Raw genomic sequence first — 113,234 nt, 5'->3', positions numbered from 1 at the left:
GCTGTAGGTCGCCTTCGAAACGCCGATCTCTGCGGCCACGCTCTCCTGGGTCTTGCCCGTGCGCTTGCGCAGCCTTCGAAGCCTGGTCCCCTGCATGCCGTCCATCTTCTCGCCTCCCCTCTTGTGGAAATCGATTCTGGATAGGCGAGGACGCACGAGGTCTCTTTCACATAGACAGACCGCTCATCTGGAAAGTGAGTCTATTACCCGTATACTTTTTTTCAAAAGCTACGTCTGCGCGACCCCCGTCATTCACAGGCGATATGATATGGAGCGAAACAAGGTCACCCGACTCGGTTGGAGGAGAGCATGTCCGCAAGCCAGAGCAGCGCGCCCCAGTTCCGCGAGCCTTCAGACGACGCCCGCTACCTGATACAGGAGAGCGGCAGGGAGCTCAGCTACGCAGAGATGGTCGCGGGGGTGGAGGACGGGCTTCGCCCCAGGGACGAGGCTGAGTACCAGGCGCTCCTCGATACGATGGGTGCCATAGAGCTTGGTTAGCCCCACGCGGGCGCATGGGTGCCTCCTTGAGCTGGAGGCACCCCAAGGACAGATGGCGGCGTCCCTGCAGGACACGGGCGCCCTCCCTTGTGGGCTCGCCGTGCCCGAAGGCGGCCAGGCAGCGGGCCTTCCCCTCGACCTGCCTGTCATCACGGGCTTCGGGCTGGCGCGCCATGGCTTGGGTGCCGTCGAGCCCTGCGCCGTGGCTGCCCTGGGCGAGAGGGGTCTCTGATGGGAAGGCCGCGTCTTCATGCCGGCCGCGGCGTGGGACCAACGCCGCGCCTGCTCCAGGAGCTGGACGCAGGCAGGCTGCAGCTGGCCAACCGCATCGTGGTTGCGCCCATGGACCTCGCACGCTCCACGCCAGACGGCCTGGTGACGCAAGCGCTCTGCAAGAGACTCGCCCATCTCGCCCAGCAGGGCCGCGTGGGACTTGTGGAGTGCGGCCATCATTTCGTGGGCGATGAGGGCCGGGCGACTGCGCGTCAGCCGTCCATCGCCCATGACGGCTGCATGGAGGGACTCAGGCGCGAGGCGGACTGCCTGCACGAGGAGGGCGTCGCCGCCTTCGTGCAGGTCTCCCATGCGGGGTCTGCCGCTGACCCCCTCCTCACGGGCAGTCGGCCCCTGAGCGCGGGAGGTCTCCCCTGCCCCGGCGCCAAGCGCAACCACTGCCTGCCGCAGGCGGCCTCCCCGGAAGACCTTGCGCGCGTCACCGGTGACTTCGCAGCCGCCGCACGGCGGGCCCGCCAGGCGGGCTTTGACGGCGTCGAGATTCACGCGGCCCACGGATACCTGCTGAACCAGTTCCTCTCGCCCCTCACCAACCAGAGGCAAGACATCTATGGAGGAAGCCTGGAAAACCGGCTGAGGCTCACCCTCGAGGTGGTTGGGGCAGTGCGCTCGGAGCTGGGCGCGGACATGTCCCTCTCGCTCAGGCTGGGTGCCTGCGACTACCTGGACGGTGGCAACACCCTCGAGGACGTCTGCCGCATGGCTGACCTTCTGGTCCCCTGGGAGCCGGACATAGACCTGCTGAGCGTCTCGGGTGGCATGTGCTACTACAGCAGGCGGGACAGCGTGGAGCCGGGATGGTTTGCGGACAGCGCGACTCTAATCAGGTCCCGACTCCACGTTCCCGTGCTGCTCGCCGGGGGCGTCAGGAGGTCTTCGGAGGGCGAGGCGCTGCTCGGGTCAGGGGCCTGCGACCTCGTGGGCATAGGGCGCTCCATCGCCAACAACCCCCGTTGGGCCGAGCTGGAGCTGTCAGGCAACTAGGGGGCCGCGGGGCCGGAAGCGGCTATCCTAGTAGCATCCGCCCACGCAGACCCCTGGAGCCAGCCCTCATGCCAAGCATGCCCACGCGCGACAGCAACACCCCCGAAGAGACCGGCCTGGGGGCCCTCATACCCTGGCCGGACGAGGAGCATTTCCCCAACATCCCCGCCGATGACGCGCTTGAGCTCTTCCTGGGCTGGGTTGACTCTCGTGGGATCACGCTCTGGCCCCACCAGGAGGAGGCGCTTCTGGACCTTGCCGCCGGTGACCATCTCATCCTGGGCACCCCCACGGGGTCGGGCAAGAGCCTGGTTGCCCTGGGCCTGTGTTTCATGGCCTGCTGCACCGACCGCCGTAGCTACTACACCGCCCCCATCAAGGCGCTGGTGAGCGAGAAGTTCTTCGACATGGTCTCGGTGCTGGGGCGCGAGAACGTGGGCATGATCACCGGAGACGTGACCATCAACCCCCAGGCGCCCGTGGTCTGCTGCACGGCAGAGATCCTGGCGAACCTTGCCCTGGCAGACGGTGAGGGCGCAGACGTTGGCTGCGTTGCCATGGACGAGTTCCACTTCTTCGGGGACCGCGAGCGCGGCTGGGCGTGGCAGGTCCCCCTGCTCACCCTCCCCCGCGCGCAGTTCCTCCTCATGAGCGCAACCCTGGGGGACGTCTCCGCCATCGCGCGGACGCTAGAGAGCCACACGGAGCGCGGCTGCAGCCTGGTGACGGATGCGCCACGTCCGGTCCCCCTCTCCTATCGCTTCGTGGACACCGCCATCGAGGCCACGGTGAAGGTGGCCCTCGACGCCGGCGAGGCCCCTCTCTACCTGGTACACTTTTCCCAGGACAGCGCCCTCAGGTCCGCCCAGGGCCTCGCCAGCTTCGGCGTCTCCACGCGCGAGCAGCGAGACCAGGTCAAGGAGGCCATAGCCGGCACGCGCTTCACCACCAGCTTCGGCAAGACCCTGAGGAGGCTGCTGCTCACGGGCGTGGGCGTGCACCACGCAGGCATGCTGCCACGCTACAGGCTGCTGGTCGAGAAGCTGGCGCAGAGGGGCCTCTTGCCCGTCATCTGCGGCACGGACACCCTGGGCGTAGGCATCAACGTGCCCATCCACACCGTCGTGCTCACCCAGCTCACCAAGTTCGACGGCAGGCGCATGCGCAGGCTCAACGCACGAGAGTTCCACCAGATTGCCGGGCGTGCCGGGCGATCTGGGTTCGACACCGAGGGCGTGGTCATCTCGCAGGCAACCGAGTACGACATCGAGAACGCCCGTGCGCTCGCGAAGGCAGGCGGAGACCCCAAGAAGGCCCGCAAGATGAAGACCAAGAGGCCGCCCGAGGGCTTTGTGGGATGGAACTCCCAGACCTTCGACGCCCTCATCGCCTCCACGCCCGAGACTCTGCGCCCCCGCCTGCGCATCACCCACTCCATGGTGCTGTCGGAGGTAGAGCAGGGAGGGGATGCGCACGGGCGCGTCATGCAGCTCATAGGGGACTCCCTGCAACCTGACGAGGAGAAGCTCGCCCTGCGCCAGCGCGCGGAAGAGATATTTGCCACGCTCATGGACGCGGGCGTGGTGGAGCGGGGCGTTGACGAGGACGGCCGGGAGAGCTGGTCGCTCACCGTCGACCTCCCCGAGGACTTCGCACTGGACCAGCCGCTCTCGCCCTTCCTGCTGGCGGCGCTCGAGCTTCTGGACCCCGAGTCAGAGACCTATGCGCTTGACCTCATCAGCATGGCGGAGGCAACCCTGGAGGACCCTCCCCAGATCCTGCGCGCCCAGGAGCGCGAGGCGCGCGGCAGGGCCGTGGCAGAGATGAAGGCCGAGGGGATCGAGTACGAGGAGAGGCTCGAGCGCCTGGAGGACGTGAGCTATCCCAAGCCGCTCGAGGAGCTCCTGGGAGAGGCATTCTCGCGCTACGTCGCGGAGGTTCCCTGGGCGGCGGACTTTGCGCTGAGCCCCAAGTCGGTCCTGCGCGACATGGTGGAGACCGCCTCGGACTTCAAGGGCTACATCCAGCGCTACGGCATGGCCCGAAGCGAGGGGACCCTGCTGCGCTACCTCTCTGACGCCTGGCGCGTACTCTCGCGCACCGTTCCTTCGGAGAAGCTGGACGAGCGTCTCCAAGACGTTCTCGCCTGGCTGGGCCTGCTGGTGCGCACCGTTGACTCCAGCCTCTTGGACGAGTGGAGCGGGAGCCAGAGCGAGGAGCTGGACGCGGGCGCCGCACCGGAGGCGGCAGACGTGGTGGTGCGAGACCGCCACGGCCTCACCCTGCTGGTGCGCAACGCCCTCTTCGCACGCGTGCGTGCCATCGCCGTAGGCGACTTCGAGCTGCTGGGCGAGCTGGACGGCGAGTGGGGCTGGAGGGCGGCGCGGTGGAGGGCTGCCATAGACAGCTACTACGAGCAGCATGACGAGGTGCTGCTGGACGCAGACGCGCGCAGCTGGAACTTTCTCACGCTGGACGACTCCCGCGAGAAGGATGCGCACCTCTGGCATGTGCGCCAGATGCTCAAGGATGCGGACGGCGACCGCGACTTCGGCATAGACGCGGACGTGGACCTCGATGCCACCCAGGAGGAAGGCAGCGTAGTCCTTGCCAACATGCGCGTGGGCTTTGCGGAGGAGATCCTCTCGTAGCGCCATCCCGTTTCAGCACGATAGAATCTGGAAGACCGCCACAAACGAAGGAGCGACCTTGGCCATCAAATACGAGACCGCGCGTTACTCGGGTGCCTACGGCACCGTCGAGCAGCTGCCCGACCCCACCACACCCGAGGTCTCCTTCGTGGGACGCTCCAACGTTGGCAAGTCGTCCCTGCTGAACAAGCTGTTGGGCCGAAAGTCGCTTGCGCGCGTCTCCAGCCAGCCCGGCAAGACGGCCAACATCAACTTCTTCGACGTGGACGGCATCATGTTCGTCGATCTTCCGGGCTACGGCTTTGCCAGGGTGAGTCGCAGCGAGAAGCAGCGCTGGGCAGACCTCATTGGGGGCTACTTCCAGCAGGAGCGCAGCTTCAACCTGGTGGTGGCCCTGGTGGACATCCGTCACGACGTGCAGAGGTCAGATCGAGAGACCCTTGCCTTCCTGCAGGAGAACGGCTTCCCCTTCGTGGTCGCCCTCACCAAGGCGGACAAGGTCAGCCGCAGCAAGCAGGAGAGCCAGGCATCCGCCCTGGCAAAGCAGTTCGGAATCAGTCGCAGCCAGATGGTCGTCACCTCTTCGGAGGCAGGGACGGGCATCCAGGAGCTGAGGCGCCGTATCGAAGAGAGCTGCCTGTAGGCAAGGGTCTTTGGCTACTCGAAGCTGGCGAGCATCTTGTCAAGGAGCTCCTTGAGCTGGCGGACATCCCCTATGTCCATGTTGAGGTTCCCGAAGATGCATCTGGGCACCTCGACTGCCCTGTCGCGCAGGGAGCGGCCCTCCTCCGTCAGGCTCACGACCACGACGCGCTCGTCTCGCGCAGAGCGCGCGCGGCTGACGTAGCCACGGGCCTCAAGGCGCTTGAGCAGCGGCGTGAGGGTGGCGGAGTCAAGGTAGAGCCGCTTGCCCAGCTCGCTCACGGCCAGGCCGTCCTCCTCCCAGAGCGCCATCATGGTCACGTACTGGGTGTAGGTGAGGCCCAGGGGGTCAAGGTAGGGCTTGTACCTACGCGTGAGCTCCTTTGAGGCGGCGTACAGCGGAAAGCAAAGCTGGTTTCTGAGAGCCAGCGGGTTCATGGTCTTCTCGCTCATGATGCGGTTCCTTCTCTGCGAGCGACATGCTCAGGCGTGCCATGCCGCGTCATACGTTTGATGAGGGAATACTACACGATTTCATCGCGTACTACACATCAGGTGGCGCAAGGGCATCGATGCGGCAGAAAGGAAGGCAGGTGGCTGCGCAACCAAGCCACCTGCCCCAATGCGTCGTTCTATGCCTCCCGAGAGGCCATTATCTGTACTTTGGAACCAACTCCTCTGCTCCTTCGACAGCCATCGAAATCTGAGTCACTTGAGTGCGCAGCGCCTCATCGAGTGGCGCTCGGGCTTCCGACGGAGGCATCGGTCAAACCGTCTGTCCTCTTGGACTGATGCGGCGCCTGTGCCGCGAACGGGGTCTTGCTGCGGACCTAGACAGAAGAGACGGGGCCTGCAATGCCTGCCGCGGAAGCCAGAAAACTTGACTCTTCGCTGTTCATGGGCACCACCCCCTACGTCGGCCGCCATGCGTTGCGGCTGCCCTTGTTGTGTTGAATGTACCCCCAGCAAGGATTTGCTATTCGAATACGCCCTTTTATGGCAGCGAGCGGTTGATTTATGCGGTAAGTGGCATATTCTCTCCTCACTCCCTCTGACCCCCGCGCGATGAGCCGCATGGCACGGATGCGCGTGGGTACAATGTCTTGTTCTCATTCAGCGCAAGCGGTTTGGAGCAACGTCACATGGCAGCTGCCACCACAGGCGAGATAACGCCCGAGGACCCTGTCTTCCAGGAGGAGCAGGCGCACCTCAGTGAGGTGTACGCACAGCTCGTGGCCCTCAGGGACGAGCTTACGCACTCCATCGAGGTAAGCCACAAAGAGGCTGCAAAGGACCTCATCACCATGTCCGAGGAGGTCACGCGAGACTTTGGCGGCGCGGATGAGACCCTTGAGACCCTGGCGGCCATCGAGACGCTCAACTCCGTCATCGATGCCTACAACCAGTCGCACGACTTCGACGTGGAGCGTCTGGGCCGCGTGACGCTGCTCCTGCACCAGCCCTACTTCGCCAAGGTCCGGCTGCGCATGCGTCCCGGACGCCCACCGCGCGACGTCTACATCGGTGCCGTGGGCATCACCGACGAGCGGCAGAGCCCCCTGGTGGTGGACTGGCGCAACCCCGTTGCGGAGACCTACTACAACCAGCAGATGGGCCCCTGCTCCTACGAGGTGGACGGGCGCGTGCGCAAAGTCGAGATGCTGCTGCGACGCCAGTTCGACATCCGCGAGGACCGTCTCAACATGTACTTCGACACCAACGTGGCCATCGAGGATTCCCTGCTGCTCTCGGCGCTCAAGAGCCATCACAGCGAGAAGCTCCAGGCCATCACCGCCACCATCCAGCGGGAGCAGAACGCGGTGGTGCGCCACGAGGACGTGCCTGCGCTGCTCGTGAGCGGCATAGCCGGCTCGGGCAAGACCTCCGTGCTGCTGCAACGCATCGCCTTCCTGCTGTACCGCGAGCGCAGGACCCTGGACCCCAGCCAGGTCTACCTCTTTACCCCAAACTCAGTGTTCGAGCGCTACATTGACGCGGTCCTTCCCTCCCTGGGCGAGAAGAACCCCCAGACCTTCACCTGGCGCGAGTTCTTCGAGGGCATGGGGCAGGGCGCAAGGGCAATGGGAGAGGACAGCGATCCCGCCGTGCTGGACATGCTGGAGCAGGGCGTAGAGATGCTCACGCTTGGGGTCGATGACCTGCGCGACATACGCGTGGACGAACAGGTCCTCCTCAAGGCGTCGCAGGTAAAGAGCGCCCTGGACAAGTTCCCGCGCGTGAAGCCCGGCCCACGTCTCACCGCCCTGGTGAAAGAGGAGCTGCACGAGAGGCTTGATCGCAAGATCTCGCAGATGTCCAGGGACGAGGAGCTCCAGGATGAGGTCATGGGGCTGGATGTGGACGACCAGCTGCGCATCTTTGGTGAGTTGGTCGACTTGGACCCCGCCGATGGCGCAGCGGTTGCGGCTTGTGCCAAGCGCTACGTGCAGCACCGGTACGAGGGTGCCCACGAGATGATCGAGCGCGAGGAATGGCTGCGCATCGACCATGTTGGCTCTCGCATTCTGGGCAAGGCCAACCTCAATGCGGTTGAGTGGCTTTACCTGCAGCTCCTCCTCACGGGAGGGCACGCCCGCGACGCCCGCTACGTGATGGTCGACGAGGTGCAGGACTACGGCGCAGCCCAGCTCATGGTGCTTGCACGCTACTTCAGCGGCGCCCATTTCCTCCTGCTGGGAGACGAGCACCAGGCCATCCGTGCGGCCAGCGCGAGCTTCGACCAGATCAGGGAGATCTTTTCCCGCACGCACGGTTCGGTGGGCGAATGCCAGCTGCTCACGAGCTATCGCTCCAGTCCCGAGATCACCCAGCTCTTCTGCAGCCTCCTGGATGACAGGGAGCGCGCCACGCTCAGCTCGGTTCAGCGCGAGGGCACTGTGCCAGAGCTCGTCGAGGGGCCAGAAGATGCCGCAGCGTACCTCGACGAGCTGCGACGGCGCGTCGATTGCGCCCAAGAGACAGCCAGCGCGGCGGAAGCTGGTGGCGAGAACTACCTTGCAGCTGTGGTGGCAGCGGATAGGCCTCGCGCCAACTGGCTCTCCAAGCAGCTCGGCGATTCCGTTCTCACCATCAAGAAGGGCGAGGGCCTTCCTGCAAGCGGGGTGGTGCTCCTAGACCTCGCTCTCGCAAAGGGCCTCGAATTCGATGAGGTGATCATCCCGGACGCGCAGGAAAGCGCCTATCCCTCGGACGACCTCTCTCGCAGGAGACTCTATACGGCGATCAGCCGCGCCATGCACAAGGTGAGCGTCCTTTCCCAGGGCAGGCTCACTCCCCTTCTTCGGCAAGACGCATAAGCGTATTCTCTTCATGCATTTGGGGACCTCTGGGGGCACTGCCCCGGAGGTCCCCCTTGCCATACCGTAGCTTTGGTACCGCTTCCCGCGGGATGAAGGTACGAAAAGTGGTACCAAAGCTACGGTATGGCAGAAGAGCTGGTTTGGTCGATTCTGGATCATGCAAGATCCACATGGGAAAGGCCCGGACGAAGAGATTCGCCCGGGCCTTTCTGCTGGCTGCTCAGAGCTTGGCTCAGCCTACTCCTCGGAGTAGAGCGTCTTGAGCCTGAGAAGGTGCTGGTAGCGATCCATGGCAGCCTGCTCGTTGCGCTCGAAGAGCTCGGTCGCACGGTCGGGGAACTCGTTGACCAGACGCGCGTAGCGAGCCTCGTTCATCAGGAACTCCTGGTAGCCACCCTTGGGCTCCTTGGAATCCAGGACGAACTTCTTGCCTGCGGCGGCATTGGGGTTGAAGCGGAAGAGGTTCCAGTAGCCACACTCGACGGCCTTCTTCATCTCCTCCTGGGCGTGCTGCATGCCACCCTTCTTGATGGAGTGCATCTCGCAGGGGCTGTAGCCAATGATCAGAGAGGGTCCGGGGTAGGCCTCGGCCTCGGCAATCGCCTTGAGGGTCTGCATGGGGTTGGCGCCCATGGCAACCTGGGCCACGTAGACGTAACCGTAGGACATGGCAATCTCGGCGAGGGACTTCTTCTTCACGTCCTTGCCGGCAGCCGCGAACTGGGCAACCTGTCCGAGGTTGGAAGCCTTGGATGCCTGACCACCGGTGTTGGAGTAGACCTCGGTGTCAAAGACGAAGACGTTGACGTCGTTGCCGGAGGCAAGGACGTGGTCCAGGCCGCCAAAGCCTATGTCGTAGGCCCAGCCGTCGCCGCCGAAGATCCAGAAGGACTTCTTGGAGAGGTAGGACTTGTCGGCCAGGATGGACTTGGCGGCGTCGGAGCCGTCCTTCTCCAGCTCGGCCACGAGACGGTCTGCGCAGACCTTGCTGTCACCAGCCTTGTCCTTGTTCTCGAGCCAAGCCTCGGCGGCGGCCTTGAGCTCCTCACTCACGGGACCAGAGGCGATGAGGGCCTCGGTCTCGGCAGCAAGCTTCTCCTGAACCGCCTTGTAGCCCACGGACATGCCCAGGCCATGCTCGGCGTTGTCCTCGAAGAGCGAGTTGTTCCAGGCAGGGCCATGGCCCTCGCAGGTGGTGGTGTACGGAGAGGTTGCGGCGGGGTTGCCCCAGATGGAGGAGCAGCCGGTGGCATTGGAGATGAACATGCGGTCGCCGAAGAGCTGGGTGATGAGACGCGCATAGGAGGTCTCGGCGCAGCCGGCGCAGGAGCCGGAGAACTCGAGCAGGGGCTTGTGGAACTGGGACCCCTTGACATTGGCGTCGGACACCAGCTCGCTCTTCTCGGAGACGTGGTTGACGGCGTAGTCCCAGACCTCCTGCTCGGGGAGCTCCTGCTCCTGCGGGGTCATGGTCAGGGCGTCAACGGGGCAGATGTAGGCACAGTTGGTGCAGCCCATGCAGTCGAGCGGGCTGACGGTGATGCCGAACTTGTAGCCGGTGTTCTTGGGCATCTTGAGGTCAACCGTGCGCGTGTTCTCGGGTGCCGCGGCAGCCTCGGCCTCGTCCATGGCGAACGGGCGGATGGTGGCATGGGGGCACACGTAGGCGCACTGGTTGCACTGGATGCACTTGGACTCGTCCCAGTGGGGAACCATGACGGCGATGCCCCGCTTCTCGTAGGCAGAGGCGCCCAGCTCCCACTGGCCGTCTGCGTTGCCCTTGAAGGCAGAGACGGGCAGGGAGTCACCGTCCATCAGGTTGATGGGGCCGAGGAGCTCCTTGACCTGCCTGACGATGGCCTCGCGGCCCTCGAGGGTCAGCTCGACGTGCTCGTCGGTGGCAGTGGCCCAGTCGGCGGGGATCTCGAGCTTCTTGAAGGCGGTCGCGCCGGCGTCGATGGCCTTGTGGTTGGCGGCAACCACGGCCTCGCCCTTCTTGGAGTAGGACTTGGTGGCCGCGTCCTTCATGTACTGCAGGGCCTCCTCGGCGGGCAGGACCTTGGCCAGCGCGAAGAAGGCGGACTGCAGAATGGTGTTGGTGCGCTTGCCCATGCCGACCTCTATGGCGAGGTCGATGGCGTCGATCGCGTAGACCTGGATGTCGTTCTTCACGATGTAGCGCTTGGCCTCGGCGTTGAGGTGGTGGGAAAGCTCCTCAAGATCCCACTGGCAGTTGATCAGGAAGGTTCCGCCTGGCTTGACATCGCGGACCATCTTGAAGCCCTTGGTGATATAGGAGGGGTTGTGGCAGGCCACGAAGTCCGCCTTGGTCACGTAGTAGGGCGAGCGGATGGGAGAGTCGCCGAAACGCAGGTGGCTGACGGTCACGCCGCCGGTCTTCTTCGAGTCGTACTGGAAGTAGGCCTGGACGTACTTGTCGGTGTGGTCGCCGATGATCTTGATGGAGTTCTTGTTGGCGCCAACCGTGCCGTCGCCGCCCAGGCCCCAGAACTTGCACTCGATGGTGCCGGGTGCGGAGGTGCTGGGGACGTCCTCCTCGCGAGGGAGCGAGAGGTTGGTGAGGTCGTCCACGATGCCGATGGTGAACTCGCGCCTGGGCGCGTCCTTCTCGAGCTCGGCATAGACGGCGAAGGCGTCGGCAGGGGTGGTGTCCTTGGAGCCAAGGCCGTAGCGGCCGCCCACGACCGTGAGGTCGCTCATGCCGGCCTCATAGAGGGCGTTCACGACGTCCTGGTAGAGGGGCTCGCCAATGGAGCCGGGCTCCTTGGTGCGGTCCAGGACCGCGATCTTCTTGACGCTGGCAGGCAGCGCCTTGACGAAGTGCTCGATGGACCAGGGGCGGTACAGGCGGACCTTGACCAGGCCGACCTTCTCGCCGTGGGCGTTGAGGTAGTCGATGACCTCCTCGAGCGTGTCGCAGAAGGAGCCCATGCAGACCACCACGCGGTCCGCGTCGGCGGCACCGTAGTAGTCGAACAGGTGGTAGCTGGTGCCAAGCTTCTCGTTGATCTTGTCCATGTAGGACTCGACCACGGCAGGCAGCGCGTCGTAGGTGCCGTTGCAGGCCTCGCGGTGCTGGAAGAAGATGTCGCCGTTCTCGTGGGCACCACGGGAATGCGGGTGCTCGGGGTTCAGCGCATGATCGCGGAACTCCTGGACGGCGTCCATGTTAAGCATGTCCTTGAGGTCCTCGAAGTCCCAGGTGGCAACCTTCTGGATCTCGTGGGAGGTGCGGAAGCCGTCGAAGAAGTTGACGAAGGGCGTCTTGCCCTCGATGGCCGCGAGGTGTGCCACGGGGGCGAGGTCCATGACCTCCTGGACGTTGCCCTCGGCGAGCATGGCGAAGCCGGTCTGGCGACAGGCCATGACATCGGAGTGGTCGCCAAAGATGTTGAGGGCGTGGGTGGCGACGGTACGCGCGGAGACATGGAAGACGCCAGGCAGGCCCTCGCCGGCGATCTTGTACATGTTGGGGATCATGAGGAGCAGGCCCTGGGAAGCCGTGTAGGTGGTGGTGAGGGCACCAGCACCCAGGGAGCCGTGGACGGTGCCGGCGGCACCGGCCTCGGACTCCATCTCGACAACCTTCACAGGGGTTCCGAAGACGTTCTTCAGACCCTTCGCAGCCCACTGGTCAACATGGTCGGCCATGGGACTGGACGGCGTGATCGGGTAGATGCCCGCCACCTCGGTGAAGGCGTATGACACCCATGACGCCGCCTCGTTACCGTCCATTGACTTGAATTTTCTCGCCATATCCTCTCCTTCGAAGCGATACGGTCCGCCAGTTACCTGGCGGCTTATTGCAGCAAGATGCTGATTTGGCCCATGCCCATACATCCCCCCCGAGGCACAAACCAAAGCGTATTCATGATAGCGCAACCAACTACGGCAACCGCGGCCTTTTCACTTGTATTGACATCAGCAAGGCATCCGCCTGCGCCAGGCGGGCCGGTCCGCTGCGCACGGACGCGCGGCGGCGTTTTGCCCAAAGAGTTACGAGCGTGTAATAGCTCCCGCAATCGAGAGGACGCACGTCCGCAGACGGACGATGATTCCTTGGAGCCTCGCCCGAGGCCTGCAGGGCACCCTGGGTGCAAAGACCGACGTCCACATGAGGAGGCGTTCAGCATGAGCAGAAACATCACGCGTCGCGATGTCATCGCACTGATCGGAGGGCTGGCCGCCTTTGGCGTGGCGGGATGCTCGGCCAAGAGGTCTGACGGATACAGGATCGGCGTGCTGCAGCTCACGGAGCACAGCGCCCTCGACGCGGCAAACGCGGGCTTCATCCAGGCGCTGGACGACTCGAAGATCAGCTACACGGCAGACCAGCAGAACGCGCAGAACGACCAGTCTGCCTGCCAGACCATTGCCATGAAGTTCGTGAACGACCAGTGCGACCTCATCCTTGCCATAGCGACCCCCGCCGCTCAGGCGGTTGCCGGCGCGACGGGCGACATTCCCATCGTTGGCACCGCGATAACTGACTACGTCGCCTCGGGACTCGTCGCCTCAAACGAGGCGCCCGGCAAGAACGTAACCGGAACCTCCGACCTCACTCCCGTCAACGAGCAGTTCGACCTCCTGGCCAAGCTGGTTCCCGACGCAAGGAGGGTGGGACTGCTCTACTGCTCCGCCGAGTCGAACTCCGACGTTCAGGTCTCGCTGGCGGAGAAGGCCGCCGCCGCGCGTGGCATGCAGACACAGCGCTACTCCGTGTCCAGCTCCAACGAGATACAGCAGGTGGTGGAGTCCATGGTGGGCAACGTGGACGCCTGCTACGCCCCCACGGACAACACCATCGCCGCGGGCATGGCCACGGTTGGCATGGTGGCGAACGAGAACAAGATTCCCGTGATCTGTGGCGAGGGCGGCATGGTCATGAAGGGCGGCCTTGCCACCTATGGCATCGACTACCACCGGCTGGGATACAAGACGGGCGAGATGGCCGTGCGCATCCTTCGCGGGGAGGCCAGGCCTGCCGAGATGGCCATCGAGTACCTCAAGGCCGAGGACTGCGAGCTCACCATCAACGAGCAGACGGCGTCCGCGCTGGGCATTGACGTCACCAGGGCCAACGCCTAGCGGCGAGGGAGCTCGCGGCAAGGCGGTTTGGGATACGGGAATGTGCCCCTGCGGTCGCTGCGGGGCACATCATCAGGTTTGGGGGATTACATGTCACTTGCTCTGTTAGGAGCCGTCTCTCAGGGAATTCTCTGGGGCATCATGGTGCTGGGGGTCTTCATCACCTACAAGATGCTGGACATCGCCGACCTCACGGTGGACGGCAGCTTTGCCCTGGGCGGCTGCGTGGCCGCCGTGGCCTCGGTCTCCCTTGGGCTCGACCCCGTGGCATCCGTGCTCCTGGGAACCATGGCGGGCATCGTTGCGGGGCTCGTGACGGGCTGCCTGCACACCCTCTTCGACATCCCGGCGATCCTCGCGGGAATCCTGACCCAGATCGCGCTCTGGTCCATCAACCTGCGCGTCATGGGCAAGTCCAACACCCCCCTGCTCAACGTGGACACCGTCTTCACGCGCGTGGCGGGGATCCTCGGCGTGAGCCAGCCCGTTGCCACCATGCTGGTGGGCCTGGCGATAGCTGCCGTGGTCATCGCCCTCATGTACTGGTTCTTTGGCACCGAGATAGGCTCGGCCATGCGAGCCACCGGCAACAACGAGGACATGTGCCGAGCCCTGGGCATCGACGTGCGCGTGACCAAGCTCATCGCCCTGGCCATCTCCAACGGCCTGGTGGGCCTCTCGGGAGCCCTGATCTGCCAGAGCCAGAAGTACGCGGACATCGGCATGGGCACCGGCGCCATCGTCATAGGCCTCGCCGCCATCGTCATCGGAGAGGTGCTGGGCCGCTTGGTGCCAGGCGGGATTCACGCCTTTGGCAGCCGCCTGACCTCTGCGGTGGTGGGCTCTGTGGTCTACTTCCTCATTCGTGCCATCGTCCTGCAGCTGGGGCTCGACCCCAACGACATGAAGCTGCTCTCGGCAGCGATCGTTGCCATTGCGCTGGTGGTGCCCGTCATGGTCGAGCGCGGCCAGCTGAGGCGCTCGTACTCGAAGGGAGGGGAGCTGTAAGATGCTGACCCTCAGGAACGTCACCAAGACCTTCAACCGCGGGACGGTAAACGAGAAGCCCGCGCTCACCGGAGTGAACCTCCACCTCGCCGCCGGGGACTTCGTCACCGTGATCGGCGGAAACGGTGCGGGCAAGTCCACCCTGCTCAACATGATTGCCGGCGTCTTTCCCCTGGACCTTGGGACCATCGAGCTGGATGGCGAGGACGTAAGCAGGCTGTCCGAGCACCAGCGGGCCAAGAACCTGGGGCGCGTGTTCCAAGACCCCATGCGCGGGACTGCGGCGGACATGCAGATCGTGGAGAACCTGGCGCTTGCCCGCAGGCGCGGCGAGGGCAGGGGGCTCTCGTGGGGGACCTCACGAGAGGAGCGCGAGGAGTACGCACGCCAGCTTGCCACGCTTGACCTAGGGCTGGAGAGCCGCCTGAGCTCGAAGGTGGGTCTGCTCTCCGGCGGCCAGCGGCAGGCGCTCACCCTGCTCATGGCTACGCTCAAGAAGCCCAAGCTGCTGCTCCTTGACGAGCACACGGCGGCTCTGGACCCCAAGACCGCGGCAAAGGTGCTGGAACTGACCGGGCGCGTGGTGGAGGAGCACCGGCTCACCACCCTCATGGTGACCCACAACATGAACGACGCCATCCGCCTGGGCAACCGCCTTATCATGATGCATGAGGGCAACGTGATCTTCGACGTCTCCGGTGACAAGAAGTCCCAGCTGCGCGTAGGTGACCTGCTGCAGAAGTTCGAGGAGGTCTCAGGCGGCGAGCTGGCAAACGACAGGATGCTGCTCTCGTAGCGAGGGCCCACAGGCTTCAAGCAACGCATTGGCCCACCGGGGCAGGCGCCTCCGGTGGGCCAATGCGTTGCTTGAAGCCCATCTCAAACGAAAAGTGCGTGTTGGCCCACCCGCAGTTGGGCGGCTAGGCGAGAAGGTCGTTGTTCTCGGGGTGCCGGGCGAACCAATCCTGAGCGTAGCCGCAGCTCAGACGAACCTTCTTGCCCTCCGAGCGGATGTGCGCCACAGCCCTGCCCATGAGGCGCCCGGCAAGCCCCATGCCACGCTCGCTGGGCGCGACGAAGGTCCTGCTGATGTCCACGACGCCCTCCTCCACCTCGGGAAACTCGACGCATCCCTTGATGTCGCCATCGTCGCCCAGGAAGACGACCTCGTCGTCGTTAGTCTGAAACACCATTCGACCGCTTCCTCCCTATACGAGATGGCCCACCACCCCGGATGGGATGACGGGCCGCATGGTCCCTGGGATAGGTTCTACCCAAGAAGGTCTATCAGGTCCTCCTTGCGCAGGCTTGCGAGGCTCAAGCAGCCGTCCGCCTCCACAACCTGGCTCGCCAGGCTGCTCTTGATCTCTTGCAGAGCAAGGATGCGGTCCTCGATGCTGTCCTTCGCGATCACCTTGTACACCGTGACGTCGCGCGTCTGGCCTATGCGATGGGCGCGGTCGGTGGCCTGGTTCTGGGCCGCGGCATTCCACCAGGGGTCGGCGTGGATGACCACCTGGGCGCCAACCAGGTTGAGGCCCGTCCCGCCGGCCTTGAGCGAGATGAGGAACACCGGGGTCTCATCCGAGTTGAAGGCGTTCACCAGGTCCACGCGCTGGCGCTTGGGCGTTGCGCCCGTGATGGTGTAATGGGCGACGCCCTGCTCGTCCAGGCGCTTCCGGATGAGCGAGAGATAGCTTGTGAACTGGGAGAACACGAGCATCTTCTTCTGAGAGTCCACCACGGACGCTATGAGTTCCATGATGGTCTCCAGCTTGCAGGACTCGCCGTCGTAGTCCGCATAGAGCAGGCGCGGGTCGCAGCAGATCTGCCTCAGCTTGGTGAGCTCTGCCAGCACCTGCAGCTTGCCCTGGTCGAACGCGCTTTCGGTCTGGCTTGTCAGCGAGAGGCGCAGCGCCTGCTCGTGCGCGGCGTACAGCGTCCGCTGCTCCCCGTCCATGCGGGCGTAGACCACCTGCTCCATCTTCTCGGGCAGGTCCTTCAGCACCTGGGACTTGAGCCTCCGCAGGATGAAGGGGCCCGCCGCCGAGGCCAGGGACGTGACCGCCTCATCGTCCCCCTCGAGCGCCGGCTGCTCGTAGCGCTCGCGGAAGCGCTCGTGCGTGCCGAGGAGCCCGGGCATCAGGAAGTCGAAGATGCTCCAGAGCTCCGAGAGGCGATTCTCGATGGGCGTGCCCGTGAGGGCCAGGCGATGGCGCGCGTCAAGCGCCTTCACCGCACGCGCGGAGAGCGTCTCGTGGTTCTTTATGTACTGGGCCTCGTCGAGCACCTCGCACCAGAGCGGCTTCCGCGCCCACTCGCGCACGTCTCGCCTGACCAGGTCGTAGGAGCTGATGTAGACCTCGTGCGCCTCGGCCCTCAGCCGCTCGCGCTCAGGGGCGCTGCCCGCCACCGCAACCACGTCAATCTGCGGGGCGAACTTGCCAAACTCCTCAAGCCAGTTGTAGACCAGGGAAGCGGGGCACACCACCAGGGTGGAGCCCCTCCCCCGCTGGGAGAGAAGCAGGGAGATGAGCTGTATGGACTTGCCCAGGCCCATCTCGTCCGCGAGGATGCCGCCCAGGTCCATCTCCACGAGGGCGCGCAGCCATTGGTAGCCAGCCAGCTGGTAGGGTCGCAACCTGTCCGAAATGGACGCGGGCGCCTCGAAGCTCGCCGGGTCAATGCTGCGGAAGTCATCCAGGTACTTCTCGAAGGATGCGTCTCGGTCGGCCTGCTGGGCCAGAGAGTCCAAGAGGAAGGCCTTGTAGGCGGGTATCTCGGCGTGCCCCGCAGAGAGCTGGCGCGCGCTCAGGCCCAGCTCCTCGGCAAGGGAGGCGGCCTCCCTGAGGTCAAGCTGCGAAAGGTCCACGAACGACCCGTCCCTCAGGCGGTGGAAGCGCTTCTGCTCGCGGTAGCTCGACAGCAGCGCATAGAGCTCGTCCAGGGGCAGGTCCTCGGCAGACACCTCCAGGTCAATGAGGTTGGCGTGCAGCGAGAGGCCCATGTGCAGACGCGGCCGCGCAGGGCTTGCCAGCTTCAGGAAGGAGTCCGACGCAAGCACCTTGCCCATGCGGGCAAGCTCGGACACGCCACCAAAAACCAGTTGAGCTGTTGCGTCATCGTCCCCGCGCGGAATGAGCGCAACCCCAGCGGGCTCGGCGCCAACGCGGGGCAGCGGGAAATAGCGGGCAACAAGCCGGCGCGCCTCCGCCTCCTCCTCCAGCTTACGACCGGGGCCGGCACCGAGCTGCTCACCGCGGTCCAGAAGATGGTGGACCTCCTCCCCGTAGAGCGCCAGCAGATCGCAGCTGACGCCTTGGGACGTGCTGTCCAGCACGAACTCGAGCCTGAGGGGCTCGGGACGCAAGGCCTCCAGCTCCCTTGGGACCTCCACCTCCAGGGCGCGCTCCAGGCGCGGCAGCACGCTCGCGGCAAAGCGCGGCACGTCCTTCTCGGCAAGAAGGAGCTGCGAGCTGGGGCTGGCCCACACCCCCGTGAGGAAGCCCGAGACGGCCTCCAGCCGGGGGGTGCAGCGCCAGAGCGCTCGCCCGTCGAGGGCGTAGAGCCTCTCTCCCGTAGAGAAGAAGTCGAGGCCGGTCTCACGCCTGAGCTCGAAGGCCGAGTCGGGGGCGGCCTCGATCAAGAGGCGAGCCTCGGGGTCGCCGTCACGCACCACGAGGTGGCGCGCGCCCGCCTCCCTGTGCACGCGCCCCGCCTCCTCGAACTCCACGGTGCGGCCGAGGTAGAGCCCCAGAAGCTCGTCCGCCTCCGGCCCCGAGAGGCGCAGCTCCCTGCCCAAGGTGGCCTGCGCGGACCCAGCGGACCCGTAGACGCGGCCATGCACCTTCTCGGCGGCGAACGCGCGGCGGTTCTGCACGCAGCGAACGAGAAAGCGCGCCACCTGCGCCGAGGCATCGTCGAAGGCCCCCATCTCGTGGGTGAAGGCCAGCTTCTTTCCGTACTCGAACCAGTCACCCGTCCCCAGGCGGCTCACGAAGTCTGAGATGCTGCGCATCGCGTATGCGCCATGCGCACCCGCCACGCTGAAGCGCGCAAAGAGGTCCCTCTCGTGCAGCAGGGAGAGGTCCAGGCGAACCGCACCCGCGGGCTCCTCGACATGCGCCATGGAGTGCGGGCGCGCAGGCGCGGCAAGCTTGTCCAGATACTCCCCCAAGACGGAGCTGGTGCTCACGTGCTGCAGCCTGTCAAAGCCCTCGTAGCGTGCGGGGTCGCGGTTGAAGTCCAGCGCGAGGGCCACGCTGTGCTTGCAGGGGCCGGGGTAGCGCGCGGCGGCGGGGCAGGTGCAGGAGTACGAGACGACCTTGTCCGCGGCCTCGTCAAAGCAGATGCGCGCATGGTAGTGATCCTCGTAGCCCGTTGCGGAGTCAACGTACGCCTCGAGCTTGGTAAGCGACCCCTCATAGCTCAGGCGCCTCTTCCAGAGCCGTCCCTCCCGCCGCGCGATGATCTGCGCACGGCCGAGGATGGCCGGCCGGCACAGCGCGTTGAGAGCGTCTTCCGAAATCATGCAGCGTGACCTCCCGGAGAGAAGCGCAAGAAACGAATCCCCTTACGTTAGCTCCAAGGGACATCCCCACGCAAGGGGAGCCGCCGTCTTGAGGGCGGCGGTGACGCGCGTCAGGAGACGGTGGCCTAGGCCGGAAGACCCTCCCCTTTGGAGCCAGCCACCAACAGCTCGCTCACCAGCACGGCACCAAAGATCAGCGCAAAGCCCGCAGCCAGGCGAAGAGTGACCTGCTCTCCGTAGAAGAGCAGGCTGAAGATCACGGCAAAGACGCTCTCCAGGGAGAGGATCAGCGCGGCCTTGGAGGGCTCCACGTGCCTCTGGGCCATGTTCTGGATGAGCAGTGCGGCGATGGTGGAAAGCAGCACCACGTAGGACATCTGCCACCAGAAGTCAGTGCCGAGCCCGCCCAACCGGGGAAGGGGCTCGGCGACCATGGCATATGCCAGGCAGACGAGGGCGCAGGTGCCGAACATGACCACCGTGGCAGTGATGCTGTCATGCGCGCTGCCAAAGCGCCCCACCGCGATGATGTTGAGGGCGAAGAAGAGGGCAGAGAGGAGCGTGAGCGCGTCTCCTTGGGAGAGCTCCAGGGAAAAGCCCTCTCCCAGAGAGATGAGGCCCACGCCCGCGAGCGCCATGATCGCGGCAAGGACGTTGTTAGCGCCAGGGCGGCGGCCCAGCAAGAGCCATCCCAGGAAGGGCACCATCACGCAGTAGGTGGTGGTGAGGAAGGCGTTCCTCCCAGGCGTGGTGCCTACGAGGCCCACGTTCTGCACCAGGAAGGCGAGGCCCTCGGGAAGGCCCATCACAAAGCCCGCCAGGAGGTGGCTGAGGTCGAGGTTGTCCCTGAGGCGGTGCCAGAACAGCGCCCCCAGGATGAGGGTCGCGGCCCCGAAGCGCAGCGTCAGCAGCCAGCCGGGGTCCATGGCGTCCAGGGCGCCCTTCAGCACGATGAAGGCACCTCCCCACACCACGGCAGAGAGGGCCAGCAGAAGCTCATGGGCCCAGACGGGCAGGTGTTCGCATTTTCTCATGGGGGGGGATTATACGTGGTCATGCCGGGGTAGGTGGCGCAGGTGGGCAGATGCGCCAATCTCGGCCGTCCCATGGCGAAAAGCGCGCATTGACCCACTCGCAGGGGCCGCAGCGGTAGGTCAATGCGGCATCTCTCGCCCACTGGAGGCCCAGGCGGCGCATCTGCCCATCTACGCGCGGAGAGGAGGCGCGCCGCCCCGCGCGCCGTTAAAGTTAGTATAGGTATACTTTATTGGACCACGATTTGGCATCGTTTAACCGATTGACCCCATTTTTTCACTTGACTTATTCATCGGCATTCATCTCTCCCGCGACGTGCCGTACACTGGATTCGTTGGCCTATGTCCAACGGCACCGGATAGATGCGCCACAGGAAAGGGCCTTGGCGCGCATGTGGTGGAGAGGAGAACCATGCAGTATTCCGCAGAAGTGGAACAGATGTGCCCCGTCGCCAAGGGCGCGTACCACGGCCCTGCGCCCATCCCCGAGGAGGGCAAGTGGGTCCAGGCCAAGGAGATCAGTGACATCTCCGGCTACACGCACGGCATTGGCTGGTGCGCTCCCCAGCAGGGCGCCTGCAAGCTCAGCCTCAACATCAAGGAGGGCGTGATCGAGGAGGCCCTCGTCGAGACCATCGGCTGCTCCGGCATGACGCACTCCGCCGCAATGGCCGCAGAGATCCTCCCTGGCAAGACCATCCTCGAAGCCCTCAACACCGACCTGGTCTGCGATGCCATCAACGTCGCCATGCGCGAGCTCTTCCTGCAGATCGTCTACGGTCGCAGCCAGACCGCCTTCTCCGAGGGCGGCCTGCCCGTGGGCGCCGGCCTCGACGACCTGGGCAAGGGCCTGCGCTCCATGGTGGGCACCACCTACGGCACCAAGGCCAAGGGCGCGCGCTACCTCGAGCTTGCTCAGGGCTACGTGACTCACCTCGCCCTCAACGAGCGCGACGAGATCATCGGCTTCGAGTACCTCAACCTCGGCAAGTTCACCGAGGCGATCAAGAAGGGCACCGACCCCAAGCAGGCGGTCGACGACGCGATGGGTCGCTATGGCCAGTGGGACAACCCCGCCAAGGTCATCGATCCCCGCGAACAGTAGAGAAGGGAGTGAGCATAGTGGCTGTTACGTTCGAAGGCTATGAGCGCCGCATCGACAAGATCAGCAAGACCTGCGAGCAGTACGGCATCTCCGACCTCGAGGATGCCCTCAGGATCTGCACCGACCTGGGCTTCAACCCATATGACATCACCACCGACATCCAGTCCATTGCGTTCGAGAACGCCAAGTGGGCCTACGTCCTGGGCTGCGCCATCGCGGTGAAGAAGGGCGCCAGGACCGCTTCCGAGGCCGCCTCGGCCATCGGCGAGGGCCTGCAGGCCTTCTGCGTCCCCGGATCCGTTGCCGAGGACCGCAAGGTTGGGCTGGGCCATGGCAACCTGGGCGCCATGCTCCTGGGCGAGGACACCGAGTGCTTCGCCTTCCTGGCCGGCCACGAGTCCTTCGCGGCCGCCGAGGGCGCCATCGGCATCGCCAACAACGCCAACAAGGCCCGCAAGAAGCCCCTGCGCGTCATCCTGAACGGCCTGGGCAAGGACGCGGCGCAGATCATCGCCCGCATCAACGGCTTCACCTACGTGCACACCAAGTTCGACTACTTCACCAGCGAGCTTGAGGTCGTGAAGACCGTCGCCTACTCCGACGGCCCCCGATCCATGGTCAACTGCTACGGTGCCGACGACGTCCGCGAGGGCGTTGCCATCATGTGGCACGAGAACGTCGACATCTCCATCACCGGCAACTCCACCAACCCCACGCGCTTCCAGCATCCCGTCGCGGGCACCTACTTCAAGGAGCGCACGCTGGCCGGCAAGAAGTACTTCTCCGTGGCCTCGGGTGGCGGCACCGGCCGTACCCTGCACCCGGACAACATGGGTGCCGGTCCCGCCTCCTATGGCATGACCGACACCATGGGGCGCATGCACTCCAGTGCCCAGTTTGCCGGCTCCTCCTCCGTCCCCGCGCACGTGGACATGATGGGCCTCATTGGCATGGGCAACAACCCCATGGTTGGCTGCACGGTTGCCTGCGCCGTTGCCGTCGAGGAGGCAATGTCCAAGTAGCCTGGCCTTCCGCCACACTCGCACGTCCCAGGGGTCGCCGCTCTTGCGGCGGCCCCTTTTCGTGCCGCATCGGCGGGGCAGGGTGATAAGCGGGCAGGCGCCGTTGCCCAAGGGCCCATCCGGTGCCTTCTGGGCTGAAAGCCGTGCCCGCAGACGTGAAAAAGCGCGTATCGTAAGATGGGAGCATCAAAGCGAGCGAAGAGGAGCTGCCATGGCCAGGCCAGTCCTGAGCTGCTGTTCGACTGCAGACGTAAGCGAGGCCTTCCTGCAGGAGCACGACATCCGCTACGTATGCTTCAACTATGAGCTGGATGGCGAGCCCTGCAAGGACGACTTCGGCAAAACCCACTCCCCCGCCGAGCTCTACAGCCTCATGCTTGACGGCAGCCAGGTCAAGACCTCTCAGGTGAGCATGGGCGAGTACGTGAGGCTCTGGAGGCCCCTTCTGGAGGAGGGGCGAGACATCCTGCACGTGACGCTCTCGTCCGGCATCTCCGGCACCTACAACTCCGCCTGCGGCGCCCGTGACGCCCTGGCGCAGGAATTCCCCGAGCGGAGGCTCTACGTGGTGGATTCCCTCTGCGCCTCCGCGGGCTACGGCCTGCTCATGGAGAGGCTCGCCAGCCTGCGAGACGAGGGCATGGACGCAGGGGAGCTCGCGGCCTGGGCCGAGGAGCACCGCCTGGAGCTGCAGCACTGGTTCTTCTCGTCGGACCTCAGCTTCTTCATCCGAGGGGGGCGCATATCCAAGGCCTCCGGCCTCATCGGCGGGCTCCTGAAGATCTGCCCCGTGATGGACGTGGCACCGGACGGCAGCCTGCGCGTGGTGGAGAAGATCCGCACCAAGCGCAGGGCGGAGAGGCGCGTGCTCGAGCTCATGGAGCAGCTTGCCCAGGACAGGGGAGCCTACTCTGGAAAGGTGTTCGCCAGCAACTCCGAGTGCCTTGGGGATGCGACCGAGCTCGCCTCGATGATAGAAGAGGCCTTCCCCCAGATGGACGGACGCGTGCGGCACTTTGACATTGGCGCCACGATCGGCTGCCACACGGGCCCCGGCACCGTCGCCCTCTTCTACTGGGGAAAGAGGCGAGCCTCCTAGAGCCTCATCTCGAAGAAGCGCCGGTAGCGCTCCAGCGTCCCTGCGTCCTGGGCGCTGGAGCGGAAGCTCACGCCGCCCTCTTGGCCCTCTGGTGCCAGGAGGGCCTCTCTCGCAAGCAGATCCCGCAGGCGATGCGAGGCGCCAGGCCCCCCGTCGAAGAAGGGGACCTCCCCCAGCACCTCCGCGATCTGGGCGCGCACGAAGGGATAGTGCGTGCAGCCCAGCACCACGGAGTCCACCTTGCCGCGATGCTCCCCCACCAGGCTTCGGATGAGCTCGAGCAGGTCCTCGTCCTCAAGCCGTCCCTGCTCGATGCGGTGTGCCAGGCCGGGGCAGGGAGCCTCGACGACCTCGGCCGAAGAGCCGCAGCTGCGAGCCAGCTGCTGGAACTTCTCCAGGCCGAGGGTCACGGGGGTGGCCATGACCAAAATGCGCCCGTGCGCCGTCGGGCCACCTTTCCCGCCCTGCTCCACGGCCAGCTTCAGCGCGGGCTCGATGCCCACGATGGGCAGCTCGGGATGCTCTGCGCGCAGGATGTCCGCGGCAACGCTGGTTGCGGTGTTACAGGCGATGACCAGGGCCTTTGCGCCCTCGTCAACGAAGTTGGCACAGATCTCTCGGGAATACCCCAGGATCTGCTGCGGGGTCTTCGCCCCGTAGGGGTTGTGGGCCGAGTCGCCGAAGTAGACGAAGCGCTCATGGGGCAGGAGGCCCACAAGGCGGTTGAGAACGCTGATGCCGCCCAGGCCAGAGTCAAACACGCCTATGAAGCCGTGGTCTGCCACAGCAGCCGCCCCCTCTCCACTCGCTGAAGACCAAGACAGTACGATACTCGCTTTTGCGCGGGCAGGGCTAGCTCATGCGTCCGCTGTCCATCGAGACGGCATGCTCGGCCACCGCCATCGTCGAGGCACGATGGCTGACGAGCAGCACCGTGCGCTTGGCACGCTGGGCGTCAAGGCTGCGCAGGATGATGCCCTCGTTGAGGGAGTCAAGGTTGCTGGTGGGCTCGTCCAGGATGAGCAGCGGGGCATCGTGCAGGAAGGCGCGGGCAAGCCCCAGGCGTTGGCGCTCCCCGCCGCTCAGCGTGTCTCCCAGCTCCCCCACCATGCTGTCGTAGCCCTCGGGCAGGCTCATGATGAAGTCGTGCACCGAGGCGGCGCGGCAGGCCCTCTCGAGCTCCTCCTGGGTGGCGTCGGGCTTCGCGATGAGAAGGTTGTCCCTGATGCTGTCATGGAAGAGGCAGCAGTCCTGCTCGACCAGCGCCTCAAGTCCGCGAAGGTGGCTGGTGGCGATGGCGTCCAGCCTGCTGTCAGAGACCGCTACCTGGCCGCGGTCGGGGTCCCAGAAGCGCATAAGCAGGCGGCAGAGCGTGGACTTGCCCGAGCCGCTCCTGCCCGTGACGCCCACGATGCCGCCGCGCGGGATGTCGAGGGAGACGTCGTCCAGGATGCGCTCCTCGTCGTAGGAGAAGCTCACGTGACGCAGGGTGGCGCCATCGAACTCCGGCTCCTCCCCCTCGAGCACGTCCTCCACCACAGGCTCCTCGTCCAGGATGTCCAGGACGCGGTTGGCCGAGGCAAGCGTGCCCTGCAGGGTGGAGCCCAGGTTCGCCAGGGCGACGACGGGGCCAAAGGAGCTGAAGAGGGCGATGGTGGAGACGAGCACGGCGTCCGCGCAGACCATGCCCGCCCTCATGAGCGAGATACCCACAAGAAGCTCTGCCAGGGAGAACAGGGTGATGGCGACCCCCGCCATGCCCTCCCCCATTGCCGCGACGCCCCTCAGCCTCCCCTGGCTCGCCACCAGCTCGCGGGAGAGGGCGTCCAGGCGCTCGAGGCGCGCCGGTCCCGCCCCGAACTGCAGAACCTCCTCCAGCCCGCGCAGCCCGTCAAGGACGAAGGTGGAAAGGCCCGCAGCCCGATCCCTGGACGCGCGGCCCTCCCCTCCCGAGAGGCGCGAGGCCACGAGCGGCACGCAGGCGCCCACGAAGAGGTACGCGAGCGCAGCGACCAGCCCCAGCTGCCAGGCGAAGCCCCCCACGAAGCAGACCATGAGGGCGGACGTCACGAGGGCAATCGCCACGGGAGAGATGGTGTGCGCGAAGAAGACCTCGAGGAGCTCCACGTCGGACGTGAGGATGGAGACCAGGCCGCCGCGGTCGGCTCCTGCAAGCTTTGCCGGGCTGAGCTCGCGCAGCCTGCCGAACACCAGGCTCCTGACGTGCGCCAGGAGCTTGAAGGCTATGTAGTGGTTGCAGCTCTGCTCCACGTAGTGCAGCACGCCGCGGGCGATGGCAAGGACCGCCAGCACCACGACGCAGCCTGCCATCGACAGGGGCAGTGCGGCGCCAGACGCAATGGCGAGTGCCTGCGCGCCTGCCAGAACCGGCAGGAAGATGGCGCAGCAGAAGCCTGCCACGCCACAGGCGACAGCGGCCGCCATCACAGCGGCCAGGGGCTTGACCAAGCCCAGCATGCGCCACATGACCTGCGCGTTAGTTCTTCTCTGCATCAAGCGCCTCCTCAGGGCCCGCCTCTTCCGCGGCCACGGGGACGAAGTGCTCAAGCGCCTGCTGGCTCTCCCATAGCCGTCGATAGCTCTCGCTGGACACCAATAGCTGCTCATGGTCGCCCACGCCTGCCACCTGCCCCTTGTCGATCACATAGATGCGACGGGCGGCGGTGACGTTGGCTAGGCGGTGGCTGATCACCACGACGGCCTTGTAGCGGGCGATGCCGCGCACGGCCGCCATGATGGCATCCTCGCTCTCGGCATCGATGTTGCTGGTGGCCTCGTCCAGAATGTAGACGGGCGAGTTGTGCAGAAGCGCCCGGGCGAGGGCAAGCCTCTGGCGCTGCCCGCCCGAGAGGTTCTCCCCCTGCTGCCCAAGACGGGTGTCCAGCCCCTCCTGCGCACGGAGGAAGTCGGCAAGCTCGACGCCCTCGAGCACCGACCACATGTCCTCGTCGCTGGCGCCGGGGTCTCCCATCCGCAGGTTCTCCCTGACGCTTCCCGCGAAGAGGTAGCTCGCGCTGGGAACGCACGTGACATAGCGCGCAAGCGCCTCCCTGCCGAAGCTCCCGAGGGGCTTGCCGCCAAGGAGCACCGCCCCCTCCTGGGGGACGGCCCTGCCGGAGAGCAGCGCGGCGGCCGTGGACTTGCCCGAGCCCGACTCGCCCACGATGGCGGTGAGGCCCACTGCGGGGACGTCGATGGAGACGTCGTGCAGCACCTCTCGCTGCCCGTCCCAGGAGAAGCCAACGTGGCTCATGAGCAGGTGATCGCCAGGCAGGGGCTCGTCGCTGCCCACGTGTGCGGGTTCCTCGAGGTCCAGCAGCCGGAAGATCTTGTCGGAGGCCGCCATGCCGTTCATGGCAATGTGGAAGTAGGAGCCCAGGCGGCGCATGGGAAGGAAGAAGTCGGCCGAGAGGAGCACCACGAGCAGCGCGCCCTTGAGGTCCATCGTGCCGGCAGAGAGCTGGAAGAGGGCGACGGCCATGCCCGCGGCAGCCCCTCCCAGGGCAACCACGTCCATAACGATGATGGAGTTGAGCTGCATGCGCAGCACCTGCATGGTCACCACGCGGAAGCGCTCCGCCTCCTGGTCCATCGCCTCATGGCGCGCGGCGTCCGCCTGGTAGATCTTGAGGGTGGTGAGCCCCTGGAGGTTCTCGAGGAAGGAGTCGCCCAAGCCGGTGTACTCGTCCCAGTAGCCAGACAGGATGCGCTTCGCGATCTTCTGCACCAGCACGATGGCCAGGGGAATGAGCGGGACGAAGGCCAGCAGCACCAGTGCGGACTGCCAGCTCAGGGGGAAAAGTGCCACAAAGAGGGTGACGGGTGCCAGGACCGAGAAGAAGAGCTGGGGCAGGTACTGGCCAAAGTAGGTCTCGAGCTGCTCGCAGCCCTCGACTGCCAGCTGTACCACCTCGGCCGTTGCCATGCTCTTGGTGTATCCGGGGCCCAGTCGCAGGAGTTTCTCGTACACCTCATGGCGCAGGATGCGCTTCACGTCGGCGGCCGCGGCAAAGCTCTCGCGACCGGCAGCCCTGACCGAGAGCAGCTTGGCCGCGCACGCGAGCAGGGCCACCGCCAGCGGCGTCGAAAGCGCGGGGAAGATCCCGGACGCCAGCGCAAAGAGCAGCTCGCACACGGACCAGATAAGGGCCATGTCGGCGAGGAGCCCACCCCACTGCGCCCCGACGGTTGCCAGAACGTGCCTCATGGCACCAGGCACAAGATCAAGGAGTCTCTTGTTGAGCATGTCAGCCTCGTGGTTTGACGCTTCGGTTGGTTGGACGAGTTTTACTCACCTAGGATAACAAAGCCGCAGCGTGCTACGCTATCCTGTTCCTACTGGGTATACATCATCTGTTGTCAACCGATTGTCCCCATCCGGGAAGCAGGACAAGCAATCATGGAGCGCTGCGGCAGGAAATCCGCAGAGAATGGAGCCAGCAATGGGCAACGAGGGCAAGAGGGTCAAGGTCCACTACACCGGCACCCTGGACGACGGCAGCAAGTTCGACTCCTCCCTGGACCGCGGTGAGCCCCTGGCCTTCACCTGCATGGCCGGCCAGATGATCCCTGGATTCGACAGGGCGGTGAGGGACATGTCCGTGGGGCAGAGGCAGACCATCCGCCTGGAGAGCGAGGAGGCCTATGGCCCCCGTCGCGAGGAGCTGGTGCAGGAGTTCCCCATGTCTCAGGTTCCCACCCAGATGAGGGGCATCAAGGTAGGCGAGAAGCTCATGCTGCAGTCCCCTGAGGGCCACCCCGTGCCCGCCACCGTCTTCAAGGTGACGCCCGAGATGCTCTACCTGGACCTCAACCACGAGATGGCAGGCAAGGCCCTCAACTTCGAGATTGAGCTCCTCGAGGTCGAGGAATAGCGAGATAGATTTTCTTCGCAGGCTTTCCTATTGATTGCTATATCGCTAATATTTCAGAAGGATGCACGATATATATCAGCTGATTACTTTCACCGAAAGAGATGAGCATGAAAAACGTAGACGAGTCTTTGCTTGACGCGTGGCTGAGCCTCTCGACGACCGCCGAGAACATCCGTGTTACCGCTGGACTGACCCACAACGAGATGCTTGTCTGCTACGTGCTGTTCAGGCAGATCGAGCGCGACCCGGAGAAGAAGCTCACGCCCACCGAGATCGCCGCGCGCACCAAGATCAGGAAGTCGCAGGTGAACCGCAACCTCAACAAGCTTGAGGACAAGGGCATCATCACCCGTGAGCACTCCAAGATAGACCGTCGCCGCGTCTTCGTCCGCATGAACCTTGACCAGGCTCAGATGTTCCACGACGAGTACAAGAACCTTCTCGAGCTGGTCAACCAGGTCATCGACCTTCTGGGCGCCGAGAGGTGCGAGCAGATCGTGGAGGACATCACGCGCGTTGTGGCCCTGGCCGAGTACTCCTTCCCCATGGACCCTGAATAGGACGTCGCCTCTTAGTGCGTCAAGCAGCTAAGATGAGTGGCCGGACCCGTTTGGGCCGGCCACTTTTTCAACACGAGCGCAAGCGGGCAGGAGATCCCCATGCCAGTGCATTCCTACAAGTCGAAGCAGATGATCGTCATGAGGCGCGACCTCAAGATGCGCAAGGGCAAGATCGCAGCCCAGTCAGGCCACGCCTGCGTGGAGGCCACGCTCATGGCGCTGGCGCGCGAGGGGAGACTCTCGCAAGTTCGCGTCACGGAGGACGAGGGCTGGGTGTATCTGGAAGACGGCGGCACGCCACGCACGCCCCTCTCGGACTGGTTTGACGCAGGCGTTGCCAAGGTCTGCGTGTACGTGGACTCCGAGGAGGCGCTGCTGGAGATTGCCGGGAGGGGCCGCGAGAAGGGCTTTGCCGTGGCATTGGTGCGCGACGCGGGGCTGACCGAGTTCCATGGGGAGCCCACCTTCACCTGCCTGGCGTTCGAGCCCCTCTACGCCGAGCAGATCGACCCGATCACAGGCGAGCTGCCCCTGTTCTAGCGGCCAGGGCCGCGTGGGCGAGCGCAAGTGGGCAGACGTGCCGTTCTGCCGCGCCGCGGGCCCTCTCGGGCGCATTGGCCCACCCCCGCGCTGCCCCCAAGTGGGCGAATGCGCAGCCCAGCGCCTCTCTCGACCGAAATGCGCACATTGGCCCACCTTCGGACACCGTTTTGGTGGGTGAACACGTCGTTTTGGCGGGTCACGGGCCGTATCCTGCGCGTTGGCCCACCTGACGGGGTCCCTACGGTGGGCCAACGCGCAGGAAACTCGCCCCACCGCACAAGAGGCGCGCATCTGCCCACCTCAGGCAGTGCTAGTGTGGGGCCAAGAACGCCGTCCACTCTCCCCCAACCGCACGCAAGCCACCTCGGAGGGCCACCCATGAGACCAAGCAACCAGAGGGCATCCAGGCGAAAGACCACCACGCTCGCGAGCGGCGCCGTCATGCTGGTGCTGGCGCTGGTTCTCTCGCTGGGAAGGGGGCTCGCGACAAAGGCCCCCTCGTCCATCACCAGCATCTCCGACAGCGCGACCACCCAGGTGGAGGTGGTCGAGGACGGCAGCTACACCGGCAAGGGCGAGGTCGCGACCTACATTCACCAGTTTGGGCACCTGCCCGCGAACTTCGTGAGCAAGACCAAGGCCAAGGAGGCGGGCTGGGAAGCCGAAAAGGGAAACCTGGACGACGTCCTGCCAGGAAAGTCCATCGGAGGCGGCCGCTTCTACAACGACGACGGCCTGCTGCCCGAGGCCAAGGGGCGCCGTTGGACGGAGTGCGACATCAACTACCAGGGCGGCTGCCGAGGCGCCGAGCGCATCGTGTTCTCCAACGACGGCCTTGTCTACTACACGCCAGATCACTACAAGAGCTTCGAGCGGCTCTACTAGGCCAGGAGGTACCCGCATGAAGGAGCTGCGCATTGCGGAGACGGACTTTGCGACGCCCGAGGAGCTGCACCACTTCCTGGCCCATGAGCTGGGGTTTCCAAGCTACTACGGCAACAACCTCGCGGCGCTGTCCGACTGCCTGGGCGAGGTGGGCGGGCTCGCGCGCATCGAGCTCTCCCGCTCTGGGAAGGGCCGGCGCAGGGAGTGGTTCGACGGCTTCTGCCGCGTGATCGAGCGCGCCGGCATGGAGTCCGACGCGCTCGAGGTGGTGCTGAGGCGCTAGCCCCCCGACGAAAGGTCCCTGCTACGAGAGCAGCTGCCCCGTCATGGTGCGCGGCACGCCAAGAGGCAGGCTCGCATCCGACGGCCACCAGCTGCGGTTGGGGTCGATGGACACCGTGACGCGCTGCCCGTCATGGGCCTGCCAGGAAGAGACGTCGCCGTTCTCGCCAAGCAGGCAGATCATCGTGGCGGTAGCCTCTCGCTGCCCCCTGCCGTCACCATTGCCCGCCAGCACGTCGGTTGGCCCGTCGAGCATAAGGATCGCGTAGTCCGACGAGAGAGCGCGGGAGCCAAACGCCTCCTCGGCATTGATTGATCCGAGGTCCATGCCCGCAGACTGGGACCTTTGGATCTCAAGCAGCTCGTACCCAGAGACGATGCGCAGCGTGCCCGTGTAGACCGAGAGCCCCTGGTCCCGGGCAGCGGCTATTGCCGCATCGAGGGAGGAGCCACCGGAGGGTGCGCTGCCCTGAGCCGTCTCTGGCGCCTCCATTCCCGCCCAGGCATAGAGCGGGGCCCGGTCGGCCGAGGCCGTGAACTCGAGAGGCTGGCTCTCGGCAGAGAAGCCGTCGTCACCCGAGGCAACGTTGAACTGGTACACAGGGTCACCCTGCACAAGCCTCTCGCCCTCGATGTGGGCCCTATACACGCTCACGCTTCCACTTCCGCTGGACAGGGTGCTGTAGAGGAGCCCATCCGCCTTGCTGGAGGCAAGCACCCCACCGCGGAAGCCGCCAGCGGACGCGGCACCCGTCATCAAGGAGCCGCTGGGCGCAAGGAGCTTGCTGCCATCGGCGTTGGACGAGAAGACGCGCACGGCGCTCATGCCGGCGCCGGCATCCGCCTCGACGACCAGCTCGGGGATGCCATCCTGGTTCATGTCCGCCAACGCGTAGCTGTAGGAGCCCGAGGGGGCCATGCCCTCGAGGCCCTCGAAGAAGTCGTAGCTCGATACCTGGTCAAGCGTGCTGGCGTAGAGCTCGGCCACCTTTTGCCTGTCCAGGGCGGGCTCCTTCTCGCCCTCTTGGGCGCCAACCTCCTCCTGGGCTTGTCCCTGGGGACGAGGCGCCTCGTTGGCACGCCACAGGCCGTAGCTGGCGCCACCTCCCAGAACCGTTGCCGCAACGACCATTCCCGCAAGCTTGACGGCAAAGGGAACGCCCGCCTTGGCTGCGGTCGTGACGGCCGTTGACGCCTGTCCGCCGGCAGGCGCAGGAACGGCCGCAGACGGCGCGCCGGGGGCCGGGGCCGGAGCGGACAGCCGCGAGATCACCTGGGCTGCGGTGCAGCCCACCTGCGTGGCATCCAGCTCCCCCTGGAAGAGCAGGAGCGCAAGCGCGACGCCGTCCATGGCGTAGAGCTTGTAGCCGCGCTCCTCGGAGTAGGAGTCGATCCGCTCCTGCAGGGTCTTGCGCGCGCGGGACAGCTGGCTGCGCACGGTGTTTGCGTTCAAGCCCCAGCTCTGGGCTATGTCGCTCGACGAGAGGCCGCCCATGTAGCGCGTCAGGAAGAGGCGTTGCTGGTCCTGCGGCAGTTCCTCGATGAAGGACCGTATGACCTGGCAGACCTCCTCGCGCTCGAGGGCCTCCCCCGGAAGGTCAAAGGAGCTGGCCAGCGATCCCTCGTCCGCCGCGGTGCCCTCCCCTCCCCCAGAAAGCCAGTCCTGGGTCTGCTCGTCCGCCAGCAGCGCGTCATGCCGGGAGCGCAGGAAGTCTGCCGCGCGATGGCAGGCGAGGCTCTTTATCCAGCCCAGCCCCGCGCGAGGGTCCCTCAGCGCGGGAAGGTCGCGATAGATGGACACGAACACGTTTTGGAGCACGTCATCCACGTCGCTCTCGGGCACGCCGCTCTTCCTGACCAGAAAGGCCACGTAGCGCTTCGTCTGCTCGAAGAGCTCCGAGAAGGCGCTGTCGTCCCTGCCGGACTGCATGCGCGTGATGAGCGCGGCGACCTTCTCGGCATCGCTTCGACGAGGGGTGCGCGCGGCCCTTGGCTCGGGGGGTGCGGACGAGGCGGGCGCGCCGCAGGTGCTGCAGAAGCGGTCGGCTTCGCCCAGGCGGGCGCCGCAGTTGGAACAGAACATGGCTTCTCCTAGGGGACGGGAAGTTGAGGATTTCCATAACTATTGTCGGCGATGGCGGTATGGTCCCAACCGCCGTTTCGGCCTGCGGGCGCTACGGTTGCCTCACGAACGCCTCGTCGTTCCAGCTGCTTGCGTCTGAGACCATGAGCAGCGTGTTGGTGAAGTTGCTGATGTCTGCGTGGATGGGATAGCCCAGGTTGCTTGCGTTCACGGTCAGGGTGTTGCCCTCCACGGCATAGGTACCGGTGCCGGTGCCCGTGGAGTCGCCCTCGGAGTAGACGCAGCTGCCGTCTGCGGCCAGGCTCAGGTAGGAGCCGGAGCTTCCCAGGTAGTTACCTGCGTAGGTGGATGGCTTGGGACGCGTCAGAGCGAAGGCCACGACGGCGATGACCAGCACGGCGGCAAGGATGGCGAGGAGGATCGTCCTCTTCTGGCGCTCGTGCCCAAAGGCGGCGGACGGAAACGCCTCGATGGGGTCCTCTGAGATGAGGTGGCACCCGGGCTCGAGGTCGCCGAGCGAAGGAGCGCCCTGCCCCACCTCCCGTCCACAGCTGGCACAGAACAGTACGCCGTCCCTGAGCTCGCTTCCGCAGTTCTTGCAAAACATGTCTCTCTCCTTTGGGCGTTTTCCCTCATGACACCCATAAGGCGCAACGACAGGCGCGTGTGTTGCAAGACTCGGCGTATTTTTTTGGATTGGCCCGCTCGTCCAGAGAGGCCGGGGGCTCCCACGCCATGCGGAAGCCCCGAGGCATCGGTGCCACCTCGCGCCTCGCGCGCCGGCACCGAAGATCCTGCTGAAACGGTGACTGGAGAGCGACCCCAGTCTCACGCCTGCCGGCTACGCCCCGCTGCCACCCTGTGACGACGAGCCGCTGGCATCCGCCTTCACGAAGCCCATCGACGTTCCGTCCTCCTTGTTCGTCAGGGTGACGGTAAGCCCCCACTTGGCAAGGTCGTCCCCCTTTATGGTCTCGCTGCCATCGACCATCTCCGAGAGCGTCCATTCGCCCACGAAGTTCGCCTTGTTGTCCTCCGTGTTGCCGCCGCACCCAACGAGCGTCACACCCAGCACGAACACCCACGCGATCGCCGCCACGAGGACGGCCCTTCTGGTCCTTTCCATGGCTTCCCCCTCCGGTTGTATCGAGCCCGGTCGTGTCGGACCCCATGGCCCGAATGTGCCTGGTCGCCACCAGAACGGATGGAGCAGAATTACTCGTCTCCCGTACATGGACCCAGGGAGAGGCGGGCGGGTGGGTAGGGCAACGGTGGCGTCCCAAAAAAGAAGTGCCACCCGCGAAGGTGGCACCTCGATGACCCGATGTGTAAAGACCGGAGACTAGCTCTGCCTGCGAAGCCTTGCGGCACCGACGAGCGCGGCGACGCCAGCGGAGACCATGGCGGCCAGGCCTGCCACGCCAGCACTGCTGTCGGAGGTCTGAGGAAGGGTCTTAGCGGGGGCCATGTGCTTGGGTGCGGCGGGCTTGGGATCCTGGGCCTCGGGGTCGGGGGTCTCCTCGGAGGCGGGGGCAGGCGTCACCTTGATGGTGGCGTTGATGCCGTACGGGGCGGTGGAGTCGGCGCCACCGTCAGACTGGACGCCCGACCAAGTCAGCTCAAAGGGAATCACATGTCCCAGATAGCTCGCCGTGCTCTCAAACGAGCCGTCGACATCTCCACTGATCGTCTGAAGCTCCGTCGTGCCCTTCTTGACGATGACGTTGAAGTCCATGGAGAGGGTCTTCACCTTGCTGACGGCATCGAACAGCTCCTTGTACGTGGCGTATCCGGGGTTCTTGAGGGTCATGGTGACCGTGCGCTCGAGACCGTCGGGCGAGATCACGTCGTTGGTGATCTCGAAGAGGTCGTTCTCCGAGAGCGTGGGCGCAGACTTGTCGAACTCGAGCCCGTCGGTAATCCTGTAGGTTGCGGTAAAGGTGCTGGTCACTCCCGGATCGCCCTCGTGGCTGAGCATAATGTTGGAGAGCTCTTCCGACGGGATGCCATAATCCTGCTCAAGTTTCTTCATCTGCTTGGTGACCTCTTCGACATCCAGATTGGCGGTCACCTTGGCGACGGTGTCCTTCCCCTCGGGAGCCTCCACAACCTCCGCGGGCGCGGTGCTGGTCGAGTCTCCGTTGACGAGGAGGTCACCCTTGAGCTCAACGTGGGCGCGGGCGTCAGGAGCGCCAGCGACAGGCACGGGGTTGGCGTCAGCCTCGACGGGAGTCGCATCGGCAGAGAGGGTGGTGGCAAGGTCCTCGGTGATCGTCGCCTCGGTGCTTGGGGCGGTGGGAACGGCCGGGGTGACGTCTGCAGCGAGGGCGGTCACGGGGCCGGAGACCGCCAGCGCGACCCCCGTGGCCGCAAGGGTGGTGATGAGCATCTGGGTCCTGTTCGAGAAACGTGACATGAGCTTGTTGTCTCCCTTCAATACGATTTATACATAATAGACAGCATAATACGAATTTGATTATATAGCATGCTACGAGACCGCACTAAACGAGCATTTTAATAGTAATACATTATAAAATACAAACTATGTATTATGAATAACCTATAGCATCATCCAATGCCTCAGGACCTCCTGACCGTCGGCCGGGTGGGCGGGCAAAGCCCTCCGCCCCTCCCCGCCAGTTCTATGCTAGAGTGCATCAAGTTAACTTAGGCTTACTATTGAAAGGTGCCCGTGCATGAAACGTACCGTTGGAATGATTGCGGCTGGCTCTCTCGCGGCTGGACTCACCCTTGGCCTCCTCCCCGGAATCCTACCGCAGGCGACGCCCGGCATTCAGCTGGCCCACGCGGCGGAATCCGAGGTGAGCTTCGACGAGGCCCGCGAGAAGGGCGCCCACACCACGATCTCTGACAAGGCCGACCTCTACGTCTTCGCCAGCAGCGAAACCGATCACACGGGCAAGCTTGAGCTCCAAGTGTGGGGCAAGCTCAAGATGCCCTACACCAGCCAGGATGTGGACGTCACCGATACCGACTCGACCTTCATGAGACCCAACCAGTACATGAAGACCGCCTTCGAGTGGGCGGGAGAGCCCGGGGTGGGGGCCTACGACAAGACGCTCTTCAAGTCATCCATGCCGGTCTACGTGGACAAGAACGCAAAGACGATCAAGTTGAGCTTCCAGGGCGAGGAGTTTGACCTCGCAGTTCCCAGCAGCCTGTCGAAGCTTGATGTGGCACCACTTGCCGGAGCCCTCGCCGAGCACCGCGCGGAATACGAGGCTGCCAAAAACGCCGGGATGCTCATCACCCCTGAGAGCTCGGCGGAGTTCGAGCTGCAGATGAGGGAGGCCGAAGACCTTCTCGCCAGGGCAGCCAAGCCGGACACGGACGTCACCCAGCAGCAGCTCTCGGACAAGCGCGAGAGCCTCAACCAGGCCTTCGCCAAGCTTGTCCCCCTGCCCTTCGACCGAGGGCCCCTGCAGGCGGCCATCGCCCGGGCAGACGAGGCCATCGGACGCATCCCGGAGCTCGCGGCCCAGGGCAAGGGCTGGGAGCTTGAGGGCTACAACCGCTTCTACAGCGAGTACCTGAGGGCAAAGAAGCTGGTGGACACCCCCGACCTCACGTTCATCGTGGGGCCCAGGCATGGCGGCGGCCTGCACACCCAGCGAGACTTCGACACCAGCGCCAAGAGGCTCGGCGAGCTGACCGACGCCCTCTCCATCGTTGACAGGAAGCCCACAGACACCAGCACCCTGCGCAAGGCATTCGACGAGGCGCTCAGCCTGTCTCCCGATGCGGGCAGGGGCTGGGAACCCAACAGCGGCAAGGCCTTCTACGACGCGCTTTCCCAGGTCCAGGACATTCTGAACAGCGCATATCCCAGCGAGCAGGACGTAGCGAGGGCGCAGGAGGCTTTGCGTACGGCGCGGCAGGGCCTCGTGCAGCGCGACCTTGACCCCGCCAGCGCCTACACCATGACCATCAGGTACCGGCACCATGCGGACAACGTCCCCTCCGAGCTGATAGACAGCTACTTCACGAAGGACGGCGACCAGGTAAAGAAGGTGATCGAGGGGGTGCTCCCAGGATCTGAGCAGAGGATCTACCTCGATGACCTCGAGACCATCAAGAAGTTCGATGGCTATGTCCCCACCACCTTCTTCTATGCCTCGGACGACGGGACGCTTGGCAAGGTGCGCGCGTTCACCGGATCCGACGGCAGGACGTTCATCCTCTTCACCGCCGAGAGGAACGGCGACCTTGACATCAAGTACGAGAGGGGCACCGACACGCGCGAGGCCTACGCGCCCGCGGGCGGCGAGGCACCCAAGCAGACCGTGACGTCGACCGAGACCAAGGTGCGACGGCAGGCCCTGCCCCAGACGGGCGAGGAGGCCCTGCCCATGGCGGCATCTGCGGCTCTCGGCCTCTTTGGGTTGGGAGGAGGTCTCGTCTCCCGGAGGATCCGCAGGGACTAGCCTCCTGAGGGATTCCACCACAAGCTCTTGACTTATGAGCCCCCGCGATACCGTCAATTGGTGGCGGCGTTGCGGGGCCTTTTTTGTGACTTGGGATGATTCGTGCCGTTAGGCCGTCTGCTGGTGACGGCCTAACGGCAGAAGAATCAGGAGTGGGTCGCCGCGGCCAGCGACCAGGTGGGCGCCACAGGGCTCATCAGCACCCTGCCCGTACCCCTGAAGACGTTGACCAGGCCCTCTCCCGTGACGGCGGAGCCCATGAGCGACTTGCTTGAGCGCTCGACGGTGAACTTCAGGCCCGCCGACCACATGACCGCCAGGGGGCCGTCCACCTTGAGGGTGTCATCGACCAGATTGACCTCGACCAGCTCGCCGAGAGGCACGTTGCTCTCCAGGGCGGCAACGCCGGTTCCACGCAGGGCAAGGTTGAAGAGGCCCTCTCCCCCGCCGAGGGCCGAGGAGACCGTAGAGCGAGAGACGAGGCGCTGCTCGACCGACCCGTCGCACGCGAGGAACATGCCGTCCTCCAGCGCAACGCCCTCGGGGCCCCAGTCGGCGACGTCAACGAGGATGACGTGCTTGTAGGTGGGCTCGAGAACAATGGTCCCCTGGCCGACGTACTCGGGCTTCACGGCAGATTCGCTGGTCACGGCCCCGCGGAGCGTCTTGCCGAGGAAGTCTCCCACGCCCTTGATGCCCGTGGTCGCCTCGATGGGGCCAACCATCCACTGCATGGCGCCGGCCTGAAGGACGACGGGAGCGCTTTGGTCGAGGTCGATGACCGTCTGGCGCCGGCGGACGCCCATCTTTGACATGAAGTACTCGGGGACGACGTTGTCGGGCGCAACCGAGAGGTCGCGCCTGTATTCGATGACGCTGAAGCGGCCGAGACGCTGGATGACGGGCCGGTCATCCGTCTCGAGGCCCCTGACCTCGAAGGAAGAGCCGCCCGAGGTGGTGGGGTGCGATGAGGTCATGTCGAACAGTGCCATGGGAGCTTCCCTTTCTGCCGGCGTGGCAAACATGCCTAGTGACAGCACCATTTTACTGTAGGGTCTTCGCTCTGGCTGACGGCCTGGAATGGGCCCCGTAATACCGCCACCAACTGACGGGCTTACGGGGCCTTTTCTCCAGAATCGGGCTTTTTGGGCCGTAGCGCCGTCGCTGGCTGACGGTATTACGGGAGCGGCATCCGCGAAGGGTAAGAAAAAGCCTCCCGAAGGAGGCTTTCACCGTCATGGTCACGGAGGCTTTTACGTGAAGGAGTAGAAGACCTCAAGCTCGCTGAGGACGATTCCCCTCACCCGGCGCACCTTCGACATGCTGCGCCTGGTGCGGGCAGACGCCGTGCGCGTCACCAACGAGTTCGCGCTTCCCTTCAGCAACCCCTACATACTGGGCACGCAGGAGGAGAAGAGCCGCCCATACAACCCCACGCAACTCGGCAAGGACTTCTCCGCCTTCTGCAAGATGAACGGCTTCGACTGCACCTTCCACGACCTTCGCCACACATTCGCGACCATGATGATCGGCAACGGCTGCGACGTGCGCACAGTGGCGAGCTATCTGGGGCACGCCAGCGTGTCGATGACACTCGACATCTACGCCGACGTTGACCCTGAGGCCAAGCGAGCCGCCGTCGGCAAGGTTGACGAGAGCTTCGACATAGACATGAGCGCCATGGGCTTTAACGAGCCTGAGACGCCTGTCGCGGCCAATGCAAGCGGGCTCACCTTCACCGTGGAGCAGCTGCGGGCCATGCTCGCGGAAGCCGAGAAGAGGGAGGCGGATCATGCGCGTGCTTAGGGCGATTTTCAAGGCAACCAGGCTCGTGGCGAAGGCCGCCTTCAAGTTCATGTAGCCAATCTGGTCTGGCCGGTAGTGGGAAACGCGCTCTCCACGCTTTCCACCGCGACGGACGGCGGAGGGCCCCTACATAGCCCGTAGCCGTCCGGCGCGGTGGGCAAGGGTGGTGAGCGTCACCTCCCCGGACGATATCGCTCGCGATGACAAGGCTCCAGTGTCTAATCGCATGGACCTCCTACGCAGCAAGAACATTGGGACTGCTCTCGTTCGCCATGCCCTGCATCCAAATGGCCTCCCTGCCACGTCCCACCCAGGGCTTTCCTTGGACTTTCGCAGACTCGCCGCGAACCCCTACGGGCGCAAGGGCCGCAAAAACTTTTCGCTGGCCGTTCCAACTCTATGACCGAAAACTCAAGCCCTCCGGCTTTTGCTTCCTCCCCTGCGCCCTCCGTAAACCGCGGCGGCTTGCGAGCCACAAGGTTCGCCACGGGGGCGGACCGAAACCAAAGGAGGCCAATCATGGAAGCACTCAGGGACAAGGCAATGAGGGCAACAGGCGCGTTCTTGACGCGAAGGGGGTTCGAGATCCTCGAAAAGAACTGGACCTACGGCGATGAGAGCGTCGACTTCGTCGCTAGAAACGACGACAACCTTGTCTTCGTCACCTGCCTGGCCCGCATGAACGACGGCGAGGGATTTCCCGACGAGGCCGTCGACCGCAAGGCGAACGAGCGGCTGGCGATAGCCTACCTGACCGACCATCCCGAGAGCGGCGAATGCACGATCCGGTTCGACGTCGTGAGCCTGATTGTGACCGGCGAAACCCGGGCGTCCCTCCGCCATCACCGTAACGCGCTCTGCGCCGTGGAGTGACCTCCCCACGACGCTTACGCGACCCCGGGCCCGCAAGGACTCGGGATTTGTTTTTGTTCGCATCGGCACATCGTGACGGTGACGCTATTAGCTCAACCATGCTCGACAAAGCCGCATAGGCTCATGCATGATTGAGCGAGATTTTGTAACTCCTGGGGATACAATTACCCCAAGGAGTTAGATGAGTGGCTCGACGGAGAGAGCTGATTCCATGCTGACATACAAGCTAAGAGGTCATGATAGCGGTTCGACCTCTTATGGCTACTACCCAGAGGACGGGCCTTATTTCGGGACAGTTGTCTCTGATGCAGCTACGGGGGACTTGATATCCAGAACGCTCGCGCCGAATGATCGTCATGGGGTTTATCTCGGCCATATGGTTGGGAAGATCGCCGACATGATTGTGAATGGAGAACTCTCCGACCACGGAATGATTGCATGGGGCTAAGCACTGTCACAGAAGCCCGTTCTCGCGTGAACGAAATCCTCGTAGACGGAATACCGGCATCCCTCGTGCGGTCTCACCTAGGCTGGTAGCCGCCTCCAAAACGACCCTTCGAGCGCGCAATCCGTGGTAGGACCATTTTCGGAGCTCCGGTTATCACTCTCAGGGATATCTGCGGTGCCTGTCCCATTTACAGCCCGAAGGGTCTACCGCTGAGCTGCATATGAGCCCCCTTGTTCACATTGTTTCGACTTCAATACCCGAACACAGGCCGACTTTCACGGATTACAGGCATTCCAGGAGCCTTTTGGCCCCATTCAGCACGGTCACGACGCCTGAAGTGCGACGCCTCTGAGCAAACGAAGGTCACTGGCCCATTGCCTACACCAGCAATGCCGACGCATAGGCTACACCCCTCTTATCGACGCAGCTGTTCCCAACAGGCCTCCACGCGCGAGACGCCCCAACGACGCTCCCCTCACCCTAGGCAGAATCGCCGGAAAGCCCGCACGGCAACAAGGGCCGCAAAAACTTTTCGCTTCACATAGCACGTCTACAAGCGAAAACTCATGCCCTTACAGATTTTGCTTCCTCCCTTGCAGCCGCGCTGGCCACCGGCACAGCCCGGCCCACGGGAAACGCCAAAGGGGCGTCCCACGAGCTTAAAAGGTCAATCATGGGAAACAGGGCAGTCATAACCACGAAGGAGCACGAAATCGGCGTCTACCTGCACTGGAACGGAGGCCGGGACACGGTCGCGCCACTGCTCAGGTACTGCGAACTGCAAGGCTACCGCCCACCGAGCGCAGACTGCTACGGATGGGCGCGAATCTGTCAGGTAATGGGCAACTTCTTCGGTGGCGGCCTGTCTCTGGGCATCGACCGGTTCGTGAGGTTAAGCGACCCAGGCGACAACGGCATTTATGTCATCGACGACTGGGGGATCGTCGGCCGTGAAGGACTCTACGACAGCTTCACCGAGCAAGACGAGTACGACTTCGACGAGATGCTCCGCGCTTTCGACGACGCGATGCCCGAGAACGAGCAGCTCGGCGAGTAACTGGACGCGGTCGATGTGCCCGTGGCTGATATCGAGCTCGGTGACGAGGTCTGGATGGAGACGGTGAACAGTCGCGGAGCAATCCCAGTAATCTGTTTCGAGTAAAGTGGCCCGCTTGTTTGGACACGAAATCTTGGGTCGAAAGTGAGCTCGCGTCCTACAATGCGGCCGTCTAGGCGGCCATCAGCCCCGCATAGTACCACTCGGACGGCGTGTCGTAGTCCAGCGACTGGTGCGGGCGGGCGCCGTTGTACTGCTCGACGTAGCCCGCGACGAGCCTGCGGAGCACGGCCGGCGTCTCGTACTCGCCGACCCTCACGCACTCGCTCTTGAGGCTGCGGAACCACCTCTCCACGATCACGTTGTCGACCCAGCGGGCCTTGCCGTCCATGCCCTGGAGCACGTGGTTGGACGCAAGCAGCCCCTCGTAGGCAGCGGAGTTGAGGATGGAGGGCGTCCCGTGCTCCGCGAAAGCTGCCTCCACGCAGGCGCACACGCCAGCGGCGCCCATGTCGTCAGCGAGCCGCCAGGCGACGACGAGGCGGGAGCACCAGTCGATCACGCAGGTCAGGTACATATGCGCCCTCCCGGTCGGGATGTAGGTGATGTCTATGCTCCGCACCTGGTTGGGGAAGCGCATGGGCTTGTTCTTCAGCAGATAGGGATGCTTGAGCGCCTTCTTGGCCGGCTTGGACAGGTTGGACTTCGGGTACACCGGCCGCACGTTCATCTCCTCCATCAGGCCCGCCGCGCAGCGGCGCGACACGTCAATCTCGCCGCCCGTGCGGCGGCGAGATTGACGCGGGTCTTGCGCGCGCCGGCATAGGGCATCTCGAGGTGCACCTCGTCGATAACGCGCATGGCGCGCTCGCGCTCGTCTCCCTCCAGGGAGCACCGGCGCCTCCTGGGCCTGTAGCAGTAGCTCGACCTGGGGATCCCCAGCAGCTGGCACTGCCTTGCGACCGGGACCTCAGCGTTTCCCGGGTCTACCAGGCACATTGTGCGGGTTCACTCCCGAATGTCAAAACCGTGTCCAGCTTAAGCGGGCCACATTACGCGCTTGCAGCCCGCACTGAACTCAACAGCTCACCTTGCGCAGGCCAATGCGGCTACGCTGATTTTGCTATAAAGAATGAAGCGACGGCAACCACGATGACCGCACCGAGAATGGACGGAATCAATGCCATACCGGCCATGGTCGGACCCCACGTGCCAAACAGAGCTTGACCGACCGCGGAACCAACAAGACCGGCAATGATATCGGCGATAATGCCCATCGACTTGCCTTTGCTTGTAATGGCACCGGCTATAACACCAATGATTGCACCTACGATAAGCGACCACAACATAACTTCCATCTCCTTTGCTACAACCGACAAATCGGTGTCACACACAATAACCCGTTGACTCCTGATATACTGTTTACAGGTTTAACCGACGAGAAAGAGGGTGCTGTATGTCCGAAGAGAAAATTGAAGGAACGGTTGAAAAGGTCAGTGGGTCGATCAAGGAGACCGCTGGTAAGGTTGTTGGAGACAAAAACCTTGAGGCCGAAGGCGTTGTCGAGAAGGTTGCTGGCGCCGTAAAGGAGGTTGCCGCCGATGTTGAAGACGGCATCAAGGGCGCAGTTGAGGGAATCAAGAAGAGCCTCGACAAGGACGAAGAAGAGCCCAAGGCTTAACATCCTTTCCAATCAGAACGCAGTGCTTCGCCTCACGGTCGAATCGTGCCGCCAAGTTCAACGGGAATCATCCGAAAGGATTGATTCCCGTTCTTGTTTTGCGCCAAGATTCGACCAGTTCCCGCTTGCTGAGAGGCTCCTCTTTTCAGCCGTAAAGAGGCGCGGCATCGCTTTTCAAGACAAAATGCTTCCCAACCGCTGGTGGGAAGACGGAGCCGAAGACCCAACAGCTATATTTATAGCCGTTATTGTCGAAAAGATGAGGGCATGGGATCAGGCTTGCCGCATCGAAAAGCGCTCCTCCTAGAATTCTCCTCAACGTTCTCGGTACGGGCGGCGGCTATAATGATTCGCCGCCCGTACCGGACTCGCCATCACCGAGAGCAGGGACTCCCAAGATGACATGCCCTCGCCCGATAGTTATCACCGGTGCAATCTCAGTGCTCCACAGAGACGCTTGCGCCCGCGAGTCTCCATTGCGGCATCAGACCGCAATCGCAAACCTTACGGCATGGGCGGGAACAGACTGCCGGGATAACGGTAGCACAGGTGGTGCAATTGCTCGGGTGTCAGCGGTTGCTTGCTTCAAGTGGCGCGACAAACAATGCCGTTGCGGCGACAGGCGACTGTCAGGCAGGTTGACTCAGAAAGAAAGAGGTGAGTCGGGGCACGTTCTCGGCGCTGGCAAGATAGCTCTCGGCGATTCGGCCGCCATCCAACCGCACGACGTTGTCGGCACACAGCGCTATGAGTTCTACATCATGGGTGATGACGAGAATCGTCTTGCCAAAGTCCCGGAGCGCCTGGAGCGCGTCGGCGGTTTGGCGCATGTGGATGTAGTCGAGGCCGCTGGTGGGCTCGTCGAAGATGAGAATCTCCTTGTCCGCTGCAATGGCGCTCGCGATGGCGATGCGCTGCTTCTGACCGCCGGAAAGCGCCATCGGATGATAATCGGAGAACTCTTCCATGTCCACGAGACGAAGCGCCTCACGAGCCCTTTTCTCCCGCAACTTCTCGGGAACTGATTCCGGCACGCTAATCCGCACTTCTTCCAGCGCGCTATCGGTGAACAGCTGATGGTTCACGTCCTGCATGACCATGTAACATCGTGAGAGCATCTTGGAGAGGGGGATCTCCTCGCCATCTATGACGACCGAGCCCTTTGCCCGCCTGTTCAGCCCACAGAGAGTACACGACAGCGTGCTCTTGCCAGCACCGTTCCTCCCGATTATGGCCGTGATGCGCCCCCGAGGCAGCGACAAGTTCGGAACGTCCACACCGCTTTCTTTCGTGTAGTGGAAATTCACGTCTTTAAGGGTTATTTCGGGATTCTCGCCGATGTTGCGAGCCGTGAAAACCACGGAGCCCAGATTCGTTGCCCGAAGGCCCATCTCCGCGCATTCCCCGGGAGCCAGCTTTGCGAATGCGTCCGCATCCAGCGAGCGAGAGACCTCCCCATCGCAAAAGACCAACACGCGGTCGGCCAATTCTCGAAGAAAATGGAGACGGTGCTCGGCGATGACGATCGTCTTGCCCTGCTGCTTCCAGAGAGTAAGCGTCTTGCGCAGTGCTTCTATGCCCTCCATGTCCAGGTTCGACAACGGCTCGTCCAGTACGACGATGCGGCTGTCCGCAACTGCCACGCTGCCGCAGGCAATCCTCTGCTTCTCTCCACCAGACAGGGCAAACATGCTTCGCCTCAGCAGCGGCTCCAGGTTGAGCCGTTCGGCTATATCGGCGATATCGTGCCTGATGAGCGCTGGGTCGCGCCCTTGGTTCTCCGCTGCGAAAGCGAGCTCGCTTGTAGTATCGACGTTGAAGAACTGGCTGCGGGGGTTCTGAAAGACGCTTCCCACGCGTTTTGCCGTCTCGTAGATGGGTTGTGCGGCAACGCTCGCGCCATCCAGCAAGACCTCGCCCTCCAGCTCTCCCTCGAAGTAATGGGGAATCAGCCCGTTAAGCAGACGGCAGACAGTCGTCTTCCCACAGCCCGATTTGCCGGTGAGGACGACGAAATCGCCAGCCCGAATGGACAGGCTCGTCTTTTTGAGCGCCGGGCGCATTTGGACGTTTCCGTCCTCATCTGTCACGCGATAGGCGTATGAGACGTCCTTGAGTTCTATCATGTCAGGTCACCATGAACAGGACGAGCACCGTCGCGAGCAGCACCAGCAGAATGTAGTCGCGAGCGCGGAAGCCGACCTCGCAGATGTGCGTGCGCCTCACGTCGCCACCAAGCCCCTTGGTAAGCGCCGCCTGCGAGAGCTCGTCGGCGATGCGGACGGTGCTCATCATTACCGGCACCAGCTCGTACTCCATACGCTTTACCAGCCCCGAGCGCATACCCGCGACCTGACGCATCCTCATGGCCTCGGTTATGGCGCCGTTCTCCTCGGCGATCGTCGGGAAGAAGCGGAACATGACCGACAAGGGAATCGTCACCGCAGAGGGGATGCGCATGCGCTCCATGGCGGCGATGAACTCCGCGACGGTAGTGCTCTGCATCACGCAGTACCCCATCACGATGGGCGCGAAGAACCGCGAGATGAGACCGCCCAGTATCATGACGACCATGTTGAGCAAGCCGCTTGTCAACTGGAATGCCGCGCCCTCCATGAGGAACGCGAATGAGTAAAGCACAACGTAGATTGCAGCAAAGCGCCACCGCTGAAGCGCTAGAAGCCCAAGCAGCGGCAGCACGCAGCAAACCAGGCGCAGCCAGAAGTCGATGCCCATGATACTGCCATCGATCATCACGGCGCTCACCGTCAGGATGGCGAGCAGCCCGACCCTGGGATCCAAAAACGGGCGCTCGCAGGCGATTCGGAATGTGCTTACCTCAGCCCGCATATCAGGCCATGCCCGCCCTCTTGAAATGCTTTTTCAGCACCGCAGAACCTAGGAAGCCGCCGATGAAGCCGCCGATGAAGCAGAGTGCGATCAAGGCGAAGAACGCCCAATCCGGCGTAAGGCTCGCCAAGGTATCCACATAGGCCTGACCGTACCCGCTGACGAGGCCTGCAAGGTAGTTATCGCGATAGCCGAAGAACAGAGGCAGCGCCATGCCGACCATCCACAGGCTGAAGACACCGGAAGACAGGACGCAGAACTTCACGCTCTTGTACTGGCCTGTCTTCAGAATCAGGTCAGCGCATAACCCGGCGGCGATTGCGATGAGCACCACTGGCCAGGGACGGCCCATCACCAGCTCCAATAGGCCCAGGATGAGCGCCATGATGGTCACCATGCCAAATTTCTTCACCCTTGTGAGGAAGAGCATGTACGGAATCCCTGCAACAATAGGGCAGATGGCGGGCAGGAGGATCAACAGGATTGGAACGTAGCCCACGAAGCTGACGACGAAGAACACCACGAAGTAGAGCGCGGTGAATACCCCGATATTTATCAGGTCCTTTACGGAGAGCTTCTTACTTTCTTCCATGGTTTTCCTTTCATTTACTTATCCATGAAGCTTCGCATGGAAGCTTTTTTCCTAACCATGTCCGCGTAGAGGCCGCCTTGTGCCATCAGCGATTCGTGGTTGCCTCGTTCGACGATTCGCCCGCCGTCTACCACGAGGATCTGGTCGGCTCCGGCAATCGTGTGCAGCCTATGAGCGATGACCAACACGGTCTTGTCCTTCACGAGTTCGGAGATTGCAGCTTGGATGTGGCTTTCGTTGTCCGCATCCACGCTGGCAGTAGCCTCGTCCAGGATGACGATCGGAGCGTCCTTGAGGATGCAGCGCGCGATGGAGATGCGTTGCTGTTCGCCGCCGGAAAGCGACGCGCCGCCTTCTCCGATCACCGTATCGAAGCCCTGCGGAAGCTCCATGATGAAGTCATAGCAGCGTGCCTTCCGCGCAGCTTCGTACACGTCTTCCACCGAAGCGTCCATGCGGCCCATGGCGATGTTGTTGTACACCGTATCCTGGAACAGGTAGACACGCTGGAATACCATGCTGATGTTCTCCATGACCTGGGCAAGCGGCACTTCGCGCACATCCTTGCCCCGCAATCGCACGCTGCCTTCCCGCACGTCCCAGAAACGTGCGAGAAGGCTCGCAATCGTGGATTTCCCTCCGCCCGAAGGGCCGACGAGCGCCGTCATGGTGTTCCGCCGCACCGCGAAGCTGACATCGTGCAGAACGTCTTCGGCGCCGTAGGCGAAGCTGACGCCATCGAGCTCGATCTCCGGTTCGCCATTCGAGGGAATCGCCTCGGCACCGTCGTCCGGAAGCTCAGGTTCGGCGAAGATTGCCTCAATACGATCAAGGCAGGCATCCATCACAGTGAGTCGAGCGACCTGCCCGTAGAACGCCTTGAGCGGACCGAACAGCTCGAACACGAACAACAGCATGCCGATGAAGAAAGCGAGCGACAACGACCCGCTTTGGTACAGCAGCCACATGGAGCCGAGCACCACAGCGCTGCCGAGCCCGCATGCAAGGTTGAGCGCCTTCGACCAGGGCGCGAAATCGAACTCGAAGCTGAGATTCTTATCGCAAGATACTTGAAATGCGCCCGTGAGCTCCTCGGACTTCTCTCCCAGCATGTTGTAGGTCTTGATGATGCCCATGCCCTCGGTGAAGTCGATGACAGCCTCGGTGAGCTGCTGGCTCGCCTCCTGGCGCTCGTTGGAATGCATGAGCGTGTTCTTCTTCATGGCCTCGCCAATGCCGAACACGATGCCGGTAACGAGCAGGCATAGAAGGCCCAGCCTCCAATCGAATGCCAGCATGAACAGGATGAACACCACGGCCGAGAACACGTAGCTCATCAAGTCGGCGAGAACCATCATGAGGTTCTCCTCGATGAAGTTCATATCCGTCGAGAGAACCGAGCTGATGCGGCCGATGTTGCCTTCCGTGAAGAAGCCCATCGGCATCTTGCGCAGCCGTTCACCCAGATCAAGACGCATGTCGGCGAAGATTTCGAAGCCAGCTGCAGACTGGAGCCGGTCAGCAATGTTCTGGAACACGCATTGCAGCGCTATGCAGAGCACAAGTGCCACCCCCGCCCAGAGGCAGCTTGTCTCCGTGACGGTGCCGTCAAGGAAGCCCACAGCTAAGAAAAACGTCACCACGATGGGCGCTTTGCTCAGGAACGTCTTCAGGAACGAGCACACCGCCGCAACGTAGATTCTCCCACGGTAGTTGTGCGCAACCCTCAGGATTCTGCCGATGAATGCAATCATGCCCTCACCTCCCAGGCAGCACTCTCCTGCGCCGCCGCCCACAGGCGCCGGTATTCATTGGAGTTTTCGAGCAGCTCCTCGTGAGTGCCTTGCGAGTCGACGACGCCGTCTTTCAGCACGACGATCTTGTCCGCCCCGACGACGGTATGCAGGCGGTGGGCGATAACCAGCACCGTCTTGCCCTCTATGACTTCTGAGATTGCGGCGTTCATCTTCTCCTCGTTCTCGGGGTCGATGAAAGCTGTCGCCTCGTCGAGCACGATGATCGAAGCATCCTTCAACAGGGCGCGCGCAAGGGATATGCGCTGTCGCTCGCCGCCGGATAGCATCTTGCCGCCATCGCCCGCAGACGTGTCGATTCCCTGCGGGAAACGGGCGAGGAACTCGTCGCACTGCGCGCGGCGGGCGGCTTCGATGGCCTCCTCGCGGCTAGCGTCGGGGCGCCCGATGAGGATGTTCTCGTACAAGCTGGTGTTGAATAGGAACTGTTCCTGCGATACGTATGAGATTTGATCGTTGAGCGCCTCTAACCGCATGTCGGTCAGGTCCTGCCCGCCCAGCGTGATGCGCCCGCTATCCAAGTCGTAGAAGTGCACCAGCAGCTTGGCCAGGGTGGACTTGCCGCTGCCGGATTCGCCGACGAGCGCGGTCATGGTGCCTTCCTCAAGCTCCAGGTCGATGCCGTGTATGACCTCGGCGTCCTTGTAGGTGAAGCGCACGTCCTCGAAGCGGATGTCGTGGCCGCTGCCCTCGAAATCGCGCTCCGATTGTTTTAACGCCGGGTGCTCGATGAGCCTCTCCAGCTCATCGATCTTATAATTGAGCTGTGGGAACTTGCCGCCAAAGCTCATGGCTTTCAGAAGAGGCTGGCCGACGGCAAGCGACATGCAGATGACCAGGATGAAATCGGCCAAGCTGCTCCAGCCCTGCAGAACGAACCAGGCGCCGAAAGGGATGGTGAACAGCGCCACGCAGGGCATGATGCTTGAATACAATGCCATCCACGGCCAGCAGACCTTATACCATGCCAGGGTGAAATCGCGGTAACTCGTGATGTCGTCTTCGAAGCGTCGGTAGCTTTCGCCATCGCGGTTAAACACCTTCACGACCTCCATGCCGTTGACGTACTCGATGACGGTATTGTTCATCTTGGCGGCGGCACCGTAGTAGGCCCCCATGCGGCTCGCGCCTGCCTTGTACATCACGCCCATGGCCAGCAAGCCCAACGGCAGGGAGGCGACGCACAAGAGGGCCAGCTTCCAGTCCACGAAGAACATGGCGATGACCACGACAATCGGGACCAACAGGTTTCCGATTCCTTCGGGGATGGCATGTGCGAGCAGTATCTCGATGGTCTCGATGTCGTCGGTGAACATTTTTTTGATGCGCCCGTTGCCCAGCTCGCGGATGGTGCCGAGTGGCTGCACTTCCAGCTTCCGCTGCAGGGCGGTGCGAATGTTCTTCAGCGTGTTATAGGCGCAAACATGGGAGTATTCGAGCCCCTTTACGTACAGCAGCGCATTGCCCGACAAGCACAGTGCCGTGCACGCCACCAACAGCAGTACATGGCCAGTCTCCAGCGTCTGGCCCTCAATCAGCGGCACCAGGATTTGGTACAGGAAGAAGTACGGGATGACGCTCAGGACGATGGCGATGCAGACGCACGCTACAGCCTTGTACGTATAGCCCATGTATCCTTCCATATACGGTCGGACCTTGTCGAACATTCAACCTCCTCTATAGTTAGCTTTCTCTAACTCGCTAGCAAAAAATAAAGGACTTGCCGTCAGGCATTTCGTTCCCGAAAGCCCAGTGCGCGGTGCCAGTCGATGAACTGTATGGTCAGCTGGCAATGCAGCCGTATCTCCTCGTCGGTAAAACCGTGGACGAAAGGCTCGAACATCGTGCTCCAGAACGCCGTCGTGAGCACGTGCAGCTCCCTCGGGGTGATGTCGCCCCTGGCCAGACCTCGATCGGCTGCGGCGCGGTAGCACTTGTAGGTTTCCTGGCAGACCTTCTCCACCAGCTCGTGCTGGAAGTCTTGATACCGCGATCCCCCCGAGCATTTGACGAGCAGCGTGAAGCCGCCCCTGTGGTCGATCATGAACCCGAACCACCAGTCCATGTATTTTTCGGTCAGCGTCCACATGTCGTAGAGCTGCCCATCGGTCATGAGGGAGTAGTCGACGCTCTTGGACGCGATGACCTCGTCGATATCGTCTATTGTGGCCTGCACCAAGGCCTGGAAGAGCTCTTCTTTGCTGCCGTAGCGATTGTACAGTGCCCCTGTGGTGACGCCGGCCTGTGCGCAAATGTTGCGCAGGGAGGCATTGGTGAATCCCTTTTCGAGGAATTCTTCCATCGCGCATTCCCGAATCATCGGGTCTATCGCCTCGTCGAAGGCCGCCATTTCGCTCCTATACGCTTGGTTCAAGGATAATAACAGCGTCATTACCATAAGTTAGCCATATTTGACTTACATGTCCACCAATTATTTGCACCTGGCTTTGAGACGGGTTGAGATGGGGACGTTTGGACGAGCCTTGATGTTGCTGCATTTCACCTTATTCACTTAGAGCTTGAGATGGACCATCTTCACCATGCCGAGCAGGTCGGATGCCGCCATACTCGCCTTCGTCGAAAACTGCAGGCCCGACTTGTCGATGTAGGTGTAGAACCTCTCCTCGGCAAGCACCTGCGCGTTTCCGCCTATCTTGGCTGCGAGCTCGCTGGCCGAATCCACGTAGAAGAACATCTGCGCGTCGGCCTGCCCCACGGTCCTCATGTGCTTCTTGCGCATCATCGCCATGCCGCTCTTGTTGACGGCATCGAAGATGAGCTCGACGTCGCCGAATCCCTGGGGCATGCGCATCAGACCAAGCACACTTTCCTCCTCGAAGTAGTAGAACAGGCCGCTTGCGGTCACCAGGATCGGGGCTTCCGGGCGCTCCTCACGGACGCGCTCGATCCATGCGGGCTCGAAGGCGTCTCCGGCGATACAGGTCTCGCGCTCCTGTTCGGGAAGCAGCGCGCACCGGTAGCCGATCACGTGCGGCAGGTCGACGCCGTACCACTGGGTGCGTCCGTCGTCGTTGCGGTGGAAGGTGGTCTCGAGCCCCACGCCGAGCTGCGCGATGACGCCGTCAGGCTTGCGGCCGAGAAAGTCCGCAATGTAGCGGTCCATGTTGGCGGACCGGGATGCGGAGGCCAGGTAGGTGTACTGCGTCTGCGTGCTGTTCTCGACAACGCCGGCCGGTAGCCGATCCTTCAGCTCCAGCGCCTTCTCGTCGAACAGGATGCTTCTGCAGTGCTCGCTGGCGTAGATCCTGCCCAGCATGGGGACGTACAGGGTGTCCTCCACCACGCCCAGCTCATGAGTGCCACCCGTCATGTCGTCATCTCCTAGATGCTCTCGGTCCGCTCCCAGCCCTCGCCTGCGTCGGTCGCGTGCCGCACGAAGCGGAAGTCGCACACCTCACCGCCCTGGCAGAGCGTCTGCGTGCGGATGAAGTCGGTGTAGGGTAGCTCGCCGTAGTTGATGACGTCGGCGTGGCAGCACATGGCCCCCCAGCTTGAGCAGGCCGCGCCGCCCGAGGATCTTGGCGTAGATGCACTCGTTGCACTCGAAGTGGAACTCGTCGGACGGGTCGAGGAAGGCCCACATGTTCTCGGAGACCGCTGCGAAGGCTTCCTCCTCGCTCGCGCCGTGCGCCTGCAGCACTTCGTAAACAGCGATTGACATGAGGATCTGCGCCATGTGGTCGTAGTTGCCCTTGTCGCAGTACTCCGCCTCCTCCTGCCGCAGCTCCTCCATGCGGGCGTAGACATCCGCCCGCACCTCTGCGGGAAGCGTCGGGAACCATCTCTGGTAGCGGCTTTTCGCCACCATTGTCCTGGGCTCGTACTTTCCCATGTCCACCCCCTACCAGCGGAACACCGCGATGCGGTTGTTGACATTCTTGCCGACGGTCGTGGCGAAGAGCCTGCCGCGAAGCGTGTGCTTGCGCATCTCCTCGTTGTAGCTGCGCTCGGAGAGCAGCTCCATGCGCGGCTCGAGCTCGACGAACTCTGCGCCGCTTTCCGTTCCCCACTTGAAGGTGGCGTTGGTGTTCTTGATGGCGTCGTGCTGCTTGGAGTGCTTGACTATGAACATGGAGTTCATCTCGGCCACAAGGTAGCCATGCTCGAAGCTGTCGCACAGCATGTGCAGGCAGGCGGCGGTCTGGTCCTTGGTGAAGTACTCGAGCACGCCCTCCATCACAACAATGCTGGCTGAACGGTCACGCAGAAGCGCTGCCGTCCACGCGCCGTCGAGCGCGTCGGCAAACATGATGGTCCGCGCCACCACGCCCTCTTGGGAGAGGAAGGGATCGTACTTGCTCACATCCACGCCGAGCGTGTCGATGATCTCCTTGACCTTCTCGTCACGGATGCGCGGGTTGGGCCGTGCGGTTTCGCTCGCGCGGATGGCGAGCGTCGTATGTCCATGGTTGCATTCCGTTCGCCTGCAATCGATAAAGTTAGCTAATTATAACTTTTTGAATAGCGAATGAATACCCGCATAAGCAAAAAGCGCGAGAGGGCCACTCGGAGGCAAAGCCTAGGTCGGGTCCGCAAAAATCGTTGCGAGCAGCAAGTGCCCCGAGAGGCAGCTGAACGGGTCCGCGAGCGTGAGAGGTTCGAAATCACGGAGGCCCAGGGTTGTCGCCGTGTAGGAGCTGAGCGAATAGCTCATCCTGATCGCGCCTTGGGATAGCCCTCTATCTTAAATCGCGGGGGGAATGGATTGGTTTTTCGGACGCGCAGCGCCCGGCTGCAGCGACGCGGGTTGGGTTTCCGGTTCCCCCCCGCTGGTGCCGCGAAAAACCGAAAATCGCGCATAATCCCGAGAAAATTCCCCCCGAATTCCCCCGCGATATTATCTCCTGAACAGATAAAAGGGACCTGAAAGCCATGATTTCAGCGACTCCCAGACCCCTTTGCAAGAGTCGAAAAACAGACCGCGGGGTAAACTTTTTCGGTCGAAAAATTCCCCCACAAAGAAAAACCCTGACCCGCTTTCACAGGCCAGGGCTGCAATTTTGGTCGCGGGGGCTGGATTTGAACCAACGACCTCCGGGTTATGAGCCCGTTGGAGGCTGGCGCTTATAATATACATGGGTGTTTACCTGCGGTTTTATTTGTAAATGTTTGGCGCCATTGCTCGTATTTTTCTACTCTATTTCTTCGTCAAACGCTTTTCTTCTTCGAATCTTCGCTCAATGCGCACAGCGGAAACGCAATGGAACGCCTCATAATCCAATCGAAATATCAACCCGGGCCTCCAGTAAGATTAGGCATTTTTGCAAATCACTCCCTCGGCATCCGCCGGGAAGCGGCCACGGCTCCGCGGCCGGGTTGCACCTCCGCTGCGCGGCCTCAAGGGGGCCCACGGAATCGCCCACAATTCTCCTCTTCGATACGAATGGCGGGGATTGCCGTGGACCTCCCTTGACCCCGCTCCGCTCCGGTGCGGCTTCTGCGCGCAGGGGCGAGAGTCTAGGGGCCACGCGCCCGGAACGGAGGAAGACATGCAGCAGCTGATGACCGAGGAAATCGCCAAGACGGCACCGGGGCTCTATGGGCAGGACGGGGCGAAGGACCCCACGGTCTACGCCCACTACTTCTCATGCGTGAACGGATGGGACTGGTGGCTGCTCGAGTTCGACGGCACGGACGAGGCATTCGGTCTCGTCGAGGGTTACGACGACGAGCTCGGCTACTTCAGCATCAAGGAGATGGAGGAGCTGAACCGCCAGATGGGGTTCGCCGCCGTCGAGCGCGACGAGCACTTCTCCCCGAAGCCGCTCAGCGCCATCAGGAGGAGGTAGGCGCATGGTCACGGTCGAGTTCGACTCCATGGGCGAGGCGGTCCGCCTCGCCCTCGTGGCCGGGGAGTACGCGGGCGGCGGCCTGGCCGTCCTGCTCCTCGACGCCACGGACCCGCGCTCCGACGGCTACATGGCCGAGTGGGGCGTGCTCACGGCGAACGCCTGCACCTCGGGGCGGCCGACCGTCCTAGAGGGATCCCAGCGCTTGGCCTGGTAGCAGATGGTGCCGAACCCGAGGCGGTCTTCGCGCACCACGCCGTCAATTCCCTCGTCGGCGCTCTTTTTGGTGACGTCCGCATGGGATTCCAGGCTCTCGCCGTATCCCATCGCCACCAGCAGCTTGCCCACCAGGTGCTCGAAGAAGTACGGGTCCTTAGCCATGATGGCGGAGATGAGGTCGTCGGCGAGCGCACTTCGAATCTCGCCGTAGGCGGACTCCATGATCTCTTGAGGCGACTCCTGGTCCTCCTCGGCGGGTGTCACGGGCGTCTCAGCCGATGCCTTGGCCTTGCTGGCGGCACGGTAGCCGTCCTTCCAGGCCTTGAAAGCTGGGCACCGGTCGTAGAGCGCCTTTGCCGTGATGGGGCCGGGGCAATCGGCGAGGTACGACCTGCCAGCGCCGGTGATTCGATAGGTCCCCTTCTTCTCCCCGTATTCGAGGAGTTTGGCCTTCTCCAGGTCGGTGATTCCCCAGTACACGCGGTTGTAGAACCTCAGCTGTCCGCTCTTGAGGCGCTCGGCACGCTCATCGCCTGTCATGTCGAATGTGGTCGCCACCGCTTCTTGAAGATCGGAGCCGGTCAGGCACCCATCGCTTTTCGCCAGCGCCTCAAGGACGGGCCGCATGGTCTCATGCCATTTGGGCATCGTCATCGCTCATCATCCCCTTCATTTCAGCAAAATCAGTAAAAGGCTCAACCGCCGCTGCGGTCAAGGGGCCTGTCGCCTGTGGCAACGACCTGAGTTCTCTTGCAAGCCTCCTCGATCCGCCCTTGAGGCTGACGAACGTGAGACCGCCCGAGACGAAACCGCCGACGACCGGAACGACCTTGCTCACCGCGTCGCCGAAACTGCTTTTGGTGATCTTGACGCCGATTCCGGCAAGAACCTTTTTGATGATTGGGTAGTAGCTCGTCTGCGTAAGCGCCTTGCTGGCGACCTTCTTGGCGATATTCGACTGAACCGTTTTGGAAAACGCCGTCAACGCGGAGTTGGCCCCGCTCACTCCAACCATCACAGCCAGGAGAAGGGCAAAAGCCGCCAAGGTCTCATCGTCCATCTCGTCGCAATCGTCGATGAAGGACTGCCAGCCGTAGAGATACGCCAGTTTCTGCATGATTCGAAAGGCGTGGACATAGTACTGCGTCACGTCCGCCGGGATCGTTCCGAGCATCGCGAGCCCTCCTGGCAATCCCGCGGCAAACGAAAGGACGGTCGATTTCTTCGTCTCGAAATCAATAACGTCCATGGCGATGGAGTCGACAAGACCGGAATCCACCCCGGCGGCAGCCGGGCTCGTTGAAATCGCGAGCTCTACCAGCTCGTCCGCAACGCCCCGCTTACGAAACTCTGAGCGGAGGAAATGGTCGCGCTCAATTGCCACGCCTTTCAGCCTCATAACCTTCTTGAGGAAGGCGATGGCATATCTTTGGGCTTCCTCCTCCTGTCGATCGGCCTCGGCCCTTAGATCTCCAATGCTCTCCTTCACGGAATCGGGTTCGGATGGTATCGTCTCCCCCTTCGGCTTTATGACGTTCCCTTTCACGCTACTCACCGACCTTCTCGGCATAAAGCTTGAATAGATGCGAAACAACCCTCTCTTCATCTCCGCCAAAATCAACGCCATAGGCAGATTCGACAGCAGCATCGAGCCGTGCATGAGCCTTCATGAGATCGGAGAAGAAGAGGGCTTTATCGGGGCTATACATGTCGGCAAGAGTTGCCCCGCGTTGAGCGTTTCTCGCCTCAAGCACATCCCTAGCACACTGGCGTATCTCATCCTTCTGACTCGCAGATGGAGAAGGCCAGACAAAATTGTTATAGACGATAGTGTTCGAGTATTGATAATCGCTCTTTAAGCGTCCAGCAACCTGCCTCATCCATGCGTTGTGAAACTGACTTGAGATGATTCCAAAATCATATAAATCCGCCTCTTCGACAAAAAAGAGCTTGTTTCCAGGAATAGTGCCGTTGGTTATGAATCCGACCGGAATGTATTTCCTTCGTCCGGAAGACACCTGTGGAACGGCCAGGAATGCGCCATCGGCAGGCGCTTTAACCTCATCAAACTCCCACGGGGCGCAGGCTCTCTTTTGCGTGCCAGAACGCGGAGAAGCTAACCTTAGCTTGCGGATTTCATCGAACCGATCCCTTATTTCTTTGGGAAGTTTGGATAGCTCGGCTCCCGATAGTCCAGCAAACCACAAGCAATACCTGTTAATGCCCTTGATAAACTCAGATCCCATTGAAAATGGCCTAATGTACTGTTCGAGAGCAGGATATGAAGTCAGTAAACGATGTGCCTCAGCCTCATCGAGGGTTAAAAATCCCCAATCACCAGCGCCGCCACCTCGCGACATCTTTGGAACAGAGCAGAGGGGCTGCCTTCGCTTTTCGACAAAGACGTCCGGAGCATTCGAGAGGTAGCCGTTGATGTTGTCCGCTTTTGTTGCACCCGTTGAGCTAAACAGTAGAGGTTGCATATCGGGACTTTTAGAAAAGCCGACAATGACAACATGGACATTCGCTTTATCAGATGCTTGGGAATCCCAAACGAACGTTTTATAGGCGAAATCGATATGAACGCCATTGTCGAACAGGGGCTTCCACAGGGGCTCAACCTGCTGTCCCTGACAGATAGAGTTAGTTGAAACGAATGCACATCGAACACGATGCCCATCCATATATTCAGCCGCTTTCTTATGCCAGCATGCAACATAGTCGAGCAAACCAGCAGATTTGCCAAAAATCGCCGTCCTATCTTCCTTTTGAGCATCTTCAAGGCGCGAACTGCCTATAAAAGGAGGATTTCCGAGCACATAATCAACCTCATCCGCTGATACGACGTCATTCCAGTCGATACGAAGGGCATTCGCGTTAACGATGCCCTCGTAGTCCGTGAGCGGAAGTTCCTGATAGACACGCTGCGTCACCTTTGCGGTGTCAGTGTCCGCTTGTTTCTCGGCGATCCAGAGCGCTGTTCGGGCGACACAGCAGGCGAAGTCCTCCAGCTCAATACCATGGAAGTTCTTCAGGCTTACCAGCACGTCGCGATCGCCGGAATCCTCAAAGCTGAACCACGCCTGCTCACCCTGGAGCTCGAAGAGGATGCGGTTTTCCAGCTGCCTCAGGCACAGATAGCTTTCCGTGAGGAAGTTGCCCGATCCGGCGGCGGGATCAAGGATGGAAATGCCGCCGATCTTCTCGTGCAATTCTTTGAGAGCACGGGTCCTCGCGCCACCCGCGACGGGCTTGGCGCAGGCCTCGTCGAACTCAGCCTTGAGGGCGTCGAGGAAGAGCGGGTCTATGACCTTGTGGATGTTCTCGGGGCTCGTAAAGTGCTGACCGTTTGCGCGGCGGTGATCGTGCGACAGTGCCCCCTCGAAAATCGAGCCGAAGACCGTGGGACTCACGCCCGACCAATCAAACTCCTGGCACCCCTCGACGATGAGCGTATGGCGGAAGTTCTCGGACAGGGGCGGAATCTCAGTCTTCTCGCGGAAGAGACCGCCGTTCATGTAGGGCAGCTTCTTCAGCCAGGGCTCGGCATACTTGTCGCGGTCCTCATCTTTGGTGTCGAGCCAGACGAACAGGTCCTTGAGGCCTCGCCTGAGATCACCCGCCTGGAAGTGCGAGACGTAGTCGCGGAAGGCGTTGGGGGCAACGAGTCCCGAGTCCTCGCAGAACATGAGGAACATGAGACGCGTCATGAGCGCGGAGAGCGCGTGGTGATTCTCGGGCGTGTCGGGGTCATCGAACGCCTCGGCGACCAGGTCATGCAGTTTCGACATGATCTTGCCGGCCTCTACGGAGACGGCACGGGAGATCGTGGCCGGGGCCTCGGCCCCGCCCTTGAGGAACTGAATGGCTGCGAGGTTCTTGGGGAGCTCCGCGAGCGGCAACTTGAAAAGCGGCTCACGACATAGCGAGTCCCGCTCGCGGTCGAAGACCCAAAACTCGGCAAAATTGCAAGCGATGATGTAGCGCGGCTGTTGGGAGAGGGGCATGCCCTGGGCGTAGGCGCTGCCCTGCTTCGCGGGCGTCACTTTACGGCCCTGGCGCGTCTCCTCCTTGGCGAGATCGATTCCAAGCGACTTCTGTTCGACAAGGGTTTTAGCCGACGGTATGAAGACATCAATGTAGCCCTCGTGCGCGCTCGCATCCGTCGAGACGGGTTTCTCAAACTCAAGCCGCGACACGGCATCCTCGACGCCGAGAACACTTTGGTAGAAATCGATCCAGAACCGCTGCGTGTCCTGGTTCTCATTTCCCTTGTTCGCCCACCTGCTTGCAAAAGCTTCTGCATCGGCTTTCTTTCCCGGCATACGGACCCTCACTTGATAGCCTTTTCCACTGAGAAAGATTCTACGTGCTAGTTCGGTCTTTTTAACCAGCGTTTGGCTTTATTGCACTCCAGTAGGCTTCTTTGTGCGTGATTCCGTCTTATTTTCTTCGCTATTTCTTCGCCGCACTATTTAGCCAAAAGAAAACAGCCCAGAGAAACAATGCCTCTGAGCTGCTAAAAGTCTTGGTCGCGGGGGCAGGATTTGAACCTACGACCTCCGGGTTATGAGCCCGGCGAGCTACCAGACTGCTCCACCCCGCAATGTCTGGGCGCATCCAATGCGCAATAAGGAACTATACGAACTTCTCCCCCACAAGTCAAATGCTGTGAACGCTTCTCCACATCTCGACCCAACGAGCCCCGACAGAACTATGCTGTCTATGCTGTCTATGCTGTAAGAGCAAGCCAGCAACCGGCAAGAGAGGAGCACCATGGCCCCGTTCCAGCCACCACAGCTTGACCCCAACTGGAGGGAGGACATGCCCTCTCTCCGCCACCCGCCGCAGTCCGTGGAGCCTCTTCGCCAGAAGGCGCTGCCTCTCCCCCTGAGCTCGTCCGTCCACGTAGACGGCCTTCTTGCCGAGATCGTCCTCGAGCGCATAGAGGACGTAGACGCTCACCTCTGGCTCAACAACGTGCTGGACGTTTTCGTTGACCATGGCCTTTTTGGGCTCCGCTTCGCCCAGACCAACCGCGGCAAGAACTGCGCCCAGGGCAGAACCAGCCGACACCTGCGCATAGCCCAGCTGCGCAACCTCCGCCTCATCGTGGACGGCTCCGCGGTGGAGCTCCACGCGAACGACGACGAGCTGGCCCTCTCCACGCTTTGGTTCCCTGCCGAGGACGAGCTGCTCATCCGCAACGAGATGCACGCGGCACACGCGGTGGTATATCCTCTTGGGACCTTGCGCCCACCCCATAACTAGGAGAAACGCATGCCCAACCAGCTCCTCGCCATGATCGTATCGCTGATGCTTGGCTATGCCTGCGGCAACTTCCTCACCGCAGACATTGTGTCCCGCGCCATCACGGGCAAGACCGTCTTCGATCTGGGCGTGGGCAATCCCGGCATGGCAAACGTAGGCCACGAGCTGGGACACAAGGCCGCGCTCGTCGTGCTTGCCGGCGACATCCTCAAGACCGTCCTGGCCTGGCTCCTCGCACGCATGCTCTTTCCTGGGCACGCCGAGCTGGTGGGACTTTGTGCCGGGCTGGGAGCGACTCTTGGCCACAACCATCCCTTCTGGCACCACTTCAAGGGTGGGAAGGGCGTGGCAACCAGTGCCGCCGCAGTGTCCCTGACAGCTCCTCTGGCAGCTGCGGCTGCCGCACTGGCGGGCATCGTGGGAACGGTTGCCACCAACTACCTCTGCTACGGTGCCGTGGTTGCCGCCTTCGCCTACTGGGCGCTCATCGCCTTTGCTCGCAGCGTCTTCTCGGCGGAGTCCCTGGTGGCTCTGGCGTTCGCCCTGCTCATGGTGCGCGCGCACTGGTCATCCATCCAGGCCGCACGGGCGGGAACGCAGCGATACGCCACGCTGGCGCTCAAGGTTCGCAAGCGCCTTGGCCTGCCGCTGCCCACGGACCGGAACCGCCACTAAGCAACCAGGCGCGCGCCTACCCCTGCAGGAACGCCGCCGTTCGGCCCTCGCGCGCGGCGGCCGCAAGCTCGTCCAGCGCATCTGCCACGCCGTCGGCCGTCACGGGACCAATGTGGAAGCGCGCGGCCTCGGCCGCGGCCGGCGTCGCGTTGGCCACCGCCACGGAGTTGGGCGTGCGCGCCATGATCTGCAGGTCATTCTCGGCGTCTCCGAAGAACACCGCCTCCTCGGGCGTCAGGCCCAGCTTCCCCAGGAGGATGTCGAAGGCGCTTGCCTTGCTCACGCCGGCAGGGATGACGTCGAACCAGTTGGGCACCGGCGAGACCACGTCAAACTCGGGAGACACGCTGCGAGAGATGCGACGCACGTCATCCAGGGTGAAGGCAGACTCGGTGCAGGCGATGGTCGCCGCGATCAGGTCCATGTCCGGGACCTCGTTCACGATGATGCCGTTGAACTTGAAGCGCTGCTCGAACACGGCCATCTCGTTGGTGTTGGCCCCGATGACGTACGCGGGGTTGTCCAGCGAGGTCTTTGCGGGATACGCAATCACGAAGCAGCCCGGCAGCGGGCGGAAGGCCTCGGCAAGGCGCTGCAGCGCGAGGTTCTCCACGTATCTGACCCACACCAGCTCGCCATCCACCAGCACCTTCTTGCCATTGGAGAGGATGCCCGTGGCAAAGCAGCTGCGGTCTCCCTTGAAGAAGCGCATGAGCTCCTGCTCGTCTCTGCCCGTGGCAGGCCCAAACTGCACCCCAGCGGCACGGGCGTTGCGCATGGCCTCGAAGACCCTGTCTGACGCATATGGCTGCCCGAAAGGCACCAGCGTGTTGTCAATGTCCGAAAGCGCAAGGCGAATCAAAGCGAACCTCCCATGAAGCGGGGCATGGAGCCACATCGTGCGGCCTGGGCGATGTCGAGGAGGGCGTCCGCCACGCTGTCCTCGCCGGAAGGGCCGATGTGCCAACGGGCGGCCTCGGCCAACGCAGGTATGGCGTTGGCAACGGCAACCGAGTTGGGGTAGGCACCCACCAGGCTGAGGTCGTTCTCGGAATCGCCGAAGACGGCGACCTCCTCCGGGGATACGCCCAGCTCCTGGCGAAGCACCTCGGCACCGCTCTGCTTGCCCCAGCCCAGGGGCAGCACGTCTATGAGGGGAACCCTCTGGCTGGGATAGACGAAGTCAAGCTCGGGGCAGGCCTCCTCGAGCGCCGCCTTGACCCTCTCGCAGAAGGCCCTGTCTCCCCCGCAGCGGACGTTTGCCTTGAGCAGTGGAACCTGGGGAAGCTCGGAGACGACCTCCGTGATGGACTGCAGGCGGCCCTCCCGCACGAACCCCTCGCCCACGCCAACGCCCCAGGAGGACCCCCCGTGGGTGACAATGACGCAGGTGCCCGGAAAGCTTGCCGCCACCCCCACCGCACGGGCCAGGCTCGCCCGGTCAAGCTCCACCGCGCGCACGCGCCTTCCGTCCAGGGTCACCACCTGACCGTTGTTGCAGACGCTCGTGGAGCAGGCCCACTCGGAACCTGGAAAGATCCAGGCCAGGTCCTCGGGCCTGCGCCCCGTTGCCGGGGCAAAGTGCACCCCCGCCTCCTGGCAGGAGCGTATCGCCCGAAGGGCGCGGTCGCTCACGTTGGGGCGGCCGTAGGCCATAAGCGTGTCATCGAGGTCAGAAAGGACGAGCTTGATCATGCGCCATCCCTTTGTGGTCGGCGGTTGACGGGCTCATTCAGTATAGGTCTGGGTTCTCCAGCACGTCGAAGCGATTGACGCGCATGAGGATCTGCTCCACGTCCAAGGTTCCCCAGAGGGTGATGGGCCTGTCGTCGCCATGGCGCCAGACGCGCACGCTCTGGTAGCCCACCAGCGAGTTGGGACGGCTCCACTCCATGCGCTCGATGTCCTTGTAGAGGACCTCGCGCCTCCTGCCCAGAAAGGGCGTCACATGCATGCGGTCGCCGAAGGTGACCACCTGGTAGTGGCGCAGGGCCAACAGTATGACAAGGCTCACGCCCAGGAATGCGGCAAAGAACGAGAGGAGCACCGGAGGGCTTGCCTCGAATACGCCCACGTCGCAGAGCCACGCCAGGACCAGGCCCAGGATGCCCATGAACGCCATCGTCATGACCAAGGTGCGCAGCAGGATGCCCGAGACCACGTAGGTGTCGTGGTTTCTATGATGACGCTCCGATAGATCGCTGTTGGCGATCCACTCGAGCACCACCGCAAGCAGGGGGACGCCAGCCGTAACGCATACGAGGATCTCAGTGCTCACAGGGCATCCGCCCCTTCGCACGTGGACGAGAGGACCGTTTCAACGCCACCCACGAACACCTTCCACAAAGCCCAGAATCTTTTACCTTGGATAACAGCTTATCAAGAGAGCCGGTCTCGCAAAGCCTGCCATGGGTGCGCGGGCGCAGTTCCCCCGCGCGCGGCAGAGCCTCCCCACGAGGGGCCCATTTTCAACCGCGAACGGCTGGAGCCCGCGGCGCGTGCGGGCTCCAGGGGCATGGCGTCAGGGTTGGCGACAGGCAGCTTGGACGCTAGGCATCCTGCCTTGCGGCAAACTTGGCAACAAGGCGCTCCAGCAGGTCAACGGTGATCTCCATGGAGGGGATGGGGATGAACTCGCGCACGGAGTGGGCATAGTAGCCACCCGTGGCGATGTTGGGGCAGGGCAGGCCGCGGAAGGTCAGCTGGCTGCCGTCGGTGCCGCCGCGCACGGCCACGCAGGAGGCGTCGATGCCCACCTCACGATTGGCCTCGAGGGCGTTGTCGATGAGGAAGTCCAGGCCCGCGAAGTGCTCGGCCATGTTGCGGTACTCGCTGTGGACGTCAACGGTCACGGTGCCCTCGCCGTAGCGCCCGTTGAGGTACGCGGCAGCCGCGCGCAGGGTCCTTTCTCGCCCGTCCAGGACCTGGGAGTCGAAGTCGCGCAGGATGTAGCTCATGCGCAGCTCGAGCGCCGTGCCCTCGATGCTGATGGGATGGTAGAAGCCCTCCCTCCCCTCGGTGTGCTCTGGCCTCTCGGCGGCAGGCAGCATCTGCTGGAGCTCGGAGGCAACCGTGATGGCGTTGACCATGACGTTCTTGGCGCTGCCGGGATGGACCATGACGCCACGCACCGTGACGTCTGCGTGGGAGGCCGAGAAGGTCTCGTAGTTGAACTCGCCGAGGGCCTCGCCGTCCACGGTGTAGCACCACGCCGCGCCGAACTCCTCGAGGTCCAGCAGCTCCGCCCCATGTCCGATCTCCTCGTCGGGCACGAAGGCGATCTTGAGGGTGGGGTGCGCGAGCAGGGGGTCTGCCTGAAGGCGCGCGAGCAGGGAGCAGATCTCTGCCACGCCGGCCTTGTCGTCCGCCGAGAGGAGCGTGCGGCCGTCACTGCAGATGATGTCCTGGCCCACGAACCTCTCGAGGTCCGGAACCTGCTCGGGCGAGGTGGAGACCAGCTGTCCGTCCACCTCGCCGGCAACGAGGTCGCCGCCCTCGTAGTGCACGACGTGCGGGCGGATGCCCGAGGCCGGGGAGTCCATGGCCGTGTCGATGTGGGCGCAGAGGCCCAGGGCGGGCAGGTCCTCGGCGCCTGCGGAGGCGGGCAGCGTGGCCGTGACGTAGGCGTGCTCGTCCACGCGGACGTCCTGGAGGCCCAGGGCGGTCAGCTCCTCTCCCAGGTAGCGCGCCATGACGTGCTGCCCGGGCGTGGAGGGCGTCTGCCCTTCGTTGGCGGCACACGACTGCGAGTCCACCTGCACGAAGCGGAAGAAGCGCTCCGCCACGTCGGGGAGGCCGGCAGGGGCGGTGATGGCGCTGGTGTCCTGGGGGATGTAGCTCTCGTCAGGCTGGGGCATAAGGTCTCCTGGTTTCTCTTGGGGGCTGGGGCGTGATGGAATATGTAGCCATTCTACTGGTGTCACCCCCGTCGCATGACGGTAAGACCGCCACCAGGTGACGGTCTTACAAGGGTTTTCCAACCAAGCGGGCAAATTTGGGACGTCCGGCCGCCACCAGGTGACGGTCTTGCGGCGGCCTAGGCCAGCAGCTCCGCCAGGTCTGCCTCCGGCGTGGTGATGGGCGCCAGGCCATAGTTGTCCACCAGGACCTTAAGGACGTTGGAGCTGATGAACGCAGGCAGCGTGGGGCCCAGCTTGATGTTCTTGATGCCCAGATGGAGCAGGGTGAGCAGAACGCAGACGGCCTTCTGCTCGTACCAGGAGAGAACAAAGGAGAGAGGAAGCTCGTTCACACCGCAGCCAAAGGCGTCCGCCAGGGCAAGGGCGATCTGGATGGCGCTGTAGGCGTCGTTGCACTGGCCCACGTCCATGATTCGAGGGAGCCCTGCCACAGTGCCCAGGTCAAGGTCGTTGAAGCGATACTTGCCGCAGGCCAGGGTGAGGACAACGGAGTCCGCGGGCGTCTGCCTCACGAAATCGGTGTAGTAGTTGCGACCAGGGCGTGCGCCGTCGCAGCCGCCCACCAGGAAGAAGTGGCTGATCTTGCCGGCCTTCACCGCGTCCACCACGGCCCCGGCGCGGGCGAGCACGCTCGCGCGGGCAAAGCCGCAGGTCACGCTGGTGCCACCGTTGATGCCGGTGAGGTGCTGGTCCTCATCGTAGCCTCCCAGCTCGAGGGCCTTTGCGATGACTGCCGAGAAGTCCTTCTCCCCCTGGGCGCCGGCGTCCACATGGATCATCTCGGGAAAGGAGACGAGCTCCGTGGTGAAGATTCGGTCGGCATAGCTGGGCTTGGGAGGCATCAGGCAGTTGGTGGTGAAGAGCACGGGGGCGGGCAGGCCGTCGAACTCCCTGCGCTGGTTCTGCCAGGCGGTGCCAAAGTTGCCCTTGAGCTGCGGGTACTTCTTGAGCTGAGGGTACGCGTGGGCGGGAAGCATCTCTCCGTGGGTGTAGACGCTCACGCCCGTGCCCTTGGTCTGCTCCAGGAGCTGCTCAAGATCGCGCAGGTCGTGGCCGGTGACCACGATGAAGGGGCCCTTCTCCACGGTAAGGCTCACCTCGGTGGGCTCGGGGTCTCCGTAGGCGGTGGTGTTCGCCTCGTCCAGCATGCCCATGACGGTGAGGTTGACCCCTCCGACCTTCAAGACCATGGGCCGGATTTGGCCACGGACCGTGTCAGCTGGTGACAGGGTCCGTGGCCCGAGGCGGGACGGGACTCTCGGCGTCTCGTTAGACCGCCACCGAGTGACGGAATCCGCGGGCTAAGAGGGACGCACAGCCCCAGCCTCCCGGAAATTCTCCTTGGCCACGGAGATCATGAGCTTGATGCGGTTGAGCTGGTTGACCTCGGAGGCGCCGGGGTCGTAGTCCACGGCCACGATGTTGCTCTGGGGATGCATCTGGCGCAGCCTCTTGATGACCGACTTGCCCACCACGTGGTTGGGAAGGCAGGCAAAGGGCGAGGCGCACACGATGTTGGGCGTGCCGTGCTCGATGAGGTCCACCATCTCTGCGGTGAGCAGCCAGCCCTCGCCCATGGTGTTGCAGAGCGAGAGGATCTGCTTGGCCTTGCCGGCGAGCTCGAAGATGTCCTCGTAGGGCTGGAAGCGCTCAGACCTGGCCAGCATCTTGTTGAGCGGCTTGCGGATGCCGTCCACCAGTTTGATGCCCGCGTTGTGCGTGAGGCGGCTGGTTGCCTTGGTGCCCAGCTCGTCGTGGGTGTTGATGGCGTTGGACATGCCAAAGAGGAAGAAGTCCACGAGCCCCGGGACGTCGGCCTCGCAGCCCTCGCCCTCGATCACGTCCACCACCTGGTTGTTGGCCGTGGGATGGAACTTGACCAGAATCTCTCCCACCACGCCCACGCGCGGCCTGGAGCGGTCGCCCACCAGGGGCAGGGCGTCAAAGCGGTCGATGGTGTCCTGGCAGAGGCGATAGAAGCTCCTGCGGTCCGTGCGCGGCAGCAGGGTCTTGGCGCGGCTCATAAAGGCGTCGAAGAGGCGGTTGGCCGAGCCCCTCTCGGCCTCGTAGGGGCGCACGCGGTAGAGCAGCTGCATAAGAAGGTCACCGTACACCAGCACGTAGACCGCGCGCACGAGGAGCGCGGGCCTGAAGATGTTGAAGCCGGGGGAGGACTCCCCCAGCCCGCTGGCGGCCGTGAGCGAGATGACGGGCACCTCCTCGTGACCGGAGTCCTTGAGAGCCTTGCGGATGAGGGCGATGTAGTTCGTGGCGCGGCAGCCCCCTCCCGTCTGCGTGATGAGCACGGCGGTGCGCGAGAGGTCGTACTTTCCGGAGAGGACCGCCTCCATGATCTGGCCCGTCACCAGGATGGAGGGATAGCAGATGTCGTTGTTAACGTACTTGAGGCCCATGTCCACGGCGCCGTGGTCCACGGAGGGCAGCAGCACCACGTTGTATCCGGCAGACTTGAGCAGCTCCTCCGCCAGCTCGAAGTGGATGGGGGCCATCTGCGGGATCAGGATGGTGTAACCCTCCTCCTGCATCTGCTTGCTGTAGTTGTGCTTCTCGAAGGCGGCACTCGCCGCCTCGCGCCAGACGGCGGGCCTCTCGCCTGGGGCGGTGCCTCGCTCCAGCTCCGCCCTCTGCTCCGCAAGGGCCGCCATGAGGGAGCGCACGCGGATGCGTGCGGCGCCCAGGTTGGAGACCTCGTCGATCTTGAGAACGGTGTAGATCTTTCCCGAGGCCTCCAGGATCTCCTGCACCTGGTCCGTGGTGAGCGCGTCGAGTCCGCAGCCGAAGCTGTTCAGCTGGATGAGGTCGAGGTCGTTTCGGCTGGCCACGAAGCGCGCGGCGCGGTAGAGGCGGCTGTGGTACATCCACTGGTCAACCACGCGGATGGGCCTCTCGGGCAGCATCTTGTGCGCGACGGAGTCCTCGGTGAGCACGGCAAGGCCAAAGGAGTGGAGAAGCTCGGGGATGGCGTGGTTTATCTCGGGGTCGTTGTGGTAGGGACGGCCGGCCAGCACGATACCGTGAGCATCGTGCTCCTCGATCCACCGGAGCGCCTCGTCCCCGGCTCGCTGCATCTCCCGCTTGAAGGCGAGGTCCTCCTCCCAGGCGGCGTTCACGGCCTCGTCGATCTCCTGGCGCGTGATGGCCTCACCCCTGACCCGGCCGTGCCCCTGCTCTGCGTCCTCTGCGCGCCGCACGGCCACAAGTTCGTACAGGCGCCGCTTGAGCTCCCTCTTGTTGTCGTACGGGATGAACGGAGCGAGGTACTCGACACGATCTGCCGCAAGCTCGTCCACGTTGAGCTCAAGGGCCTGCGGATAGCTCATCACAATGGGGCAGTTGTAGTGGTTGGTGGCCGAGCTGTCCTCCGCGCGCTCCCAGCGGATGCAGGGCATCCAGATGAAGTCGGGGTCCTTGGCCAGCAGGTTCATGACGTGGCCGTGACTGAGCTTGGCTGGATAGCACACGGACTCGGACGGCATGGACTCGATGCCCGCCTCGTAGGTCCTCTTGGTGGTCTGGTCGCTGAGGACGACCGAGAAGCCCAGCCTGGTGAAGAAGGCATGCCAGAAGGGGTAGTTCTCGTACATGTTGAGCGCGCGCGGGATGCCCACCGTGCCGCGGGGAGCCTCCTCGGGAGCAAGGCCCTCGCGCTCGAAGAGCAGGCGGTTCTTGAGCTCGAAGAGGTTGGGGGCCTGGCTGCGCTCCTTCTTGGACTTGCCCGCTCCCCTTTCGCAGCGGTTGCCCGTGACGAAGCGGCGGCCCTCGCCGAAGTCGTTGATGGTGAGCAGGCAGTTGTTGGAGCAGCGCCCGCAATGCGCGTTGGTGTGCCTCACCTGCAGGGTATCGATCGAGATGCGGTCCAGGACGCCGGAGACGCCCTCTGCGCCCGCACGGTCGCGCGCGAGAAGGGCCGCGCCATAGGCACCCATGACGCCAGCGATGTCAGGGCGAATCACCTGCCTTCCCGTGAGCAGCTCGAAGGCGCGCAGGGTGGCGTCGCTCATGAAGGTGCCGCCCTGCACCACCACGTACTCGCCTATCTCGTCGTAGTCACGCAGCTTGATGACCTTGAACAGAGCATTCTTGATCACGGAGTACGAGAGGCCCGCGGCGACGTCTCCTATGGTGGCACCCTCCTTCTGGGCCTGCTTGACGCGGGAGTTCATGAAGACGGTGCAGCGGCTGCCAAGGTCGATGGGAAGGCGGCCTCCCACCGCCGCGCGGGCGAACTCCTGCACGCTCATACCCATGGAGTCCGCGAAGTTGGCGACGAAGGAGCCACAGCCCGCAGAGCAGGCCTCGTTGAGCATGATGTGCTCGATGACACCATCCTTGACCTGGAGGCACTTCATGTCCTGGCCGCCTATGTCCAAGATGAACTCCACCTTGGGCACGAAGGCCTTGGCGCCACGCAGGTGCGCCACGGTCTCGATCTCGCCCGAGTCCGCACGCAGGGCCTGGATGAGGATCCCCTCCCCGTAGCCCGTGGTGGTCACATGCCCGATGGTGCAGCCGGCAGGCAGGTGGTCGTAGATGTCGTCCATGATCTTTCGGGCGCAGCCCAGCACGTCGCCGTCGTTGTTGTCATACCAGGTGTAGAGCAGCTGGCCGTCCTCGCCCACCACGGCCGCCTTCATGGTGGTGGAACCAGCGTCTATGCCGATGAACACACGACCCTGGTAGTCGGCGAGCTGGCCCTTGGGAACAACCTGCCTGTCATGGCGGGCCTTGAACTCCTCGTAGTCCTCCTGGGTGGCAAAGAGCGGGTCGAGACGGGCAACCTCGCTGCCCTGGACGTCCCTGAGGTTCTCCAGCGCCGAGACCACCTGCTGGAAGCTGACGAGCCTCTCGGACTCGCCGGCAAGCGCAGCTCCCGTCGCAACGAAGAGGTGGGCGTTCGGGGGGACCAGGCGGTGACCCTCGTCCAGCTTGAGGGCCTCGTAGAAGCGCTTGCGCAGCTCCGAGAGGTACTGCAGGGGACCTCCCAGGAAGGCCACGTAACCGCGGATGGGGTGGCCGCAGGCAAGGCCGCTGATGGTCTGGTTTGCCACGGCCTGGAAGATAGACGCGGCAACGTCCGCGGGGGCGGCGCCCTCATTGAGCAGCGGCTGGACATCCGACTTCGCGAAGACGCCGCAGCGGCTGGCGATGGGGTAGATGTGGGTCGCATCCTTGGCCATCTCGTTCAGGCCGCTGGCATCCGTCTTCATGAGAGAGGCCATCTGGTCTATGAAGGCTCCCGTTCCGCCGGCGCAGGTGCCGTTCATGCGCTGCTCGATGCCGTTGTCGAAGTAGATGATCTTGGCGTCCTCGCCGCCCAGCTCTATGGCGCAGTCGGTCTGGGGGATGAGGGTCTCTACCGCGCGCTTCGAGGCGATGACCTCCTGCACGAACTCGAGGTCGAGCCAGCGCGCCAGAAGCATGCCACCCGAGCCTGTGATGGACACGCGCATCTCAGGATTGCCGATGACCGCGGCCGCGCGGAGGAAGAGCGCCTTGGCGGTGGCGCGGACGTCGGTGTGGTGACGCTCGTAGTTGGCATAGACCAGCTGGCCGGACCCATCGATGACGGCAAGCTTCACGGTCGTGGACCCCACGTCTATGCCCAGGCGCAGCGTGGCGCCGTCAAGGCTCAGGGGCGTGATGGGGCTCAGCTCGGCCCCGCGCTGCACCAGCCTGACGCGCGGGGCGGGGGTCGTGGCGCCTGCGGCGCCCGAAACGCTCGGCTCGATTGGGTTAGTCATGCTTCTCTCCCTTGATGCGAATCAGCTCGAGCGCCGCGTCGGGGATCTTGAAGTCTATGGTCCGGCCATAGAGGTCTCCTGGGCGCACGAACATGAGGGCCGTCATGACGCGGGCCATCGTGCCCACGGGCTCCTTCATTCCGCCGGTCAGCCAGCGCACGAGGACTCCCGTCTCCGCGCTGATGGCGTAGGTCAGGTAGTAGTCGAAGATGGGGCCCAGCACCTCCAGGTCAAGGCCCTCGGCGGCACGGGGGGTGACAACGTCGCGCACCATGCGCATGATCTTCTCGGCGAAGGCAGGGTCTCCCCCCTCGCCCAGAAGCGCGCCCAGGTGGCTGCCCCGTGTCTTGAAGTAGTTCAGGAGCTCCTCCACGCCGGGGCAGGCGTCGAAGCGGCTGATCGCCGACTCGAGCTCCGTCAGGTGCACGGCCGAGATGGCGGCCACGTAGCCGCTCAGCTCCACGATGCAATCCCGCTCTATCCGATCGACCAGGTCAGGGATGTCCCTATAGTGCGAATAGAAGGTCCGGCGCGTCACGCCGGCACGGTCCGTGACGGCGGTCACGGTGACCTGCGAGAGGTCCCCGGCCGCGACGATCTCTGCGGCCAGGGCGCGCCTGAGGCTGGCCCGCGTGCGGACGCTGCGGCGGTCGAGGCTGCGCTGGGCGGGTTGGGGCGATTCCATCTGCAGCAATTCGCTCATAAAGCGAGACTCCCCCTCTTGGGACGGCGACACAAAGCCGGCTCCGAGTTGTATGCTCTAATTTATTACTCAGTATGTGCAGTATTACACAAGGCGAGTACGAACGTAAGCCCAACAGCAGTCGAGAGACCCTGGAAACAGGATTGCGCCACATCTCGCAGCCCCAAGGCGGCCCCCTCGCATGGCCCGCCGATGTAGACCAATGCGCGTCTTTCCCGCGCGACGCCACGCAAGCGACGCGTTGGCCCACCTGGACCACACACACTCGTAAGCGATTCGAATTTTTTTTCATCAATATCACTAAATTGTTACCAAAATAAGGTTTCATACCTATGGTGGTGAATATGATGGATACTGCCGCGAAAGCTCTGCAGATCGAGGCAGTCCAGCGCAACGCACAGCCAATTAGATGGAGGCAAGCATGAGCAGCTATCCCACACGTCGCAACTTCCTGGCGCTTTGCGGAGCGGGACTCGCTGGGGCCGCATTGGCGGGTTGTGGCAAGTCAGAGTCGCCGGGCACGTCCGCAACCACCACCGAGGCAGGCTATGCCTTGGTGGCCCCCGGCAAGCTCACGATGATCTCGAACTTCTACTTCCCGCCGTTCGTGTCCATGAACTCCACGACGGGGGACTTCGAGGGCTTTGACGTTGACCTCTACAAGGCGGTCTGCGAGAAGATCGGCCTTGAGCCCAACATCCTGCCAACTGTTCAGTTTGACACCATCGTCCCCACCATCAAGCAGGGCGGCAAGGCAGACGTGTCAATCGGCGCGGTCACCATCACGGACGAGCGCCTCAAGGAGATAGACTTCAGCGACCCCTACCTGGACTCCAACCAGGCAATCGTCGTTCGCACCGACAGCCAGTCCAGCACGGTTGAAGCCTTGAACGTTTCTGGCATGCAGATTGCCGTGCAGTCCGGGACCACGGGCGAGGCATGGACGCGCGAGAACCTGCCCAACGCGACCGCGGTGCCTCTCGACGACATCATACAGTGCCTGACCGGCGTGCAGACGGGCCTGTACGCCGCAAGCGTCTGCGACCTTCCCGTTGCAAGCTACGAGATCAGCATCGCCTACTCCGACCTCATGATTCCCGAGGGTGGCAAGATTCCCACAGGCGAGCAGTACGGCATTGTGGTCAGCAAGGGCAACCCCAAGCTGACGCAGGCGATCAATGAGGCCCTGGCCGAGATCGACTCCGATGGCACCAAGGACTCCCTCGAGAAGAAGTGGTTTGGCTCGGTCATCTAGGGCAAGGTCAGAGCAGGCCGAGAAGAGACAGCAGCGGCACCAGCGCGATGGGCATGAAGGCGGCGGGAAGCATGTTCGCCACCTTCATGTCCGTCAGCTTGAGGAGGTTCGTGCCGACCGCGAGCAGCAGCAGGGACCCCGTCACGGCAACCTCGCTGATGATCGCGCCCGTCAGCACGCTCCCCAGAACAGCGGAAAGGAGGGAGAGCGCGCCCTCGTAGACGATAAGGCTCAGGGCGCAGAAGGGAACGCCGACGCCCACGGTCGCCGCAAAGGGGACGCAGACCACGAGGTCAATGAGACCCTTTGCGATGAGCGTGGAGTGGTCCAACTGGATGCCGCTCGAGAGCGAGCCCACGATGGCCATGGCACCCGTGCAGGTGAAGAGCGTCGCGGTCACAAACCCCTCGGAAAAGCTTCCCAGGCGTCCGCTGCCCGAAAACGCCGCATCAATCCTGGCCTGGGCCCAGCTTCCCAGGTGACGGACCTTTTCGTCAAGATTCACGAGATAGCCCACCAGACAGCCCAGCGCCATGGACAGGGTGACCACGACCACGCTGCCCCCGGCGACCATCCCCTGGATGCCCACCAGCACCACGCAGAGGCCCTGCCCCTTGAGCAGGAAGTCTCCCAGGTCATCGGAGACCTTGCTCTTGAAGACCAGGCCAATGACCCCACCGACAAAGGCCTCGAGCCCGTTGATGAGCGCTCCCATCAGAACCACGTGCCACCACTTCCCCCTACCAGACCGGCTTGGCCTGGATTCATTGCGTTGTCCGTGCGAGACGAGTCACCCGCTAGACGAGAATAGCGCCTTGGGGGCATGAGGCGGGCATGAACGCGGTGGCGATGGCCAAAAGCGAGGGGCCAGGGGCCTCAGAGGCGAGAGGGCGGGAGACCGCCGAAGAGGCAGGGATCGAGCGAGTAGCGAGCGCCCCAGAGGTTGCCGAAAAAGGCTTCCGCTGGGGCGCTTTTTGTTGGCTGATTTAAAAACCACGAGAAAAAACTCTCGTGACTTTTTTCAAAAAGGGGGAACAAAAGGGGAACAAAAGGGGAACAAAACGAAAAAGGCCAGGGGACAAGCCCCTGACCTGCGTAAACATGGAGCCAGCTGTCGGACTCGAACCGATGACCCCCGCTTTACGAGAGCGGTGCTCTACCAACTGAGCTAAGCTGGCGCTCCAACGCCGCGCGAATGCGGCAGATAGATACTATACGGAATCCCCAGCCCTTTTCAAGCGACAATACCGGCTTTACGCAGCAGGGGCACAACGCCCGCCCAGCGCGGCTCCCCCCAACCTAGAACAGCCCCCAGAAGCTGGAATCCCTATGCGCCTCGGCCAGCTGGCCATCGGTCAGCGTGATGTCCCACCAGCCACGGGGGACGCCAACGCCCTCCTTGCCAAACCAGAACGTGACGCCCACGTTCACCCTGCCGTTGCCATCCACGAAGACGCTGGGCCTTACGCGCCAGGACTGCTCGTCCTCACCTCTCAGCATGGCAACGATCCTCTCTCGTCCGAAGATGGAGGGGGTGAAGTCGCCACTGCTGCGCGCCAGGGTGCTCACGAACTGGTTGGCAATACCGTCGGTCATGTGCAGCACGTCATCGAAGCTGTAGACCTCGCCCGTCCTCAGGTTGACGTTCACCGTGCGCACGTTCTCGAACTCGCCAAAGATCGAGCCATACATCTGGTGGTCATTGAAACAGACGCTCAGACGAAGCCCATGCCTACAGCAGGTGCAGGATCCCCCTGACCAGCTTCTCGAAGTCCTCCGCGTGCCTTTCGGCCTCGGCGAGAATCGACTCGTGCGAGGTCTGGGAGGCCCCCGCCTCGTTGGCGGCAAGGGTCAGTCCCAGCACGTTCATCTCAAGGGCGTGGGCCATGATGACCTCGAGCACCGTTGACATGCCCACATACGAGACGCCCAGGGAGCGCAGGGCACATACCTCTGCGGGGGTCTCGAAGCAGGGGCCCAGGGTTCCGGCATAGACGCCCTCCTCCACGCTGATGCCCAGGTCGTCCGCAACGCCTCGGGCAAGGGTGCGCAGGTAGGGCGTGTAGGCGTCGCGCATGCCCACGAAGGGGGTCTCCACATCGCGCCTTCCGTCCCACTCCGAGAGCGGATTGGTGCCCGTCAGGTTTATCTGGTCGGTCAGGATTCCCAGGCCCACGTGGGAGTTCCCGGGAATGGCGGCGGTGGCGCAGGCAAAGATGATGTCACGGCAGCCAAGGTGGTGGGCATGGCGCACCAAGGAGGTGACCTCGGCCGCACCGTATCCCTGATAGAGATGGATGCGCCCTGGGTAGACCACCACGGGCACCTCGTCTATGGTGCCGACGGTCGCCTCGAAGTCATGTCCCTTCACCGGCTGGGCCTCTGGGGGGAAGCCCTCGATGTCGTGGTAGTCAATGCGACGCACCGGCTTCACCAGGGAGCGGAGATGGCCCAGGCCAGACCCCAGCACGATGGCAACGGGATGCTCCACGGACGGCGTGCAGTCTTTCACCGTATCCTCGTTCACCACGCAGATCCCCTCCTCTTTGAGGAGACGGGCAAAGATGCCGTCCCCCTCCGTCAGCCTACCTGTGTGACTTCCATCGTAGATTACCCCCGCCCCGCAGGAGGGGCTCTTCGCCTTGAGGACCGCGAGCGGCGCCCCTGACGCGACGGCCAGCCCAAGCGAGCTCCTCGCGCCGCGCTCGAAGGCCTCGGTGACGTCCCTGCCGTCCGCCGTGAGCACTCGAGCGCCCAGGATCTCTGCGCAAGGACGAGGCGTCGGGAGGCCCGCCGCACGCTCTGGGCACACGCCCACGACATCAGCCTTCTCGCAGAGGCGCAGCAGCTCGGCATGGGGCTTGGAGCCACCGTCGTAACGGCAGCAAACACCCCTCAGGCACTCGCTCACGACGACGCGCATCTCTCCCCCTTACGAAAGGGCGGGCGAAACCGCAGGGGTTCCGCCCGCCGAAAACGCAGTCATTGACCAGAGGGGCCTACGCCATCAGGGTTGAGATGCTGACACTCGCGTTGCAGAGCAGGTCGTTCACGTAGTTGGACCACTGGGCGCTCAGCTCGCCCTTAGCCGTGGTGTACTTCTGGTACGCGACATAGTAGGCCGCCTTCGCGGCCTCGTAGGTTGCGGAGTCATTGGAGACGGTGTAGTTTGCCAGGGCCGTCGCGTAGGGGCTGTCGGCTGAGACCCAGCCGTTCTTGTCGCTGTCCCACTCGTCTCCGGCAAGGCCGATGACGTACTTGGCATACTCCGCGGTGGCCGTGGCCTCCTCACCCCCGGCAGGTGCCGTGGGGGCCGTCGGGGAGGCGGGCAGCTGGGCCGTGACGACCTGCTCGCGCAGCTTGCCCATGATGGCGGACTGCCTGAGGAGCTCCTTCACCGTGTCGGCGTCCATGCCGTGGCTCGAGGCGATCGTTGCGTAGTCGTCGGAGCCCAGCGTCTGCTTGGCGTACGCGGACACGTCGTCGTCGGTGACCTTGATGCCCTTGGCCTCTGCGTCCATGAGCAGGATCTTGGTGCGGGCGACGGCAAGCACGCCATCCGCCTTGGGCAGCTTGTAGCTGCCATCCTCCGCCTTGGCGGAATTAAGGGAGGAGGTGGCGGTGATGACGTCGCGGGCGCTGACGCTGGTGGTCTGGCCCTTGTAGGTGAAGCTGCCCACCGCATGGTCCAGCTCCCCCTCGGAGATCGTGGTTTTCCCTGCGATGCCGCCGACAACGCCCGAGGCGCCACCCAGAAGGAAGTGGCCGCAGAGCACGCCCACGACAAGGCAGGCAATCGCGATGCCCACCCAGATGGGAGTAGAGAGACCCTTCTTGTCGTCCAGATCCTGAGCAAGCTCAGACATGCCATACCTCCTCGGCGCCCCCAGGGCGCATTGCATTACAAGTCAACACATACTAAACCATGCCCCAAGGGGCATCAGGACGCAGGGCAAGCCCACGTGCCCGTACACAAGTCTGCCCACCTCCTGAAAGACGGTGTGGGGAGGGGGCGGCGGCTAGCGTTTCGCGGCGTCAGCGATCTCGGTCGAGAAGGCCTTGATGTAGCTGCGGCCGTTCTCGGCATCGAAGCTCACGCGCGCGGCCAAGGCCTCCGCGCTCGCCTCCGAGATGTTCCCCCTGGCAAAGTCGAGCAGGCAGACCAGCATGTCGTGATACTCGGGGTCCCCGTGGTAGCACTGGACCGCCTCGTCCAGCAGCGGCCAGACCTCGTCCGAGCGCTTGGGGTCGCCCATGCCGTAGCTGGTGAGGAACCTGAAGGCGGAGAGGCGCACCGTGGCGGAGCCCTCGTCGAAGAGGGACGACTCCGCCCCCTCGTATGCCTCGGCAAGCCTGCCCGCGTCCACCTTTGCCATCTCCGACAAGGCCGAGAGGACCTCCCAGCGCGTCTGCGCCTCGGGTCGGTCAAGGGCATCCATCAGGTCGTCCACATAGGCAAAGAGCTGCTTGGGGCTGGTCTTGGCAATGGACTCGATCATGTGGGAGGCATCTTGGCGCCCCCTGCGATTCCCGCCGCAGAGCTGCCCCATGATCTGGGCGAGAGCCACTTCCTCCCTGGGCCTGCTGAGTTCTTCCACGTTCGTTTCCTCCCTACTCGCAGAAGCCGTCCACCATGACGGTGCCGCTGCGCGTGTCCTGACTGATCTCAATGAACCCCAGCTTGGCAGCCTCGCGCAGGAGGTTGCTGAAGGAGCGGTAGCCATAGCTGCGCTCGGAGAACTGGGGACGCTTGCGCTTCATGGTGTCCTTGAGGCGAGAGGCTATCATGGCGCTGTCGTTCTCGCCCTGAAGGGCGTCGATGGTCTCGAAGAGCAGCTGGTAGCACTCGTGCTTCTCCTTGGGGACACGCGAGGTGAAGTCGGGCACGCGTCCGTTGCTCGCAAGGTCCTCGTAGAAGAGGAACTCGTCACAGACCTCGGCGAGCAGGGTGCTCGTGGACTCCTTCATTCCCACGCCGATGACCGTCTTGCCAAACTCCTTGAGCTTGGAGACGAGTGGCGAGAAGTCCGAGTCGCCGGAGAGGATGGCAAAGGTGTCGATGTGCTCCTTGGTGAGGCACATCTCCACGGCGTCCACCGCGAGGCGGATGTCCGCTGAGTTCTTGCCCGTGAAGGCGCGGTCGGGAATCTCGATGAGCTCTATGCCCAGCTCGTGCAGGGGCGTGATGGCGTCGTCGAAGCGCTGCCAGTCGCAGTAGGCACGCTTGGCGGCGATGCGTCCCTTGTCCACCAGGCGCTCGAGTATGCGCTTCACGTCGGGCCTGGGGCCTGCCTCCTGGTGGCCGTTGCGCTTGCGCTTGCCCGTGCCCAGGGCAAGGTTCTCGTAGTCAATGAGGACTGCCAGCGAGCTTTGGCTGGTTTCGTTCATGTTGCCTCTCGTTTCCTTCTTTGCAGAGGGCAGGCGCCCCCGCACGGAGGCGAGAGGGGCCCTCGTCCTAACGGTCTCTTCTAGTGGTCGTGATGGTGGTGGTGCTCGTGCTCGCCCTCGCCCGAGGCATCGAGCAGGGACCAGTCAAGGCCCGCGGCGCTGGCGGCCGCCTCGTCCGCGTAAAGCAGCGAGATGGCCTGGGTGCCAAGACGGGCGCCGCCGATCTGGCAGAGCACGTCGTAGAGGTTGAATGCCGTCTCTGCGCCAGGAAGCGCAAGGTCCATGTCCTCCGCCTGCGTCAGTGCAAGGGCAAGGTCCTTGCGCAGGTGCTCGGCCAGGAATCCGGGACGATAGTCTCCCGCTACGGACTTGGGGGCAAGCTGGGTGAGGGCGGCCGACGAGCCCATGCCCGACGAGATGATGTCCAGCAGCTGGGACTGGTCCAGGCCGGACTGCTCGCCCAGGGCCAGGGCGTCAGCGTACCCCAGCATGCAGGAGGCAAGCGAGAGCTGGTTGCAGAGCTTCGCCGTCTGCCCCAGGCCGGCAGCCCCCAGGCAGAAGATCTTGTCGGCAAAGCAGGAGATGAGCTCGCGCAGGCCACCCTCGAGGTCGGCCTCGCCGGCGCCGGCCATTGCCGTGAGCGTGCCCGCCCTGGCGCCGGGCTCGCCACCCGTGACGGGGCAGTCGAAGGCGTGCCTGCCCATGACCTCTGCGGCGCCGTGGATGTCACGGGCAAGCTGTGCGGAGCCCGTGCTGAGGTCGATCAGCCAGGCGCCCTTCCTGGAGCAGCTTATCAGCCCGCCGCCCGCAAGGTACAGCTCCTCGACCTCGGCGGGGAAGCCCGGCATGGTGAAGACCACGTCCGCCTCTGCCACGGCCTCGGCAGCGCTTTGCGCCCAGCGCGCACCCGCGTCCACGAGGGGCTGCGCCTTGCTGCGCGTGCGGTTGTGCACCGTCAGCTCATAGCCTGCGTCCAGGATGTGACGGGCGATGGGGGCGCCCATGATGCCCGTCCCGACAAAGGCGACCTTGCGAATCTTTGCGTGCGACATGTGCTTGAAGACCTTTCTAGGCGCTGGGCCCACGCAACCTGCGCGCTATCTTATCCGTGAGCGAGAGCCTCTCCCTGCGATCGGTGCCCCAGAATACCAGGGCAACCATTCCGGGGCCAACATGGCAGCCCAGGATCGGAGAGACCTGGCTGCGAATGATGGTCACGCCCGCGCAGCCCTTCTCGCGACGCAGCTCCTTCTCGAGCCAGTCCGCGTCCTTCTCGGCATCCGTGGAGACTATCGCCAGGGGCAGCGTGGTGTCGTGCGCGTAGTTCTCGCGGAAGTCCTGCAGCATGGCGCGCAGGGCCTTCTTGCGGCCCCGACACATGCCCCTCAGCGTGAGTGCGCCGTTGAGGTCGTAGGAGAGCTCTGGCTTGATGTCCAGCTTCCCACCAACGTTCGCCGCTGCCGGGGGGATGCGCCCACCAGCAGCCAGGGCGTCGAAGCTGTCCAGGGTGAAGTAGCCGTGCACGAAATAGCGGGCATCGCAGGCCCACTCGAAGAGCTCCTTTGCCGTGAAGCCGTTCTGGGACTGGCGCACCACCTCTATGGCAAGGAGCTCGCCGGCGGCGGAGTCGCAGCGGTTGTCCATGACGTAGAGCTCGAAGTCCGGGTACTTCTCTCGAACCATCTCCGCAGCCTGCTCCGCCGAGTAGATCGACGAGGAGAGGCCCGCGGTGAGGCCCATGTAGATGGTGGGCGTCCCCTCCCGGGCCGCGCGCTCGAAGACCTCGAAGTAGCGTCCGGGCGTGATGGCGCAGGTCGTGTAGTGGACTTCGGGATGCCTGCGCATGCCCTCGTAGAACTCGTGCGGGTCGCTCGTCTCCCAGAGGTCATCCACCTTCTCGCCCTCAGGGGTGATGTAGGTGAACGGGATGACCTCCACGCCGAGACGCCTCGCCACCTCGGGGGCATAGTCTGCCGTGGAGTCGACGATGATTCTCACGGGGCTCTTCTGGCGATAGCCCTCCCCCAGGCTTGGACTGGGGGAGGGCTGCTGGGCTGCAGTCTTTGGGGTGTCTCTGTCAGGCCTGGGCATTGGATCTCCTGCTACGCCTCATCGTCTTCGGTCTCGATCCTGGGTTTGATGATGCCGTAGCCACCGTTCTGGCGGTGGTAGATGACGTTCATGAGCCCCGTGGAGGAGTTCTCGAAGACGAAGAAGTCGTGGCCCAGGAGGTCCGTCTGGACCAGGGCCTCCTCCTCGCTCATGGGCCTGATGTCAATGACCTTCTCGCGCACCAGCTGGTCGTCTTCCTCGCTGGGCTCGATGAGGTCCGCAAGCTCGGCCGTGCTAACCTCCCCGCGGATGCTCTGGCCGGCGCGCTGCCTGCGGTCTATCACGCGCGTCTTGTACTTGCGCAGCTGGCGGGAGGCCTTCTCGGCAGCCTCGGCGATCACGGCGTACATGTCCTGGCCAGACGCCTCGACACGAACCACGCTGTCACGAACGAACACCGTGACCTCGCACATCTTGCGCTCGGGGTTGGAGTGGTTCTTGTCCACCCTGAGCACGACGTCGCAACTCATGGGCTGGATATCAAAGACCTTGAGAGCTTCCCCCACCTTGTCGATCACGTGGGCGCGCATGCCCTCGGTCACGGAGACCTTACGTCCCGAGATCTTGATGTCCACCATCGCTACCTCCTCCTGTCGAATGTGGGCCGGGGCCCGTGTCCCTTTCATACCCAAAAGCACGCCTCGGCTGCCCCCCCAATCGACAGAAGGGGCCTGAACGAGCCTGGGAACAGGACATTCGCTAGAAGTTCACTGCGTTTGAGCCTGCGGCGGGCGCCCCCTCCACGAAGGTACCCTGGGCTGACGCGGGATTCTCCTGGGCGGTGAAAGAGGGGGCGGGGATGTTCTTGATCTGGCTTGAGGGGCCAAGCTGGGGAAGGCCGCCCACCCAAGCGAGGCGGATGATGTCATAGACGCCGTTCGCCTGGATGGCGGCCAGGGCGTCGCTCACCGCGGACTGAAGGGTGGCGTTCGAGGCGGAGCAGGCAAAGCCCACCGTGACGGGGATGTCCAGCGTCCCCGCAAACGACACGCCCTTGTGGCTGCGCGAGAGGAAGGCACCGGAGTAGGCGTCGCAGAGGACATAGTCTACCTGGTCTGCCGCGAGGGCGTCGAAGGCCTCGTTGAGGTCGGGGTAGCCCCGCACCTCCATGGAGAGCCCGGTGTTGCGCAGGGTGGTCTCTGACATGGAGCCCGTCTGCAGCCCAACCCTCTTGCCCGAGAGGTCCGGCACCGTCGCCTGCGCGGCCTCGCCCTTTCGGAAGAACGCCGCCGCAGACTGCGCGTAGTCACCGCTCACGGCATAGGAGGACCCCCTTGCGGAGCTCCTCACCCCCAGGACGATGTCGCAGCTTGTGCCCAGGGAGGCCGACGGATCGCTCACGCCAACGTAGGAGACCTTGAGGCCCAGCTCCTGCGCGAGGGCCGCCGCGAGGTCGACGTCCACGCCGACGACCTCATCCGCCGCGTTGCCCATGACGAGGGGTGCCGTGCTCGTGGAGCTGCTGAGCCCCACGGTGAGGGTGCCGGGACTGACGAGAGAGCTGTCGTCCACACGAGGAGAGCGCTGGGTGGCAAGCTGGGCGCGGGCGTCTTGCACGGAGGTTGGCACCAGCTGGGCCTTCACCGACCCCAGGTCGCAGCCACTCAGCGTGGCGACCATGCCCGCTGCCAGCAGAACACCCCATACAGTCCTCTTCATCATCTTCTCCCGCTTCGAAGCCAACTCCTGTCCTGCCCAGCTGACCTGGTATTTGACCCCACACTCGCGTGCCGGGGCTCTCGCTTCGGGGCTACGGCCCCCCACGATAGGCCCTCTCGCCCGCGAGGCCCGATGCCTCTGCGTCAAACGGGCGGCACGACTTACTTCTAGGACGAGCCATGATCGCCGGCGCGCTCACGCCCGGCTTACGTGGATCCCTTTGACCTCGTCTGTCTTGGACTAGGGCTTGCGCCCGCAACCACAGACCTGGGCAAGACTCCCAGAGTATAGCAGCCGAAGGGTTCCACGGCCCGCCGAAGGGCTACCAGACTCGGGCAAAGGCGCAGGTATCGGGCGCGGGCGCTCCACCCTCGCAAAGGGCCCTGGCACAGGCGCCGAGACTTGCGCCCGTGGTGGCCACATCGTCTATGAGAAGCAGGCGCTTGCCCGCGACGTCCTGCGCAAGAGAGACGCGCCCCTCGAGGTTGCACGCACGTTCGTCCCTGCCCAGCGTGCGCTGGTCCGCCCCCTGCTCGCGCAGGAGGGCGTCACAGACGGGAAGGCCCGTGATCTGGGAGAGCTCGCGGGCGACCAGCTCCATGTGATCAAAGCCGCGACGGGCGAACGCCTTGGCCGTCGCGGGCACGAAGCAGATGCCGTCCAGGGACTTGAGGTCGTGACGGGGCAGGCCGTCCTCGGCAGGCCACCCGGCCGCCTCCTCGAGGGCGCAGGCGAGCGCGGCGGCGATGACGGGGGCGAGGCGCAGCTCGTGACCATCCTTGAAGATGGTCACGATCCGGGCGGCGGTGTCCCTGAAGCCCATCGCGCAGACGCAGGAGCGAGGCAGCCAGTCTCTCCTGCACTCCGTGCAGCAGAGCCAGCCATATGGGGCCCCACAGCTGGGGCAGGCCCAACGCTGGCAGATCCAGGGGAGGTCGAGGCGGCAGTCATCGCACAGGAGGGTCTCTCCCGCGCCACAGCCCACGCAGCGCGTGGGCCAGAGCAGCTCGGCTGCGTCCATTGCAAGATCGCGAAGGAGGCGGCGACAGTCAACACGCATGACAATTCCAACCGGCCGAGGTCGGTTGGGCAAGGTTGGCTTGTGGCGAGCATACCCTAGAGCGAGAAGAGCCTGCGGGCGTTCTCCCAGAAGGTGGCATAGCTGCGCTCGAGCGGGCGCTGCGTCTCTCGCCACAGATGATCCGCAAGAAGGGACGCCGTGTGGGAGACCATGGCGGGCTCGCATTGCCTTCCCCGCAGGGGAACCGGCGCCATGTAAGGGCAGTCCGTCTCCAGGAGCAGAAGGTCCTGCGGGCATTGCGCCAACGCCCCACGAATGTCGTCCGAGCGGCCGAAGGTGGCGGCGCCACCAAAGGCGATGTGGCAGCCCAGCTCCACGAAGGGCGCCATGACCTCGGGGCCCTGGGTGAAGCAGTGGAGGTCGCAGCCCCTCCCGGGCACGCCCTCCTCCTGCAGGACCCTCGCGGCGAGGTCATGGCCGGCCGTGTTGTCCTGGCCGTCTCGGATGTGCAGCTCGACGGGCAGCCCGTGTTCGTGGGCAATGCGCAGCTGCTGGCGGAAGGCCCTCTCCTGCACGTCCGAGGGAAGCTCGCTGTAGGGCCCGAAGTCCAGGCCGATCTCCCCCACGCCCACGCAGAGCGGATGGTCGAGGAGGCTGTCCAGGCACCCCATGACCTCAGGTGAGAGGAGATGGGCACCATAGGGGTGGACTCCCGCCACCAGACGCACGCCGTCGGGCAGCGAGGGTATGTCCTCTCCGAAGTCAGGGGGCACCAGCCCCTCCTCCGCGCAGGCGTCCAGCAGCTCGCGGGCCCTCTCTCGCTCCCGCTCGAGCCATGACATGAGCGCGGGCACGCTCTGCCAGCGATGGCTCAGGTCCTCCGTGGGGTCTATGGGCACCACCATCAGCCGCACGCCCGCGAGGGCCGCGCGGCACAGCGCCACGGAGGCGTCCAGGCCCTTGAAGCAGGTAAGGTGCCCATGGCTGTCGGCAAGCGGCGCAAGGGGGACGGGCGTGGCCACGGGCCTGCCCTTCTTGTCGTGGAAGAGGCTGCCATCCTCGCAGAGCCCGAGCGTCTGGAAGAGCTCTTCTCTCGTGATCCGTCGCATGAGGTCCCCCAATTCGCGTCTGCTCTACAGCAGGGGCCTCGATTGTAGAGCAAGACCCCTGCCAACTGGGCTTTTGCCAGACAGCTCTACAGCTCGTCCGTCTCCTGTAGAGTGCCGCGCTCCTCCGACAGGCGCTCGGCCAGGCGCACGAAGTCCTCGGGCGAGAGCGTCTCTGCCCGAGCCGCGGGCGATATGCCCAGCTCGGCGAAGGCAACGTCCAGGGTGTCCCTGTCGAAACCCTTGGCCGACATGGAGTTGCGGATGGTCTTGCGCCTCTGGGCGAAGGCCGCGTCTATCACCTGCATGGCCCAGACGCACTGCTCGTCCGTGAGGGGCTCCCCGCTGACGGGGCCCAGCGCACGGGAGCGGTCTATGCGCACCACGGCGGAGTCGACGTGCGGGGGCGGCATGAAGTTGCCCGGCCCCACCTCGAAGCGACCGGTCACCCTGCCAAAGAGGGCGAGCTTCGCGGTGTAGGCACCGTAGGCCTTGCTGCCAGGACGGGCAGCGATGCGATCTGCCACCTCGGCCTGGACCATGACCACGGCGCGGGCGAGGGAGGGCAGCTCCTGGAGGAACTTGAGGATGAGCGTGGCGGCCACCTGATAGGGCAGGTTTGCCACGAAGTGGCTGGGCAGCTCGGCCAGGCCCTCGACGTCCAGTGAGGCAAGGGCCTCTCTCAGCCTTCCCTCGTCCTGCCTGAGGGCGTCTCCCAGGACCAGCGCGAAGCGGTCGGAATCGCGCGCGCAGGTCTCGGCCAGCACTGGCTCCAGGCTGCGGTCTGCCTCGACGGAGACCACGGCCGCCGCCTGCCCGAGCAGGGCCACCGTCAAGGTGCCGATGCCCGGGCCCACCTCCAGCACCACGTCCTCGTCTCCCAGCTCCGCAAGGCTCAGGATCTTGCCGATGACCTCGTCGCTCACCAGGAAGTTCTGGCCCAGGCGGTGCTTCGTGCACAGGCCGAACTCCGAGAGGACCGCCTTGGTCTCCCGGACGCTCGCCAGCCAGGAGTGGGGAGCCTGGGAATCCACGGGAAGAGAGGCCATAACCTACTTGCCGCTTCCCAGGCGTGGGAAGAGGGCGTCTCCCTTGGTGACCTCCACGGCAGACCTGAGCTGGCCCCAGACGCAGGCGGCAGCGAGGTCCGTGGTGTCAGCCTCGTCGGCGTGGTTCATGCGGGAGAGGACCTTGGCGGAGGTGGTGGGCATGAACGGCGCGAGAAGGTGCGCGCAGATGCGGATGGCCTCGAGCAGGTTGGCGATGATGTCTGCCAGCTCCTGGGCACGGGCGGGGTCCTTCGCCACGGCCCAGGGCGCGGAGTCCTCCACGTAGTGATTGGCGGCGTGCACGAGCTCCATGACCACGTCCTTGGCGCCCACGTAGTCCAGGCGCTCCATGCGCGCGGCGTAACGCTCCTCGATGCCCGAGGCCACGGAGGACAGCGGGTTCTCTCGGCCCGCCCAGCCGTCGTCGAGCAGGGGCGTCTTGCCGTCGAAGTACTTGGCGCTCATGTTGAGGGCGCGGCTGACCAGGTTGCCCCAGCTGTTGGCGAGGTCCGCGTTGTAGACCTGCTCCATGCGGCTGAAGCTGATGGCGCCGTCCTCGCCGGGGTTGACGTCGCACATGAAGTAGTAGCGGTAGCCCTCGACGCCCAGCATGTCAATCACCTGCTGGGGGGCGATGGCGTTGCCACGGCTCTTGGACATCTTCTCGCCCTTGCCGGTCTCCTCGTTGCGCACCATGAGGAAGCCGTGGGCGAAGACGTGCTCGGGCAGGGCCTCACCGATGGCCATGAGCATGGCGGGCCAGATGACGCAGTGGAAGCGGATGATGTCCTTGCCCACCACGTGGTAGTTGGCGGGCCAGAAGCGGGCCAGCTCGGCGGCCGCGTCCTCGCCCTCCTGGCCGTACCCGACGGCAGTCATGTAGTTGAGCAGGGCGTCAAACCACACGTAGGTGACGTGCCTGTCGTCGAAGGGCAGGCGGATGCCCCAGTCGAAGCTGGTGCGGCTCACGGAGAGGTCCTGGAGGCCACCCTCGACGAAGCTGCGCACCTCTCGCATGCGGAAGTCGGGCTCAACGAAGTCGGGGTGCTCGTCGAAGAGCCTGAGCAGGCGGTCCTGGAAGGCGCTGAGCCTGAAGAACCAGGACTCCTCCTGGACGCGCTGCAGGGGACGGCCGCAGTCGGGGCAGAGGTGCTGGCCCTCCGTGTGGCGCTCCTCGTCTGCCTTGGTCACCTGGGTCTCGGTGAAGTAGGTCTCCTCGGGCACGCAGTACCAGCCGTCGTAGGAGCCCTTGTAGATGTGGCCACTCTCGCGCATGCGCTCCCAGAGGTACTGCACCGCTCGCTCCTGGCGCGGCTCGGTGGTGCGGATGAAGTCGTCGTTGGAGATCTCGAGCGTGTTCCAGAGCTCCTTGAAGAGGGGGGCCTGGGAGTCGCACCACTCCTGGGGGCTCATGCCGTGCTCCGCAGCCGCCAGCTCCACCTTCTCGCCGTGCTCGTCCATGCCGGTGAGGAACTTGACATCGTAGCCAGCCGCGCGACGGTAGCGCGCCTGCACGTCGCAGAGGACGGTGGTGTAGGCGGTGCCCAGGTGGGGCGCGGCGTTGACGTAGTAGATTGGAGTGGTGATGAAGAAGGGCTGCTTGGCCATGGTGGTCTCCTGATGACGGATGGTGCCGTACGAGCAGCTCTTGATTGTACAACAGCTGGTGGCGTGTGGCGCTAGAGAGGGGGGCGGCCCTAGCGCTTAAGGGCCCCGAAGAGGCCACGGGTGAGCTGGCGCGTGGCCTCTCGCCCGAAGGTGCCCAGGATGGACGTGGCGAACCTGCCCACGTTCTTCGCCATCTGCTCCTCGCGCTTCTGACGCTCGCGCTCCTCGCGCTCCGCCTGGCGCTCGGCGAGACGGGCCTGGCGCTCGGCCTCCTTCTCGGCCTGGCGCCGCGCACGCTCTGCGTCCCTCTCGGCCTGCTTCTGGGCCTTCTCGGCCTCCTTCTGGCGCTGGGCCTCGAACTCCGCCTTCTCTTTCTCGAAGGCGGCGCGCTCCGCGGCGAGGCGTGCGGCCTCTGCGGACTGGGCAGCCTGCTGGTTGAGGAGCTCGAAGGCGCTCTCGCGGTCCACGGCCAAGCCATAGCGGGCCATGAGCTCCGTCTGGGAGGAAAGGACGCCCTGGACGAGCTCGGGGTCCGCCGCCGCCATGCGGCACTGGGGGAAGAGGACCTTGGCGCGCTCCACCACGCTGGGGGTGCCACCCTCGTCCAGCATGGAGACCAGGGCCTCGCCCGTGCCCAGCTCCTGGAGGGCCTGGACGGAGTCAAAGGCGGGGTTGGACCTGAAGGAGGACGCCGCGGCCCTCACCACCTTCTGCTCGGCGGGGGTGTAGGCGCGCAGGCCATGCTGGACGCGGTTGGAGAGCTGCGCCAGAACGGCATCGGGAATGTCCGAGGGGGACTGGGTGATGAAGTAGATGCCCACGCCCTTGGAGCGAATCAGCTTGACCACCTGGACGATCTTGTCCTCGAGCTGCTTGGGCATGCCGCTGAAGAGCAGGTGGGCCTCATCGAAGAAGAACACCAGGCGAGGCTTCTCGGGGTCTCCCACCTCGGGCAGGACGTCGAAGAGGGACGAGAGCATCCAGAGCAGGAACATGGCATAGACCTGCGGGCTCTGGATCAGGCGGGCGGCGTTGAGGACGTTCACGTAGCCACGGCCGTCGGGGCCGCAGGCGATCAAGTCCTCGAGGCTGAGGGCGGGCTCGCCGAAGAAGACGTTGCCGCCCTGGTCCTCCACGGCAATCAGAGCGCGCTGAATGGCGCCCACGGACTGCGCGGAGACGTTGCCGTAGCTGGTCTGGTAGTCCTTTGCGTGCTCGGCTACGTAGGCCAGCATGCTGCGCAGATCCTTGAGGTCAATGAGCAGCAGCCCCTCGTCGTCCGCCACGCGAAAGACTATGTTGAGCACGCCCTCCTGCACGTCGGTCAGGCCGAGGAGGCGGCTGAGGAGGACGGGGCCCATGTCAGAGACGGTGATGCGCACGGGAATGCCGGGGTCACCGAGCATGTCCCAGATGCGCACCGGAGCGGCCTGGAAGATGAACTCGTCCTCCTTGATGCCGAAGAAGTCCATGCGCCTGCGCAGGCCGTCAGAGATCTCTCCCGCCTGGGCCATGCCCGTGACATCGCCCTTCACGTCTGCCATGAACACGGGGACGCCCGCGTTGGAGAAGCCCTCCGCCAGCAGCTTGAGCGTGACGGTCTTGCCCGTGCCGGAGGCGCCGGCGATGAGGCCGTGGCGGTTTGCCTGGTTGAGCAGAAGGTGGCAGGGCCTCTCCCCCTGGGCAACCCAGATCCTGTCGTTCACGAGCATGCGGACTCCTCTCTGCAGAAGCGCGTGGGCGCAACGGCATGAACCATGTGCTTCGACTAATGACCCTCGGTGTTCCCCGATTGCGCCAGCACGAGGTCGTAGACCTCGGAGCGGGGACGGCCGAACTGCTTTGCCAGGCGCTTCGCCAGGACGGACTTGGGCTCCCCGGCCGCGAGGGCCCTTCCCATCTCCTCCTCCAGGGAGGGGCCGGCGGCTGACGAGAGCTGCCTCAGCTCCTCCTCGCCGGGACCCTCTATGACGATGGCGCACTCCCCCTTGAGCTCTCCCCTCTCGGCCACCTGTGTGGCCAGATCGGACGAGAGCCCTCTCAGAACCTCCTCGTGCAGCTTGGTGAGCTCTCGCACCAGCGCCACCCTGCGTGCGGGAAACGCCTCCGCCACGCAGACAAGCGTCGCAGCCACGCGATGGGGTGACTCGTAGAGCACCAGGGCCCCTGGTATGGGGGCGAGGGCGCGAAGGCGCTCGAGCTGCTGGCCGTGCCTGCGCGGCAGGAAGCCCTCGAAGAAGAAGTGCTCCATGGGCAGGCCCGAGGCCACCAGCGCGCAGATGGCCGCAGAGGGCCCTGGAATGACCTCGACCCTGGCTCCCGCGTCGAGCGCGGCGTCCACCAGGACGCGCCCTGGGTCCGACACGCCCGGCATGCCGGCGTCCGAGACGAAAGAGACGTGCTGGCCCTCCCGCAGGCGCGCGAGCACCCCCTCTACACGCTGCGCGATGACGTTCTCGTCCGCGCGATGGAGCGTCACACGTATGCCGAAGTGCGCAAGCAGCTTGCTCGTGACGCGCGTGTCCTCGCAAAGCAAGAGGTCAGAGCCTCGTAGCGTGTCAAGCACGCGAGGCGAGGCATCAGAGAGGTTCCCTATGGGCGTTCCCACGACGGAGAGCAGGCCCTCTTCCAACTTTTTCTCCATCAGACAAGCATCCTTCGCTCGAAGGACGAGAGGGCAACTCTAGCGTCCCAGCTGCTCAGACGGGCGCTGGTCTTCCAGGTCTGGAAGAACCAGGCAGGACAGGACCTAAACGCGGCAATCTGCTCGGCGACAAACACGCGCTCCAGGGCGATTCTCCCCTCGGGCGTGGTGGACGAGTCCGAGAAGGGCAGCGATGCCGACCATTTGCCGACCATCACGGGCAGGCCGCCCTTCCCCACGAGCTCGAGGGACCTCCTCGACGCCTCCGCCAGGCTGCGGACGCCCGTGGGGCCGGGGCTGGAGGCCCTGTCCAGGTAGTGATACAGATGGCTGTCAAACCACACGTTGTGGTAGCGACGCGGGGCCATGAAGCGACCCCAGGCACCGCGCAGGCCCGCGTCCGGCAGGATGACCGTGACGTCTGGGGCGTTGCCGCGTATGGCATCGTAGGCGTCTCGATAGTAGTTGCGCAGCACGTGCAGGGGAACGCCGTCCGTGAGCGAGAGCCCGCGGCGCTCCTGGGGCATGACCTCGTCAGCCACCTCGATGCCCGCGAGCGACGCCCGCAGTCCGTAGCGCCTGGAAAGGGCGGCGAGCACCAGCAGCATGTCGTCCCGGTAGTGCCTGAAGTCGTCACGGTTGCGGACCAGCAGGGACTCACCCGTGCGCTCCCCAGGCGTGACGCCCAGCACCAGGACCATCTTGAGGTCTATCTCGTCCGCCCAGTCAAAGGCCGCATCTACCTGGCCTATGCAACCCAGGAAGGGGCCTGGCTCCGGCCCGGCCTCGCCGAAGGCGTACCAGGGAACGCAGAGGCGCACGGCATTGAAGCCACGGGCGGCTATGGCCATGAAGTCCGCCTGCGAGAGGAACTTCTCGCGATGCCGCTTGACCAGCTCCTGGTAGCGGTCCCTGCCCACGGAGGCCACGAGGGACTCCTCGTCCAGGGCACCCGTGTCCGCAAAGAGCTCCGGCGTGACCCACGGCTCGAGCGTCAGCCAACCGGCGAGGTTCACACCGTGCAGTGCGCGCGTGGCCATGCTGGGCTCCAATCTGGCGAGGGGACGACCGGTCCGCAAACCTGCGTTCTAGGCTGAGTATATCCTGCGCGCCGGACATTAATTCGCCCGAAAGGCTGGAGCGCGAGACCCTGGGGCGGTGGGCGGATGCGGCTGCTCTTGCGGAAAAGCGTCCTGGACACCACGTTCGCCCACTTGTGGGGTCGGCCACGGTGGGCGAACGTGCGGTTTTCTCGCCGAGAGGGACGCTAGGGCCACGTTGGCCCACCAAAACCGGGCTCCGAGGTGGGCGAACGAGCCATCCAAGGCGCCTCGCCGCCAAAAAGCGCGTGTTGGCCCACCTCAGCAGGCGCAGGCGGTGGGTAGATGCGCGGTTTTTTCGCCGAGAGTGGCCTTGCGACCGTGTTCGCCCACCCCGAGGCCCGCAGACATCACACGGCCAAAGCCGCCGCGCCCCTAGCGCTCCGGAATATAGCTCGCCCGGTTGTTGGGCGTCTCGTTGCAGTCCACGCGCGAGACGGGAAGCCCGCGCGCCTCAAGGCGCCCGGCCAGGTAGCGGGCGAGGTTCTCCGAGGTGGTCCGGAAGGGCAGGATGGTGAGCGTGAAGCCCTCGCCCTCGAGCGCGGCGATGGTGGCAGGGGCAAGCGAGCCCTCCTCCACCAGGAAGCTGTGGTCCAAGGCGTCGCACTCCTCGCGCACGATGCGCTTGAAGGCCACGAAGTCCCGCACCATGCCCTTGTCGGTCCCGCCCTCCTCCAGCTGGTCTGCGGCGATGTAGGCGGTGACGCGCCACTGGTGCCCGTGGAGGTTCTCGCACTTCCCGTGGTAGTCCGTGAGGAAGTGGGCGCTGTCAAACCAGTACTCGGTCGAGAGCTCGTACATGGGCGCTACTCTCCAGATCCCTGGGCGGGAGCCGCGGGGGAACCGGATCCGCCGCCACCGCGTCGGCGGCGCCTGCGCGAACGAGAGGAGCCCTCAGGGCGTCCTGCCGCCTCCGGCGAGCCCTCGGCCCTCGGCTGCTGCTGTGGCCCCGTCTGCTGGGAGCGCTGGCCCCCATGGTCGCCCGGGCGACGGCGGCGCCTCTTGGGCTTGTCCTCCGCCACCGCATCCGTCTGGGGCTTTGGATTGGGGCTGGGATTGGTCTGGGCGGCGGCGCCACCCTCCTGTCCCTTGCCGCGATGGTGGCGACGCTTGCGGCCGGTGGTCTGGGCGGGCATGTCCGCGGCGGTCTCCTGTGCCTCGGCGGGAGACTTCTTGCGCCTGCGCCTCGTGCGGCCGGAATCCTGCGCGGAAGAGCCACCGTCCGCGTCCTTGGGCTGCTGATGCGGACGACCGACCCTCACCAGGGGCTCCGCCGGCCCCTCGCCCTCGCGGTGCCCACGCCTGCGCCGGGGCTTCTGCTTCACGAAGATGTCCGAGGAGTCGAAGCCCTGCTCGTCGGCGGGGATGATGCCATGGGCGCGGTCCAGCTCGGCCAGCGCCATCTGGATGTCCGGCGACTCGAGCCTGTCCAGGGCCGCGCGGGTCACGGTGTCAGGGCGGCAGGGGCAGTGGAGCTCCTCGCTCTTCTTGCACGCCGCCTCGGAGGCAACCATGTCCGAAAGCGGGATGCGCACCTGCTTGCCGTTCTCGATGCGCAGGCAGATCTGCTCCTTGGGCGTGTCGTACTCCACGATCTTGGCCTTGCCCAGGGGCGTGTCTATGACGGCATTGCGCTTGGGGGCGCGCTGCTTGAAGTCTCGGTAGGCGTCGAACTCGTAGCGCAGGCAGCACATGAGGCGACCACAGGCGCCGGAGATCTTGGATGCGTTGAGCGGCAGGTCCTGCTCCTTGGCCATGCGGATGGAGACGGGCTCGAACTGCTTGCCGAAGCGCGCGCAGCAGAGCTCCTGGCCGCAGTGGGCGTAGCCGCCCACGATGGCGGCCTCCTCTCGCACGCCGATCTGGCGCATGTCTATGCGCTCGTGCAGCTCGCGAGAGAGGTCCTTGACCAGGTGGCGGAAGTCCACGCGCTCCTCGGAGGAGAAGTAGCACACCACCTTGCCGCCACCAAAGAGGTACTCCACTCCCACGGGCTTCATGTCCAGCCCGCTCTCCTGGACGAGGCGACGGAAGAGCGGGAGCGTGTCGTCTCCCTTGCGGGCCAGCATGTCCGCTCGGCCAAGGTCGGCGTCGTCTGCGACGCGCGACACCGGGCGCAGCTCCGCCTCCCCTATCACCTCTCGCAGGCGCTCCTCGCTGACCTCCATGCCGTCCATGGTGGCAAGGCCTATCTCCTGACTGCGCTCCGTGGTGCAGATGACGTGGTCGCCCTCCTGGGCACCCGTGTCGGCTGGGTCGAACCAGAGGTCGTGGGCTGCGTACTTGAACTTCACCGGAATGACGGCGGGCATGCGAGTGCCTCCTTGACAGAGAGAAGCATGGTCTCGATGACCAGCTGGGGATTTACGTTGCGAGCAAGGTCATCGGAGGCATCCGAGACGGCCGAGAGGGCCCTGACGGCGCCCTCGGTGCTCGCCTGCTGCGCGATGCGGTCTACCACGTCCGCGCTGTCCTCGTTGACGATGCGCTCGCCCACTCCCTCGCAGCGCATGAGCACGTCACGCAGGAGGGAGCTTGCCGCAGAGAGAGCCTCCATCATACCCGAACGCTCCCGTGCCGTTAGCTCGCGCTTGTTGGCGTCCTCCAGCTGCTTGAGGGCGGAGGCGGCGAGGTAGTCGGCGTTCTCGCCCAGGGCCGCCTCCTGCGCGCTCTTGAGATCTGCGAGAGGGGCGCGGACGGCCTCCAGGATCTCCTTGGCGGACACGAGCACGTCCCAGGAGTCGGCGCGGGCAAGACCCGCGAGCGAGCGGACCACCACGCGCCTCAGCTGGCGACGGTCAGACGAGGCGAGAAACTCTGCGGCCCGCTCGGGGGTCCCCGCGACGGAAAGCGCTATGCGCGCGTCTGCGCCGGAGATGCCCGAGGCAAGCTCCACGGCCTTCTCCGCGACGTCCGGGGAGACCACGCGGAAGGGAACCTGCTGGCAGCGCGAGACGATGGTGGGAAGCACCGAGGCCGCCGAGCGGGCAAGCAGGATGAAGTACACGCCCTCGGGAGGCTCCTCGATGGTCTTGAGCAGGGCGTTCGCAGAGCTTGCCCTGAGGAGGCCCGCGCCATCGATGACGTAGACCTTGCTTGTTGCGCGCACGGGGGCAAGAGCCACGTCAGAGACCAGCTCGCGAATCTGCGAGATGAGATAGCCACTGGCGCTGCCAGGCCTGAGGAAGCGGACGTCAGGGTGGGTGTGGTGGGCGACGCGGATGCACTCGTCGCAGCTGGCGTCTCCGCCGTTGGGACAGACGATGCACTGGGCCAGCGCGAGGGCGGCCGTCTCCATGCCAGATCCAGGGGCGCCTAGGAAGAGATAGGCGTGGCTCAGCCTGTGCGCGCTCACGGCAGTGGCGAAGAAGCGCTGGACGCGGGGCTGCTGGTCAAGGCGGGCCAGCGCCGCAGGCATGCTTTGATCTTGCGTCTTGGCCACCTGTCCCCTCTCGACATGGCACAACCGTTGGACGGATAGGACATTGTAGCAGCTTGATATGGTAGTTCCGTTGCCGGGGTCCGCTAGGCAAGCAGGGCCGTGCAGGCGTCTTGGACGCGGGCGGCAACCTCCTCTGGGGTGCCAGAGGCATCCACCACGACAAAGCGACCGGGCTCGAGCGCCGCCGCGCGCAGGAAGGCCTCGCGCACGCGCCTCTGGAAGTCAAGGCCCTCCGCCTCCATGCGGTCGGCGCAACCGCGCGTCGCGCGCTCGTGGGCAAACCGGGGGTCAAGGTCGAACAGGAGGGTCAGGTCAGGCATCAGGCCGCAGCTTCCCAGCACGTTGCAACGCCGCACGAGGGACTCATCCAGGCCACGGCCACCGTACTGGTAGGCGTAGGTGGAGTCAAAGAAGCGGTCGCAGAGGACCACGGCGCCGCGAGCGAGGGCGGGCTCCACGACCGTGCGCACGAGCTGGGCGCGGGATGCCTCGTAGAGCAGGACCTCGCACTCATCGGACATGTCGGTGTTCGCGAGGTCGAGCAGGAGACTGCGGATCTTCTCGCCCAGCGGTGTGCCGCCGGGCTCCCTGAGGCGCACGACCTCGCGACCCGCCCGCTCGAGCGAACGTGCGAGCAGCTCCGCCTGGGTTGACTTGCCGCAGCCGTCCACGCCCTCAAGGGTGACCAGCACGCCGCGGTCGACTTCCATGCCCATGCCTCTTCCCTCTCGCCGTCTGGTCCCACAGGGGCAGGCCATGCCCCGGCCCCAAAACGATAGCAGACCGCACCACACGGCAGGGACGGGGCACGGTGGGCGGATGCGAGGCGAGAGGGGCCCTCGGCGCGAAGTGCGCGCGTTCGCCCACCGCAGCAGCGCCCACAGGTGGGTCAATGCGCGGTTTCGCGCGTCTTTTAGCCGAGAAGTGCGCGTTCGCCCACCTGAAAGCGGACTCCGGGTGGGCGGATGCGTCGTTTGGGCGTGACCGGGCGGGAAAAGCGAGCTTTCACCCACCGCGCGGCAAGACGCTAGGACTTCTTGCCGCCCCTGCGACGACCAGCGGTCTTGCGGCCGCCGCGAGCGGGCCTCTTCTCCTTGCCAGGGCAGTCCATGTTCACGCAGATCCTCCAGGGCCCGCGCTGCGTCATCACCTCGACCATGGGAGCCCCGCAGTCCGGGCAGGTCTCGCCCGTGGCATGAAGCTCGCCGCGCTGGGGCAGCGGGTAGCTTGTGCCACAGACGTCGTAGTTGCTGCAGCGGATGAAGCGCTTGCCGGTGCGCTCGCTCTTGTGGGCGATCAGGTCGCCGTGAGCGCCAGCCGCCTTGCAGACGGCGCACTCCCCCACCACCCCGTCAGGCTCGCGGTTGGTCTCGCAGGCGGGGTTGACGCATATCTCGTATGCCTTCGAACGGAACGGCTTGCACTTGATGCGCGGGGCCCCGCACACGGGACACACGCCTGCCTCGCCCTCTATGGGCTCCACCTTCACGTTGGACGGCACGGGGTAGGTCACGTCGCAGTCTGGCCAGCCCATGCAACCGATGAAGTTGCCACGCGTCTTGGCCGAGCTCTTCATGACCAGGTCGCGCCCGCACTTGGGGCACACGCCCACCTTGGCGTCCGCCGTGACCGCATCCGCAATGGCCTCTCCCAGGTCCTCCTTGTGCTCTATGAGCTGGTCGATCATACCTGCCAGCAGCGCGCGAGAGTGCGTTACCACCTGGCCTTGCGTCTGGGCACCCTCGGATACGCTCGTCATGTCCGCCTCGAGCTCGGCCGTCATGTCCGGGCTGGTGACGTGGGGCGCGTACTGGGTGAGCGCCTCGATGACCGCCATGCCCAGCTGACTGGGCTCCACGGGGTCTCCCTTGAGGTACTTCACGTCGTACAGGCGCTGGATGATCGAGGCGCGCGTGGACTTTGTGCCCAGGCCGCGCCTCTCCATCTCCTGGATCAGGCGGCCCTGGCTGTAGCGCGCGGGGGGTTCCGTCTGCTTGGCGTCCAGGTCCATCGAAAGGACGTCGCAAAGATCGCCCTCGGCAAGCGCAGGGAGCTGGTCGTCTCGTCTCTGGCCATAGGGATAGATGGCCCTGAAGCCGGGCTTTACCAGCACGGTCCCAGACGCCGAGAAGGCCTCTCCGCTCACGTCCAGCGAGAGCTTGGTGGACTCGCTCACCGAGGCCACCGAGAGCGTTGCCAGGAAGCGCCGGGCGATGAGGTTGTAGAGCTTCCACGCGCCAGGGTCAAGCTTGTCCGGATCGGCCGCTCCCGTGGGGTAGATGGGAGGGTGGTCCGTGGTCTCCTGCTTGCCGCGGGTGGCATGGAGCCTCTCCTGCTTGAGGAGGTCCTGGCAGAAGGGCCGGTACTGCGGCACTGAGGAGATGGTGCGCACGCAGTCCCTGAGGTCGAGCGAGCTGGGGTATACCGTGTTGTCGACACGGGGATAGCTGATGAGGCCGTCCATGTAGAGGGACTCGGCCAGGCGCATGGTGCGCGCGGGAGAGATGCCCTCGGACGCGGCCGCCGCCTGCAGCGAGGTAGTGTTGAAGGGCGCGGGGGGCTGGGTGGTGCGGCTCTTGCGCTCGATGCTCACCACCTGGGCCGACCTCGCCTCGCGCACCGCCGCGAAGGCCCTCTCGGCGACCGCCTTGTCCTTGAAGCGGCCGGAGGCGTGGGTGATCTTGAAGCGGGCATCCTCGTCCCTGTTGCCCGCGGGCGCGGCCGTGCCCCAGAGCACCCAGTAGTCCTCGGGCACGAAGGCCTGGCGCTCGCGCTCCTTCTCGACCACGAGGGCCAGGGTGGGCGTCTGCACGCGACCTGCCGAGCGGACGTTGCCAAAGCCGCCGAAGCGGGCCATGGTGAGGTAGCGCGTGAGGGCGGCACCCCAGATGAGGTCTATGTACTGTCGACTCTCGCCGGCGTCCGCCAGGTTCTGGTCAAGGTCAACCAGGTTGGCAAAGGCATGGTCGATCTCCGCGCGGGTGAAGGCGGAGTAGCGCGCGCGGCTCACGGGGGTCCCGGGGGCAACCTCGCGCATCTGGCGCAGGGCATCAGAGCCGATGAGCTCCCCCTCGCGGTCGAAGTCCGTGCCAATGACGATGGAGTCCGCCTTCTTGGCGAGGTTCTTGAGCGCGCGGATGATGCCCTTCTCCGCGGGGAGCTTCTCCACCGGGGCCCACACCAGGTAGGGCAGGCTGGGTACCTTCCATCCCTTGATGTCGATGCCGTCCTTGAGGAAGGGCTTGCGCTTGGTCTCGAAGGGCGGGCGGGCGAGGCTGTCCGGAACCGCGGCCGGAAGGACCTCCCCCTCCTCGGTGACGGCAAACCAGCCCTCGTCCTCGCTGTACTTGAGCTCATGGGGGAAATCTGGCGCCATGATGTGGCCGCGCAGGCCTATGGTCACCCAATCCTCCCCATCGCGCGAGAAGCGGTATACGGGCGTGTCATAGACCTTGTCGGCCTTGGGCTTCCCAGAGGTGGACAGGAGCCTGGCAATCTGCTGGGCCGCGTCGTTCTTCTCCGTGACTACAAGCTTCAAAGTGGAAGGTCCTTTCAAAAAATAAGCTCCGGGCGGACGCAACTATACCCGTCCCGGAGCTCACGCAAGCTACCTCTGCTGCCAGCGGCCTGACTTTCCGGCCCCTAGTCCTGCTCCAGCTGGTGCTCCTCGTACTCCTCACGCGTCCACTTGAGCGAGGCCTTGCCATCGCGGGCGATGAGGACGTAGCGCGCCACCGCCAGGGCAACCTCGTACAGGGAGATGAGCGCCGCGAACATGAGGACCATGGTCACGGGAGAGGCGTCAGGGGTGACGACGCCCGAGAGGAGCATGAGGCCAACGTAGATGTAGCGCCACTGGGAGCGGAAGGTCCTGTAGGGCACCAGATGCAGGATGGAGAGGTAGAAGATCACCAGCGGGAGCTGGAAGGCGACACCGAAGCCTATCTCGAGCATCATCATGATGTTGAGGAAGTCCTCGGCCATGGGGTTGAGGTCCGCGAACTCGAGGGACTGGTCGACCATCCAGCCGATGGCGGGCTTCTGGATCACGAAGTAGCAGAAAAGCATGCCCAGGAAGAAGAGGGCCACCATGGCCCCCACCGTGGGAACCACCCACCTACGCTCCTTGGGCTTGAGGGCAGGCAGGAAGAAGCCCATGGTCTCCCAGATGATGACGGGCGTGCAGATGATCATGCCGAAGAAGAGGGCCACCTTGAAGCGGATGGTGAAGCCGCCCAGGACCGTGAGGACGCTGAGGCGCGTGCCATCGGGCAGGGCGTCCCTGATGGGGTCCATCAGGATCTCGATCAGGGTGGGCGTGGCAGCATAGACCACCACCGAGGTCAAAAGGACGGACACCACGACGATGGTGAGGCGGCGCCTCAGCTCGCCGAGGTGGTCCATCAGGGGCATGCGCGCTGGTCCGATGGGCATCTCTACTACTCCTCCTCGGCAGTCAGGTCAGCGCTGGCGTCAGCGCTGGCGTCAGCAACGGGCGGCTCTGCGGAGAGCTCGGCGGGCTCCGTCGCCTCTCGCTTGGGACGGCGGGCATAGAGGGCGGCGGCGCTGGTGTCAGGGGCCTTCTCCTCTTCCGGCTGTGCCACCTCTCCGCCAGGCTGCTCCTCGGCGGGCGCGTCTGTGCCCTCGTCGCCCGAGGGACCTGCGAGGGGGCCACCATCTGCTCCTTCGTCCGGCTGCCCCTGCGCATCGCGTGCCTTGCGTTCGGCCTCGAGGCGAGCCTTGCGCTCCGCAAAGGTCTCGTTGGCGCGCTTCTTGGGCACGTCGCCCTCCTCCGCGTCGGCATCCTCGTCAAGGGCGGCGGCGCGCTTGGAGGACTTGGGGTCCGTGTCGATCCCCTCGTTCATGACCTTGTTCAGGGGATCCATGACCTCGCTCTGGACGACCTCCGTGAAGCCCTCCTGCGCCACGCGGAACTGTCGCAGGGCACGACCTATGGTGCGGCCCATCCCAGGGAGCTTGTCCGGACCAAACAGCAGGAATCCGAAGACGACGATTATCAGGAGCTCAGACTCTCCGATGCCAAACACTCGGGAACACCTCCGACCTTGCGGCAGACGCCGCCTATTCCTGGACCCCAAGCTCGGCATCCACGCCCAAAAGGGAAAGGACGCGGGCGACGTTGCGCTGGGGATGAGAGAGCGAGAAGGGCACGGAGGCCTCCTGGGCGCGATGGGCCGCCCCCACCAGAACGCCGATGCCCGTAGAGTCGATGTATGGCAGCTGGGAGAGGTCGATCTCCAGGGCCGCGGGCCTCTCGGCCAGCGCGCCGTCCAGGGCCTCGCGGAGCTCGGACGCATTGGAGACGTCCACCTCACCGCTCACCAGAAGCTGATAGCCCGTCTCGGTCTTGATGGTCTCTATCGAAACGCCCATTGCCACTCCGTTCCTTGCTCTTGCCTACTGCTTCGCCGACGCTGCGTTCAGGGCCTCAAGGCGCTTGTCGGCAAAGCTCTTGGCGCCCTGCTCGTTGTTGGGGTCGGCCTGCTGGGCCCTCTCGTAGGCAGACCTGGCGTCATCGGGCCTACCAGAGGACTCCAAGATCATGCCGTAGTTGGCCCAGGCGGGCGCGAAGTCGGGGTGCGCCGCCGTCAGCTGCTCCAGGGAGCTCAGGGCCCCGGCCGTGTCCCCTGAGTAGTGCTGGCACAGGGACCTGTTCAACCGGGCCTTCTCGGAGTCGGCGAGGGCGAGGTAGCGGTCGTAGGACTCGATGGCCTTCTTCCAGAGCTCGCCCACGTGCTGCCTATCCGCGTCCGTCGAGGCAAGCTGCCTCGCGGCGTAGGCCCAGGACATGTAGTTGCCGCCCAGGGCGAGGAGGCTCTCCTGGTCCTGGGGGTCTGCGGCGAGCTTCTCCTCAAGAGAGGAGGTGGATGTGGAGTAGCTCTTGTCAATGCGGGCAAGGTCCAGGGGCGCCGCGCCGCCAGACTTATGGCGCGAGGGCGCGAAGATGGCCGAGAGGGACGGAAGCATCATGGACAGCGCCATGATGACCGCAAACACCATGATGGCGATGCTCGCCCCACGGCTCCTGCCGCCCACGCCAGACTTCTTGGCGCGCTTGGCGCGGGCGTCTGCCGCGGCGGCGGCAGTGACCTTCGCTGAGGCCAGACGACCAGCCCGCTTTGACGTCCCCGATTCCTTCTGTGCCATTGAAAACGACCCTTCCCAGACCACAGGCACGCCGCGACGGCAGCGCCAGAGAACTTGAGAGTAGGCGCGCGACGCCATGGCGGCACGCGTGCCTAAGCATTCTACAGAAAGTCTGCCCAGCGGCAGCCGCAGGCGTCTAGGCCTGCGCGCCCCTCCCCTCCAGGGCCATACGGGCAGAGACGAGCTTGACCGCGAGCACGAAGACGTCCAGAGCGCACGAGAGGTCCTCGAGAGACGGGTAGGTCGGGGCGATGCGGATGTTGCTGTCCCGCGGGTCCTTGCCATAGGGCCAGGTGGCGCCTGCCGGGGTCAGCTTGACGCCCAGCTCAGCCGCAAGGGAGACGATGCGCCTGGCGGAGCCTTCCGGACCGTCGAACGAGACGAAGTACCCGCCATGCGGGCGCGTCCAGCTGGCAATGCCCAGGCCGGCAAGGCCGCCCGCGAGCTTCTCCTCGACCAGGGCAAAGCGGGGGGCCACGATGGCCGCGTGCCTCTCCATGTGGGAACGCACGCCCGAGAGGTCCTTGAGGAAGCGGGCGTGGGCAAGCTGGGAGAGCTTCTCGGGGCTCACGCGCTCCACGGCGAAGGCCTCGCGGACCTCTGCGATGTCCTGTTCGTCGGCGGCAACGAATGCCATGCCCGAGCTGGGGAAGGTCACCTTCGCGGTGGACCCGAACTCATAGGCCAGGCGGCGTGCGCCGCTCTCCTCCAGGGCGTCGAAGATGTTGAGGAGCTCGTCATCGACCCCCGAAAAGCCGTGCACCACGTAGGCGTTGTCCCAGTAGATGCGGAAGTCGGGGGCAGCGGGCCTCAGGCTGGCAAAGCGGCGCACCACCTCGTCAGAGTAGGTGATGCCCGTGGGGTTGGAGTACTTCGGCACGCACCAGATGCCCTTGACGCTTGCGTCACCCTCGACCAGCTCCTGCACCAGGTCCATGTCGGGACCGTCGTCGCGCAGGGGAACGGCCACGTTCTCCATGCCCAGATGGGCCGTCACGGCAAAGTGGCGGTCGTAGCCGGGGGCGGGACAGAGCCACTTGACCCGCCCCTGTCTGCAGAGGGGCTCGCAGCCCCCCACGCCGTTGGTGAACGCGTGCGTCACCAGGTCATGCATGAGGTTGAGGCTCGAGGAGCCAGAGACGATGACGTTGTCCTCCGAGACGCCCAGGATCTCTGCGGCAAGCCTGCGCGCGGAGGGAAGGCCTTCGGGGGTGCCGTAGTTGTCAACTATGGCGGCGCCGTCCGTGAGGTCGGACTGCGAGGTCAGGACGTCCAGCATGGGGCGTGCGAGCGCGGTCTGCTCTGGGTTGGGCTTGCCGCGGGCCATGTCCAGCGAGAGACCCTGGGCGCGCAGCTCCCGGGCCTTGGCCTCCAGGCCAGCGACCGCTTCCTCCAGTTCGGGCGTGGACAGGGACTCGAACGCGTTGGGCATCTTCTTCTCCTCACGTCTGTGGCGCTGAAGGAAGTATACTTCCCAGAATGGATACCTACAGCGACAGCAACCACCACCAGCACGCGTCCGCCCCTGCGGGCAGCGTTCCCGCGGCCGAGTTCGGCGAGCTCCAGCAGCTGGTGGACGAGCTCTTCGCCGTAAACCCCTCGGGATACGTCAGCAAGATGGACGCCGTCATGCGCGCCGAGGTGGATGACCTCAGCGAGGACCTGCGCGAGGTCGTAGACCTTCTGCCGGGAGGTCGCTACAAGAGGTCCAGGCTCTGCGACCAGATCAATTCCATCGTCACCGCCCATGGCTGGGCCTACGTGTACGGGACCGTGGAGTAGGCCTTCCCCCCACCCAGCCGTCAGCCGGCCCCAGGCGGCGGGCCCTCCAGGACCGCAAGTGGAGCTGGTTGCCCAGAGGTCCCCACGCCTATCTTCGCAGGTGCCTGCGAAGGAAGGGAGCGATCAGGCTCACGTACGCCACGCCCAGGGAACCCGCCACGAAGGAGCCGGCAAGGATGGCGCACTTGGCCACGACGACCTCCGCTGGGTTGGGGAAGGCGAGCCCCGCGATCAGGATGGACATGGTGAAGCCCATGCCGCCCATGATTCCCACGGCCACGACCTGCCCCCAGCTCACGCGACGCGGCAGCCTGGAGAAGCCCAGCTTCACCAGCAGCCAGGTTACCAAGATGATGCCCAGCGGCTTTCCCACCACGGCGCCCAGGAACGCTCCCTGCGAGACGGGATCGAGAAGCACCCCCACCACGTCGACGCCCACAAGCCTCACCTGCGCGTTCACGAAGGCGAACAGCGGCAGGATCAGGAAGTTTACCGAGACGGCGAAATAGCCCTCCACGCGCTGCAGGGGCGGCGTCACATGGTGCATGACCCTCTCCACGTTGAGGGCGGAGGCCGTGAAGTCGTGCTGACCCAGGACATGGGACTCGTCGTCGTAGGTGTCCTCGAGCTCGATGGCCTGCTCGCCCAGCCACCTGCGCAGACTGCCCAGGCGGATGTCGGAGCGCGCCGGCAGGAAGAAGGCCAGGATGACACCGGCGAGCGTGGCGTGGATGCCGGAGTTGTACATGCAGAGCCACAGGATGAGCCCCACTATCAGGTAGGGCTTGGCTGAATACACCCTTGCGCGCGCAAGGCCTGCCAGGGCCAAGATCGCGATCAGAGAGAGCGCGCACCAGGCGATGCTGGGCGACTGCCCGTAGAAGACCGCCAGCACGACGATGGCGAGGATGTCATCCGCGATGGCGAGGGTCTGGAAGAAGACCTTGGTCTCGGGGGCTATACGGTTGCCCAGAAGTGACATGACGCCCAGGGCGAAGGCGATGTCCGTGGCGATGGGGATGGCCCAGCCATGCACCGCCCCGCCCCAGTTGGCCACCACGTAGATGAGGGCGGGCACCACGACGCCGCCCACGGCGGCGAGCATGGGGAGCACCGCCTGCCGCGGATGCCTCAGCTGGCCCACGGTCATCTCGTACTTGAGCTCGATGCCCACCAGCAGGAAGAATATGGCCATGAGGAAGTCGTTCACAAAGGCCTCAACGGAGATCGAGAGCCGCACGTGTCCAAAGCCAACGGACAGCGATGTCTCAAGGAACTCGTGAACCGGCTCGTAGATGGGAGAGTTTGCCACGACCACGGCAAGCAGGGTGGCCACCACCATGACGGCAGCAGAGATGGTGCCGTTTGACGTGATCTTGTCCCAGGAGGAGCGCTTGTCAAAGCGACGCGCCACGGCAGGCTCGTTAAAGATCGCGGAGTTGCGGTTGCGGGCCTTGGCGGCTGACTTCGCGCCTGGCTTTGCCTGAGACCTCTCGGGCATCTTGGCGGTCTCTTCCTTCGGTTCCCTCTCGGACATGTTCTCTCCTCTATGGACTCCTCTTTGAGACGGTCCGCTTCTATTGTGTCGATGGCACACAGAAAAGCATATGCGATGAAAATTGGGTGAGAATCATTCCCGCAAGCGAAAACAAGGCGAATTCACCAGCGACTCACGACCACCGCTTGGAACGGTCACGCCAACGTGAGCAAGCGCCCGGCAACGAGCCCATTGTGGGAACATATGCCAACAAAGCCATGCGGGCTTCGGGAAAGGGACTTCAGGGGGAGCCATGAACAGCCAGCGCATCGCCGTCATCACGGACTCTGGAACTGACACAAGCAGCGAGTTCTGCCTCGAGCATGACGTGCGCATCATGCCCCTGCGCATCATTTACTCCGACGGCTCCACCTTCGAGAGCGGGATCGACATCACCTCGGAGGAGGTGGTGCGTCGCTTCGAGCGGGAGATTCCCACCACCTCGCTGCCTTCCCCGCAGCAGATCCGGGCGATTCTCGAGGGCGCCAAGGAGGGCGGATACGAGAAAGCCGTGATCGTGACCATCTCGTCCGAGCTCTCTGCCACCAATCAGACCGTGCACATGGTTGCCGACGAGATGGGCGACTTCCCCTGCATCGTAATCGACACCAAGTCCATCGGCATGATGGCCGGCATGGTGGTCATGCGAGCCGTGGAGTACGTGGAGGCAGGCGTGCCCTTCGAGGAGCTCGAGGCCAGGCTGGTTCAGGACAGCCTGGACACAGAGATCTTCTTCGCGGTGAAGTCGCTTGACTTCCTGCACAAGGGCGGGCGCATCGGCGGCCACATCTACCGCATCGGCAGCGTGCTGAACATCAAGCCCGTGCTCACCTGCGACTCGGAGGGGCGCTACGTCATGGCGAAGAAGGCCCGCGGCTGGGACCGCGCGCTTGACACCATGGTCAAGCTCACGGTTGCCGCCGCCGCGCCCTTCTCGCGCGTAAGGCTATGCGTCTGCTGCTCCAAGGCAACCTCTGAGCTCTTCGGCATGCTGGAAGAGAGGCTCAAGGACGAGGTTCGGGCAGAGATCGTCGAGATCACGCGCCATGGCATCTCTCCGGACCTCATCGTTCACACCGGCCCCGACCTGGTGGGCATGGGGGTGCAGAGGGCGTAGCCCCGGTTCCTCATTCGCAGGCGAGTGCTGCCGCCATGCGCTCCACGATGCGGGCGCAATGCTCGGCGGCAGACCTCTCGAAGCTGGGATAGTCAACCGTGGACGAGCCGTCGGCCTTGTCCGAGATGGCACGCACCACCACAAAGGGCACGCCGTTCAACCAGCAGGCGTGTGCGATGGACGCACCTTCCATCTCGGCGCAGCGGGCATGGAGGCAGGCGGCGATCTCCTCCCTTCTCTTGGCAGACCCGATGAACTGGTCGCCCGAGGCAACGCGCCCCTCGAAGGCCCGTATGTCAGAGGCAACCTCAGCTGCCGCCGCAAGCGCCGTCTGACGCAGCAGCAGGTCTGCGGGAAAGGCCAGGACGGGAAGGCCGGGCACCTGTCCGGTAGCATATCCCAGCGCGCTTACGTCCATGTCGTGGTGGACGGCATCAACCGAGACCACCACGTCGCCGATGTCGATGGCATTGTCCAGGGAGCCGGCGACCCCCGTGTTCACCACGTGGGTCACCTCAAAGAGGTCCGCGAGCACCTGCGCGCAGAGGGCAGCGTTCACCTTCCCCACGCCACACCTCACCACCACGACGGGAAGTCCGGCCAGCGATCCCTCGCTGAACTCCATGCCCGCACGACGGACCTGGCGGGCATCCGCCAGATGCTCCTTGAGCAGTGCAACCTCCACATCCATGGCGCCTATGATGCCAAGCTTCATGATGGTTCCTTCCACCTTCGGACCTAGAATGCATGGGGGTAGCTGAGGTGCCTCTCGTCTATTCCACGCAAGGTGCCGGCAAGATAGCGGCGAGCCCACCACCGCGCCTGCATGAGGTCGCTGTCATGCCAGTTGCCACACTCCTCGGGGCGGGCACCGGGGATGTCCCCCTCGAAGGACTCTGCGAACTCGAAGAGCGAGGTGACGAGGCCGATTACGTCCTTTGACTCGAAGCTCCCAAAGAGCAGCAGGTAAAAGCCCGTGCGGCAGCCCATGGGGCCAAAGTAGACCACACGGTCCTTCCAGCTGGGATCGTTGCGCAGGAAGGTTGCGCCCAGGTGCTCCAGGGCGTGCATGGCAGCACTGTCCATGGGAGGCTCCTGGTTGGGGGCGGTAAGGCGTAGGTCAAAGGTGGTGACGTCCACCCCGTTCCATGAGTCCACCCTGCTCACGTAGACGCCGGGCTCCAGGTGCAGGTGGTCGATCTGGAAGCTTGCAATCTTCTCCATGGTTGAGCTCCTTCTTTGCGCCGGCGGCGTGCGGGACGACGGACCCTGCGCTCGGGGATGGTTTTCATGCAACAGCTTAGCGTCTTGAGAGGCGGCAAGGACGGCGCCCGGTGGGCAAACACGCAATTACAGCGCTCACCTGCCCGAGAGCCGTGCATTGGCCCACCTGTGAAGCGCCCCTGGGTGGGCGCACACGGCGTTTTCGGCCCGCTGGCGCTGGAAAGCGCGTGTCTGCCCACTCGTGGGAGCGTATCAGGTGGGCCAATGCGACGTCACGGACCCCTCTCGGCCGAAAAGTGCGTGTTGACCCACCCGCGGAGGCGCACCGCCTGAGGCAAGCAAAACCCTTGTCATGAGAAACTAAAGTGATATCATTCAGACATCAGCGAGGGCAGCGCCTTCACAGGGAAGAGCGGCCCCTCACTACTGAAGGAGAACGTGAGATGAGCACGGAGAAGAAGCTGGTCGCACCTTCGGGCTGGGTCATGCTGTTCGTCAACCTGGGCATGTATGCCGTATCCGTCTGGATGTTCGTCAGAAGCATCATAACCCTTGACACCTACGAGGAGCTGGGCTACTCAGCACCGGAGTTCACGGGGGCGAAGCTTGCCCTCAGCATCCTCCTTATGGTAGGAGCCATCATCGTGAGCTGCGGCTTCTTCTCTCTGCAGCCTGGCCAGGCGCGCGTCTGCGTGCTCTTCGGCAAGTACGTGGGCACCGTTCGAGACGAGGGCCTGAGGTGGGCCAACCCCTTCTACGCCAAGAGCCTGGGCAGGAGCTCTGGCGACACGGGCATCGAGGTCAGCGAGTCTGGCGTGAGCCTGGGCAAGTCCCACTCACACATCTCCAAGATCTCCACCCGCGCCCGCACCCTCAACGGCGAGCGACTCAAGGTGAATGACAAGATGGGCAACCCCATCGAGATCGCCACCGTGGTGGTTTGGCGCGTGGCCGACACCGCCAAGGCCGCCTTCGACGTGGACGATTACGAGAGCTTCGTCTCCATGCAGACCGAGACCGCCCTTCGCCACGTGGCCAGTATCTACGCCTACGATCACATGGAGGACGAGGACGAGAGCAACACCTCCATCACCCTTCGCTCCAACATCGAGGAGGTCTCCGAGGCGCTCAAGGCCGAGCTCGACCGCAAGCTGGCCGTGGCAGGCGTGTCCGTGGACGACGCACGCCTGACCCACCTCGCCTACGCGCCCGAGATCGCCCAGGCCATGCTGCGCCGCCAGCAGGCCGACGCCGTGATCGCCGCCCGCAAGAAGATAGTGGAGGGTGCCGTCAGCATGGTTGACATGGCCCTCTCGCAGCTTTCCGAGGGCGGGATAGTGGAGTTTGACGACGACCGCAAGGCGGTCATGGCCTCCAACCTGATGGTGGTGCTCTGTGGCGAGTCAGAGGCGCAACCCGTGCTGAACACCGGCTCCCTCTATCAGTAGGGTGGCGAGAGATGCCATGGCAGGGCGCAAGCAGTACCCTCTGCGCATAGACCCCGAGGTCTGGGAGGCCATAGAGCTCTGGGCAAAGGATGACATGCGCAGCGCGAACGCGCAGGTGGAGTTCATCCTGAAGGACGCGCTGAGAAGATCGGGCAGGATCCCCGAGCGGCGCAGGGCCGAGGGAAGACCCTAGTGGGGAGGCGGGCCGGCAACCAGATTGGTGCCGGCCCGCCTCCCCTGCGTCATGATGCAGTCGCGTCAGGCGAGAGAGTCGCCCTGCGTATAGGCCATCCAGGGGCAGTTCGCGATCGCTCGCGCCAGGCGGTCCACCGCGTGCGAGGGAACGACGTCATCCTTGACGTGAAGGTGCACGACCCCAAGCGCCGCGCGAGGCGTGAACTCAGTGAAGACGACCTCCACCTCAAAGACGGGCTCGAGCAAGCCCGCAAGCTCTCGTGCGGCAGCGTCGCGTATGTCCTGCGCGACCCGGTCAAGGTCATTGCCCGAAGCAACGGCGAAGGGGAGGTCCGCGCACGTCACCTGCCAGCGCGTTCGCCTGGTAAGCCCCGTCTTGTTGAGCACGGAGTTGGGAATGAGGTCCACGCTCCCGCCCCGCGAGCGCACCAGGGTGGACCTCCAGGTCACGTCCACCACCTCGCCCGTCACGCTGCCCACGCCAACCTGGTCCCCCGGCTTCACCACCCGGGCGGTCATCAGCCCCAGGCCCCCCACCAAGTTTGAGATGGTGTCCTGCAGGCCCAGGGAGACCACCAGGGAGGTGACGCCCAAGGCCGTGATGAAGGCCGTGGGCTCGACCCCAAATACTGGCTTGAGCACGGCAAGGAGCGCGAAAGCCCAGACCAGGGCCCTCAGAAGGTTGATGAAGATGGTGGCAGAGGGCAGGTTTGAGCCATCTATGGCCTTGCGGGCGGCGCCCACCACAAAGTGCTGCACCAGAATGGCGGCGCAGGCGGCAACGGCCAACGTCACCACGTGGGAGATAAGATCGCCCGCACCCAACGCGACTCCAGCCATGGCGCTACCCCTCGATCTTCACTATGGGCGCAAAGCCCTTCATCAGCTTCTTGGTCTTGCCGGTGCGCGTGAAGAAGACCTCTATGGTGTCGCCCGATGCGGCCTTCACCACGCCAGGCCCAAAGGTCTTGTGAGAGACCTTGTCCCCTGGAGAGAAGCCTTCGGCGGCCTTGCTGCCGTCTCTCTTGATGGGCGCGGGCGCCACGGGCCTCGTTGAGGGGCTTCCGCCCGTCGAGCGCGTGCGCGAGCCAAAGACGTTGCCCCCATAGACCTCCGAGCCCCTGCCCGACCCATAGGTGCCATGGCGGTCTCCCCGCTTCTCCCAGCCGACTCCCGAGAAGCCAGAGGAGCCAACGCCCGTGGCGTGCACGTCCTCAGGCGGAATCTCGTTGAGGAAGCGGCTCCTCGGATTGGTCTGCACGGAGCCAAACACGTGACGCGTGGCGGCATAGGTGAGGTAGAGCTTCCTCTCCGCACGTGTGATGGCAACGTAGGCCAGCCTCCTCTCCTCCTCGAGAGACGCGGGGTCCTCCTCGTGGGCCCTGTGCGGGAAGATCCCGTCTTCCATGCCCGCAACGAAGACCACGGGGAACTCAAGGCCCTTGGCGGAGTGCACCGTCATCATGGTGATGGCACTCGACTGCCCGGCAAGCGCGTCGAGGTCCGAGCGCAGGGCCAGCCACTCCATGAAGGCGGGAAGCTTCTCTGCGGCCGCGGGCGCCGTCACGCCATCGCCTGATGGCTCGGCGTTCGCTGCGCTCACTCGCTGTCGCGACTCGCCATCGTGCGATGGCGTGACGGCGGCGGCCGAGGGAGCTTGGCCCGCGGACGGGTTAAGGGCACCGGCTGCCCTGAGCTGCTGGAGGCTCTCCAGGGTCTCTGCCACGTCGTCGTGGGTCTCGTCGAACTCCTGGGCCACGCCAAGGAACTCACGGACGTTCTCTATGCGGCCGTCCGCCTCCATGCTCTGCTCGGCCTCGTAGGCCTTGATGATGCCGGCCTTCTCGATGATTGCCTCGACCACGCGGGCGAGCTCTCCTCTGAACTTCCGTCCCCCCTCGATGGCGCCCGTGAACTCCGCGAGGCCCCCTCTCGCCTTGGCACCCAGGAGCCCCGGCTCCCCCACGCAGGCCTGGGCGGCCGAGAAGAATGAGACGCCCCTCTCGGCGGCGTAGGACCTCACCTTGCTGATCGAGGTGGTTCCCACGCCACGCCGCGGCGTGTTGACCACACGCAGGGCGCTCACGTCGTCATCCGGGTTCACCACAAGCTTGAGATAGGCCATCACGTCGCGAATCTCCGCGCGATCGAAGAAGCGCGTGCCTCCCACGATCTTGTAGGGCACGCCCGCACGCAGGAACATGTCTTCCAGGATGCGCGACTGCGCATTAGTGCGATAGAAGACCGCAACGTCGTCGTAGCCGATGCCCCCATCATGAAGCTTCTCTATCTCCGACCCAATCCAGCGACCCTCGTCGCGCTCGTCTGCGGCCTGGAAGAGCTCGATCCTCTCGCCATCGCCGCGATCCGTGAACAGGCGCTTCTCCTCTCGGCGCGAGTTGTTGCGCACCACGGCGTTTGCCGCGTTGAGGATGTGGCCGAAGGAGCGGTAGTTCTGCTCCAGCTTGACAACCAGGGCGTTGGGGTAGTCATGGCGAAAGCTCAGGATGTTGGTGATGTCCGCACCGCGCCAGGAGTAGATCGACTGGTCGTCGTCGCCCACCACCATGAGGTTCTGGTACTTGCGGGCCAGGAGGTTGGTGATGGCGTACTGCACCGCGTTGGTGTCCTGATACTCGTCCACGCTGATCTGGCGGAAGCGCTCTTGGTAGCGGTCGAGCACCTCGGGATACTTGCTCAGCAGCTCGTAGGTCTTGACGAGCAGGTCATCGAAGTCCATGGCGTTGGCTCGCTCGAGCCTGCGCTGCAGGGCGCGGTAGACGCGAGCCGCCGCGCGCTGCTGGGGCGAGCTGGCCTGCCCCTCCATCTCGTCCGGCATCACCAGGGCGTTCTTTGCCTGGCTGATCATGGAGCGCACCGCCGGCAGGGGGAAGTGCTTCTGGTCTATGTCGAGGTCGCTCATGATGGCCTTGACCAGGCGCTTGGAGTCATCGTCGTCATAGATGGTGAAATTGGGCCCGAAGCCCAGGAGCTCGCCGTCCTCCCTCAGCATGCGCACGCACATGGCGTGGAAGGTGCAGACCCACATGCCGCGCGTGCCTCCGGGAAGCAGGGCGTCCAGGCGCTCGCGCATCTCTGCCGCCGCCTTGTTGGTGAAGGTGATGGCCAGCACCTGCCAGGGACGCACGCCCTCGTCGGCAATCATGTGGGCTATGCGGAAGGTGAGCACGCGCGTCTTGCCAGAGCCCGCGCCAGCCAGAACCAGCAGGGGCCCACGGGTGCACTCGGCGGCCTTGCGCTGGGCGGGGTTGAGGCCGCCGAGGTCTATGCTCGACCCAGACGCGCTCTGCGCAGGCAGGGCGGATGCCTGGTGGTCGGCTTGCGCCGGAGGCCTGTGGCCCGCCTCGGCAGGCACCGCCTTGGCACCATGTATCGGCAGGAGGGCGGATTCCCCCTGGCTGGCAAACAGGCTGGCTTGGAACTCGTTGAAGCTTGGCATGGCTCTCCTGCGCGTTGTGGGTGTACCCCAACGAGTGTAGCCCGCAGACCGGACGAGAACCCACTGCCTCGGGGCGAATCTCACAAGGAGCGGAAGTCCCCTCTCGCCGGCCGCCGCAGGTGGTGCGAAGGTCCGTCACCCATCGACGACCTGGTGAGGCCATTTTGGAGGGATGCTCCCTCTTTGCCCTCCCGGTCGGTCTGCCACTGACGGTTTTCGCAGGGACACGGCACGGGATGGCAAAAGGGAGGCCTCTGGTATAGGGTACAAGGACCCCATGCGCCACCAGGCGCTCGCAGGAATCGGGAGGAACCTTGGGCGATTGGCTAATCAGGACCTTCGTGAAGGACGAGGGGCGCCCCAGCTCCCCTGCCGCTCGCATGTCGGTGGGGAACCTCTCCAGCATCAGCTGCATCGTGCTCAACCTCCTGCTCAGTCTCACCAAGGGATTCGTGGGGATGACGCTGGGCTCGGTCTCCGTGGTTGCCGACGCCGTGAACAACCTGTCCGACGCCTCGAGCAACCTGGTCAGCCTCATCGGCTTCAGGCTGGCGGGCCGTCCGGCCGACGAGGAGCACCCCTATGGCCATGGCCGCATCGAGTACCTGGCGGGCATGGTGGTTTCGACGCTCATCGTTGCCGTGGGGCTGCAGCTGGGCCGCAGCTCCGTGGAGAGGATCGTCTCGCCAGAGGCTCCTGCGTTTGACCTTGCCGCCATCCTTGCGCTGCTGCTCTCCATTGCGGTCAAGCTCTGGATGTCCCGCTTCAACCTCAGGCTGTCGAAGCTCATAGGGTCGGTGGCGCTCGAGGCCACGGCGGCAGACTCCAGAAACGACGTCCTGACAAGCTCCGCCGTGCTGGCCGCAGGCCTCGTCTCTCGATACACGGGCCTCGACCTGGACGGTTGGGCGGGCCTTGCCGTTGCCGCCTTCATCATCGTCAGCGGCATCGGGCTCATACATGACACGATTGACCCGCTGCTGGGCCGCACGCCCTCGCCCGAGCTGGTATGCCGCGTGCACGAGCGCATTCTCTCGTACCCCGGCGTACTTGGAACCCATGACCTGCTCATACACGACTACGGGCCGGGTCGTCAGTTTGCCAGCGCCCACGTGGAGATGGCAGCGGACGCCACCGTGCGTGAGACCCACAAGGTGCTTGACGCCATCGAGCGAGACCTGCTCACCGACGAGCACCTGCGCACCATCCTTCACTGCGACCCCATCGAGACCCATCGCGGCGACGAGGACCTGCGCAACTGGCTTGCCGAGAGGCTCGCGGAGCTCGATCGAGAGCTGGAGATACACGACGTGAGCGTGACGCGCGACCGCGGCCTCATACGCGTCTCCCTGGATTGCGCCAAGCCACCCCAGCTTGAGGTCAGCGACGACGACCTCAGGGAGCTGGTTGAGTCCCTGGTGCGTCTGCGCGTCCCTGGGGCGGAGTGCTCCCTGACCATTGACTCGGGCTTCGTCTCGCCAGAGTCCTAGACAGGAGGCGCAGATGATTGACGTCGAGAAGAAGAGACTGCGAGAGCGGCTCGTGGTGGAGCAGATGATCGGGCTCTACTGCCATGACCGTCACCACAGCGGAGATCGGCTCTGCCCTGACTGCGCCGCGCTGAGGGACTACGCCCTCGCCCGCATAGAGCGCTGTCCCCTCATGGCCACCAAGACCTTCTGCTCCCAATGCAAGGTGCACTGCTACGCACCTCGCCAAAAGGAGGCGATCAGGCAGGTCATGCGCTACTCAGGGCCGCGCATGCTGCTGCGGCACCCGCTCATGACCGTGCACCACGGCCTTGACACCCTCAGGGCACGCCTGACCGGACGTCCATAGCTCGAGCTGCCGCTCACAGCGATGGGACGTGGCCGCCTCGTCCATGCCCTACTATTTTCTGACACAGGACAAAGTCAGGTCAATTGGGAGGTAAGCATGGAACTGCTTCGCTACATTGCGATCGCGGCAGTGGCTCTCGTCATACTGATCATCGTGGCCTCCGGGTACGTGAAGGCCCCACCCGACCAGGCATACATCATCTCCGGTGGCGGCAAGAGGCCTCGCTATCTCATCGGGAAGTCGGGCGTTCGCATTCCCTTCCTGCAGCGCGTTGACCGCCTCTCGCTCAGGATGCTCTCCGTGGACGTCAAGACCTCGAAGACCATTCCCACGTTGGACTACATCAACATCATGGTCGACTCGGTTGCCGTGGTGAAGATCTCCAACAGCGAGGAGGGTCTGGCAAAGGCCGCCGAGAACTTCCTCAACCGCGACTCCGAGTACATCAACGCCATGGTGGTGAACGTGCTCGAGGGCAACCTCCGCGAGATCATCGGAAGCATGCGCCTCACCGAGATCATGAACGACCGGAAGACCTTTGCCACGAAGGTCCAGGAGAACGCCATGACCGACATGCAGCGCATGGGTCTTGAGATCGTCTCCTTCAACATCCAGAACATCGACGACGACGGCATCGGCGTCATCGAGAACCTGGGCATCGCCAACACCGTTGCCATCCAGCAGAACGCCCAGATCTCCAAGGCAAACGCCGAGAAGGAGATCGCCGTTGCCCAGGCCGAGGCAAACAAGGTCGCCAACGACGCCCGCATCGCCTCCGAGACGGCAATAGCCGAGCAGAACAACGACCTGGCGCTGAAGCAGGCTGCCCTCAAGACCGAGGCGGACACGGCCTCGGCCAAGGCCGATGCCGCCCAGGGCATCGAGGCCCAGAGGCAGCAGAAGGCCATCAACACCGAGCAGGTCAACGCAGAGATCGCCAAGGCGGACCGCGAGGCCGAGCTGAAGATGAAGGAGGTGGCGGTTCGCGAGCAGGAGCTGGACGCCTCCATTCGCAAGCAGGCCGACGCCGACCGCTACGCCGCGGAGCAGAAGGCCCAGGCGGAGCTCATCACCAGGCAGAAGCAGGCCGAGGCGGAGCTCTACGCCGCCCAGAAGGCAGCCGAGGCAACCCGCGCCCAAGGCGAGGCCGAGGCAGAGGCAACCCGCGCCCGCGGCCTGGCCGAGGCGGAGGCCATGGACAAGAAGGCGGAGGCACTGCGCAAGTACGGCCAGGCGGCCCTTGCCCAGCAGATCATTGGCGTGCTGCCCGACATCATCGCCGCGGCGTCCAAGCCCATCGAGGGCATTGACGCCATCAACATCTACTCCACCGTGGGAGGCGCGGACGCCGAGGGATCGCCCGCGGCAGGCGTGACCTCCATGGCCCCACAGTCCATCAAGGCAGCCTTCGACATGGTGAGGTCCGTGACGGGCGTGGACCTTGCCGACGTCATGAGGGCCGACACCTACGACGCCAAGGTCAACCGCAACGTGAGCATAGACGCCGCCGCGCTGGACGGCATCGCGCACGTGGTCAAGGTTGCGGGCAAGGGCGAGGGTGCCCCCGCCCCGGAGGAGTCCGGCAAGGCGTAGCCAGCTGCCGAGC

General features: G+C 64.2%; 103 protein-coding genes and 2 tRNA genes (1 of these 105 cut by a window edge). 35 read left to right on the top strand and 70 right to left on the bottom strand.

What is annotated here, in order from left to right; all coding sequences use genetic code 11:
• Positions 1-105, bottom strand: the beginning of a protein-coding gene (locus CZ375_RS01675; protein WP_077597592.1) for a helix-turn-helix transcriptional regulator. It extends 264 nt beyond the left edge of the window; the window shows 105 of its 369 coding nt (coding positions 1-105); its start codon is at positions 103-105; the stop codon falls past the left edge of the window.
• A gap of 204 nt (positions 106-309) precedes the next feature.
• On the opposite strand from CZ375_RS01675, the gene CZ375_RS01670 reads away from it, so the two are divergent.
• The 5 genes from CZ375_RS01670 (at position 310) to yihA (ending at position 5,073) form a co-directional block, all read left to right on the top strand.
• Positions 310-501 carry a hypothetical protein gene (locus tag CZ375_RS01670; protein WP_077597591.1) on the top strand — a complete coding sequence of 64 codons (192 nt, stop codon included), beginning with the start codon at positions 310-312 and terminating at the stop codon, positions 499-501.
• Positions 494-733 carry a hypothetical protein gene (locus tag CZ375_RS01665; protein WP_159438336.1) on the top strand — a complete coding sequence of 80 codons (240 nt, stop codon included), beginning with the start codon at positions 494-496 and terminating at the stop codon, positions 731-733. Before CZ375_RS01670 ends, CZ375_RS01665 begins: the two co-directional genes overlap by 8 nt.
• Positions 733-1,779, top strand: a complete 1,047-nt coding sequence (locus tag CZ375_RS01660; protein ID WP_077597589.1) for an oxidoreductase — start codon at positions 733-735, stop codon at positions 1,777-1,779. Before CZ375_RS01665 ends, CZ375_RS01660 begins: the two co-directional genes overlap by 1 nt.
• Before the next feature lie 68 nt (positions 1,780-1,847).
• Entirely contained in the window at positions 1,848-4,430 is a 2,583-nt protein-coding gene (locus CZ375_RS01655) for a DEAD/DEAH box helicase (RefSeq protein ID WP_407668498.1), read from the top strand.
• Between the two features lie 58 nt (positions 4,431-4,488).
• The gene (gene yihA / locus CZ375_RS01650) at positions 4,489-5,073 is read left to right on the top strand and encodes a ribosome biogenesis GTP-binding protein YihA/YsxC (protein ID WP_077597588.1); all 585 of its coding nucleotides are present in this window, start codon (positions 4,489-4,491) and stop codon (positions 5,071-5,073) included.
• A gap of 14 nt (positions 5,074-5,087) precedes the next feature.
• Here yihA and CZ375_RS01645 read toward each other — a convergent pair whose 3' ends face one another.
• On the bottom strand, positions 5,088-5,525 hold the full coding sequence (locus CZ375_RS01645; RefSeq protein ID WP_077597587.1) for a MarR family winged helix-turn-helix transcriptional regulator: 438 nt from the start codon (positions 5,523-5,525) through the stop codon (positions 5,088-5,090).
• Positions 5,526-6,214: 689 nt separating this feature from the next.
• On the opposite strand from CZ375_RS01645, the gene CZ375_RS01640 reads away from it, so the two are divergent.
• Complete coding sequence (locus CZ375_RS01640; RefSeq protein WP_077597586.1) at positions 6,215-8,389, top strand: HelD family protein; 2,175 nt, start codon at positions 6,215-6,217, stop codon at positions 8,387-8,389.
• A gap of 240 nt (positions 8,390-8,629) precedes the next feature.
• Here CZ375_RS01640 and nifJ read toward each other — a convergent pair whose 3' ends face one another.
• Positions 8,630-12,169, bottom strand: coding sequence for a pyruvate:ferredoxin (flavodoxin) oxidoreductase (nifJ, locus tag CZ375_RS01635; RefSeq protein WP_077597585.1), 3,540 nt, complete (start codon positions 12,167-12,169; stop codon positions 8,630-8,632).
• A gap of 375 nt (positions 12,170-12,544) precedes the next feature.
• Here nifJ and CZ375_RS01630 point away from each other — a divergent pair, with 375 nt between their 5' ends.
• The 3 genes from CZ375_RS01630 to CZ375_RS01620 all read left to right on the top strand — a co-directional run bounded on the left by CZ375_RS01630 (position 12,545) and on the right by CZ375_RS01620 (position 15,305).
• A complete protein-coding gene (locus CZ375_RS01630; RefSeq protein ID WP_077597584.1) occupies positions 12,545-13,501 on the top strand; it encodes an ABC transporter substrate-binding protein in 957 nt (318 codons plus the stop codon).
• Between the two features lie 90 nt (positions 13,502-13,591).
• On the top strand, positions 13,592-14,509 hold the full coding sequence (locus CZ375_RS01625; protein WP_077597583.1) for an ABC transporter permease: 918 nt from the start codon (positions 13,592-13,594) through the stop codon (positions 14,507-14,509).
• Position 14,510: 1 nt separating this feature from the next.
• Entirely contained in the window at positions 14,511-15,305 is a 795-nt protein-coding gene (locus CZ375_RS01620) for an ABC transporter ATP-binding protein (protein WP_077597582.1), read from the top strand.
• 124 nt (positions 15,306-15,429) lie between these two features.
• Here CZ375_RS01620 and CZ375_RS01615 read toward each other — a convergent pair whose 3' ends face one another.
• The 3 genes from CZ375_RS01615 to CZ375_RS01605 all read right to left on the bottom strand — a co-directional run bounded on the left by CZ375_RS01615 (position 15,430) and on the right by CZ375_RS01605 (position 20,074).
• Positions 15,430-15,702 (bottom strand): GNAT family N-acetyltransferase, encoded by a 273-nt coding sequence (locus tag CZ375_RS01615; protein WP_077597581.1) that lies wholly within the window; start codon positions 15,700-15,702, stop codon positions 15,430-15,432.
• A 77-nt stretch (positions 15,703-15,779) separates the two neighbouring features.
• Complete coding sequence (locus CZ375_RS01610; protein WP_077597580.1) at positions 15,780-19,040, bottom strand: DEAD/DEAH box helicase; 3,261 nt, start codon at positions 19,038-19,040, stop codon at positions 15,780-15,782.
• Between the two features lie 125 nt (positions 19,041-19,165).
• Complete coding sequence (locus CZ375_RS01605; protein ID WP_077597579.1) at positions 19,166-20,074, bottom strand: DMT family transporter; 909 nt, start codon at positions 20,072-20,074, stop codon at positions 19,166-19,168.
• Positions 20,075-20,486: 412 nt separating this feature from the next.
• Here CZ375_RS01605 and CZ375_RS01600 point away from each other — a divergent pair, with 412 nt between their 5' ends.
• The 3 genes from CZ375_RS01600 to CZ375_RS01590 all read left to right on the top strand — a co-directional run bounded on the left by CZ375_RS01600 (position 20,487) and on the right by CZ375_RS01590 (position 23,300).
• Positions 20,487-21,179, top strand: coding sequence for an iron-sulfur cluster assembly scaffold protein (locus CZ375_RS01600; RefSeq protein ID WP_077597578.1), 693 nt, complete (start codon positions 20,487-20,489; stop codon positions 21,177-21,179).
• A 17-nt stretch (positions 21,180-21,196) separates the two neighbouring features.
• Positions 21,197-22,201, top strand: a complete 1,005-nt coding sequence (locus CZ375_RS01595) for a GGGtGRT protein (RefSeq protein WP_077597577.1) — start codon at positions 21,197-21,199, stop codon at positions 22,199-22,201.
• 211 nt (positions 22,202-22,412) lie between these two features.
• Positions 22,413-23,300, top strand: a complete 888-nt coding sequence (locus tag CZ375_RS01590; RefSeq protein WP_077597576.1) for a DegV family protein — start codon at positions 22,413-22,415, stop codon at positions 23,298-23,300.
• On the opposite strand, the gene murI is transcribed toward CZ375_RS01590, so the two are convergent.
• The 3 genes from murI to CZ375_RS01575 all read right to left on the bottom strand — a co-directional run bounded on the left by murI (position 23,297) and on the right by CZ375_RS01575 (position 27,567).
• Entirely contained in the window at positions 23,297-24,085 is a 789-nt protein-coding gene (gene murI, locus CZ375_RS01585; RefSeq protein WP_077597575.1) for a glutamate racemase, read from the bottom strand. The two genes, CZ375_RS01590 and murI, sit on opposite strands and share 4 nt — an antisense overlap.
• A 67-nt stretch (positions 24,086-24,152) precedes the next feature.
• Positions 24,153-25,814: a thiol reductant ABC exporter subunit CydC gene (cydC, locus tag CZ375_RS01580; protein ID WP_234966795.1), complete on the bottom strand. Its 1,662-nt coding sequence runs from the start codon at positions 25,812-25,814 to the stop codon at positions 24,153-24,155.
• Positions 25,798-27,567: an ABC transporter ATP-binding protein/permease gene (locus tag CZ375_RS01575; protein ID WP_077597573.1), complete on the bottom strand. Its 1,770-nt coding sequence runs from the start codon at positions 27,565-27,567 to the stop codon at positions 25,798-25,800. Before CZ375_RS01575 ends, cydC begins: the two co-directional genes overlap by 17 nt.
• 196 nt (positions 27,568-27,763) lie before the next feature.
• Between CZ375_RS01575 and CZ375_RS01570 the strand changes: the two genes are divergently transcribed.
• The 5 genes from CZ375_RS01570 to CZ375_RS01550 all read left to right on the top strand — a co-directional run bounded on the left by CZ375_RS01570 (position 27,764) and on the right by CZ375_RS01550 (position 30,466).
• Positions 27,764-28,195, top strand: a complete 432-nt coding sequence (locus tag CZ375_RS01570; protein ID WP_077597572.1) for an FKBP-type peptidyl-prolyl cis-trans isomerase — start codon at positions 27,764-27,766, stop codon at positions 28,193-28,195.
• A 107-nt stretch (positions 28,196-28,302) separates the two neighbouring features.
• Entirely contained in the window at positions 28,303-28,755 is a 453-nt protein-coding gene (locus CZ375_RS01565) for a MarR family winged helix-turn-helix transcriptional regulator (RefSeq protein ID WP_159438335.1), read from the top strand.
• 99 nt (positions 28,756-28,854) lie between these two features.
• Positions 28,855-29,295 (top strand): aminoacyl-tRNA hydrolase, encoded by a 441-nt coding sequence (pth2, locus tag CZ375_RS01560; RefSeq protein ID WP_077597570.1) that lies wholly within the window; start codon positions 28,855-28,857, stop codon positions 29,293-29,295.
• A gap of 381 nt (positions 29,296-29,676) precedes the next feature.
• Positions 29,677-30,183, top strand: coding sequence for a ribonuclease domain-containing protein (locus tag CZ375_RS01555; protein WP_200799674.1), 507 nt, complete (start codon positions 29,677-29,679; stop codon positions 30,181-30,183).
• Between the two features lie 16 nt (positions 30,184-30,199).
• Positions 30,200-30,466, top strand: coding sequence for a barstar family protein (locus tag CZ375_RS01550; protein ID WP_077597569.1), 267 nt, complete (start codon positions 30,200-30,202; stop codon positions 30,464-30,466).
• A gap of 21 nt (positions 30,467-30,487) precedes the next feature.
• Here the strand turns inward: CZ375_RS01550 and CZ375_RS01545 are convergent, their stop codons facing one another.
• The 4 genes from CZ375_RS01545 to CZ375_RS01530 all read right to left on the bottom strand — a co-directional run bounded on the left by CZ375_RS01545 (position 30,488) and on the right by CZ375_RS01530 (position 34,964).
• Positions 30,488-32,548 carry a sigma-70 family RNA polymerase sigma factor gene (locus tag CZ375_RS01545; RefSeq protein WP_077597568.1) on the bottom strand — a complete coding sequence of 687 codons (2,061 nt, stop codon included), beginning with the start codon at positions 32,546-32,548 and terminating at the stop codon, positions 30,488-30,490.
• A 91-nt stretch (positions 32,549-32,639) separates the two neighbouring features.
• Positions 32,640-33,155: a zinc-ribbon domain-containing protein gene (locus tag CZ375_RS01540; protein WP_077597567.1), complete on the bottom strand. Its 516-nt coding sequence runs from the start codon at positions 33,153-33,155 to the stop codon at positions 32,640-32,642.
• Between the two features lie 234 nt (positions 33,156-33,389).
• Positions 33,390-33,674, bottom strand: a complete 285-nt coding sequence (locus CZ375_RS01535) for a hypothetical protein (protein ID WP_077597566.1) — start codon at positions 33,672-33,674, stop codon at positions 33,390-33,392.
• Positions 33,675-33,890: 216 nt separating this feature from the next.
• Positions 33,891-34,964 (bottom strand): hypothetical protein, encoded by a 1,074-nt coding sequence (locus tag CZ375_RS01530; RefSeq protein WP_077597565.1) that lies wholly within the window; start codon positions 34,962-34,964, stop codon positions 33,891-33,893.
• A gap of 280 nt (positions 34,965-35,244) precedes the next feature.
• Here CZ375_RS01530 and CZ375_RS01525 point away from each other — a divergent pair, with 280 nt between their 5' ends.
• Positions 35,245-36,993, top strand: a complete 1,749-nt coding sequence (locus CZ375_RS01525; RefSeq protein ID WP_077597564.1) for an LPXTG cell wall anchor domain-containing protein — start codon at positions 35,245-35,247, stop codon at positions 36,991-36,993.
• 146 nt (positions 36,994-37,139) lie between these two features.
• On the opposite strand, the gene CZ375_RS01520 is transcribed toward CZ375_RS01525, so the two are convergent.
• Positions 37,140-37,985, bottom strand: a complete 846-nt coding sequence (locus tag CZ375_RS01520) for an AIM24 family protein (RefSeq protein WP_234966793.1) — start codon at positions 37,983-37,985, stop codon at positions 37,140-37,142.
• A 292-nt stretch (positions 37,986-38,277) separates the two neighbouring features.
• Between CZ375_RS01520 and CZ375_RS01515 the strand changes: the two genes are divergently transcribed.
• From CZ375_RS01515 to CZ375_RS01500, 4 genes are all read left to right on the top strand, one after another.
• Positions 38,278-38,799, top strand: coding sequence for a tyrosine-type recombinase/integrase (locus CZ375_RS01515; RefSeq protein ID WP_327196231.1), 522 nt, complete (start codon positions 38,278-38,280; stop codon positions 38,797-38,799).
• Positions 38,800-39,318: 519 nt separating this feature from the next.
• Positions 39,319-39,672: a YraN family protein gene (locus tag CZ375_RS01510; RefSeq protein WP_077597562.1), complete on the top strand. Its 354-nt coding sequence runs from the start codon at positions 39,319-39,321 to the stop codon at positions 39,670-39,672.
• A 181-nt stretch (positions 39,673-39,853) separates the two neighbouring features.
• Positions 39,854-40,120, top strand: a complete 267-nt coding sequence (locus CZ375_RS01505; protein ID WP_077597561.1) for a hypothetical protein — start codon at positions 39,854-39,856, stop codon at positions 40,118-40,120.
• 673 nt (positions 40,121-40,793) lie between these two features.
• Entirely contained in the window at positions 40,794-41,177 is a 384-nt protein-coding gene (locus CZ375_RS01500) for a hypothetical protein (protein WP_200799673.1), read from the top strand.
• Positions 41,178-41,349: 172 nt separating this feature from the next.
• On the opposite strand, the gene CZ375_RS01495 is transcribed toward CZ375_RS01500, so the two are convergent.
• The 3 genes from CZ375_RS01495 to CZ375_RS01485 all read right to left on the bottom strand — a co-directional run bounded on the left by CZ375_RS01495 (position 41,350) and on the right by CZ375_RS01485 (position 42,535).
• Positions 41,350-41,943, bottom strand: coding sequence for a DDE-type integrase/transposase/recombinase (locus CZ375_RS01495; protein ID WP_077597560.1), 594 nt, complete (start codon positions 41,941-41,943; stop codon positions 41,350-41,352).
• Positions 41,916-42,176, bottom strand: coding sequence for a hypothetical protein (locus tag CZ375_RS01490; protein WP_077597559.1), 261 nt, complete (start codon positions 42,174-42,176; stop codon positions 41,916-41,918). The genes CZ375_RS01495 and CZ375_RS01490 overlap by 28 nt, the downstream gene beginning before the upstream one ends.
• Before the next feature lie 110 nt (positions 42,177-42,286).
• Positions 42,287-42,535 carry a GlsB/YeaQ/YmgE family stress response membrane protein gene (locus CZ375_RS01485; protein ID WP_327196204.1) on the bottom strand — a complete coding sequence of 83 codons (249 nt, stop codon included), beginning with the start codon at positions 42,533-42,535 and terminating at the stop codon, positions 42,287-42,289.
• A 98-nt stretch (positions 42,536-42,633) separates the two neighbouring features.
• Here CZ375_RS01485 and CZ375_RS01480 point away from each other — a divergent pair, with 98 nt between their 5' ends.
• Positions 42,634-42,858 carry a CsbD family protein gene (locus CZ375_RS01480; RefSeq protein ID WP_077597557.1) on the top strand — a complete coding sequence of 75 codons (225 nt, stop codon included), beginning with the start codon at positions 42,634-42,636 and terminating at the stop codon, positions 42,856-42,858.
• Between the two features lie 629 nt (positions 42,859-43,487).
• Here CZ375_RS01480 and CZ375_RS01475 read toward each other — a convergent pair.
• The 9 genes from CZ375_RS01475 to CZ375_RS01435 all read right to left on the bottom strand — a co-directional run bounded on the left by CZ375_RS01475 (position 43,488) and on the right by CZ375_RS01435 (position 52,438).
• Positions 43,488-44,984 (bottom strand): ABC transporter ATP-binding protein, encoded by a 1,497-nt coding sequence (locus CZ375_RS01475; protein WP_077597556.1) that lies wholly within the window; start codon positions 44,982-44,984, stop codon positions 43,488-43,490.
• Position 44,985: 1 nt separating this feature from the next.
• Positions 44,986-45,660, bottom strand: coding sequence for an energy-coupling factor transporter transmembrane component T (locus CZ375_RS01470; RefSeq protein WP_159438333.1), 675 nt, complete (start codon positions 45,658-45,660; stop codon positions 44,986-44,988).
• Positions 45,661-45,709: 49 nt separating this feature from the next.
• Positions 45,710-46,300, bottom strand: coding sequence for an MptD family putative ECF transporter S component (locus tag CZ375_RS01465; RefSeq protein ID WP_077597554.1), 591 nt, complete (start codon positions 46,298-46,300; stop codon positions 45,710-45,712).
• Between the two features lie 14 nt (positions 46,301-46,314).
• Positions 46,315-48,054 (bottom strand): ABC transporter ATP-binding protein, encoded by a 1,740-nt coding sequence (locus CZ375_RS01460; RefSeq protein WP_077598712.1) that lies wholly within the window; start codon positions 48,052-48,054, stop codon positions 46,315-46,317.
• Positions 48,051-49,781 carry an ABC transporter ATP-binding protein gene (locus tag CZ375_RS01455; RefSeq protein WP_077597553.1) on the bottom strand — a complete coding sequence of 577 codons (1,731 nt, stop codon included), beginning with the start codon at positions 49,779-49,781 and terminating at the stop codon, positions 48,051-48,053. Before CZ375_RS01455 ends, CZ375_RS01460 begins: the two co-directional genes overlap by 4 nt.
• A 59-nt stretch (positions 49,782-49,840) precedes the next feature.
• Positions 49,841-50,464 carry a TetR/AcrR family transcriptional regulator gene (locus CZ375_RS01450; protein ID WP_159438332.1) on the bottom strand — a complete coding sequence of 208 codons (624 nt, stop codon included), beginning with the start codon at positions 50,462-50,464 and terminating at the stop codon, positions 49,841-49,843.
• A 162-nt stretch (positions 50,465-50,626) separates the two neighbouring features.
• Positions 50,627-51,445, bottom strand: a complete 819-nt coding sequence (locus CZ375_RS01445; protein ID WP_077597551.1) for a class I SAM-dependent methyltransferase — start codon at positions 51,443-51,445, stop codon at positions 50,627-50,629.
• 84 nt (positions 51,446-51,529) lie between these two features.
• The gene (locus tag CZ375_RS01440; RefSeq protein ID WP_077597550.1) at positions 51,530-51,967 is read right to left on the bottom strand and encodes a hypothetical protein; all 438 of its coding nucleotides are present in this window, start codon (positions 51,965-51,967) and stop codon (positions 51,530-51,532) included.
• Between the two features lie 9 nt (positions 51,968-51,976).
• The gene (locus CZ375_RS01435; RefSeq protein ID WP_234966791.1) at positions 51,977-52,438 is read right to left on the bottom strand and encodes a hypothetical protein; all 462 of its coding nucleotides are present in this window, start codon (positions 52,436-52,438) and stop codon (positions 51,977-51,979) included.
• A 1,186-nt stretch (positions 52,439-53,624) separates the two neighbouring features.
• On the opposite strand from CZ375_RS01435, the gene CZ375_RS01430 reads away from it, so the two are divergent.
• Complete coding sequence (locus tag CZ375_RS01430) at positions 53,625-53,924, top strand: DUF2958 domain-containing protein (protein ID WP_077597548.1); 300 nt, start codon at positions 53,625-53,627, stop codon at positions 53,922-53,924.
• 4 nt (positions 53,925-53,928) lie between these two features.
• Positions 53,929-54,141 (top strand): hypothetical protein, encoded by a 213-nt coding sequence (locus tag CZ375_RS08100; protein WP_143803047.1) that lies wholly within the window; start codon positions 53,929-53,931, stop codon positions 54,139-54,141.
• On the opposite strand, the gene CZ375_RS01425 is transcribed toward CZ375_RS08100, so the two are convergent.
• The 4 genes from CZ375_RS01425 to CZ375_RS01410 all read right to left on the bottom strand — a co-directional run bounded on the left by CZ375_RS01425 (position 54,051) and on the right by CZ375_RS01410 (position 58,749).
• Positions 54,051-54,770 (bottom strand): restriction endonuclease, encoded by a 720-nt coding sequence (locus CZ375_RS01425; RefSeq protein ID WP_234966929.1) that lies wholly within the window; start codon positions 54,768-54,770, stop codon positions 54,051-54,053. The genes CZ375_RS08100 and CZ375_RS01425 overlap by 91 nt on opposite strands.
• A 4-nt stretch (positions 54,771-54,774) precedes the next feature.
• A complete protein-coding gene (locus tag CZ375_RS01420; RefSeq protein WP_234966790.1) occupies positions 54,775-55,698 on the bottom strand; it encodes a hypothetical protein in 924 nt (307 codons plus the stop codon).
• Positions 55,691-58,468 carry a class I SAM-dependent DNA methyltransferase gene (locus tag CZ375_RS08375; RefSeq protein WP_077597545.1) on the bottom strand — a complete coding sequence of 926 codons (2,778 nt, stop codon included), beginning with the start codon at positions 58,466-58,468 and terminating at the stop codon, positions 55,691-55,693. The genes CZ375_RS01420 and CZ375_RS08375 overlap by 8 nt, the downstream gene beginning before the upstream one ends.
• A gap of 204 nt (positions 58,469-58,672) precedes the next feature.
• Positions 58,673-58,749 (bottom strand) — tRNA-Met (locus CZ375_RS01410).
• 170 nt (positions 58,750-58,919) lie between these two features.
• Here CZ375_RS01410 and CZ375_RS01405 point away from each other — a divergent pair.
• Both CZ375_RS01405 and CZ375_RS01400 read left to right on the top strand, forming a co-directional pair.
• Positions 58,920-59,414 (top strand): GH32 C-terminal domain-containing protein, encoded by a 495-nt coding sequence (locus CZ375_RS01405; RefSeq protein WP_077597544.1) that lies wholly within the window; start codon positions 58,920-58,922, stop codon positions 59,412-59,414.
• Between the two features lie 9 nt (positions 59,415-59,423).
• Complete coding sequence (locus CZ375_RS01400; protein ID WP_077597543.1) at positions 59,424-60,089, top strand: glycerol-3-phosphate acyltransferase; 666 nt, start codon at positions 59,424-59,426, stop codon at positions 60,087-60,089.
• 16 nt (positions 60,090-60,105) lie between these two features.
• Here CZ375_RS01400 and CZ375_RS01395 read toward each other — a convergent pair whose 3' ends face one another.
• The 7 genes from CZ375_RS01395 to CZ375_RS01365 all read right to left on the bottom strand — a co-directional run bounded on the left by CZ375_RS01395 (position 60,106) and on the right by CZ375_RS01365 (position 70,474).
• A complete protein-coding gene (locus CZ375_RS01395) occupies positions 60,106-60,951 on the bottom strand; it encodes an HAD hydrolase family protein (protein WP_159438330.1) in 846 nt (281 codons plus the stop codon).
• A complete protein-coding gene (locus tag CZ375_RS01390) occupies positions 60,948-61,784 on the bottom strand; it encodes an HAD family hydrolase (protein WP_077597541.1) in 837 nt (278 codons plus the stop codon). The genes CZ375_RS01395 and CZ375_RS01390 overlap by 4 nt, the downstream gene beginning before the upstream one ends.
• A 37-nt stretch (positions 61,785-61,821) precedes the next feature.
• Positions 61,822-62,367: a hypothetical protein gene (locus CZ375_RS01385; RefSeq protein WP_077597540.1), complete on the bottom strand. Its 546-nt coding sequence runs from the start codon at positions 62,365-62,367 to the stop codon at positions 61,822-61,824.
• 271 nt (positions 62,368-62,638) lie between these two features.
• Positions 62,639-63,946 carry a peptidase T gene (gene pepT, locus CZ375_RS01380; RefSeq protein WP_077597539.1) on the bottom strand — a complete coding sequence of 436 codons (1,308 nt, stop codon included), beginning with the start codon at positions 63,944-63,946 and terminating at the stop codon, positions 62,639-62,641.
• A gap of 179 nt (positions 63,947-64,125) precedes the next feature.
• On the bottom strand, positions 64,126-65,199 hold the full coding sequence (gene hcp / locus CZ375_RS01375; RefSeq protein WP_077597538.1) for a hydroxylamine reductase: 1,074 nt from the start codon (positions 65,197-65,199) through the stop codon (positions 64,126-64,128).
• Between the two features lie 111 nt (positions 65,200-65,310).
• On the bottom strand, positions 65,311-69,771 hold the full coding sequence (locus CZ375_RS01370) for a 2-hydroxyacyl-CoA dehydratase (RefSeq protein ID WP_077597537.1): 4,461 nt from the start codon (positions 69,769-69,771) through the stop codon (positions 65,311-65,313).
• Positions 69,764-70,474: a TetR/AcrR family transcriptional regulator gene (locus CZ375_RS01365; protein WP_077597536.1), complete on the bottom strand. Its 711-nt coding sequence runs from the start codon at positions 70,472-70,474 to the stop codon at positions 69,764-69,766. Before CZ375_RS01365 ends, CZ375_RS01370 begins: the two co-directional genes overlap by 8 nt.
• A gap of 421 nt (positions 70,475-70,895) precedes the next feature.
• Here CZ375_RS01365 and CZ375_RS01360 point away from each other — a divergent pair, with 421 nt between their 5' ends.
• Entirely contained in the window at positions 70,896-71,729 is an 834-nt protein-coding gene (locus CZ375_RS01360; protein ID WP_077598711.1) for a transporter substrate-binding domain-containing protein, read from the top strand.
• A gap of 7 nt (positions 71,730-71,736) precedes the next feature.
• Here the strand turns inward: CZ375_RS01360 and CZ375_RS01355 are convergent, their stop codons facing one another.
• The 28 genes from CZ375_RS01355 to CZ375_RS01220 all read right to left on the bottom strand — a co-directional run bounded on the left by CZ375_RS01355 (position 71,737) and on the right by CZ375_RS01220 (position 100,458).
• On the bottom strand, positions 71,737-72,444 hold the full coding sequence (locus CZ375_RS01355) for a DUF554 domain-containing protein (RefSeq protein ID WP_234966928.1): 708 nt from the start codon (positions 72,442-72,444) through the stop codon (positions 71,737-71,739).
• Positions 72,445-72,831: 387 nt separating this feature from the next.
• A tRNA-Thr gene (locus tag CZ375_RS01350) sits at positions 72,832-72,907 on the bottom strand.
• 121 nt (positions 72,908-73,028) lie between these two features.
• Complete coding sequence (locus CZ375_RS01345) at positions 73,029-73,421, bottom strand: hypothetical protein (protein ID WP_077597534.1); 393 nt, start codon at positions 73,419-73,421, stop codon at positions 73,029-73,031.
• Between the two features lie 40 nt (positions 73,422-73,461).
• Entirely contained in the window at positions 73,462-74,652 is a 1,191-nt protein-coding gene (locus tag CZ375_RS01340) for a purine-nucleoside phosphorylase (RefSeq protein WP_077597533.1), read from the bottom strand.
• A 76-nt stretch (positions 74,653-74,728) separates the two neighbouring features.
• Complete coding sequence (locus CZ375_RS01335) at positions 74,729-75,595, bottom strand: hypothetical protein (protein WP_077597532.1); 867 nt, start codon at positions 75,593-75,595, stop codon at positions 74,729-74,731.
• 153 nt (positions 75,596-75,748) lie between these two features.
• Complete coding sequence (locus tag CZ375_RS01330; RefSeq protein WP_234966788.1) at positions 75,749-76,327, bottom strand: hypothetical protein; 579 nt, start codon at positions 76,325-76,327, stop codon at positions 75,749-75,751.
• 13 nt (positions 76,328-76,340) lie between these two features.
• On the bottom strand, positions 76,341-77,117 hold the full coding sequence (locus tag CZ375_RS01325; RefSeq protein WP_077597531.1) for an NYN domain-containing protein: 777 nt from the start codon (positions 77,115-77,117) through the stop codon (positions 76,341-76,343).
• 80 nt (positions 77,118-77,197) lie between these two features.
• Entirely contained in the window at positions 77,198-78,169 is a 972-nt protein-coding gene (locus CZ375_RS01320; protein WP_077597530.1) for an NAD(P)-dependent oxidoreductase, read from the bottom strand.
• Between the two features lie 16 nt (positions 78,170-78,185).
• The gene (locus tag CZ375_RS01315) at positions 78,186-79,208 is read right to left on the bottom strand and encodes a DegV family protein (RefSeq protein ID WP_077597529.1); all 1,023 of its coding nucleotides are present in this window, start codon (positions 79,206-79,208) and stop codon (positions 78,186-78,188) included.
• Between the two features lie 11 nt (positions 79,209-79,219).
• Complete coding sequence (hpf, locus tag CZ375_RS01310; RefSeq protein ID WP_200799671.1) at positions 79,220-79,807, bottom strand: ribosome hibernation-promoting factor, HPF/YfiA family; 588 nt, start codon at positions 79,805-79,807, stop codon at positions 79,220-79,222.
• 121 nt (positions 79,808-79,928) lie between these two features.
• Positions 79,929-80,891, bottom strand: a complete 963-nt coding sequence (locus tag CZ375_RS01305) for a substrate-binding periplasmic protein (RefSeq protein ID WP_077597528.1) — start codon at positions 80,889-80,891, stop codon at positions 79,929-79,931.
• 319 nt (positions 80,892-81,210) lie between these two features.
• On the bottom strand, positions 81,211-81,948 hold the full coding sequence (locus tag CZ375_RS01300) for a ComF family protein (RefSeq protein WP_077597527.1): 738 nt from the start codon (positions 81,946-81,948) through the stop codon (positions 81,211-81,213).
• A 56-nt stretch (positions 81,949-82,004) separates the two neighbouring features.
• A complete protein-coding gene (locus CZ375_RS01295; RefSeq protein ID WP_077598708.1) occupies positions 82,005-83,018 on the bottom strand; it encodes a TatD family hydrolase in 1,014 nt (337 codons plus the stop codon).
• A gap of 86 nt (positions 83,019-83,104) precedes the next feature.
• Positions 83,105-84,064, bottom strand: coding sequence for a 16S rRNA (adenine(1518)-N(6)/adenine(1519)-N(6))-dimethyltransferase RsmA (gene rsmA, locus CZ375_RS01290; protein WP_077597526.1), 960 nt, complete (start codon positions 84,062-84,064; stop codon positions 83,105-83,107).
• A 3-nt stretch (positions 84,065-84,067) separates the two neighbouring features.
• Positions 84,068-85,672 carry a methionine--tRNA ligase gene (metG, locus tag CZ375_RS01285; protein ID WP_077597525.1) on the bottom strand — a complete coding sequence of 535 codons (1,605 nt, stop codon included), beginning with the start codon at positions 85,670-85,672 and terminating at the stop codon, positions 84,068-84,070.
• 89 nt (positions 85,673-85,761) lie between these two features.
• On the bottom strand, positions 85,762-87,384 hold the full coding sequence (locus CZ375_RS01280; protein WP_077597524.1) for a helicase HerA-like domain-containing protein: 1,623 nt from the start codon (positions 87,382-87,384) through the stop codon (positions 85,762-85,764).
• A 56-nt stretch (positions 87,385-87,440) separates the two neighbouring features.
• Positions 87,441-88,316 (bottom strand): 16S rRNA (cytidine(1402)-2'-O)-methyltransferase, encoded by an 876-nt coding sequence (gene rsmI / locus CZ375_RS01275; protein ID WP_077597523.1) that lies wholly within the window; start codon positions 88,314-88,316, stop codon positions 87,441-87,443.
• Positions 88,316-89,356, bottom strand: a complete 1,041-nt coding sequence (locus CZ375_RS01270; protein WP_077597522.1) for a glycoside hydrolase family 5 protein — start codon at positions 89,354-89,356, stop codon at positions 88,316-88,318. Before CZ375_RS01270 ends, rsmI begins: the two co-directional genes overlap by 1 nt.
• A 435-nt stretch (positions 89,357-89,791) precedes the next feature.
• Entirely contained in the window at positions 89,792-90,217 is a 426-nt protein-coding gene (locus CZ375_RS01265) for a 6-pyruvoyl trahydropterin synthase family protein (protein ID WP_077597521.1), read from the bottom strand.
• Between the two features lie 5 nt (positions 90,218-90,222).
• Entirely contained in the window at positions 90,223-91,728 is a 1,506-nt protein-coding gene (locus tag CZ375_RS01260; protein WP_077597520.1) for a PSP1 domain-containing protein, read from the bottom strand.
• Positions 91,707-92,834: a DNA polymerase III subunit gene (locus CZ375_RS01255; RefSeq protein WP_077598707.1), complete on the bottom strand. Its 1,128-nt coding sequence runs from the start codon at positions 92,832-92,834 to the stop codon at positions 91,707-91,709. The genes CZ375_RS01260 and CZ375_RS01255 overlap by 22 nt, the downstream gene beginning before the upstream one ends.
• A 107-nt stretch (positions 92,835-92,941) precedes the next feature.
• Positions 92,942-93,574, bottom strand: a complete 633-nt coding sequence (gene tmk / locus CZ375_RS01250) for a dTMP kinase (protein WP_407668497.1) — start codon at positions 93,572-93,574, stop codon at positions 92,942-92,944.
• Positions 93,575-93,885: 311 nt separating this feature from the next.
• Positions 93,886-96,396, bottom strand: coding sequence for a DNA topoisomerase I (locus tag CZ375_RS01245; protein WP_077597519.1), 2,511 nt, complete (start codon positions 96,394-96,396; stop codon positions 93,886-93,888).
• Positions 96,397-96,500: 104 nt separating this feature from the next.
• A complete protein-coding gene (tatC, locus tag CZ375_RS01240) occupies positions 96,501-97,292 on the bottom strand; it encodes a twin-arginine translocase subunit TatC (RefSeq protein WP_077597518.1) in 792 nt (263 codons plus the stop codon).
• Between the two features lie 5 nt (positions 97,293-97,297).
• Positions 97,298-97,906, bottom strand: coding sequence for a twin-arginine translocase TatA/TatE family subunit (locus CZ375_RS01235; protein WP_097677367.1), 609 nt, complete (start codon positions 97,904-97,906; stop codon positions 97,298-97,300).
• A gap of 34 nt (positions 97,907-97,940) precedes the next feature.
• A complete protein-coding gene (locus tag CZ375_RS01230) occupies positions 97,941-98,252 on the bottom strand; it encodes an STAS domain-containing protein (protein WP_077597516.1) in 312 nt (103 codons plus the stop codon).
• Positions 98,253-98,276: 24 nt separating this feature from the next.
• Positions 98,277-99,026, bottom strand: a complete 750-nt coding sequence (locus CZ375_RS01225) for a tetratricopeptide repeat protein (protein WP_159438329.1) — start codon at positions 99,024-99,026, stop codon at positions 98,277-98,279.
• A gap of 136 nt (positions 99,027-99,162) precedes the next feature.
• The gene (locus tag CZ375_RS01220; protein ID WP_077597514.1) at positions 99,163-100,458 is read right to left on the bottom strand and encodes an aspartate aminotransferase type Ic; all 1,296 of its coding nucleotides are present in this window, start codon (positions 100,456-100,458) and stop codon (positions 99,163-99,165) included.
• 47 nt (positions 100,459-100,505) lie between these two features.
• On the opposite strand from CZ375_RS01220, the gene CZ375_RS01215 reads away from it, so the two are divergent.
• Positions 100,506-100,808: a hypothetical protein gene (locus CZ375_RS01215; RefSeq protein ID WP_234966786.1), complete on the top strand. Its 303-nt coding sequence runs from the start codon at positions 100,506-100,508 to the stop codon at positions 100,806-100,808.
• 88 nt (positions 100,809-100,896) lie between these two features.
• On the opposite strand, the gene nhaA is transcribed toward CZ375_RS01215, so the two are convergent.
• Positions 100,897-102,345, bottom strand: a complete 1,449-nt coding sequence (gene nhaA / locus CZ375_RS01210) for a Na+/H+ antiporter NhaA (RefSeq protein ID WP_077597513.1) — start codon at positions 102,343-102,345, stop codon at positions 100,897-100,899.
• 253 nt (positions 102,346-102,598) lie between these two features.
• Between nhaA and CZ375_RS01205 the strand changes: the two genes are divergently transcribed.
• Positions 102,599-103,462: a DegV family protein gene (locus tag CZ375_RS01205; RefSeq protein ID WP_077597512.1), complete on the top strand. Its 864-nt coding sequence runs from the start codon at positions 102,599-102,601 to the stop codon at positions 103,460-103,462.
• Positions 103,463-103,472: 10 nt separating this feature from the next.
• On the opposite strand, the gene CZ375_RS01200 is transcribed toward CZ375_RS01205, so the two are convergent.
• Both CZ375_RS01200 and CZ375_RS01195 read right to left on the bottom strand, forming a co-directional pair.
• The gene (locus tag CZ375_RS01200) at positions 103,473-104,177 is read right to left on the bottom strand and encodes a 5'-methylthioadenosine/adenosylhomocysteine nucleosidase (RefSeq protein ID WP_077597511.1); all 705 of its coding nucleotides are present in this window, start codon (positions 104,175-104,177) and stop codon (positions 103,473-103,475) included.
• Positions 104,178-104,200: 23 nt separating this feature from the next.
• Positions 104,201-104,686: an S-ribosylhomocysteine lyase gene (locus CZ375_RS01195; RefSeq protein ID WP_077597510.1), complete on the bottom strand. Its 486-nt coding sequence runs from the start codon at positions 104,684-104,686 to the stop codon at positions 104,201-104,203.
• A gap of 443 nt (positions 104,687-105,129) precedes the next feature.
• Between CZ375_RS01195 and CZ375_RS01190 the strand changes: the two genes are divergently transcribed.
• The gene (locus CZ375_RS01190; protein WP_077597509.1) at positions 105,130-106,134 is read left to right on the top strand and encodes an SPFH domain-containing protein; all 1,005 of its coding nucleotides are present in this window, start codon (positions 105,130-105,132) and stop codon (positions 106,132-106,134) included.
• 16 nt (positions 106,135-106,150) lie between these two features.
• Positions 106,151-106,327 carry a type II toxin-antitoxin system antitoxin gene (locus CZ375_RS01185; protein WP_077597508.1) on the top strand — a complete coding sequence of 59 codons (177 nt, stop codon included), beginning with the start codon at positions 106,151-106,153 and terminating at the stop codon, positions 106,325-106,327.
• A 65-nt stretch (positions 106,328-106,392) separates the two neighbouring features.
• On the opposite strand, the gene CZ375_RS01180 is transcribed toward CZ375_RS01185, so the two are convergent.
• Together CZ375_RS01180 and CZ375_RS01175 are read right to left on the bottom strand one after the other, a co-directional pair.
• Positions 106,393-107,169, bottom strand: coding sequence for a mechanosensitive ion channel family protein (locus CZ375_RS01180; protein WP_077597507.1), 777 nt, complete (start codon positions 107,167-107,169; stop codon positions 106,393-106,395).
• 4 nt (positions 107,170-107,173) lie between these two features.
• Positions 107,174-109,789 carry an ATP-dependent helicase gene (locus tag CZ375_RS01175; protein WP_077597506.1) on the bottom strand — a complete coding sequence of 872 codons (2,616 nt, stop codon included), beginning with the start codon at positions 109,787-109,789 and terminating at the stop codon, positions 107,174-107,176.
• Positions 109,790-110,103: 314 nt separating this feature from the next.
• On the opposite strand from CZ375_RS01175, the gene CZ375_RS01170 reads away from it, so the two are divergent.
• The 3 genes from CZ375_RS01170 to CZ375_RS01160 all read left to right on the top strand — a co-directional run bounded on the left by CZ375_RS01170 (position 110,104) and on the right by CZ375_RS01160 (position 113,221).
• Positions 110,104-111,279 (top strand): cation diffusion facilitator family transporter, encoded by a 1,176-nt coding sequence (locus tag CZ375_RS01170; protein WP_077597505.1) that lies wholly within the window; start codon positions 110,104-110,106, stop codon positions 111,277-111,279.
• Positions 111,280-111,292: 13 nt separating this feature from the next.
• Complete coding sequence (locus CZ375_RS01165) at positions 111,293-111,628, top strand: nitrous oxide-stimulated promoter family protein (RefSeq protein ID WP_077597504.1); 336 nt, start codon at positions 111,293-111,295, stop codon at positions 111,626-111,628.
• Between the two features lie 96 nt (positions 111,629-111,724).
• On the top strand, positions 111,725-113,221 hold the full coding sequence (locus tag CZ375_RS01160; protein ID WP_077597503.1) for a flotillin family protein: 1,497 nt from the start codon (positions 111,725-111,727) through the stop codon (positions 113,219-113,221).
• Positions 113,222-113,234 lie beyond the last annotated feature (13 nt).

The sequence above is a fragment of the Olsenella urininfantis genome, from assembly GCF_900155635.1.
Lineage (GTDB): Bacteria > Actinomycetota > Coriobacteriia > Coriobacteriales > Atopobiaceae > Olsenella_G > Olsenella_G urininfantis.
This window is presented reverse-complemented; position numbering and strand designations above follow the sequence as displayed.

Bases quoted from the DNA above. Each gene is read 5' to 3' on its own strand.
- CZ375_RS01670 (WP_077597591.1), top strand. From the start codon at position 310: ATGTCCGCAAGCCAGAGCAGCGCGCCCCAGTTCCGCGAGCCTTCAGAC.
- CZ375_RS01660 (WP_077597589.1), top strand. From the start codon at position 733: ATGGGAAGGCCGCGTCTTCATGCCGGCCGCGGCGTGGGACCAACGCCG.
- CZ375_RS01655 (WP_407668498.1), top strand. From the start codon at position 1,848: ATGCCAAGCATGCCCACGCGCGACAGCAACACCCCCGAAGAGACCGGC.
- CZ375_RS01645 (WP_077597587.1), bottom strand. From the start codon at position 5,525: ATGAGCGAGAAGACCATGAACCCGCTGGCTCTCAGAAACCAGCTTTGC.
- CZ375_RS01640 (WP_077597586.1), top strand. From the start codon at position 6,215: ATGGCAGCTGCCACCACAGGCGAGATAACGCCCGAGGACCCTGTCTTC.
- nifJ (WP_077597585.1), bottom strand. From the start codon at position 12,169: ATGGCGAGAAAATTCAAGTCAATGGACGGTAACGAGGCGGCGTCATGG.
- CZ375_RS01630 (WP_077597584.1), top strand. From the start codon at position 12,545: ATGAGCAGAAACATCACGCGTCGCGATGTCATCGCACTGATCGGAGGG.
- CZ375_RS01625 (WP_077597583.1), top strand. From the start codon at position 13,592: ATGTCACTTGCTCTGTTAGGAGCCGTCTCTCAGGGAATTCTCTGGGGC.
- CZ375_RS01620 (WP_077597582.1), top strand. From the start codon at position 14,511: ATGCTGACCCTCAGGAACGTCACCAAGACCTTCAACCGCGGGACGGTA.
- CZ375_RS01615 (WP_077597581.1), bottom strand. From the start codon at position 15,702: ATGGTGTTTCAGACTAACGACGACGAGGTCGTCTTCCTGGGCGACGAT.
- CZ375_RS01610 (WP_077597580.1), bottom strand. From the start codon at position 19,040: ATGATTTCGGAAGACGCTCTCAACGCGCTGTGCCGGCCGGCCATCCTC.
- CZ375_RS01605 (WP_077597579.1), bottom strand. From the start codon at position 20,074: ATGAGAAAATGCGAACACCTGCCCGTCTGGGCCCATGAGCTTCTGCTG.
- CZ375_RS01600 (WP_077597578.1), top strand. From the start codon at position 20,487: ATGCAGTATTCCGCAGAAGTGGAACAGATGTGCCCCGTCGCCAAGGGC.
- CZ375_RS01590 (WP_077597576.1), top strand. From the start codon at position 22,413: ATGGCCAGGCCAGTCCTGAGCTGCTGTTCGACTGCAGACGTAAGCGAG.
- cydC (WP_234966795.1), bottom strand. From the start codon at position 25,814: ATGCAGAGAAGAACTAACGCGCAGGTCATGTGGCGCATGCTGGGCTTG.
- CZ375_RS01575 (WP_077597573.1), bottom strand. From the start codon at position 27,567: ATGCTCAACAAGAGACTCCTTGATCTTGTGCCTGGTGCCATGAGGCAC.
- CZ375_RS01570 (WP_077597572.1), top strand. From the start codon at position 27,764: ATGGGCAACGAGGGCAAGAGGGTCAAGGTCCACTACACCGGCACCCTG.
- CZ375_RS01565 (WP_159438335.1), top strand. From the start codon at position 28,303: ATGAAAAACGTAGACGAGTCTTTGCTTGACGCGTGGCTGAGCCTCTCG.
- pth2 (WP_077597570.1), top strand. From the start codon at position 28,855: ATGCCAGTGCATTCCTACAAGTCGAAGCAGATGATCGTCATGAGGCGC.
- CZ375_RS01555 (WP_200799674.1), top strand. From the start codon at position 29,677: ATGAGACCAAGCAACCAGAGGGCATCCAGGCGAAAGACCACCACGCTC.
- CZ375_RS01550 (WP_077597569.1), top strand. From the start codon at position 30,200: ATGAAGGAGCTGCGCATTGCGGAGACGGACTTTGCGACGCCCGAGGAG.
- CZ375_RS01545 (WP_077597568.1), bottom strand. From the start codon at position 32,548: ATGTTCTGTTCCAACTGCGGCGCCCGCCTGGGCGAAGCCGACCGCTTC.
- CZ375_RS01540 (WP_077597567.1), bottom strand. From the start codon at position 33,155: ATGTTTTGCAAGAACTGCGGAAGCGAGCTCAGGGACGGCGTACTGTTC.
- CZ375_RS01535 (WP_077597566.1), bottom strand. From the start codon at position 33,674: ATGGAAAGGACCAGAAGGGCCGTCCTCGTGGCGGCGATCGCGTGGGTG.
- CZ375_RS01530 (WP_077597565.1), bottom strand. From the start codon at position 34,964: ATGTCACGTTTCTCGAACAGGACCCAGATGCTCATCACCACCCTTGCG.
- CZ375_RS01525 (WP_077597564.1), top strand. From the start codon at position 35,245: ATGAAACGTACCGTTGGAATGATTGCGGCTGGCTCTCTCGCGGCTGGA.
- CZ375_RS01520 (WP_234966793.1), bottom strand. From the start codon at position 37,985: ATGGCACTGTTCGACATGACCTCATCGCACCCCACCACCTCGGGCGGC.
- CZ375_RS01510 (WP_077597562.1), top strand. From the start codon at position 39,319: ATGGAAGCACTCAGGGACAAGGCAATGAGGGCAACAGGCGCGTTCTTG.
- CZ375_RS01505 (WP_077597561.1), top strand. From the start codon at position 39,854: ATGAGTGGCTCGACGGAGAGAGCTGATTCCATGCTGACATACAAGCTA.
- CZ375_RS01500 (WP_200799673.1), top strand. From the start codon at position 40,794: ATGGGAAACAGGGCAGTCATAACCACGAAGGAGCACGAAATCGGCGTC.
- CZ375_RS01490 (WP_077597559.1), bottom strand. From the start codon at position 42,176: ATGTGCCTGGTAGACCCGGGAAACGCTGAGGTCCCGGTCGCAAGGCAG.
- CZ375_RS01485 (WP_327196204.1), bottom strand. From the start codon at position 42,535: ATGGAAGTTATGTTGTGGTCGCTTATCGTAGGTGCAATCATTGGTGTT.
- CZ375_RS01480 (WP_077597557.1), top strand. From the start codon at position 42,634: ATGTCCGAAGAGAAAATTGAAGGAACGGTTGAAAAGGTCAGTGGGTCG.
- CZ375_RS01475 (WP_077597556.1), bottom strand. From the start codon at position 44,984: ATGATAGAACTCAAGGACGTCTCATACGCCTATCGCGTGACAGATGAG.
- CZ375_RS01465 (WP_077597554.1), bottom strand. From the start codon at position 46,300: ATGGAAGAAAGTAAGAAGCTCTCCGTAAAGGACCTGATAAATATCGGG.
- CZ375_RS01460 (WP_077598712.1), bottom strand. From the start codon at position 48,054: ATGATTGCATTCATCGGCAGAATCCTGAGGGTTGCGCACAACTACCGT.
- CZ375_RS01455 (WP_077597553.1), bottom strand. From the start codon at position 49,781: ATGTTCGACAAGGTCCGACCGTATATGGAAGGATACATGGGCTATACG.
- CZ375_RS01450 (WP_159438332.1), bottom strand. From the start codon at position 50,464: ATGGCGGCCTTCGACGAGGCGATAGACCCGATGATTCGGGAATGCGCG.
- CZ375_RS01445 (WP_077597551.1), bottom strand. From the start codon at position 51,445: ATGACGGGTGGCACTCATGAGCTGGGCGTGGTGGAGGACACCCTGTAC.
- CZ375_RS01440 (WP_077597550.1), bottom strand. From the start codon at position 51,967: ATGGGAAAGTACGAGCCCAGGACAATGGTGGCGAAAAGCCGCTACCAG.
- CZ375_RS01430 (WP_077597548.1), top strand. From the start codon at position 53,625: ATGCAGCAGCTGATGACCGAGGAAATCGCCAAGACGGCACCGGGGCTC.
- CZ375_RS08100 (WP_143803047.1), top strand. From the start codon at position 53,929: ATGGTCACGGTCGAGTTCGACTCCATGGGCGAGGCGGTCCGCCTCGCC.
- CZ375_RS01425 (WP_234966929.1), bottom strand. From the start codon at position 54,770: ATGCGGCCCGTCCTTGAGGCGCTGGCGAAAAGCGATGGGTGCCTGACC.
- CZ375_RS08375 (WP_077597545.1), bottom strand. From the start codon at position 58,468: ATGCCGGGAAAGAAAGCCGATGCAGAAGCTTTTGCAAGCAGGTGGGCG.
- CZ375_RS01405 (WP_077597544.1), top strand. From the start codon at position 58,920: ATGGCCCCGTTCCAGCCACCACAGCTTGACCCCAACTGGAGGGAGGAC.
- CZ375_RS01400 (WP_077597543.1), top strand. From the start codon at position 59,424: ATGCCCAACCAGCTCCTCGCCATGATCGTATCGCTGATGCTTGGCTAT.
- CZ375_RS01390 (WP_077597541.1), bottom strand. From the start codon at position 61,784: ATGATCAAGCTCGTCCTTTCTGACCTCGATGACACGCTTATGGCCTAC.
- pepT (WP_077597539.1), bottom strand. From the start codon at position 63,946: ATGCCCCAGCCTGACGAGAGCTACATCCCCCAGGACACCAGCGCCATC.
- hcp (WP_077597538.1), bottom strand. From the start codon at position 65,199: ATGGTCTTGAAGGTCGGAGGGGTCAACCTCACCGTCATGGGCATGCTG.
- CZ375_RS01370 (WP_077597537.1), bottom strand. From the start codon at position 69,771: ATGACTAACCCAATCGAGCCGAGCGTTTCGGGCGCCGCAGGCGCCACG.
- CZ375_RS01365 (WP_077597536.1), bottom strand. From the start codon at position 70,474: ATGAGCGAATTGCTGCAGATGGAATCGCCCCAACCCGCCCAGCGCAGC.
- CZ375_RS01360 (WP_077598711.1), top strand. From the start codon at position 70,896: ATGAGCAGCTATCCCACACGTCGCAACTTCCTGGCGCTTTGCGGAGCG.
- CZ375_RS01355 (WP_234966928.1), bottom strand. From the start codon at position 72,444: ATGGGAGCGCTCATCAACGGGCTCGAGGCCTTTGTCGGTGGGGTCATT.
- CZ375_RS01345 (WP_077597534.1), bottom strand. From the start codon at position 73,421: ATGTATGGCTCGATCTTTGGCGAGTTCGAGAACGTGCGCACGGTGAAC.
- CZ375_RS01340 (WP_077597533.1), bottom strand. From the start codon at position 74,652: ATGCGCGTCGTCGTGAGCGAGTGCCTGAGGGGTGTTTGCTGCCGTTAC.
- CZ375_RS01335 (WP_077597532.1), bottom strand. From the start codon at position 75,595: ATGTCTGAGCTTGCTCAGGATCTGGACGACAAGAAGGGTCTCTCTACT.
- CZ375_RS01325 (WP_077597531.1), bottom strand. From the start codon at position 77,117: ATGAACGAAACCAGCCAAAGCTCGCTGGCAGTCCTCATTGACTACGAG.
- CZ375_RS01320 (WP_077597530.1), bottom strand. From the start codon at position 78,169: ATGTCGCACGCAAAGATTCGCAAGGTCGCCTTTGTCGGGACGGGCATC.
- CZ375_RS01315 (WP_077597529.1), bottom strand. From the start codon at position 79,208: ATGCCCAGGCCTGACAGAGACACCCCAAAGACTGCAGCCCAGCAGCCC.
- hpf (WP_200799671.1), bottom strand. From the start codon at position 79,807: ATGGTGGACATCAAGATCTCGGGACGTAAGGTCTCCGTGACCGAGGGC.
- CZ375_RS01305 (WP_077597528.1), bottom strand. From the start codon at position 80,891: ATGATGAAGAGGACTGTATGGGGTGTTCTGCTGGCAGCGGGCATGGTC.
- CZ375_RS01300 (WP_077597527.1), bottom strand. From the start codon at position 81,948: ATGCGTGTTGACTGTCGCCGCCTCCTTCGCGATCTTGCAATGGACGCA.
- CZ375_RS01295 (WP_077598708.1), bottom strand. From the start codon at position 83,018: ATGCGACGGATCACGAGAGAAGAGCTCTTCCAGACGCTCGGGCTCTGC.
- rsmA (WP_077597526.1), bottom strand. From the start codon at position 84,064: ATGGCCTCTCTTCCCGTGGATTCCCAGGCTCCCCACTCCTGGCTGGCG.
- metG (WP_077597525.1), bottom strand. From the start codon at position 85,672: ATGGCCAAGCAGCCCTTCTTCATCACCACTCCAATCTACTACGTCAAC.
- CZ375_RS01280 (WP_077597524.1), bottom strand. From the start codon at position 87,384: ATGCTCGTGAACGACAGGATCTGGGTTGCCCAGGGGGAGAGGCCCTGC.
- rsmI (WP_077597523.1), bottom strand. From the start codon at position 88,316: ATGGAGAAAAAGTTGGAAGAGGGCCTGCTCTCCGTCGTGGGAACGCCC.
- CZ375_RS01270 (WP_077597522.1), bottom strand. From the start codon at position 89,356: ATGGCCACGCGCGCACTGCACGGTGTGAACCTCGCCGGTTGGCTGACG.
- CZ375_RS01265 (WP_077597521.1), bottom strand. From the start codon at position 90,217: ATGTACGAGCTCTCGACCGAGTACTGGTTTGACAGCGCCCACTTCCTC.
- CZ375_RS01260 (WP_077597520.1), bottom strand. From the start codon at position 91,728: ATGCCCGCCGTCATTCCGGTGAAGTTCAAGTACGCAGCCCACGACCTC.
- CZ375_RS01255 (WP_077598707.1), bottom strand. From the start codon at position 92,834: ATGCCTGCGGCGCTGGCCCGCCTTGACCAGCAGCCCCGCGTCCAGCGC.
- tmk (WP_407668497.1), bottom strand. From the start codon at position 93,574: ATGGGCATGGAAGTCGACCGCGGCGTGCTGGTCACCCTTGAGGGCGTG.
- tatC (WP_077597518.1), bottom strand. From the start codon at position 97,292: ATGCCCATCGGACCAGCGCGCATGCCCCTGATGGACCACCTCGGCGAG.
- CZ375_RS01230 (WP_077597516.1), bottom strand. From the start codon at position 98,252: ATGGGCGTTTCGATAGAGACCATCAAGACCGAGACGGGCTATCAGCTT.
- CZ375_RS01225 (WP_159438329.1), bottom strand. From the start codon at position 99,026: ATGGCACAGAAGGAATCGGGGACGTCAAAGCGGGCTGGTCGTCTGGCC.
- CZ375_RS01220 (WP_077597514.1), bottom strand. From the start codon at position 100,458: ATGCCCAACGCGTTCGAGTCCCTGTCCACGCCCGAACTGGAGGAAGCG.
- CZ375_RS01215 (WP_234966786.1), top strand. From the start codon at position 100,506: ATGGATACCTACAGCGACAGCAACCACCACCAGCACGCGTCCGCCCCT.
- nhaA (WP_077597513.1), bottom strand. From the start codon at position 102,345: ATGTCCGAGAGGGAACCGAAGGAAGAGACCGCCAAGATGCCCGAGAGG.
- CZ375_RS01205 (WP_077597512.1), top strand. From the start codon at position 102,599: ATGAACAGCCAGCGCATCGCCGTCATCACGGACTCTGGAACTGACACA.
- CZ375_RS01200 (WP_077597511.1), bottom strand. From the start codon at position 104,177: ATGAAGCTTGGCATCATAGGCGCCATGGATGTGGAGGTTGCACTGCTC.
- CZ375_RS01195 (WP_077597510.1), bottom strand. From the start codon at position 104,686: ATGGAGAAGATTGCAAGCTTCCAGATCGACCACCTGCACCTGGAGCCC.
- CZ375_RS01190 (WP_077597509.1), top strand. From the start codon at position 105,130: ATGAGCACGGAGAAGAAGCTGGTCGCACCTTCGGGCTGGGTCATGCTG.
- CZ375_RS01185 (WP_077597508.1), top strand. From the start codon at position 106,151: ATGGCAGGGCGCAAGCAGTACCCTCTGCGCATAGACCCCGAGGTCTGG.
- CZ375_RS01180 (WP_077597507.1), bottom strand. From the start codon at position 107,169: ATGGCTGGAGTCGCGTTGGGTGCGGGCGATCTTATCTCCCACGTGGTG.
- CZ375_RS01175 (WP_077597506.1), bottom strand. From the start codon at position 109,789: ATGCCAAGCTTCAACGAGTTCCAAGCCAGCCTGTTTGCCAGCCAGGGG.
- CZ375_RS01165 (WP_077597504.1), top strand. From the start codon at position 111,293: ATGATTGACGTCGAGAAGAAGAGACTGCGAGAGCGGCTCGTGGTGGAG.
- CZ375_RS01160 (WP_077597503.1), top strand. From the start codon at position 111,725: ATGGAACTGCTTCGCTACATTGCGATCGCGGCAGTGGCTCTCGTCATA.